This is a genomic window from Phyllobacterium sp. OV277 (genome assembly GCF_900104355.1).
Taxonomy (GTDB): Bacteria; Pseudomonadota; Alphaproteobacteria; order Rhizobiales; family Rhizobiaceae; genus Phyllobacterium.
Genome location: NZ_FNIY01000003.1, coordinates 112,557 through 224,262, shown reverse-complemented (window position 1 = coordinate 224,262; position 111,706 = coordinate 112,557). Strand labels below are relative to the sequence as shown.

At 55.9% G+C, this 111,706-nt stretch carries 117 protein-coding genes, 1 tRNA gene and 2 pseudogenes (1 of these 120 running past the window's edge); 67 read left to right on the top strand and 53 right to left on the bottom strand.

Translation table 11 applies throughout. The annotated features are described in order from the left end of the window. Positions 1-214, top strand: the 3' portion of a protein-coding gene (locus tag BLU05_RS12900) for a peptidoglycan-binding domain-containing protein (RefSeq protein ID WP_175540594.1). It extends 674 nt beyond the left edge of the window; only the last 214 of its 888 coding nucleotides appear in the window; its start codon lies beyond the left edge, outside the window; its stop codon occupies positions 212-214. Positions 215-239: 25 nt separating this feature from the next. After that, positions 240-587 (top strand): DUF1491 family protein, encoded by a 348-nt coding sequence (locus BLU05_RS12895; RefSeq protein WP_091880594.1) that lies wholly within the window; start codon positions 240-242, stop codon positions 585-587. A 6-nt stretch (positions 588-593) separates the two neighbouring features. Here the strand turns inward: BLU05_RS12895 and BLU05_RS12890 are convergent, their stop codons facing one another. Then, complete coding sequence (locus BLU05_RS12890; RefSeq protein WP_091880592.1) at positions 594-1,565, bottom strand: DUF2336 domain-containing protein; 972 nt, start codon at positions 1,563-1,565, stop codon at positions 594-596. 253 nt (positions 1,566-1,818) lie between these two features. Between BLU05_RS12890 and BLU05_RS12885 the strand changes: the two genes are divergently transcribed. Further along, positions 1,819-2,013, top strand: coding sequence for a hypothetical protein (locus BLU05_RS12885; protein WP_139210440.1), 195 nt, complete (start codon positions 1,819-1,821; stop codon positions 2,011-2,013). Between the two features lie 441 nt (positions 2,014-2,454). On the opposite strand, the gene BLU05_RS26200 is transcribed toward BLU05_RS12885, so the two are convergent. Continuing rightward, on the bottom strand, positions 2,455-2,604 hold the full coding sequence (locus BLU05_RS26200) for a hypothetical protein (protein ID WP_175540593.1): 150 nt from the start codon (positions 2,602-2,604) through the stop codon (positions 2,455-2,457). 55 nt (positions 2,605-2,659) lie between these two features. Here BLU05_RS26200 and BLU05_RS12880 point away from each other — a divergent pair, with 55 nt between their 5' ends. Further along, complete coding sequence (locus BLU05_RS12880; protein WP_175540592.1) at positions 2,660-4,930, top strand: autotransporter outer membrane beta-barrel domain-containing protein; 2,271 nt, start codon at positions 2,660-2,662, stop codon at positions 4,928-4,930. Between the two features lie 82 nt (positions 4,931-5,012). Here the strand turns inward: BLU05_RS12880 and BLU05_RS12875 are convergent, their stop codons facing one another. Then, the gene (locus BLU05_RS12875; protein WP_091880588.1) at positions 5,013-6,065 is read right to left on the bottom strand and encodes a YdcF family protein; all 1,053 of its coding nucleotides are present in this window, start codon (positions 6,063-6,065) and stop codon (positions 5,013-5,015) included. Between the two features lie 166 nt (positions 6,066-6,231). Between BLU05_RS12875 and BLU05_RS12870 the strand changes: the two genes are divergently transcribed. After that, positions 6,232-6,519: a YciI family protein gene (locus BLU05_RS12870; RefSeq protein ID WP_091880587.1), complete on the top strand. Its 288-nt coding sequence runs from the start codon at positions 6,232-6,234 to the stop codon at positions 6,517-6,519. Here BLU05_RS12870 and BLU05_RS12865 read toward each other — a convergent pair whose 3' ends face one another. From BLU05_RS12865 to BLU05_RS12855, 3 genes are read right to left on the bottom strand one after another with little or no spacing between them, the layout of a single operon-like run. After that, a complete protein-coding gene (locus BLU05_RS12865; protein ID WP_091880585.1) occupies positions 6,520-7,065 on the bottom strand; it encodes a DUF1254 domain-containing protein in 546 nt (181 codons plus the stop codon). Further along, entirely contained in the window at positions 7,058-7,642 is a 585-nt protein-coding gene (locus BLU05_RS12860) for a DUF1214 domain-containing protein (protein ID WP_091880584.1), read from the bottom strand. Before BLU05_RS12860 ends, BLU05_RS12865 begins: the two co-directional genes overlap by 8 nt. Positions 7,643-7,690: 48 nt before the next feature. Continuing rightward, positions 7,691-9,856: a transglycosylase domain-containing protein gene (locus tag BLU05_RS12855; RefSeq protein ID WP_091881149.1), complete on the bottom strand. Its 2,166-nt coding sequence runs from the start codon at positions 9,854-9,856 to the stop codon at positions 7,691-7,693. Positions 9,857-10,150: 294 nt separating this feature from the next. Here BLU05_RS12855 and BLU05_RS12850 point away from each other — a divergent pair, with 294 nt between their 5' ends. From BLU05_RS12850 to BLU05_RS12720, 28 genes are all read left to right on the top strand, one after another. After that, a complete protein-coding gene (locus BLU05_RS12850) occupies positions 10,151-10,780 on the top strand; it encodes a LysE family translocator (protein WP_091881147.1) in 630 nt (209 codons plus the stop codon). Positions 10,781-10,925: 145 nt separating this feature from the next. Further along, the gene (locus tag BLU05_RS12845; protein WP_091880582.1) at positions 10,926-11,420 is read left to right on the top strand and encodes a hypothetical protein; all 495 of its coding nucleotides are present in this window, start codon (positions 10,926-10,928) and stop codon (positions 11,418-11,420) included. Then, positions 11,395-12,639, top strand: a complete 1,245-nt coding sequence (locus tag BLU05_RS12840; RefSeq protein WP_244518356.1) for a DNA-packaging protein — start codon at positions 11,395-11,397, stop codon at positions 12,637-12,639. The genes BLU05_RS12845 and BLU05_RS12840 overlap by 26 nt, the downstream gene beginning before the upstream one ends. Before the next feature lie 802 nt (positions 12,640-13,441). Next, on the top strand, positions 13,442-14,605 hold the full coding sequence (locus BLU05_RS12835) for a phage portal protein (RefSeq protein ID WP_091880579.1): 1,164 nt from the start codon (positions 13,442-13,444) through the stop codon (positions 14,603-14,605). Positions 14,606-14,623: 18 nt separating this feature from the next. Next, positions 14,624-14,995: a DUF6107 family protein gene (locus BLU05_RS12830; RefSeq protein ID WP_091880578.1), complete on the top strand. Its 372-nt coding sequence runs from the start codon at positions 14,624-14,626 to the stop codon at positions 14,993-14,995. Beyond that, positions 14,982-15,518, top strand: coding sequence for an HK97 family phage prohead protease (locus tag BLU05_RS12825; RefSeq protein ID WP_091880576.1), 537 nt, complete (start codon positions 14,982-14,984; stop codon positions 15,516-15,518). The genes BLU05_RS12830 and BLU05_RS12825 overlap by 14 nt, the downstream gene beginning before the upstream one ends. A gap of 35 nt (positions 15,519-15,553) precedes the next feature. After that, the gene (locus BLU05_RS12820) at positions 15,554-16,816 is read left to right on the top strand and encodes a phage major capsid protein (RefSeq protein WP_091880575.1); all 1,263 of its coding nucleotides are present in this window, start codon (positions 15,554-15,556) and stop codon (positions 16,814-16,816) included. A 208-nt stretch (positions 16,817-17,024) separates the two neighbouring features. Beyond that, positions 17,025-17,585 (top strand): head-tail connector protein, encoded by a 561-nt coding sequence (locus tag BLU05_RS12815; protein WP_091880573.1) that lies wholly within the window; start codon positions 17,025-17,027, stop codon positions 17,583-17,585. Then, positions 17,582-17,920, top strand: a complete 339-nt coding sequence (locus BLU05_RS12810) for a phage head closure protein (protein WP_091880571.1) — start codon at positions 17,582-17,584, stop codon at positions 17,918-17,920. Before BLU05_RS12815 ends, BLU05_RS12810 begins: the two co-directional genes overlap by 4 nt. Further along, positions 17,917-18,063, top strand: a complete 147-nt coding sequence (locus BLU05_RS26195) for a hypothetical protein (RefSeq protein ID WP_175540591.1) — start codon at positions 17,917-17,919, stop codon at positions 18,061-18,063. Before BLU05_RS12810 ends, BLU05_RS26195 begins: the two co-directional genes overlap by 4 nt. Beyond that, positions 18,060-18,464: a DUF3168 domain-containing protein gene (locus BLU05_RS12805; protein ID WP_091880569.1), complete on the top strand. Its 405-nt coding sequence runs from the start codon at positions 18,060-18,062 to the stop codon at positions 18,462-18,464. Before BLU05_RS26195 ends, BLU05_RS12805 begins: the two co-directional genes overlap by 4 nt. Positions 18,465-18,530: 66 nt before the next feature. Then, a complete protein-coding gene (locus BLU05_RS12800) occupies positions 18,531-18,944 on the top strand; it encodes a phage major tail protein, TP901-1 family (RefSeq protein ID WP_091880568.1) in 414 nt (137 codons plus the stop codon). Then, positions 18,944-19,282 carry a gene transfer agent family protein gene (locus BLU05_RS12795; protein WP_091880566.1) on the top strand — a complete coding sequence of 113 codons (339 nt, stop codon included), beginning with the start codon at positions 18,944-18,946 and terminating at the stop codon, positions 19,280-19,282. The genes BLU05_RS12800 and BLU05_RS12795 overlap by 1 nt, the downstream gene beginning before the upstream one ends. Next, on the top strand, positions 19,279-19,506 hold the full coding sequence (locus BLU05_RS12790) for a phage tail assembly chaperone (RefSeq protein ID WP_091880565.1): 228 nt from the start codon (positions 19,279-19,281) through the stop codon (positions 19,504-19,506). The genes BLU05_RS12795 and BLU05_RS12790 overlap by 4 nt, the downstream gene beginning before the upstream one ends. Next, entirely contained in the window at positions 19,503-20,042 is a 540-nt protein-coding gene (locus BLU05_RS12785; RefSeq protein ID WP_091880563.1) for a phage tail tape measure protein, read from the top strand. The genes BLU05_RS12790 and BLU05_RS12785 overlap by 4 nt, the downstream gene beginning before the upstream one ends. A gap of 10 nt (positions 20,043-20,052) precedes the next feature. Continuing rightward, positions 20,053-20,682, top strand: a complete 630-nt coding sequence (locus BLU05_RS12780; RefSeq protein ID WP_091880562.1) for a DUF2460 domain-containing protein — start codon at positions 20,053-20,055, stop codon at positions 20,680-20,682. Next, positions 20,679-21,545, top strand: a complete 867-nt coding sequence (locus tag BLU05_RS12775) for a DUF2163 domain-containing protein (protein ID WP_091880560.1) — start codon at positions 20,679-20,681, stop codon at positions 21,543-21,545. The genes BLU05_RS12780 and BLU05_RS12775 overlap by 4 nt, the downstream gene beginning before the upstream one ends. Then, entirely contained in the window at positions 21,542-21,973 is a 432-nt protein-coding gene (locus BLU05_RS12770) for an NlpC/P60 family protein (protein WP_091880559.1), read from the top strand. The genes BLU05_RS12775 and BLU05_RS12770 overlap by 4 nt, the downstream gene beginning before the upstream one ends. 11 nt (positions 21,974-21,984) lie before the next feature. Continuing rightward, on the top strand, positions 21,985-25,794 hold the full coding sequence (locus BLU05_RS12765; RefSeq protein ID WP_091880557.1) for a baseplate multidomain protein megatron: 3,810 nt from the start codon (positions 21,985-21,987) through the stop codon (positions 25,792-25,794). Positions 25,795-25,838: 44 nt separating this feature from the next. Further along, a complete protein-coding gene (locus tag BLU05_RS12760; RefSeq protein ID WP_091880556.1) occupies positions 25,839-26,057 on the top strand; it encodes a hypothetical protein in 219 nt (72 codons plus the stop codon). 90 nt (positions 26,058-26,147) lie between these two features. Next, the gene (locus BLU05_RS12755) at positions 26,148-26,447 is read left to right on the top strand and encodes a hypothetical protein (RefSeq protein WP_091880554.1); all 300 of its coding nucleotides are present in this window, start codon (positions 26,148-26,150) and stop codon (positions 26,445-26,447) included. Between the two features lie 52 nt (positions 26,448-26,499). After that, the gene (locus BLU05_RS12750) at positions 26,500-27,171 is read left to right on the top strand and encodes a response regulator transcription factor (protein WP_091880553.1); all 672 of its coding nucleotides are present in this window, start codon (positions 26,500-26,502) and stop codon (positions 27,169-27,171) included. A gap of 103 nt (positions 27,172-27,274) precedes the next feature. Then, entirely contained in the window at positions 27,275-28,594 is a 1,320-nt protein-coding gene (locus tag BLU05_RS12745) for an ATP-binding protein (RefSeq protein WP_175540614.1), read from the top strand. 88 nt (positions 28,595-28,682) lie between these two features. Continuing rightward, positions 28,683-29,114 carry a hypothetical protein gene (locus BLU05_RS12740; RefSeq protein WP_091881143.1) on the top strand — a complete coding sequence of 144 codons (432 nt, stop codon included), beginning with the start codon at positions 28,683-28,685 and terminating at the stop codon, positions 29,112-29,114. A gap of 82 nt (positions 29,115-29,196) precedes the next feature. Then, a complete protein-coding gene (ccmI, locus tag BLU05_RS12735) occupies positions 29,197-30,390 on the top strand; it encodes a c-type cytochrome biogenesis protein CcmI (RefSeq protein ID WP_244518328.1) in 1,194 nt (397 codons plus the stop codon). Then, positions 30,387-30,833 (top strand): cytochrome c maturation protein CcmE, encoded by a 447-nt coding sequence (gene ccmE / locus BLU05_RS12730; RefSeq protein ID WP_091880549.1) that lies wholly within the window; start codon positions 30,387-30,389, stop codon positions 30,831-30,833. The genes ccmI and ccmE overlap by 4 nt, the downstream gene beginning before the upstream one ends. Beyond that, positions 30,830-32,821, top strand: coding sequence for a heme lyase CcmF/NrfE family subunit (locus tag BLU05_RS12725; RefSeq protein WP_091880548.1), 1,992 nt, complete (start codon positions 30,830-30,832; stop codon positions 32,819-32,821). The genes ccmE and BLU05_RS12725 overlap by 4 nt, the downstream gene beginning before the upstream one ends. Beyond that, positions 32,818-33,297: a cytochrome c-type biogenesis protein gene (locus tag BLU05_RS12720; RefSeq protein ID WP_091880547.1), complete on the top strand. Its 480-nt coding sequence runs from the start codon at positions 32,818-32,820 to the stop codon at positions 33,295-33,297. The genes BLU05_RS12725 and BLU05_RS12720 overlap by 4 nt, the downstream gene beginning before the upstream one ends. Before the next feature lie 2 nt (positions 33,298-33,299). Here BLU05_RS12720 and BLU05_RS12715 read toward each other — a convergent pair whose 3' ends face one another. Then, on the bottom strand, positions 33,300-34,196 hold the full coding sequence (locus BLU05_RS12715) for an MBL fold metallo-hydrolase (protein WP_091880545.1): 897 nt from the start codon (positions 34,194-34,196) through the stop codon (positions 33,300-33,302). A 155-nt stretch (positions 34,197-34,351) separates the two neighbouring features. On the opposite strand from BLU05_RS12715, the gene BLU05_RS12710 reads away from it, so the two are divergent. The 6 genes from BLU05_RS12710 (at position 34,352) to BLU05_RS12685 (ending at position 41,805) form a co-directional block, all read left to right on the top strand. Beyond that, positions 34,352-35,890: a Do family serine endopeptidase gene (locus BLU05_RS12710; RefSeq protein WP_091880544.1), complete on the top strand. Its 1,539-nt coding sequence runs from the start codon at positions 34,352-34,354 to the stop codon at positions 35,888-35,890. Between the two features lie 116 nt (positions 35,891-36,006). Beyond that, positions 36,007-36,693 carry a response regulator transcription factor gene (locus tag BLU05_RS12705; RefSeq protein WP_091880542.1) on the top strand — a complete coding sequence of 229 codons (687 nt, stop codon included), beginning with the start codon at positions 36,007-36,009 and terminating at the stop codon, positions 36,691-36,693. Continuing rightward, the gene (locus tag BLU05_RS12700; RefSeq protein ID WP_091880541.1) at positions 36,690-38,090 is read left to right on the top strand and encodes a sensor histidine kinase; all 1,401 of its coding nucleotides are present in this window, start codon (positions 36,690-36,692) and stop codon (positions 38,088-38,090) included. Before BLU05_RS12705 ends, BLU05_RS12700 begins: the two co-directional genes overlap by 4 nt. Next, entirely contained in the window at positions 38,087-41,035 is a 2,949-nt protein-coding gene (locus BLU05_RS12695; protein WP_091880539.1) for a bifunctional [glutamine synthetase] adenylyltransferase/[glutamine synthetase]-adenylyl-L-tyrosine phosphorylase, read from the top strand. Before BLU05_RS12700 ends, BLU05_RS12695 begins: the two co-directional genes overlap by 4 nt. A 49-nt stretch (positions 41,036-41,084) precedes the next feature. Beyond that, positions 41,085-41,432 carry a type II toxin-antitoxin system RelE/ParE family toxin gene (locus BLU05_RS12690; RefSeq protein ID WP_091880537.1) on the top strand — a complete coding sequence of 116 codons (348 nt, stop codon included), beginning with the start codon at positions 41,085-41,087 and terminating at the stop codon, positions 41,430-41,432. A gap of 4 nt (positions 41,433-41,436) precedes the next feature. Next, the gene (locus BLU05_RS12685) at positions 41,437-41,805 is read left to right on the top strand and encodes a helix-turn-helix domain-containing protein (RefSeq protein WP_091880536.1); all 369 of its coding nucleotides are present in this window, start codon (positions 41,437-41,439) and stop codon (positions 41,803-41,805) included. Between the two features lie 12 nt (positions 41,806-41,817). Here the strand turns inward: BLU05_RS12685 and BLU05_RS12680 are convergent, their stop codons facing one another. Further along, entirely contained in the window at positions 41,818-44,163 is a 2,346-nt protein-coding gene (locus BLU05_RS12680) for a PAS domain-containing sensor histidine kinase (RefSeq protein WP_091880534.1), read from the bottom strand. Between the two features lie 453 nt (positions 44,164-44,616). On the opposite strand from BLU05_RS12680, the gene BLU05_RS12675 reads away from it, so the two are divergent. Continuing rightward, the gene (locus tag BLU05_RS12675; protein ID WP_091880533.1) at positions 44,617-44,850 is read left to right on the top strand and encodes a type II toxin-antitoxin system RelB family antitoxin; all 234 of its coding nucleotides are present in this window, start codon (positions 44,617-44,619) and stop codon (positions 44,848-44,850) included. Positions 44,851-44,884: 34 nt separating this feature from the next. Further along, positions 44,885-45,103 carry a type II toxin-antitoxin system RelE family toxin gene (locus BLU05_RS12670; protein WP_244518355.1) on the top strand — a complete coding sequence of 73 codons (219 nt, stop codon included), beginning with the start codon at positions 44,885-44,887 and terminating at the stop codon, positions 45,101-45,103. A gap of 388 nt (positions 45,104-45,491) precedes the next feature. On the opposite strand, the gene pepN is transcribed toward BLU05_RS12670, so the two are convergent. After that, on the bottom strand, positions 45,492-48,137 hold the full coding sequence (gene pepN / locus BLU05_RS12665; protein ID WP_091880530.1) for an aminopeptidase N: 2,646 nt from the start codon (positions 48,135-48,137) through the stop codon (positions 45,492-45,494). Between the two features lie 291 nt (positions 48,138-48,428). Here pepN and BLU05_RS12660 point away from each other — a divergent pair, with 291 nt between their 5' ends. Then, positions 48,429-49,343 (top strand): DMT family transporter, encoded by a 915-nt coding sequence (locus BLU05_RS12660; protein WP_091881141.1) that lies wholly within the window; start codon positions 48,429-48,431, stop codon positions 49,341-49,343. On the opposite strand, the gene BLU05_RS12655 is transcribed toward BLU05_RS12660, so the two are convergent. The 3 genes from BLU05_RS12655 to BLU05_RS12645 form a co-directional block, all read right to left on the bottom strand. Further along, on the bottom strand, positions 49,344-50,591 hold the full coding sequence (locus BLU05_RS12655; RefSeq protein ID WP_091881139.1) for an MFS transporter: 1,248 nt from the start codon (positions 50,589-50,591) through the stop codon (positions 49,344-49,346). Between the two features lie 101 nt (positions 50,592-50,692). Further along, positions 50,693-51,514: a uracil-DNA glycosylase gene (locus BLU05_RS12650; RefSeq protein ID WP_091880529.1), complete on the bottom strand. Its 822-nt coding sequence runs from the start codon at positions 51,512-51,514 to the stop codon at positions 50,693-50,695. A 71-nt stretch (positions 51,515-51,585) separates the two neighbouring features. Further along, complete coding sequence (locus tag BLU05_RS12645) at positions 51,586-52,185, bottom strand: hypothetical protein (RefSeq protein ID WP_175540590.1); 600 nt, start codon at positions 52,183-52,185, stop codon at positions 51,586-51,588. Between the two features lie 707 nt (positions 52,186-52,892). Here BLU05_RS12645 and BLU05_RS12640 point away from each other — a divergent pair. Next, positions 52,893-54,560 (top strand): electron transfer flavoprotein-ubiquinone oxidoreductase, encoded by a 1,668-nt coding sequence (locus BLU05_RS12640; RefSeq protein WP_091880527.1) that lies wholly within the window; start codon positions 52,893-52,895, stop codon positions 54,558-54,560. A 59-nt stretch (positions 54,561-54,619) separates the two neighbouring features. Here BLU05_RS12640 and BLU05_RS12635 read toward each other — a convergent pair whose 3' ends face one another. After that, positions 54,620-55,081: an Lrp/AsnC family transcriptional regulator gene (locus BLU05_RS12635; RefSeq protein ID WP_091880526.1), complete on the bottom strand. Its 462-nt coding sequence runs from the start codon at positions 55,079-55,081 to the stop codon at positions 54,620-54,622. Positions 55,082-55,192: 111 nt separating this feature from the next. On the opposite strand from BLU05_RS12635, the gene BLU05_RS12630 reads away from it, so the two are divergent. Continuing rightward, a complete protein-coding gene (locus tag BLU05_RS12630) occupies positions 55,193-55,804 on the top strand; it encodes a LysE family translocator (RefSeq protein ID WP_091880524.1) in 612 nt (203 codons plus the stop codon). Here BLU05_RS12630 and BLU05_RS12625 read toward each other — a convergent pair. Together BLU05_RS12625 and BLU05_RS12615 are read right to left on the bottom strand one after the other, a co-directional pair. Next, positions 55,788-56,822 (bottom strand): endonuclease/exonuclease/phosphatase family protein, encoded by a 1,035-nt coding sequence (locus BLU05_RS12625; RefSeq protein ID WP_091880523.1) that lies wholly within the window; start codon positions 56,820-56,822, stop codon positions 55,788-55,790. The genes BLU05_RS12630 and BLU05_RS12625 overlap by 17 nt on opposite strands. 843 nt (positions 56,823-57,665) lie before the next feature. Next, entirely contained in the window at positions 57,666-59,174 is a 1,509-nt protein-coding gene (locus tag BLU05_RS12615) for an AMP nucleosidase (RefSeq protein WP_091880520.1), read from the bottom strand. 171 nt (positions 59,175-59,345) lie between these two features. Here BLU05_RS12615 and BLU05_RS12610 point away from each other — a divergent pair, with 171 nt between their 5' ends. Next, positions 59,346-60,047 carry a glutathione S-transferase N-terminal domain-containing protein gene (locus tag BLU05_RS12610; RefSeq protein WP_091880518.1) on the top strand — a complete coding sequence of 234 codons (702 nt, stop codon included), beginning with the start codon at positions 59,346-59,348 and terminating at the stop codon, positions 60,045-60,047. 212 nt (positions 60,048-60,259) lie between these two features. Here BLU05_RS12610 and BLU05_RS12605 read toward each other — a convergent pair whose 3' ends face one another. Next, entirely contained in the window at positions 60,260-60,664 is a 405-nt protein-coding gene (locus BLU05_RS12605) for a GFA family protein (RefSeq protein WP_091880517.1), read from the bottom strand. 72 nt (positions 60,665-60,736) lie between these two features. Then, a complete protein-coding gene (locus tag BLU05_RS12600) occupies positions 60,737-61,213 on the bottom strand; it encodes an SRPBCC domain-containing protein (RefSeq protein ID WP_091880515.1) in 477 nt (158 codons plus the stop codon). Positions 61,214-61,424: 211 nt separating this feature from the next. Between BLU05_RS12600 and bla the strand changes: the two genes are divergently transcribed. Further along, positions 61,425-62,315 carry a class A beta-lactamase gene (bla, locus tag BLU05_RS12595; RefSeq protein WP_091880514.1) on the top strand — a complete coding sequence of 297 codons (891 nt, stop codon included), beginning with the start codon at positions 61,425-61,427 and terminating at the stop codon, positions 62,313-62,315. A 61-nt stretch (positions 62,316-62,376) separates the two neighbouring features. Here bla and BLU05_RS12590 read toward each other — a convergent pair whose 3' ends face one another. Beyond that, positions 62,377-62,724 (bottom strand): DUF2147 domain-containing protein, encoded by a 348-nt coding sequence (locus BLU05_RS12590; protein ID WP_091880512.1) that lies wholly within the window; start codon positions 62,722-62,724, stop codon positions 62,377-62,379. A gap of 470 nt (positions 62,725-63,194) precedes the next feature. Between BLU05_RS12590 and BLU05_RS12585 the strand changes: the two genes are divergently transcribed. Next, positions 63,195-63,461 (top strand): SEL1-like repeat protein, encoded by a 267-nt coding sequence (locus BLU05_RS12585; protein ID WP_091880511.1) that lies wholly within the window; start codon positions 63,195-63,197, stop codon positions 63,459-63,461. Positions 63,462-63,646: 185 nt separating this feature from the next. Then, complete coding sequence (locus tag BLU05_RS12580; RefSeq protein WP_091880510.1) at positions 63,647-64,528, top strand: AraC family transcriptional regulator; 882 nt, start codon at positions 63,647-63,649, stop codon at positions 64,526-64,528. A gap of 32 nt (positions 64,529-64,560) precedes the next feature. Here BLU05_RS12580 and BLU05_RS12575 read toward each other — a convergent pair whose 3' ends face one another. After that, positions 64,561-65,433 carry a LysR family transcriptional regulator gene (locus BLU05_RS12575; protein WP_091880508.1) on the bottom strand — a complete coding sequence of 291 codons (873 nt, stop codon included), beginning with the start codon at positions 65,431-65,433 and terminating at the stop codon, positions 64,561-64,563. A gap of 110 nt (positions 65,434-65,543) precedes the next feature. Between BLU05_RS12575 and BLU05_RS25950 the strand changes: the two genes are divergently transcribed. Continuing rightward, positions 65,544-65,750 (top strand): hypothetical protein, encoded by a 207-nt coding sequence (locus BLU05_RS25950; protein ID WP_139210439.1) that lies wholly within the window; start codon positions 65,544-65,546, stop codon positions 65,748-65,750. A gap of 532 nt (positions 65,751-66,282) precedes the next feature. Beyond that, positions 66,283-66,492, top strand: a complete 210-nt coding sequence (locus BLU05_RS12565) for a hypothetical protein (protein WP_091880505.1) — start codon at positions 66,283-66,285, stop codon at positions 66,490-66,492. A gap of 71 nt (positions 66,493-66,563) precedes the next feature. Here BLU05_RS12565 and BLU05_RS12560 read toward each other — a convergent pair whose 3' ends face one another. The 5 genes from BLU05_RS12560 to BLU05_RS12540 form a co-directional block, all read right to left on the bottom strand. Next, on the bottom strand, positions 66,564-67,091 hold the full coding sequence (locus BLU05_RS12560) for a Dps family protein (RefSeq protein ID WP_091880504.1): 528 nt from the start codon (positions 67,089-67,091) through the stop codon (positions 66,564-66,566). 101 nt (positions 67,092-67,192) lie between these two features. Further along, a complete protein-coding gene (locus BLU05_RS12555; RefSeq protein ID WP_091880502.1) occupies positions 67,193-69,220 on the bottom strand; it encodes an acetyl-CoA carboxylase biotin carboxylase subunit in 2,028 nt (675 codons plus the stop codon). A gap of 20 nt (positions 69,221-69,240) precedes the next feature. Then, a complete protein-coding gene (locus BLU05_RS12550; protein ID WP_091880501.1) occupies positions 69,241-70,848 on the bottom strand; it encodes a carboxyl transferase domain-containing protein in 1,608 nt (535 codons plus the stop codon). 76 nt (positions 70,849-70,924) lie between these two features. Then, positions 70,925-72,088 (bottom strand): isovaleryl-CoA dehydrogenase, encoded by a 1,164-nt coding sequence (locus BLU05_RS12545; protein WP_091880499.1) that lies wholly within the window; start codon positions 72,086-72,088, stop codon positions 70,925-70,927. A gap of 28 nt (positions 72,089-72,116) precedes the next feature. After that, positions 72,117-72,710, bottom strand: coding sequence for a TetR/AcrR family transcriptional regulator (locus BLU05_RS12540; protein WP_091880498.1), 594 nt, complete (start codon positions 72,708-72,710; stop codon positions 72,117-72,119). A gap of 212 nt (positions 72,711-72,922) precedes the next feature. Between BLU05_RS12540 and BLU05_RS12535 the strand changes: the two genes are divergently transcribed. Then, complete coding sequence (locus BLU05_RS12535) at positions 72,923-73,390, top strand: hypothetical protein (RefSeq protein WP_091880496.1); 468 nt, start codon at positions 72,923-72,925, stop codon at positions 73,388-73,390. Positions 73,391-73,461: 71 nt separating this feature from the next. Here BLU05_RS12535 and BLU05_RS12530 read toward each other — a convergent pair whose 3' ends face one another. The 3 genes from BLU05_RS12530 to BLU05_RS12520 are packed head-to-tail and all read right to left on the bottom strand — an operon-like array spanning position 73,462 to position 75,971. Continuing rightward, positions 73,462-73,878 carry a DUF423 domain-containing protein gene (locus tag BLU05_RS12530; protein WP_139210437.1) on the bottom strand — a complete coding sequence of 139 codons (417 nt, stop codon included), beginning with the start codon at positions 73,876-73,878 and terminating at the stop codon, positions 73,462-73,464. A gap of 58 nt (positions 73,879-73,936) precedes the next feature. Continuing rightward, complete coding sequence (locus tag BLU05_RS12525; RefSeq protein WP_175540613.1) at positions 73,937-75,073, bottom strand: pyridoxal phosphate-dependent aminotransferase; 1,137 nt, start codon at positions 75,071-75,073, stop codon at positions 73,937-73,939. A 43-nt stretch (positions 75,074-75,116) separates the two neighbouring features. Continuing rightward, positions 75,117-75,971 carry a protein-methionine-sulfoxide reductase heme-binding subunit MsrQ gene (locus tag BLU05_RS12520; RefSeq protein ID WP_210184611.1) on the bottom strand — a complete coding sequence of 285 codons (855 nt, stop codon included), beginning with the start codon at positions 75,969-75,971 and terminating at the stop codon, positions 75,117-75,119. Between the two features lie 208 nt (positions 75,972-76,179). Here BLU05_RS12520 and BLU05_RS12515 point away from each other — a divergent pair, with 208 nt between their 5' ends. After that, entirely contained in the window at positions 76,180-76,683 is a 504-nt protein-coding gene (locus BLU05_RS12515) for a DUF1236 domain-containing protein (RefSeq protein WP_091880493.1), read from the top strand. Positions 76,684-76,686: 3 nt separating this feature from the next. On the opposite strand, the gene BLU05_RS12510 is transcribed toward BLU05_RS12515, so the two are convergent. The 3 genes from BLU05_RS12510 to BLU05_RS12500 form a co-directional block, all read right to left on the bottom strand. Continuing rightward, positions 76,687-77,334 carry a VOC family protein gene (locus tag BLU05_RS12510; protein WP_091881130.1) on the bottom strand — a complete coding sequence of 216 codons (648 nt, stop codon included), beginning with the start codon at positions 77,332-77,334 and terminating at the stop codon, positions 76,687-76,689. A 207-nt stretch (positions 77,335-77,541) separates the two neighbouring features. After that, positions 77,542-77,832, bottom strand: a complete 291-nt coding sequence (locus BLU05_RS12505; RefSeq protein ID WP_091880492.1) for a hypothetical protein — start codon at positions 77,830-77,832, stop codon at positions 77,542-77,544. Positions 77,833-77,944: 112 nt separating this feature from the next. Beyond that, complete coding sequence (locus BLU05_RS12500; RefSeq protein WP_091880490.1) at positions 77,945-78,202, bottom strand: hypothetical protein; 258 nt, start codon at positions 78,200-78,202, stop codon at positions 77,945-77,947. A gap of 1 nt (position 78,203) precedes the next feature. Here BLU05_RS12500 and BLU05_RS12495 point away from each other — a divergent pair, with 1 nt between their 5' ends. Then, positions 78,204-78,509 (top strand): hypothetical protein, encoded by a 306-nt coding sequence (locus BLU05_RS12495; RefSeq protein ID WP_091880489.1) that lies wholly within the window; start codon positions 78,204-78,206, stop codon positions 78,507-78,509. A gap of 323 nt (positions 78,510-78,832) precedes the next feature. Here the strand turns inward: BLU05_RS12495 and BLU05_RS12490 are convergent, their stop codons facing one another. Together BLU05_RS12490 and BLU05_RS12485 are read right to left on the bottom strand one after the other, a co-directional pair. After that, entirely contained in the window at positions 78,833-82,054 is a 3,222-nt protein-coding gene (locus tag BLU05_RS12490; RefSeq protein WP_091880487.1) for an efflux RND transporter permease subunit, read from the bottom strand. Between the two features lie 38 nt (positions 82,055-82,092). Further along, positions 82,093-83,313: an efflux RND transporter periplasmic adaptor subunit gene (locus BLU05_RS12485; RefSeq protein WP_091881128.1), complete on the bottom strand. Its 1,221-nt coding sequence runs from the start codon at positions 83,311-83,313 to the stop codon at positions 82,093-82,095. Between the two features lie 164 nt (positions 83,314-83,477). Between BLU05_RS12485 and BLU05_RS12480 the strand changes: the two genes are divergently transcribed. Continuing rightward, complete coding sequence (locus tag BLU05_RS12480; RefSeq protein WP_091880486.1) at positions 83,478-84,059, top strand: TetR/AcrR family transcriptional regulator; 582 nt, start codon at positions 83,478-83,480, stop codon at positions 84,057-84,059. Between the two features lie 441 nt (positions 84,060-84,500). On the opposite strand, the gene BLU05_RS12475 is transcribed toward BLU05_RS12480, so the two are convergent. From BLU05_RS12475 to BLU05_RS12460, 4 genes are read right to left on the bottom strand one after another with little or no spacing between them, the layout of a single operon-like run. Next, positions 84,501-85,622 (bottom strand): ABC transporter permease, encoded by a 1,122-nt coding sequence (locus BLU05_RS12475; RefSeq protein ID WP_091881126.1) that lies wholly within the window; start codon positions 85,620-85,622, stop codon positions 84,501-84,503. Positions 85,623-85,629: 7 nt separating this feature from the next. Then, positions 85,630-86,772, bottom strand: a complete 1,143-nt coding sequence (locus BLU05_RS12470; protein ID WP_091880484.1) for an ABC transporter permease — start codon at positions 86,770-86,772, stop codon at positions 85,630-85,632. Next, the gene (locus BLU05_RS12465; RefSeq protein ID WP_091880483.1) at positions 86,769-88,538 is read right to left on the bottom strand and encodes an ATP-binding cassette domain-containing protein; all 1,770 of its coding nucleotides are present in this window, start codon (positions 88,536-88,538) and stop codon (positions 86,769-86,771) included. The genes BLU05_RS12470 and BLU05_RS12465 overlap by 4 nt, the downstream gene beginning before the upstream one ends. Next, on the bottom strand, positions 88,535-89,563 hold the full coding sequence (locus BLU05_RS12460) for an HlyD family secretion protein (RefSeq protein ID WP_091880481.1): 1,029 nt from the start codon (positions 89,561-89,563) through the stop codon (positions 88,535-88,537). The genes BLU05_RS12465 and BLU05_RS12460 overlap by 4 nt, the downstream gene beginning before the upstream one ends. 90 nt (positions 89,564-89,653) lie before the next feature. Here BLU05_RS12460 and BLU05_RS12455 point away from each other — a divergent pair, with 90 nt between their 5' ends. The 3 genes from BLU05_RS12455 to BLU05_RS12445 all read left to right on the top strand — a co-directional run bounded on the left by BLU05_RS12455 (position 89,654) and on the right by BLU05_RS12445 (position 91,401). Continuing rightward, positions 89,654-90,334: a CerR family C-terminal domain-containing protein gene (locus tag BLU05_RS12455; RefSeq protein WP_091880480.1), complete on the top strand. Its 681-nt coding sequence runs from the start codon at positions 89,654-89,656 to the stop codon at positions 90,332-90,334. Positions 90,335-90,492: 158 nt separating this feature from the next. Further along, positions 90,493-91,017, top strand: a complete 525-nt coding sequence (locus BLU05_RS12450) for a Panacea domain-containing protein (RefSeq protein WP_175540589.1) — start codon at positions 90,493-90,495, stop codon at positions 91,015-91,017. Further along, on the top strand, positions 91,018-91,401 hold the full coding sequence (locus BLU05_RS12445; protein ID WP_091880477.1) for a hypothetical protein: 384 nt from the start codon (positions 91,018-91,020) through the stop codon (positions 91,399-91,401). It begins immediately after the preceding gene. A 46-nt stretch (positions 91,402-91,447) separates the two neighbouring features. On the opposite strand, the gene BLU05_RS12440 is transcribed toward BLU05_RS12445, so the two are convergent. From BLU05_RS12440 to BLU05_RS12425, 4 genes are all read right to left on the bottom strand, one after another. Further along, complete coding sequence (locus tag BLU05_RS12440) at positions 91,448-91,627, bottom strand: transcriptional regulator (protein WP_348271760.1); 180 nt, start codon at positions 91,625-91,627, stop codon at positions 91,448-91,450. Between the two features lie 82 nt (positions 91,628-91,709). Continuing rightward, positions 91,710-91,943, bottom strand: coding sequence for a helix-turn-helix transcriptional regulator (locus tag BLU05_RS12435; protein WP_091880474.1), 234 nt, complete (start codon positions 91,941-91,943; stop codon positions 91,710-91,712). A gap of 35 nt (positions 91,944-91,978) precedes the next feature. Next, on the bottom strand, positions 91,979-92,227 hold the full coding sequence (locus BLU05_RS12430) for a helix-turn-helix domain-containing protein (RefSeq protein WP_091880472.1): 249 nt from the start codon (positions 92,225-92,227) through the stop codon (positions 91,979-91,981). A gap of 141 nt (positions 92,228-92,368) precedes the next feature. Beyond that, positions 92,369-92,605 carry a helix-turn-helix domain-containing protein gene (locus BLU05_RS12425; RefSeq protein ID WP_091880471.1) on the bottom strand — a complete coding sequence of 79 codons (237 nt, stop codon included), beginning with the start codon at positions 92,603-92,605 and terminating at the stop codon, positions 92,369-92,371. A gap of 170 nt (positions 92,606-92,775) precedes the next feature. Here BLU05_RS12425 and BLU05_RS12420 point away from each other — a divergent pair, with 170 nt between their 5' ends. Continuing rightward, complete coding sequence (locus tag BLU05_RS12420; RefSeq protein WP_091880469.1) at positions 92,776-92,979, top strand: hypothetical protein; 204 nt, start codon at positions 92,776-92,778, stop codon at positions 92,977-92,979. A 434-nt stretch (positions 92,980-93,413) separates the two neighbouring features. Here BLU05_RS12420 and BLU05_RS12410 read toward each other — a convergent pair whose 3' ends face one another. After that, on the bottom strand, positions 93,414-93,698 hold the full coding sequence (locus BLU05_RS12410) for a DUF3144 domain-containing protein (protein ID WP_091880466.1): 285 nt from the start codon (positions 93,696-93,698) through the stop codon (positions 93,414-93,416). A gap of 66 nt (positions 93,699-93,764) precedes the next feature. Here BLU05_RS12410 and BLU05_RS12405 point away from each other — a divergent pair, with 66 nt between their 5' ends. Together BLU05_RS12405 and BLU05_RS12400 are read left to right on the top strand one after the other, a co-directional pair. Next, positions 93,765-94,067, top strand: a complete 303-nt coding sequence (locus tag BLU05_RS12405; protein ID WP_091880465.1) for a hypothetical protein — start codon at positions 93,765-93,767, stop codon at positions 94,065-94,067. Positions 94,068-94,076: 9 nt separating this feature from the next. Next, positions 94,077-94,424, top strand: coding sequence for a hypothetical protein (locus BLU05_RS12400; RefSeq protein WP_091880463.1), 348 nt, complete (start codon positions 94,077-94,079; stop codon positions 94,422-94,424). A 168-nt stretch (positions 94,425-94,592) separates the two neighbouring features. Here the strand turns inward: BLU05_RS12400 and BLU05_RS12395 are convergent. Together BLU05_RS12395 and BLU05_RS12390 are read right to left on the bottom strand one after the other, a co-directional pair. After that, positions 94,593-95,152, bottom strand: a pseudogene (locus tag BLU05_RS12395) (manganese efflux pump MntP family protein). Positions 95,153-95,390: 238 nt separating this feature from the next. After that, positions 95,391-95,984 carry a TetR/AcrR family transcriptional regulator gene (locus tag BLU05_RS12390; RefSeq protein WP_091880462.1) on the bottom strand — a complete coding sequence of 198 codons (594 nt, stop codon included), beginning with the start codon at positions 95,982-95,984 and terminating at the stop codon, positions 95,391-95,393. A gap of 163 nt (positions 95,985-96,147) precedes the next feature. Here BLU05_RS12390 and BLU05_RS12385 point away from each other — a divergent pair, with 163 nt between their 5' ends. Next, on the top strand, positions 96,148-96,546 hold the full coding sequence (locus BLU05_RS12385) for a RidA family protein (protein WP_091880460.1): 399 nt from the start codon (positions 96,148-96,150) through the stop codon (positions 96,544-96,546). 120 nt (positions 96,547-96,666) lie between these two features. Here the strand turns inward: BLU05_RS12385 and BLU05_RS12380 are convergent. Further along, positions 96,667-96,758 (bottom strand) — tRNA-Ser (locus BLU05_RS12380). A 236-nt stretch (positions 96,759-96,994) separates the two neighbouring features. Next, the gene (locus BLU05_RS12375; protein WP_091880459.1) at positions 96,995-97,384 is read right to left on the bottom strand and encodes a pyrimidine dimer DNA glycosylase/endonuclease V; all 390 of its coding nucleotides are present in this window, start codon (positions 97,382-97,384) and stop codon (positions 96,995-96,997) included. A 241-nt stretch (positions 97,385-97,625) separates the two neighbouring features. Here BLU05_RS12375 and BLU05_RS12370 point away from each other — a divergent pair, with 241 nt between their 5' ends. Continuing rightward, positions 97,626-97,856: a hypothetical protein gene (locus tag BLU05_RS12370; protein WP_091880457.1), complete on the top strand. Its 231-nt coding sequence runs from the start codon at positions 97,626-97,628 to the stop codon at positions 97,854-97,856. A gap of 13 nt (positions 97,857-97,869) precedes the next feature. Here BLU05_RS12370 and BLU05_RS12365 read toward each other — a convergent pair whose 3' ends face one another. The 4 genes and pseudogenes from BLU05_RS12365 to BLU05_RS12350 form a co-directional block, all read right to left on the bottom strand. Next, positions 97,870-98,346, bottom strand: a complete 477-nt coding sequence (locus BLU05_RS12365) for a hypothetical protein (RefSeq protein WP_091880456.1) — start codon at positions 98,344-98,346, stop codon at positions 97,870-97,872. A gap of 203 nt (positions 98,347-98,549) precedes the next feature. Then, a pseudogene (locus BLU05_RS12360) lies at positions 98,550-99,377 on the bottom strand (site-specific integrase); the annotation flags it as partial. 434 nt (positions 99,378-99,811) lie between these two features. Next, a complete protein-coding gene (locus tag BLU05_RS12355; protein ID WP_091880453.1) occupies positions 99,812-100,870 on the bottom strand; it encodes a porin in 1,059 nt (352 codons plus the stop codon). A gap of 82 nt (positions 100,871-100,952) precedes the next feature. Further along, entirely contained in the window at positions 100,953-101,282 is a 330-nt protein-coding gene (locus tag BLU05_RS12350) for a DMT family transporter (RefSeq protein ID WP_091880451.1), read from the bottom strand. Between the two features lie 405 nt (positions 101,283-101,687). Between BLU05_RS12350 and BLU05_RS12345 the strand changes: the two genes are divergently transcribed. The 3 genes from BLU05_RS12345 (at position 101,688) to BLU05_RS12335 (ending at position 104,469) form a co-directional block, all read left to right on the top strand. Beyond that, complete coding sequence (locus BLU05_RS12345) at positions 101,688-102,776, top strand: porin (RefSeq protein WP_091880450.1); 1,089 nt, start codon at positions 101,688-101,690, stop codon at positions 102,774-102,776. Positions 102,777-102,971: 195 nt separating this feature from the next. Further along, complete coding sequence (locus BLU05_RS12340; RefSeq protein ID WP_091880448.1) at positions 102,972-103,637, top strand: BON domain-containing protein; 666 nt, start codon at positions 102,972-102,974, stop codon at positions 103,635-103,637. Between the two features lie 268 nt (positions 103,638-103,905). Continuing rightward, complete coding sequence (locus BLU05_RS12335; protein WP_139210436.1) at positions 103,906-104,469, top strand: hypothetical protein; 564 nt, start codon at positions 103,906-103,908, stop codon at positions 104,467-104,469. On the opposite strand, the gene BLU05_RS12330 is transcribed toward BLU05_RS12335, so the two are convergent. Together BLU05_RS12330 and BLU05_RS12325 are read right to left on the bottom strand one after the other, a co-directional pair. Beyond that, on the bottom strand, positions 104,470-105,357 hold the full coding sequence (locus tag BLU05_RS12330; protein WP_091880445.1) for an alpha/beta fold hydrolase: 888 nt from the start codon (positions 105,355-105,357) through the stop codon (positions 104,470-104,472). A gap of 28 nt (positions 105,358-105,385) precedes the next feature. Beyond that, positions 105,386-107,482 (bottom strand): lytic transglycosylase domain-containing protein, encoded by a 2,097-nt coding sequence (locus BLU05_RS12325; protein WP_091880444.1) that lies wholly within the window; start codon positions 107,480-107,482, stop codon positions 105,386-105,388. 268 nt (positions 107,483-107,750) lie between these two features. Between BLU05_RS12325 and dapA the strand changes: the two genes are divergently transcribed. Beyond that, entirely contained in the window at positions 107,751-108,632 is an 882-nt protein-coding gene (gene dapA / locus BLU05_RS12320; RefSeq protein WP_091880442.1) for a 4-hydroxy-tetrahydrodipicolinate synthase, read from the top strand. Positions 108,633-108,663: 31 nt separating this feature from the next. Next, positions 108,664-109,152, top strand: a complete 489-nt coding sequence (gene smpB / locus BLU05_RS12315) for an SsrA-binding protein SmpB (RefSeq protein WP_091880441.1) — start codon at positions 108,664-108,666, stop codon at positions 109,150-109,152. Positions 109,153-110,128: 976 nt separating this feature from the next. On the opposite strand, the gene BLU05_RS12310 is transcribed toward smpB, so the two are convergent. Together BLU05_RS12310 and BLU05_RS12305 are read right to left on the bottom strand one after the other, a co-directional pair. Continuing rightward, positions 110,129-110,779 (bottom strand): uracil-DNA glycosylase, encoded by a 651-nt coding sequence (locus tag BLU05_RS12310; RefSeq protein ID WP_091880439.1) that lies wholly within the window; start codon positions 110,777-110,779, stop codon positions 110,129-110,131. A 65-nt stretch (positions 110,780-110,844) separates the two neighbouring features. Beyond that, positions 110,845-111,417 (bottom strand): LabA-like NYN domain-containing protein, encoded by a 573-nt coding sequence (locus tag BLU05_RS12305; RefSeq protein ID WP_091880438.1) that lies wholly within the window; start codon positions 111,415-111,417, stop codon positions 110,845-110,847. Positions 111,418-111,706: the final 289 nt, after the last annotated feature.

The window sequence follows — 111,706 nt, the reverse complement described above, 5'->3', positions numbered from 1 at the left end:
AACCGCAGGCAGCAATCTTGCTCCGGCGGAGATCGTTCGTATTCAGGCTGGCCTGCGCGCCTTCGGCAACGACAAGGTTGAGATCAGCGGCAAGGTTGGCGCCAATACGAAGAGCGCGATCAAGGAGTTCCAGACCCTGTTCAAGCTGCCGGTTACGGGTCAGCCCGATGCGAAACTATTTGCCAAAATGCAGGAAATCGGCCTGATCAACTGATCGGGGTGGTTACTGGAGAAGTGCAATGCGTCTGACATCGGAGTTCTGGGTTTCCGCACTGGTGCGCCGTATCAATGGCACTGGTGCTTTTGCCGCCCTCAGCAATAAGGGTGCGAGCGAAGCTGGCGCGATCTTCATCAAATTCCGCAATTCTGATGGCACCTACGACCTGTTCGGTCCGGCCCCGCAAATGGTCTATGACGAGATAAAGCCGGATGAGCGGCAGTTTACTCCGCTGAAATCATCCACTGCCGAAAGCGATGTCGACGCCGATCTGGAAAAGCAGAAGCGCTGGGATCGGGATTTGTGGATTGTCGAGATCGAAGATTATCGCGGTGAGCGTAGCGAACTTTTTCCGCTCGCCAAAGACTGATTGCCGTCAGGATACTTTGCGCGTTGACGACCCGGTGCCGCCACGTTCGAAATCCGCCGCCATTTCCCGCAATTTCTGCCGCAGCTTTTGCGAGTTTTCCTCGGTCTTCCAGCGATTGATGGTCGCCTGCGCCTTGTCCTGATCGATCTGCCGGTAGGACTGGACGAAGAGGCGCAGCGAGTGCAGATCCTTGTGAACGAGGCCGAACAGACCTGTCAGCACCAGATGCGCCGCTTCCGCCGATAGGCCGAGCGAGGCAAGTGCAATCGTCAGCTCCGCATTCAGGCTATGGCCGATGATGCGCTCGGCGGTTTCATTGTCGAGATCAAGCGCCTTGGCGAATTCACCACGGAAGAAGTGTGTTTGGTCGAGAAGCGCAGCATCAATCAAATGGTCTGCCAGCGCCTGATCCGTGGAAAGGCCGGCATCCGTATCGCGCATCAGGGCGCGCAGTGCCTCACGGGTTTCGCGCAGGCGCGGCGATTCTGTTTCCACACGGTCCAAAGGCTCTTCCTCATGGCTGACGGGCAATCCGGTCTGCAGCGCCAGGGCGCGGTCAATGGCCGGGTCGTGAAAATGACGCAGGGTTTGCAGAAGCGCAGCGTCCTCAATCTGTCGCCGCGCGATGGCGCGGGCATGGCCGATGCCTTTTTGCTGGATTAGGCCGATGAGATCAGCTGGTTTCAAAACCGGCGAGCGCAGCAGCAATGGCGCGCAAATATCCACATCATCCGCGGCAAGCGCGAGAATCAGGCGTTTCGGTGCATGGGGCATTTCGGAAAGGGCAGCGGCCGCATGACGGCGCACACGCGGCGAGGCGAGGGCGAGAAGCGGAACGGCAAGATCCTCAAGCTGACGGGCATCGCTCTTTGCCGGCCTTGCGACACAGCAGAAGGCGGTGATGGACGCGGTCAGGAGATCGTCAGCCTTGCTGCCGCCATTGCGGTCTTCAAGTGCCCGAAACTCAGGATACTTCACGAACACACTCCACTCGAACACTCAAGGACGCTATCAAACCATGGCTAAAATTAGCCACGAAGCGTTAGCAACCCGTTAACCATCGGGGTGTCTAATGAAATTATGCGCGAAATAAACGCGCGCGAGCTGATCGGGATCGATCAGCACCCCAAAGGGGTGGCAGGGCAGCCGCGTTATCAGCGCCCTGACCAGATGGCAGCAGGCATGAAGCGTTGCGTATCAAGGAGATCAACAGAGCAGACGGATGGATGAAATGGGTTTTGTCATCAGTTTTCCAAGCAGCGCCATGCGCCAGCGCATGGCAACCAAATCCGAACCGCGGGCGACACCCGCGCAGATCATGATTTTTCCGGGCGTGCGCTATGAGCGCGTTGCGAAAGACAATCGCACCCGTGACAAGGACAAGCCGGGCAGCCGGTTTTTTGATCCGACACCACAACCAAGCTAAATCAGCTTCGCCCGCACGATGGAGTTCGTCGGAGCGAAATTCCGACCAGATTTGCTTGCGCTATCTCGCCCGGTGATGACAGATCCCGGTCATTCGATCACGTTTGAAAAGCCTCGTGAGCCATAAGAGCGCGCAGCCCTTGCGCCATTCCTTATACAAAACATTGTCCCAATAATATTTCTAACGATCTGTAATTGAACGGGAATTGCGCGCAACACTCTTGCCGTAACCACGCCAGCAGGTTGTACTAGGTAGATTCACCGATTGCGCGTCCACGGCAATTATCGTCTCATACAACTATAGTAGTACGCATAAACACCAATTGCCCTGTCGCCGTCTTTTTTGAACCGCAACGAATATTAGGGACGATATTTCAATGTATTTTCACGCCAAAACTGCGGGTGTATCCGCACGTCACAACCTTACTGCAACCTTACGCAATCAGCTGTTGAAAAGCGTCTGCGCCGCATTGATCGTAACCGCGGGTTTCAGCGCGGCAAAGGCGCAGGTGATCCCGTCATCGGACGCGGCACATCCCGGCAACGATGCGGGGCGGCAATCAATGGAAGCCGCTGAGGATAGGGGGCTCATCGGGTCTCAACGTTCTGCTGACACGGATGGCCCGTTGGCCGCCGAGGAAATGAGAATGTTTGAGAATGTCAGGTTCGGCGGAGGGCTCAAACTGTTGGACGTCCCAGATGGCACCGTCAACGTTGAGGGTTATGGCCATGTGCTCGTCCACAGTGCGGGTATGCTCGGTGAACTGACGCCGAATAATGGAGCTGCCTGGGTCGACGCCGAGACCGGCAATGTTGCGGTTGGGAAAGGCGCAATTTTAACTGTCGGCGAACATGGCGTAACGCATGATCTGGTCGTGGATGGCGGCTATGCCTTCATTCATGGACTAAGCGGCAATACGATTGTCAACACTGGCGGGAGTTTACATGTCAGGGAAGAGGGCCGGATCGGGGTTCTCGCCATGAATGGCGGCAACGCATTTGTGGATGGAAAGGCCGGGAATGCCTTGATCGGTGGTGGGTGGTTGAATGTTGGTGCCAAAGGGGCAGTTGAAAATGTGCTGATGGACAACGGAGGCGCATTCATTAATGGCATCAGCCGCGATATTCAGGTCAATAACGGCGCGCAATTGAGTGTTCGTTCCGGCGGTGTGAGCCGCGATGTTCTTGTCAATGGTGGCACGGCCTTCATTGAGGGAAACAGCCGGGACGTTGCCGTCGGCCCCGGCGGTTCGCTTCTAGGCAATGGCACGGTGCGCGATCTGAGAGCGCTGGCCGGTGGCACCGTTGCTCCGGGAAATCCGGTCGGCACGCTGCATGTAACAGGTGATGCGACCTTCGACAGGGGCAGTATTTTTGATGTCGAAATTGCGCCGGACAAAAGCCGTTCGGATCGTTTGACCGTTGCCGGCGATGTCACGCTTTCGGGCGGCCGCGTAAACCTGCGGTTTGCAGGTCAGGACGCCCCCATGAGTGCACAGCAGATGCATGATTTGTTTCTCGGCCACTATACGATTTTGACATCGGACAAGCGCATCAACGGCGCTTTTGAAACCATCACCCCGCAATATAATTATATCTCTCCCTCCCTGACCTATGCCGCCGATGGCAGTGCCGTGGCTGTTGGCTTTGATTTGATTGATCCGGGCACCGGCAAGCCTTTGCAAGGGACGACGGATGAGCAGCCGCAACCCGGCGGCCACCCGGATGGCGGTGCAAAGCCGGAGACAGACCAGTCGAAAATGCAGCGCATCGAGGCAAAGGTGAAGAATATTGTTCTCGCGGATGCAACCTCACCCAACCAGAAGAGTGTAGGCGAAGCCATAAAGCAGCTTGATCTTGGCGATCCGCTGCTGGGCGCCGTGCTCTTCTCCAGCAGAGTTGAGGTTTTGAATTACGATGCGCCTTCGGGCGAAATTTACGCCTCGGCGCGCAACGTTCTGGCCGAAGATGGCCGCTTTATCCGCGATGCGGCCAATAGCCGGATCAGGGCTGCATTCACCGATGCCACAGGCTATAATGTTGCGCTGACGGAACGCACGGCCAAAGGCCCGGCGGTTGGGTTCAATTCGGCTGTTCCCACCACGGATTTGTGGGGCCATGCCTATGGTTCATGGGGCCATGCGCAGAGCGATGGCAATGCCGCCGCCTATAGCCGAAACACCGGTGGCATTGTCACCGGCGTGGACGGCAGGATTGCGGAAAAATGGCGGCTGGGCGTGCTTGCTGGCTATGGCAACACATCGCTGCATGGAGCCCAGTCTTCCGCCTCCGCCGATAGCTATCAGCTGGGTGTCTATGGCGGCACGAAGATGGATGCGCTGACCTTGAGCTTCGGCGCCGGTCTTGCCCATCACACCATCGATACGAACCGCAAAGTCCGCTTTGGCCATACTGCTGAAACCGACAGCGCATCCTACGCCGCCAATTCGGTGCAGGTGTTTGGCGAGGCTGCCTATCGCATTGATACACCTTACGTGACATTCGAACCCTTTGCCGACGCAGCCTATACCCACCTCAAAACTGACGGGTTCAAGGAAACCGGCGGCATTGCGGCCCTGTCAGGCGCATCGGCCACCACGGATCTGACCACGACCACCCTTGGGCTGCGAACCTCCTACAGTGTCGCTTTAAGCGAAAAGACCATGCTGACTGCCCGCGGCATGGCCGGGTGGAACCATGCCTTTGGCGATGTAACACCTGACGCGTCCATGGCGTTTGCCCATGGCAGGGCCTTCTCGATCAAGGGTCTGCCCGTGGCGCGGGATACGGCGCTCATCGAGGCTGGCCTCGACTTTGATATCGGCAGTGCCACCACTATCGGCGTCAGCTATACCGGCCAGTTTTCCAACCGCAGCCATGACAATGCCCTCAAGGCCGATCTGACTATCCGGTTCTAGGGCCCATGTTGAAGTACCGCCCGCCGGGGGAAACTCCGGTGGGTATGCTTCAAACAGTCAGGCATTTTTCGCGTTGCGGGATTTATTGCTGCAAACCGGGATAGGCCCAAAGCCCCGAGACGCGCATCAGATCGCGATAGATCACCAGCCGCTCATCCGCTGAAACCTTTGCCGCTTCCTCCAGTGTCGGTGCATCAAGCGCCACGACAGGCGTAACATTGGCACCGATAGCATATTGCTTTAGCGCATCTTCGAGCAGCGTGCGGGCACGGCGCATATGGCTGGAACTCGTCACCAGAATAACGCTGTCCGCCGTATGACGCTTCAGGAGATTGGCGACGTTGAGCACATTGCCGACCGTATCCTTGGACTTGTCTTCAATGAGGATGCGATCGCGGTCAACACCCTTTTCCACCAGCCATTTGGTCATAAGATCACCCTCGGTGACACCGGCCTGCGGCTGGCCGCCGGTGACCATGATGCGCGCCGTAGGGTTCGCCTGCGCGGCTTTCAGCGTTACATCCAATCGGTCGAGCAGCGGCTTTTCCATTGTGCCGTCCTTGGCCAGCGCATAGCCAAGCGCCACGATCATAACCTTGCCCTTGAGCGCAGGAATCTCCGCATTGGGTTTTTCCGCAATGATCTGTTCGGCGCGCACAAAACGCTGGCGATAGGCTTCCGCCTTGTCACGGTCGAGCCCTGAAAGCGCCTGATGGGCAAGGGTCGCGCCCGTCTCGTCATTGCCAATACGGGCGAGTGCCTCGATCCAAGCCTGCGCATCGAAGGAGGTCGGGTCCTTTGCCAGAATGTCTTCATAGGTGGCGCGGGCTTCGGTGACTTTCTTTTGCAGGATTTGCGAGGAGGCCACGGCAAAACGGAAATTCATCTGTTCGGGCGCAAGTTTCGAGGCTTCGGCAAAGGATTGCTCCACCACATCATAGCGGCCATGCAGGGTGATACCCTTGAAAATCTCCGCTTCCGCCTTTTTGACGTCGCCGCCACTCCAGTAATACTGCATGCCAGTATCGACCAAAGTCTTGATACGCTCGGCATTTTGCGGGTCAAAGGCGAGAGCAGGCAGCGAAACCCCAAGGGCGAGAAGGGCGGCAGTTCCGGCAATGATCAGACGTTTCATGGGAGCTTTCTTTGCGGCGTTGGATGTTTTTTCTACGGATAGGTTAACCGGCGAAATGGTTTTTGCAATCGGCGAAAATCGGATGTTTTTTGAAATTGTGCTGTTCTGTTCATCCTCTAGCACCCCTATATGAAATCCGTACTACAATCCCCCAGGAGTCCTCCCCATGTACGTTGTCTCGCTGAATTACGTCGCCCCGCTTGAAGAGCTTGATGCGGTTATCGATGGGCATATCGCCTTTCTCGACCATCACTATGCATCCGGGACATTTCTGGCATCGGGCCGCAAAGTGCCGCGCACCGGCGGCGTGATCCTCGCCAGAAGCGAGAGCGAAGAAGCCTTGCGCACAATTCTCACCGAAGACCCGTTCTGGCAGAAGAAACTGGCGACCTATGATATCCAGCAATTTGTGGCGACCAAGGCGCAAAAGGGGCTGGAAGCGCTGCTCGACTGATCAGAGCAGCGGCGAACAGTTGGCGCTTTTCAGAAAAGCGTCAACCTGCGCTTTCCACGACTGATCAGGCACAAAGCCGCGCACCACAACAAAGCCCTCATCCATATCCGCTTCGATCAGCACCGAATTGGCCGCTGAAACGGGCTTGGTCTTGTTAAGCTCGATCATCTGCAAGGGCCGTGCGACCACAAGATCGAGCTGATCTGCAATGGCGGTGCGGTCGTTGATCGAATAAATATTCTCGCCCTGCCGGTTATAGACCGAAATCGACCAGTAAGGCGCCGTGCCAAGACCAGTGATGTGGGCGGGAAGATCGGTGATATCGAAGCGGCAGGCCACCGCCTCAAACAGCGGATCAAGCGCCAGCGGCACTGTCTCCTGCGTGGCTTGCCGTACCACGGGGTGAAACGCCCAGTCCTCGCCATAATCAGAGATGCGCGACCACGCATTCCGATCGGAATAATAGGGCACGAGCAGCACCACGGCGACGTGGACAAGACCGGCGCCAATCAGGCCAAACAGCAGGGCGCGGAGGAATTTACCCATCGCAGCTCACCTTTTTGACCGTTGGGAAGGTCATATCGACCAGACCGGAATTGCTGCCGACGGGGGTGTCGTAAAGCGTCATAACCAGCACCATGCGGCCATCGCCTGTGGTGGCAAGCCAATTGCCTGTTTGTGCCTTCGGCGAGACATTGACGACGAACTTGCCGCTTTCGCTGCGGAAAATCTGGCGCGAATGCAAAGCTGGCAGCCGGTCCGCACCCGGATCAAGCGGGATAAGCGCCAGATCAGCAGGATAGAGCGTCCAGAAGCGGGAATTGGGGCTATTGCCGTCAATAGTGTAGGTGCATCGGCGGTTGAGAGCTTGGCCTTGATCGTCACGATAGGCATAGAAGGCAAGACCTTCCGCACTGCCCAGCGGAAACGCCCCCTCGCGCGCTGCCCGCGCCTTGGCGTAGGGGTCAGACTGCGGTGTACCCGCATCGGGATAGCCGGTCCATTGGCCAACGGTCAGCGTGCCAAAGCCGTCGAAGCGGTTGACGGCATACCACGCGCTCAGCGTTCCGCCGCCAACGGCGATCACAAGGGCAATGAGGACGAGGAGCACATTTCGAAGCATAGCGTCAGGACTACACGGGAGCGCTGGTCATAAGCAAGCACTGCGCGATCAAAGCGCAGAGACTTTCGCTGGCAGGACGGGCAGTTTCAGTTCCGGTGCTTCCTTTAGGGCCTGACCAATCTCACGTAAGGAGGTAACGGTTGCATTGGACAGAACGCGCGGACGCTCTTGCGCCTTGAGGGCATCAATATCGTCACCCGTTGCCGGTTTGGCTGCTGCCACCTTCTCCTGTTTCGGCATGGTGGGATCAATGCCCGGAATGGCCTTCAGATCGATATTCTGATGGGCATAATTCATGAAGCGCTGCCATGTCATGGCGGGCAAAATGCCGCCGGTCAATTCCTTGGTCGGGGTGAAATTATCATTCCCGAACCAGACGGCGGCGGTGTAATTGCCGGTAAAACCGACAAACCATGCATCGCGATAGCTCTGCGTGGTGCCGGTCTTGCCCGCCACGCGCGTCATTGGCAGGGCCGCGCGCCGTCCGGTGCCCCATTCGGGCACCTGCGACAGCATGATGTTCATATTGAATGCAGCCTTTTCCGTAAGGGCGCGATGCGGCTTATCCCCGTCGGCCTTCCAATCCCAGAGAACCTTGCCGTTCTGGTCGCTCATCTGCGTGAAGGCATGGCGTATACCGGCAATGCCGCCGGTGGCAAAGACATTATAGCCCGTTGCCTGATCCATGACGGTCATGCCTGATGTGCCGAGCACCATGGTCTTGTGCGAACTGATCACCGATTCCACGCCCATGGCCTTGGCCAGCGCTACGATAGGCGCGGTTGTCAGATAGTCCTTGGCGAGGCGTACAGGAACCGTGTTGATCGATTTGACCAGCGCGGTCGTCAGGTCGATCTGACCGAGATATTGACGGGAATAGTTCTGCGGCGACCAGTTGCCCCACGAAACAGCACCGCCTGAAATCATGGTCTTCGGGGTCATGCCTTTTTCCATGGCGGCGGCATAGACGTAAGGTTTGAACGAGGAACCCGCCTGACGCAGCGCTGCCGTGGCGCGGTTGAACTGGCTTTCACCATAGTCGCGGCCACCGACGATTGCCCGTACGGCACCATTGTTTTCGAGCACCACGACGGCAGCCTGCGTGACTTTATATTCCTTGCCGAACTGGCGCAGATGATATTCAGCCGATTCTTCGGCGGCTTTCTGGATGCCCGTATCAAGCGTCGTGCGCACCACCAAAGTGTGGGAGGGCAGTTTCTGGCCAACGCGGCGCACCTCGTCAAACGCCCAGTCGAGGAAATAATCAGGGCTTTCGGACCGGCCGCGATCCACAACCGTTGCGGGATTTCGCCGGGCACCAACAACCTGACCTTCAGTCATCAGACCGCCCTGCACGAGATTGCTGAGCACAACATTGGCGCGCGCACGGGCAGCAGGCAGATTGACATGCGGTGCATATTTGGCCGGAGCCTTGAACAGGCCTGCGAGCATGGCGGCCTCAGCCAGATTGACATCCTTGATGCTCTTGCCGAAATAGAATTCGGAGGCTGCCGCAATGCCGAATGTACCGCCCCCCATATAGGCGCGGTCGAGATAGGTCTGCAGGATTTCCTTTTTGGAAAGATTGGATTCCAGCCACAGCGCCAGAAAGGCTTCCTTGATCTTGCGATCAAGGCTGCGCTCATTGGTCAGGAACAGGTTTTTCGCCAGCTGCTGCGTGATGGTGGAACCACCCTGAACCACGGAATTGGCACGCAGATTTTCCGTCATGGCGCGGGAAAGGCCAAGAAAATCAATACCAAAATGGTCAAAGAAGCGACGGTCTTCCGTCGCAAGAACAGCCTTGATCACATGGTCAGGCAATTCATCGATGGGAACGGCGCTCCGATGCAGAATACCCCGCTGGCCGATCTCGTTGCCGTAGCGATCAAGGAAGGTAACGGCAAAATCGTCGCGCGTGCGCCAGTTCTTTTCGGTATCATGGAAGGCGGGAATGGCAAGCGTCAGCATCACCACGGAACCGGCGGTGCCCCAGGTAAAACCTTCACTGAGCACCTCCACAACCGCGCGCCGCCAGCCTGATACGTGGAAGCGGCGGAAGAAGATCGTTGTATCTTCCCAGAATTCGGCAAGGCGGAAACGCAACTCGTAGAGCGACGAATCAATCCACGCATCAAGTCCGAGCAGCGGCGAGACCTTGAATCGCTTGGGTTTGTTCTTGGCCAGAGTGTCTTTGGCCCGAGGCTCGTTCATCATGCCAATCTCTTGTCTGCCTGTCGTCAGCCAACGTCTTCTCGCGAAGATATGGTGTAGCCGATTACGCTTAACAGCTTCTTATGATGGCCGTTATAAGGCTTGGGCAGTCCGTTTCATCCCTTCCTATCTTGAGGAAAAATCTAACTCTTTTTATTGTCATGCCACAAGGGGTAGGGGGATTCGCACCAAGATTTGATGGGTTTTGGGCTTTTAAAAATTCCGCCGAAAATTCCACTTGCAATTGTTTTGCGGCGATGGATTGCTGTGTTTTTGGGTTGGGAGAAAACAAGCATGTCTATTGAACATTGGCTGGCATTCGTCGCGGCATCGGCAATCCTTCTGGCGATTCCCGGACCAACCATTCTGCTTGTTATTTCCTATGCGCTTGGTCATGGCCGTCGCTTTGCCGCTGCAACCGTTGCGGGTGTGGCGCTGGGTGATTTTACCGCTATGACCGCTTCGATGCTCGGCCTTGGTGCGCTGCTTGCGGCCTCTGCTGCTATCTTCACTGTACTCAAATGGATCGGGGCAGCCTATTTGATTTATCTCGGTATCAAACTCTGGCGCGCTCCAGTTGCCGATACCGCTGCGAGTGATACTCCCGAGACGAATGAAAGTGCGCTGCGTATTTTTCTGCATACCTATGTGGTGACGGCGCTGAACCCGAAAAGCATCATTTTCTTCGTGGCCTTCCTGCCGCAGTTTCTCGACACAACACGTCCGGTTTTTACCCAGATGGTGATCTTTGAAACGACATTCCTTGTGCTTGCGACACTCAACGCTGGCACCTACGCGCTGATGGCATCCATGGCGCGCCAGACTATCCGCAAGCCAAAAGTCCAACGCATCGTCAATCGCACCGGTGGATCGTTGATGATTGGGGCGGGCCTGCTGGCACTGGGCTGGAAGAAAGCCGCCTGACTATTCAAAGACTTAAAAGAAAATAATCATATTTAGGAAAATAGTCCTTGACTGCGTAACGGAACTCCTGTAGGTTCTGGTTATCGTCAGAAATGTGTCCGGAAAATTCCACCGGCGAACGAACTGACATCCCCAAGGATTATCCATGACAATGATGACGCGCGGCGAGCAATCGCTCTGTCGACGGCATTCCTATGATCTCTGTCGGCATTACGGAATTTCAACGGATGAAATGGCGCCGGTATTTGGGGTCAGCAAAGCGGAATTTGAGCTGCTTGTCATCGATGACGGGCTGACGCTGCAATATCTCGAATGTCAAAATAGTGAACTTACCCTTATTCGCGATCTCATGGAGCTTTTGCGCAAGGAGCTGGGTCAGTTGCAACTAGGCGATGAAACGGCGTCAGCCAAGACGCGGCTGGATGCGTTGGCGCAACTGGCACGGACCATGGACCGGCTCAGTGAAATGCAGCAGAAGCGGACCGAACAGCAACGCTCCATCGTGATGTTGGGTCCGGATGAATTGCGTGAAGTGCTGGTTCGCATTGATGGAAGAATCCATGAACTTGCCCTATGCCGAGCTGATCAACTGGTGCGCCAACAATCTCAGCCCCATGCAGATACAGGCTTTGACCAATGAATGGATATTTCAGGGACGGGCCAGTCAACAGCCGCCATATCATGACTGGCGCACGTGGCTGATCCTTGGCGGGCGGGGTTCCGGCAAGACCCGCGCCGGAGCCGAGTGGGTCAACAGCATTGTGCATGGATTTCCGCCATTCAAATCGCCAGCCGCGCTCAACATCGCACTGGTTGGTGAAACCCTTGCGGATGTGCGCGAAGTTATGATTGACGGGCCGTCCGGCATCATGGCGGTGTCGCGGACTGAACGCCCGCGCTTTGAGGCAACGCGCCGGCGGCTCATCTGGGCCAATGGCGCGACGGCGGCGATGTTTTCATCCGAAGATCCGGATAGTTTGCGCGGACCGCAATTTGGCGCGGCTTGGTGTGATGAGCTGGGGAAATGGAAACATGCGCAGGAAACCTGGGACATGCTGCAATTTGGTTTGCGGCTTGGCGACAATCCGAAGCAGGTTGTAACAACAACACCAAAGCCGACCGCCTCGCTGAAGGCTTTGATGAACGACAGAACTGTTTTGGTGAGCCGGATGCGCACCGCCGAGAATAATGCCAATCTGGCCCAGAGCTTTCTTGCGCATATGGAAAAGCTTTACGGTGGAACGCGGCTGGGACGACAGGAGCTAGATGGCGAACTGATTGAGGAGCGCCGCGATGCCCTGTGGTCGCGGACGATGATGGAAGAGATTTATCGTGCCGACATCCCGGAAATGCAAAGGATTATCGTCGCCATTGATCCGCCAGCCAGCGCAACGCGAAAGTCCGACGCTTGCGGGATCGTTGCTGCAGGGGTCGATGCGGAAGGTATGGGGTGGATACTCGCCGATGAGAGTTTTGGTCCGGCCAAACCTATTCAATGGGCCAAACGTTCCACCCAGCTGTTCTACAGGCTGGAGGCCGATCTGATCGTGGCTGAGATAAACCAGGGCGGCGATATGGTTGCCGCTGTTATCGCTGCTGAGGATAACACTGTGCCAGTTCGTGGCGTGCGGGCCAATCGCGGCAAAGCGCTGCGGGCTGAGCCCATCGCCGCATTATATGAACAGGGCAAGGTTCGGCACGCCGGCCGCTTTCCCGCGCTGGAGGATGAAATGTGTGATTTCACTCATGCAGGATTGTCGAGTGGACGTTCGCCCGACCGTGTTGATGCGTTGGTCTGGGCTCTGAGCGAACTGATGCTGAAAAAAGAAACAAGCCCACGCATTCGCGTTGTGGGCTAAACCTCGGGTTGCTTGGAAAAGTGGAGAGATTAATGTAAGGTCTTGGAGTGGGATGCGAGCTTTCGCCCGCACCCCTTTTCCTAGAATATGAAATTGACCCGGATGACGAGCTGCCAGCTGGTCCGGGTCTTTTTCATTTCCAGGGTGATGCTAAGTGGTAGATACCACATCATTCACCTCCAAGTTTGAGAGCAAGGCCATTGCTGTGGTCGGGAGGCCTATCGTCCCGATACACCGGCTGGCTCGGTGTGTGCTGCTTCGCTCTCAAAACTCGTTCTCGCTCAATACTTTGCCGGGTTTTTCGAACAGGTCCACGAAGGCAGAGTTGTAATTGCGTTCGCTCTGGCGGAACTGGGTTGTCTTGAGACCGGGGAACTCAATTCCCGAATGGGGTGTCCACTCTGGGTTGCTTGGAAAGACCGGGAAATTATAGTAAGGTCTTGGAGTGGGACGCGAGCTTTCGCCCGCGCCCCTTTTCTTAGATGATGTATTGAACCCGGATGACCAGCGTCCAGCTAGTCCGGGTTCTTTTCATTTCTAAGGTAATGTTAAGTGGCAGATACCACATCATTTACCTCCAAGTTTGCGAGCAAGGCCATTGCTGTGGTCGGGAGGCCCATCGTCCCGATACACCGGCTGGCTCGGTGTTTACTGCTTCGCTCGCAAAACTCGTTCTCGCTCAATACTTTGCCGGGTTTTTCGAATAGGTCCACGAATGCAGGGTTGAAACGACAGCGCGAACTGCTTCGCGTGGTTGTTCCCCTGATTTGATCCATCTCAACAATCAGAGAGAATATTTTCCATGGCACTTCATTGGCCGTGGCGCTGGCGCGCTGCGAATGAACATCCGCGTCTTAACACCAAGGCCGCGCAAGGATTTGTAGCGCTGCAATTTGACCGGGAGGCACGCTGGTCGCAGAGTGGATACACCGGTCTGTCGCGCCAAGGATTTATGCGTAACCCGATTGTCTACCGGTGTGTGCGCCTTTTGGCGGAAGCTGCCGCTGCAACCCCCTGGCTACTCTACGAAGGGCGGACGGAACACACGCAGCATCCATTGCTTGATCTGTTGTCAGACCCACATCGCGGCGCCGATGGAGCAAGCCTGTTCGAAACGCTGTACGGTCATCTTCTGCTTTCTGGCAACGCCTATATCGAGCGGGTTAGCGCCGGGAATGGTGCAGCCGAATTGCATCTGCTGCGCCCGGATCGCGTGCGCGTCATCACTGGCGATAATGGATGGCCGGTGGCTTTGGGCTATGGCGTTGGTGCCAGCAAGCGAACCATTGGGCTTGATGACGGTCAGGCGCTGCATCTCAAGCTGTTTCATCCGCTTGATGATCATTATGGCTTTGCACCGCTTGAAGCGGCCCTGATGGCGCTCGACATTCACAACGCGTCCGGTGTCTGGAACAAGGCGCTGCTCGATAATTCCGCGCGTCCATCAGGCGCGCTGGTTTATGCGCCTGCAGATACGGCACGTTTGACCGAAGCTCAGTTCGACAGGCTGAAGACGGAACTGGAAGAGGGGTATACCGGCGCAGCCAAGGCGGGACGCCCTTTATTGCTCGAAGGCGGGCTCGACTGGAAATCCATGGGCCTGTCGCCGCGTGATATGGACTTCATTGCTGCCAAAAATGCTGCCAGCCGCGATATTGCTTTGGCCTTCGGTATTCCGCCCATGCTGCTCGGCATTCCCGGTGACAACACCTATGCCAATTATGCCGAAGCCAATCGTGCATTTTATCGTCTGGCGGTGATTCCGCTGATCACGCGTACGGCCAAGGCGATCGGGAATTGGCTCGGTCCTGTTTATGGCGAACGGCTACGGTTGGAACCGGATTTCGATCGCATTGATGGGCTGTCCATGGAGCGTGATGCATTGTGGCAGCGTATGTCTGCTGCGCCATTCCTAAGCGATGACGAGAAGAGAGAGGCTGTGGGATACGCCCGCAAGCCTGATTAAATTTTCGGGAGAAAGATCATGACAAACTGGTCCGATGCCGCCTGGATTCTGGCGGCAAAGGCGGCTGGTGCCATCGCAGGTTCCGCCGTCTCACTTGCCTATATGCTGCCGAAGGACAAGAGCGAGGCAGCCATCCGCTTTATCGTTGGTATAGTCTGCGGGCTCGCCTTTGGCGGGCTGGCCGGCGTGAAGATTGCGTCCGAACTTGATATTGGCGGCCAGCTTGGCGATGGCGAATTGATGCTGATGGGCGCCGCCGCTGCCAGTCTGGCGGCGTGGACGGCACTAGGCATTTTTGCCCGTATCACAGCGCGCATGGGTGAATCAAAATCTCCGCTGGATGGCCCAAGCTCTTCAACAAAAAGGGATATCGCCAATGCTGGAAAATGAGCGAATTGAAAAGAAGTTTGCCGGACTGGCAATAGAACGGGTCGAACTGGACGGAAGTTTCTCCGGCTATGCCAGCCTGTTCGGTGAAGTCGATCTTGGCAAGGATGTGATTGCTCCGGGTGCGTTTGCAGCGTCCATTCGCAAGCGCGGCATCTCCGGTATCCGGATGCTTTGGCAGCACGATGCCAACGAGCCTATCGGCATCTGGACGCGTATCAATGAGGACAGCCGCGGCCTTTATGTCGAGGGGCGTCTGACAACAGGTGTTACGCGCGGTCGCGAGGTACTGGAGTTGATGCGGGCAGGGGCAATCGATGGACTTTCCATTGGCTTTCGCACCGTAAAGGCGAGGGCTGACGGCGCTGGCGTCAGGCGTATTCTCGAGGCTGATCTGTGGGAAATCTCTGTCGTGACATTTCCGATGTTGCCTTCCGCGCGGGTGGGGCAGGTCAAGGCATTGCATCCGATTGATGCGGTGCTGGCGGTAAGCCTGCGGGCCGCCGCCCGGCGTATCCGCGCTTGAATCATTCTATTCACTTCACACACAAAGGATTTGAAATGACCCAACAATTTTCGACACCAACACCAACACTGGCACCCGAAACCAAGAGCACAGGCACGCAGAACGTCGCCGAGGCATTCGACGACTTCATGCATGCCTTTGAAGAGTTCCGTCACAGCAATGACGAGCGTATCAAACAAATCGAAAAAAGCGCCAGCGCCGATGTTCTGACGCATGATAAGGTCGAGCGTATCAATCACGCGCTTGATGAGCAGAAACGTGTCATCGATCACATGCTGCTGAAGAAAGCACGTCCGGCTCTGGAAACGGGGTTTAGTCCCTTGCTTGCACTGGAGCACAAGAACGCCTTCGAGGGTTATATCAGGCGCGGCGACGAGCAGGGTGTGCGTTCGATTGAAGCCAAGGCTCTATCCATCGGCTCTTCACCCGATGGCGGCTACCTTGTGCCGCCGGAGCTGGAGCGCGATATCGGAACGCGGTTGGCGGTGCTGTCGCCCATTCGTGCACTGGCAACTGTACGGCAGGTATCAGGCTCCGTGCTGAAGAAGCCATTTGCGGTCAAAGGCCCGGCGGTTGGCTGGGTTGGCGAAACCGATGCCCGGCCACAGACCGAAGCCTCAAAACTGGCGGAACTTCAGTTTCCCACCATGGAGCTGTACGCCATGCCGGCCGCCTCGTCATCATTGCTGGATGATGCGGCAGTTGACGTGGAACAGTGGATTTCCGCCGAGGTAGAGACCGCGTTCGCCGAGCAGGAGGGGCAGGCTTTCATCAATGGCAACGGCACAACCCAGCCCAAGGGGTTTCTAACCTATGAAAGCATCGCCGACGCGAATTGGAGCTGGGGCAAGCTCGGCAATCTTTCGACTGGCATTGCTGGTGGCTTTTCTGCTTTGGGCGCATCGGACATTCTGTTTGACACGGTCTATACGTTGAAGGCCGGGTATCGGCAGAATGCGAGTTGGGTGATGAACCGCAAGACCCAGGCAGCTGTGCGCAAACTCAAGGACAATGACGGGCACTATCTCTGGTCACCGCCTGCCGCTCCGGGCCAACAGGCATCGCTGCTCGGTTTCCGGCTGAACGAGGCAGAAGGCATGCCCGCCATGACCACAGGCACGGCAGCCATTGCTTTTGGAGATTTTGCCCGTGGTTATCTGGTGGTCGATCGCACAGGTGTTCGCGTCCTGCGCGATCCCTATTCAGCCAAACCCTATGTGCTGTTCTACACAACCAAGCGTGTGGGTGGCGGTGTGCAGGATTTCGATGCGATCAAGCTGCTGAAATTCGCTGCCTAATCCTTAGCGTTGCATGACCGTTGCATGAAAATTGTGCGCCCTTCGACAAGCTCAGGATGAGGGACATGGGTGGCTGCAAAGCCAATTGCAGAGGTTGCAGAACTTGGCTCCCTTTCATCACCCATCTCCCTCATGGTGAGCTTGTCGAACCACGAAGGGCGCACGCTGATCATGCAATCTCTGTCACCTCATTAATTCAGGAAATCCCATGACCATAATTGTAGTGAAGCCACCGGCTGTGGAGCCGGTGGCTCTGGCGGATCTGCGCCAGTTTTTGCGATTGAGCGGAACAGGCGAAGATATGTTGCTCTCCGGTCTGCTAAAGGCAACGCGGGAAACGCTGGAAGCCCAGACGGGGCTTGCCTTGATCAAACAGACCCAGAGGCTTTATGTCGATCAATGGCCAAAAGATGGTCTGGTCAAAATTGACCGCCATCCCGTGCGGTCAATTGTTTGCGTCACGGCTTACGAGCCTGACGGCGTGCCGGTCATTCTCCCTGTCGCTCAAATGCATCTGGAAACAGGTACGCGTCCCGCCCGGCTTCGCCTGCACCGCGAGGACGGTGAGTTGGGCGGACTAGAGATTGATTTCGTCGCAGGGTTTGGGGAAACGGGGCTTGATGTTCCGGATGCGCTCAAGCACGCGCTCATGACGCTGGTTGCCCATTGGTACGAGTTTCGCGGTGCCGTTGGCCCTGCCGATCATCCTGTGTCCCTGACACCGGCATTCGAGCGTGCTGTAAACCTGTGGCGAAGGATATCCCTGTGATGCCGACGCTGTTTATCGATCCGGGTAAACTGGCGCATGAGCTGCAGCTGGAACGTGCCGTTCTTGTCGATGACGATGTGAATGGCAGCGTCGAAGAGTGGCGTGAAATCGCGACACTCTGGGCCCATATCGAACCGGCGGGGGCTGCAACGGTTCTCTTTGGTGAGCAGAGCCTGACAGAAGTTACCCATCGCATCACCATGCGGTCACGCGATGATCTGCAAAGCGGTATGCGCCTGCGCAGGGGTAGCCGCTTCTTCCAGCTTATCACCATTCACGATCCCGATGAAACCGGCCGTTATCTCATCTGCCGGGCACGGGAGGAGGGACTATGAAACTCAGCATGCAGATGACGATCACGGATCTCATCCGGACATTGCGCTGGCGCAAAATAGAGCTGTGTGAAGAGGCAGCAGACGCGTCGCGACCGATCCGGGACGAGCCGAAATCCGGCGGCGAGCGAAAGCCAGAGCGATGACCAGCGCCGGGCTTCAATTGCAAAAAGCACTGCTCAAGTTACTGAAATCCGATATTGCTCTGAATGAAAGGGTACATAGACGCGTCTATGACCATGTGCCGGAGCAGGCTGTGTTTCCCTATATCACCTTAGGGACGACGAGCACCTATGACTGGAGCACGTTTACCGAGCGCGGCAGCGAGCATTTTCTGACGCTGCACATCTGGAATCGCGGCACCGGCAGGAAAACGGTTTTTGAGATCATGGGCAGACTGGACAGCTTGGCCGTATTGCCCGCGTTCAAGCTGGAAGGGCATAGACTTGTCAGTTTCACCCTCGAACAATCGCAGACTTTTTCCGCCGAAAGCCACGGCGGTTATGCAGGTATCATGCGGTACCGCGCGATGACCGAAGAGCTTTAACCCGGATAAATCGAGTGAAACAAGGCACCCATTGAGGTGCCTTTTTGCATTAAAGGAAGTTCAAAAATGGGTGCTCAGAGAGGCAAGGATATCTTGCTCAAAGTGCAGGATTCGGGCGGTAAATTCGTCACCTGTGCGGGGCTGCGGTCCAACCGCATCGCCTTCAACACGGAAACTGTTGACGTTACTGACGCGGATGCAGCGGGACGCTGGCGTGAGTTGCTGGGTGGCAGCGGTGTGCAACGCGCTTCGATCAGTGGTTCGGGGCTGTTCAAGGATGCGCAGTCCGATGCGGTGATCCGGCGAACATTCTTCGCGGGCAATATCCTGACATGGCAGATCATCCTCCCGGATTTTGGTGCCTTGCAGGGGCCGTTCCAGATCACGGCGCTGGAATATTCAGGCAAGCACGATTCCGAAGTCACCTTTGACATCGCGCTGGAGTCAGCCGGTCTGATCAGTTTCACGGAGATTGTCTGATGGCGAACCGGCATCGCGGTGAAATCAATGCGACCTTGGATGGACGCGAATGGACGCTGTGTCTGACACTTGGTGCGCTGGCGGAACTGGAAGGCGCTTTTGCCGCAAGCGATATGGGCGCTTTGCTCAAGCGCTTTTCAAGTAGTCCGCTTTCCGCACGGGATGCCGCCAAAATCATTGCGGCAGGGTTGAAAGGTGGCGGCAACAGCCTATCGCTGGAAGAGGTCGAGCAGATGCGAGCCGAGGGTGGTGCGACAGGTTTTGCGCGTATCGTCAGTCAATTGCTGGCGGCGACATTCGGTGAATCAAAACCGGAGCAATCCACCGCAAACCCTTGAATGCCGCAGCAGATTCCCCGGCTGCTTTTCCATGGGCGACCATCATGGCAGCAGGATTTGGGCTGCTGCGGCTTTCCACACGCGATTTCTGGGCAATGACACCACGGGAAATCTGTTCGGCATTCGGGCCGCCCCCAAGGGACGGCGGTCCCACGCGTCCCGTTCTTGAGCTGATGATGCAACAATTTCCCGATGGGCCAACTATGAATGAGGAACAGGAATGACCGAGAACACGACGGTGCAGATTGATGCCGATACGTCAGGTTTCGAAAAGGCCTTGTCGGACTTGCAGGTCCATTCCGATCAGTTCGGTCGCGCTCTATCCGGATCTCTGAAAAGTGCCGCGCTGAGCGGCAAGGATCTGGGGGATGTACTGCGTCAGCTAGGCAAGAGCATGCTGGACATGGCTTTGACGGAGGGTATGAAACCTCTTCAGGGGTTGGGTTCATCCATGTTCTCAGACCTGCTCGGGGCGCTGGGCGGCGCAAAGCCCTTTGCCAAGGGCGGCGTGGTTTCCGGACCAACCTATTTTGGAGCAGGCGGATCGCTGGGACTGATGGGCGAGGCCGGTGCAGAGGCTGTCATGCCATTGACCCGCGGTGCTGATGGCAGGCTGGGCGTTGCCGCGCAAGGCGGTGCCTCGCCCATGCAGGTGGTCATGCATGTGAACACACCGGATGCCAATTCCTTCCGCAAATCCGAAGCGCAACTGACCGGCATGCTGGCACGAGCCGTGCGTCGCGGCGCACGCACTTTGTAGGATCAATGAGATGCAGGCATTTCATGATATCCGGTTTCCGCTCGGCGTATCCTTTGGCGCGACGGGTGGTCCGGAATGGAAGAATGAAATCGTGTCGCTGACCTCAGGGCACGAACAGCGCAATGCGCGCTGGGCCGCCTCGCGCCACCACTACGATGCGGGAACGGGCGTGCGGTCGCTGATCGATCTGGAAACGGTACTTACATTCTTTGAAGCGCGGCGCGGTTCGCTGCATGCGTTCCGGTTTCGTGATCCGTTTGATCATCAGTCCTGCGCGGCGGGAAAGCCGATTGCCGCTACGGATCAGGCGCTGGGGCAAGGCGATGGAAAGCAAGCGATATTCCAGCTAAGAAAACACTATGGCGATCATATCCGCCTGATCACCAAGCCGCAGGTGAGCTCGGTACGGGTTGCGGTCGCAGGCGTCGAGAAGCGGGAACCCACCGACTTTGTTGTCGATGTCTTGACGGGACGGATCGTGTTTCAGCCGGGACGATTACCGCCTGCCGGGTCTGTTGTGACCGCAGGCTTCGCCTTTGATGTTCCCGTTCGTTTCGATGCGGACAGGCTGACCATCAGCATCAAATCCTTTCAGGCGGGTGAAATCCCGACTATTCCCATCATCGAGGTAAAGGCATGAACCGCCTTCCTGCCGCGCTTGAATCACATCTTTCGGCGGATGTGACAACCCATTGTTTTTGCTGGGTTATCCGTCGGGCGGATGGCATTATCCACGGTTTCACCGATCATGATCAGGTGCTCACGATAGATGGCGTTGCCTGCGAGCCGCAAACCGGCCTGACCGCCAGCGAAGCAACAAGTGCTTTGGGATTGGCCGTGGACAGCGCCGAGGTTGAAGGTGCCCTGTCGTCGCTCAGTATCACCGAACGAGATGTGGAGGCTGGCGCCTTCGACAATGCAAGCGTTGAAACATTTCTGGTCAATTGGACTGCTCCGGATCAGCGCATATTGTTGCGGCGATCAAGGATAGGCACAGTCACCCGGTCGGGCAGTCATTTTGTTGCGGAACTAAAAAGCAGTGCTGTCGATCTGGACAAGGTGAAGGGGCGGCGGATAACGCGGCTCTGCGATGCGCAACTTGGGGATGCACGCTGCGGCTATCGGGGCGGTGCGCAGAAAGGAACCATTGTTCGTGTGATATCGGACAGAGCATTGGTTGTCAGCGGATTGCACGCACATGATGTGAACTGGTTTTGCAACGGCTTGCTGACCTGGCAATCTGGCCGCTCCACGGTGGTGATCGGACATCAACAGTCAGCGGAAGGCATACGGCTCGACCTGCGCGATGGCCCGGTTCCTGATATGCAAACCGGTGACGCATTCTCACTGTTGCCGGGCTGCGACAAGAGCTTTGCCACCTGCAAGGCCAAGTTTGCCAATGCAGTGAATTTCCGCGGCTTCCCGCATCTCCCCGGCAATGACGCCGCCTACAACTATGCTGACGGTACAGGTAATTTTGACGGCGGAGCGCTGGTGTCATGACCATTGCTGATGAAGTGGTCGCCGAGGCACGGCGCTGGATAGGCACGCCTTACCGGCATGGCGGTTCCACATGGCAGGTGGGCTGCGATTGTCTGGGGTTGGTGCGTGGTATCTGGCGCGCGCTCTATTGCTGCGAGCCGGAACGGGTTCCTGTCTATTCCGCCGACTGGGCGGAGGCCGGGCAGGGTGATCCGCTCATTCAGGCGGCCAGCCGGCATATGCGCATCAAGACTAGTGGTGAGATGGCGGAGGGCGACCTTATCATCTTCCGCTGGCGCGATGGGGTGGCAGCCAAGCACCTCGGCATTGTCACCGGCGCGGATCGTTTTATCCATGCCTATGAGGGGCACCGGGTCATGCAATCCGCTCTCGTGTCGCAATGGCGCAACCGCGTTGCGGCAGTGTTCGCCTTTCCCGATCACCAATAGGATTCATCCGAATGGCAACGCTTATTCTTCAGGGGATCGGTGCATATATCGGCGGGGCGCTGCTTTCGGCGGGCGGCTATCTGATCGACCGTGCCCTTTCCAGTACCAAGCATGTCGAGGGCGCACGATTATCATCGATGCGGCCTATGACCGCCGAGGAAGGCGCCGCGCTGCCAAAAGTCTATGGCTCCGTGCGGCTGGCAGGCACTCTCATCTGGGCGACGCGTTTTGAAGAGGTGAAATCCAGGCATAGAAGCGGCGCCAAGGGCGGGCCGAAGGTGACGAACTATTCCTATGTTGCCAATTTTGCCATTGCCCTTGCGGAAGGGGAAATCAGCTTTGTCAGGCGTATCTGGGCCGATGGAAAGGAAGTGGACCAGAGCGCGATTAATATGCGTGTCTACAAGGGCACGGTATCGCAACTGCCCGATCCGCTCATCGAAGCCAAGCAGGGAACGGGCAATGCGCCCGCCTATCGCAACACCGCCTATGTGGTTTTCGAGCGCTTTCCGCTTGAAGTCCATGGCAACCGTATTCCGCAGTTTCAGTTTGAAGTGGTGCGTGCCGTCGGTGCGCTGGCACAGAACCTGAAGGCAGTCGCGCTTATTCCGGGAGCCACAGCGTTCGGTCTGTCACCTTCACTCGTCACCAACGAGCCAACACATGGTGAAACACACGGTCTGAACCGCAATTGCCTGCAGGGTGCGACTGACTGGCAGGCTTCATTGGATGAACTCCAATCGCTTTGTCCGAACCTTGAGCATGTGGCCATTGTTGTGCCGTGGTTCGGCACGGACCTGCGTGCGGCGCGCCGCACCATCCGGCCGGGTGTGATGGACAGGGAAGGCTATGGCGAGAGCGAGGAATGGCGGGCTGGCGATATCAAGCGCAACGAAGCGCATCTGCTTTCGCGCATTGGTGATAGCGCCGCCTATGGCGGTACGCCGTCGGACCGCAGCGTCGTCGAGGCAATCCGTTCCGCCAAGGCGAAGGGGCTGAAGGTCACGCTCTATCCCTTTGTCATGCTTGACATCAAGGCTGACAATAGCCTGCCCGATCCCTATGGCGGGGCAAGGCAGGCGGCCTATCCGTGGCGGGGTCGCATCACCTGTCATCCGGCGCCCTATCATCAGGGTAGCAGCAACGGCACAGCGGCTGCTGCGCGGGAAGTCGCCGCATTTTTGGGTACAGTCGACACCGGCGCGTTCCGGGTGAAGGGCGAGAATGTCGGCTATCACGGCAAGGCTAATGACTGGGGCTACCGGCGGTTCATCCTGCATCTGGCCCATCTTGCCGTTTGCGCCGGGGGTGTCGACGCTTTTTTGCTGGGCTCAGAGCTGTGTGGCTTGACGATCATCAGGGATGAGGCAGACCACTTTCCCTTTGTCTCAGGGCTTTGTGCCTTGGCTGCTGATATACGCACGGTACTTGGCAGCACCTGCACCCTAACCTATGGCGCTGACTGGAGCGAGTATTTCGGCCACCATCCGCAGGACGGGTCCGGGGATGTCTATTTCCATCTTGATCCGCTCTGGGCACATCCGGCCATCGGGGCTGTTGGCATCGACAATTACATGCCGCTCAGCGACTGGCGCGACGAGGATTACAGTATTCCGGGGCCGGATGGTTTTACGGGTCCCTGTGATCTCGGCGCATTGCGGGGCCAGATCGCGGGCGGCGAGGGTTTTGACTGGTACTACGCGTCGGATGTGGATCGAACGTCGCGCCGCCGCACACCCATCACGGATGGTTCCGGCAAGCCGTGGATCTATCGCTATAAGGACATAGCGGGCTGGTGGAACAACGCTCATTTCAACCGCAAGGCTGGCATCGAGAGCGCCAAGCCAACCGAATGGCGGCCAATGGGAAAACCATTATGGTTCACCGAAATTGGCTGCCCCGCAGTCGATAAAGGGCCAAACCAGCCCAATGTCTTTCCCGATGCCAAGTCGTCAGAGGGTGCATTTCCCTATTTCTCCGATCGCGGGCGCAGCGACCTTGCACAGAACCGCTTTTTGCGCGCGCATCTTGAATATTGGCGCAGCCATGGCGGGGCAATGCTGGATACAAGCCGTATCTACGTCTGGGCTTGGGATACAAGGCCGTTTCCCGCATTTCCGCTCAACCGCAAACTCTGGTCTGATGGCGATCACTGGATGACAGGGCATTGGCTGAACGGCAGGCTGTCGGGTGTCGCACTTGATGAACTGATCGGTGCGGTTCTTGCCGATTTCGGCGTCACACAGGTGGATGCTGAAGGGGCGGATGGTTTTGTCAGCGGTTTCATCGTTGAAGAACCGACCAGCGCACGGGCCGTTCTTGAACCACTGCTGGCGGTTTTCGGTGTCAATGCCTTCGAAGAGGGGGCGACGCTGGTTTTCCAGAGCGCATCGCGGATGCATATGCAAACGCCGTTGATTGATGAATTTGTCGAACCGGAGCATGCGGGACCGGTCAGCCGGAAACTGCACGAAATAATGGAGCAGCCTGCGCGGATCGAAATCAGCTATCGCGATCCGATGCTGGACTATCAGGCAGCAATGGCATCGGCGGAGCGGCTGGACGGCAAGGGAACGGAAAACATGGCCCTTCCCGGTATGCTTGATACGGGCCAAGCGAAATCTCTTGCAGAAAACTGGATGCAGGCCCGCCGGGCGGCGCGGCGTACCGCGAATTTCGAACTGCCATGGAAATATGCGGCGCTCAAAGCGGGTGACCGTATCCGGCTTGATACCACTGCGCCGGTAAAGGACTACATCATTACGTCAATCGAAGATGGGGCAACGCGGCGGATCGAGGCGAAGGGGTTGCCCCGGCATGTCAGCTATCCGAACAAGGCGCCATTGCCAGCTTCGACCGAAGCGGGATCATCGGCGGTGTTTGGGCGTCCCAGCTTCCATCTATGCGATTTGCCGATGTGGCCGGGCGCAGAAAATCCCGTTGATCAGTTGCGCGTTGCTGCCTTTGCCCGGCCATGGACGGGCGCCAGTGTTTACGCTTCCCCGGAGGATACCGGCTTTGAGCCACGGGCGGTGGTAGTAGACCGTGCAGTGATGGGTAGGCTGGTGGACATTCTGCCAGGCGGTGTCAGTGGCCGCTTACTGAACAATGCCAGCCTTGAGGTCGAACTTCACTTTGGCGAATTGCGATCCACCACATTGCCGCAACTGTTCAACGGAGCAAATTCGGCACTGCTCGCAGCGCCGGATGGACACTGGGAAATCCTGCAATTCCTCAATGCACAGGAAGTTCAGCCGGACAGATGGCGATTGGCGGGGCTCTTGCGCGGGCAATGTGGAACAGAGCGGGAGGCTCTTCAATCAACAGAAAAAGGTGCGGTGTTCATTCTCCTGGATGGAGCCGTATTACCAGCCGGATTGAAGGCACGCGAAACCGGTTTGGCTCTGCATTGGCGTGTTGGTGCATCAGGGCAGGATTTGTCAGACCGGTATTTTAGCACGGTAACGGCATCCGGTGGCATCAGGGCGCTGGAACCGCTCGAACCCGTCCACATCAGGAGCAGGCTGCGCGACAATGGTGACCTGCATATTTCTTGGATTCGCCGTGGTCGGATTGATGCGGATAGCTGGCTGGCGATGGATATCCCCTTGGGCGAAGAGCAGGAAATTTATCGGATTGAAATACGCAACAGCGGCAAATTGATCCGGTCTGTCGAGGTCAGGCAACCGGAGTGGACCTATCCAGCGGCAGAACGTCTGTCTGATTTTGCCAGTCTTTCGGTGCCTGTCGATTTTCGTGTGGCCATGATTTCCGGCACCGTTGGCACAGGCAGATTCGCCCGGACGATTTTAAGTTTATAGATAAAAACCCTTTAGAATCAAACTGTTTCAGAAAGGAATTGATTATGACCAATGAAAAACCCTGGTATTTGTCGAAGACCATCTGGGCCTCGATTGTCACTGTTGTCTTGTCCTGTTCGAGCTTCTTCAATGTCTCGCTCGACCATGACGTCGAGGCTCATCTTGCCGATACGATCATGCAGTTTCTGACCGCGCTCAGCGGAATCGCCGCATTTTTTGGTCGATTGAGTGCAACGACGCTCATTTCACGTAAAGAAATATGATGTTAAAAGACGTGACCTGTGGCACCAATGGTTCGTGCCACGTCCAACTGTTCATGCATCGTTCAGACAGCAATTGATAATAATGACGCCATGATGAAAAACACACGTTTCTCTTTGCCCCTAGCGGCCCTGATTTCAGCATCCGGCGTGTTCCATGCCGGGGCGGTTCCGATTGCGCCTGATGCATCGCAGAACAGTGCGTTGCTTCAGCTGGCTGCAGCTGACTGTTCTGCGGTCGGCCAGCAGGTGGCGGAGTCACAGGGTGGAACCCTTGCCCGCGCCACGTCCCAGACGCAGAATGGTCGCGAGGTTTGCGTGATCGTGGTCCTCATTCCCGGCAAGGACGGTGAACGTCCACGCCGTGTCGAGGTTGCGGTGCCAGCAAACTGAACCGGATGTTGCCTGATCCGTTTTTCAGCTTATCCGGCAGGGGAAAGTGCGCATGAGAATACTCATCGTTGAAGATGATCGTGATCTGAATCGTCAGCTTGTCGAAGCGACGACCGAAGCTGGCTATGTGGTCGATCATGCATTTGATGGCGAAGAGGGGCATTTCCTCGGCGATACGGAACCCTATGATGCGGTGATTCTCGATATTGGCCTGCCGCAGATGGACGGGCTGACGGTGCTCGAAAAATGGCGCCGTGACGGTCGCATCATGCCGGTATTACTGCTCACTGCGCGTGACCGCTGGAGCGATAAGGTTGCCGGGATTGATGCCGGTGCCGATGATTATGTGGCCAAGCCTTTTCATATCGAGGAGGTGCTGGCGCGTCTGCGTGCCTTGATTCGCCGCGCGGCGGGCCATGCGTCATCGGAAATAAGCTGTGGGCCGCTGCGGCTCGATACCAAGACGTCAAAAGCCACCGTCAGCGGCACAACGCTGAAGCTGACCTCACACGAATTCCGCCTGCTATCCTACCTCATGCACCATATGGACGAGGTCGTTTCACGCACGGAACTGGTGGAGCATCTTTATGATCAGGATTTCGACCGCGATTCGAACACGATCGAAGTCTTTGTCGGACGTTTGCGCAAGAAAATGGGCATCGATCTGATCGAAACGATCCGCGGCATGGGCTACCGCATCAAATCGCAGGACAGCAAAGCCTGAGTGGCGGGAGCAGGGCAAACGCGTGAATATACGATTTACCCGTTATCTTCCCAATTTCCGTTCGCTTTCCCTGCGCGTTATCCTCTTTTCGACGCTCTGGACCATTGTTTCCTTCGTTGCCATCGCCACGATCATCTCGGCACTCTATGGCGAAGCACGCCAGCACAGCTTTCAGCAGCTGCTCTCCGCGCATCTGTTCAGTGTTATCGCCTCGGTGAGTGTCAATGACGGTACGCTGGTCGGGCGACCTGATCCGGGCGAAGTGCGCTATTCCAGCCCATTTTCCGGCTGGTATTGGTCTGTTGACCCCGTTGCGGACAACCTGAAGGGATCGCTGCGCTCGATCTCGCTCGGCGGTAAAACCGTCGATTCGCCATCAACCCTGATGGTTCCTTTCGATACATCGTTCCAGCGCTCCTACACGGAACCGGGCCTCAAGGGCGAAGAACTTTCCATTGTCGAGACGGAAGTTGTGCTGGATGCGGAAAACCGCGTCGCACGGTTTCGCGTCATGGGCAATTTGAGCGAACTGGAAGGGGAGATCGCCGATTTCCGCAACACGCTTTACTTCTATCTCGGCTTTTTCGGTGTGGGCGGAACGCTCATCAATGCGGCGGTGATCCTGTTCGGCCTGCGTCCGCTGGATCGTGTGCGTCAGTCGCTTGCCGATATCCGGGAGGGCAAGGTATCTCGCCTCGACGAGGATCTGCCCATCGAGATCGCACCGCTGGCGCGGGAAATGAATGCACTGATCGAAAACAACCGCCGTATTATGGATCGTTCGCGCACGCAGGTCGGTAATCTTGCTCATTCCCTGAAAACACCACTGTCGGTTCTTGCCAATGAAAGCCGCACGATTGGTGGGGCAAAGGGCAAGATTGTTGCCGAACAAAGTGCCGCCATGCAGGTGCAGATCCAGCACTATCTGCAACGGGCCCGAGTGGCGGCACAACGCGACAGCGTGGTTTTCCGCGCGCCTGTGACGCCTATTCTCGCCCGTTTGGTGCGCGTTACCGCCAAGCTCAATCCGGGTATGGATCTGAGTTTTGTCAATGAGATGCCTGACGCCGTCTTTGCCGGCGAACAGGAAGATCTTGAGGAAATTGTCGGCAATCTTCTGGAAAATGCCGGTAAATGGGGGCGTAGTGCAATTCGGCTCGTCCTGTCAGTGGCCAATCCGGAGACGATGGAAAACGCCTTTGACATCAGCGTTGAGGACGATGGTCCGGGTCTGGCGCCGGGGCAGATCAAGGATGCGCTGACACGCGGCAAGCGCCTTGATGAAAGCAAACCGGGAACCGGGCTTGGCCTGTCCATTGTCCACGATACGGTGCGCGAATATGGCGGTGCTTTGCGTCTCGAGCGAAGTGAAGCACTTGGCGGTCTGTGTGCACGCATTGTACTTCCGGTGGCCGGAGACTGAATCGAGCTTGCAACTATGCGTCCAATCAGGTCATAAGTAATTGCTAGCTATTGCCTATATGACAAGGCCCCGTAAAAACGGACCCATGATGAAATCCCAGATTGCTCTTTCGCTTATTACTGTTCTTCTTCTGTCTGCCTGTTCGACCACGTCAGGTCCCAAGGCTGGCGGTGGCACATTCGCCCGCCTGACCGGCAAATCATCTGAACCCGCCACATCGGATGTACTGGCCGCTCTGGGCAGAGGATTGATCGGCAACGCGTCGCTTGAACCTGCTGACCGTAAACGCGCATTGCAGGCGGAATATCAGGCGCTGGAATATTCCCCTGCGGGCAAGGCAATCGAGTGGAAAAACAGCGCGGGAAGCCGCAGTGGTGAAGTGGTTGCGGCGCAGCCCTATCAGGTCGGTTCGCAGAACTGCCGACAATACACTCATACGATCCGCATCGATGGAACGCCGCAGACAGCGCGCGGAACAGCCTGCCGCAATGAGGACGGCAGCTGGACACCCCTCAACTAAGTCTTAGCCTGATCATTCAATCGCTTTGCGGCGAATTGCCCTATCTGCGAAATCCATTTGGATTTTGCAGCGCTTGGAGACTATGTCTCAGCTCATGATTTTCTGGATTTCCGCTGCACTCTTGACCATTGTCGCAACGCTTGTCGTGCTCTTACCGCTCACGCGACGCGTCAAGACAAGCGTCTCGGACGATACATATGATGTCGAAGTGTACCGCGATCAGTTGCGGGAACTGGAGGCGGACGAAAAGCGCGGCCTCATCGATGCGGTAAGCGCCGAACAGGCGCGTGCAGAAATAAGCCGGCGTTTGTTGAAATCCGCCGCTGCAGCGGAAGCTGACAAATCAGTTTTCCGTCCACAAAAGAGCGCGACCCGCGAGTGGGCAACACTTGCAACAGTATTGGCCATTCCGCTGATTTCCTGGAGTATTTATGCCAAGACGGGTTCACCTGATCTGCCCGCGCAGCCTCTGGCTGAACGTCTCGCACGCCCGGCGGATCAGGCAACACCTGCCGAGCTGATCGCCCGCGCAGAAGCACATCTCACGCTCAATCCTGACGATGGTCAGGGCTGGGAAGTGCTGGCACCCATCTATCTGCGCACCGGCCGTCCGGCTGATGCGGTAACCGCATATCGCAATGTCATACGGTTGAACGGAGACAGTGGTCCCCGGCAGATTGGTCTTGGCGAAGCCTTGTCTGCGGTTGCCGGGGGCACAATGACGCCGGAAGCCGAAGCCAGTTTCAACCGTGCGCTGGCTATCAATCCCGGCGATATGCGCCCGCAATTCTTCATCATCAATGGCTGGATGCAGCAGGGCAAACTCGTGGAATCCCGTGATTTGATCCGCAAATTGCTGGCTGATGCACCAAGTGATGTGCCGTGGCGTGACGAAGCGCAGGCGGCGTTGACACGTCTCGACAAGGAAATCGCCGGCGACGCACCCGATGTCAGCGATATTGACAGAGCGACCGGCCCGGACGCATCGCAGGTGGAAGCCGCCGCGTCCATGAATGTGCAGGACCGGGCGGCGATGATCGAGGGCATGGTGGCCAGTCTTGCCGAAAAGCTCAAGCAGTCGCCCGATGATGTGGAAGGGTGGGAAAAGCTCGTCCGTTCCTACGTAGTTCTTAACCGGCCCAATGATGCGCTGGAAGCTCTGGCCAATGCTCGCAAAGTGTTGAGCGGTGATAAGCTTGCGCGCCTTGACGCTGTCGCAGATGATCTCGGACTGGCGGAGCAACCGGGTGACTCCGTGCCGGAGAAAAAGCGATGACACGCAAGCAGAAACGGCTTTCGGTGATTGGCGGCGCCCTGGTGGTGCTGGCCTGTGCTGCCGGACTGGTGCTGTTTGCGCTTCAACAACGCATCGCGTTTTTCCGTATGCCATCCGACATTGCCGCTACCGATCTGCAATCGGAATCGCGCTTCCGGCTGGGTGGACTGGTTGAAAAGGGCAGCGTGGTGCGCGGTGAGGGAACAAAGATCACCTTTGCTGTCACTGATCATATCAAAAGCGTTCCCGTAACCTATGATGGAATTCTGCCCGATCTTTTCCGTGAGGATCAGGGTGTGGTCATTGAAGGCAAGTTTGCCCCCGGTGGTGCTTTTACGGCTGATAGCGTTCTTGCCAAGCACGATGAAAACTATATGCCGAAGGAAGTTGCCGACAGTCTGAAGGCCAAGGGTGTGTGGCAAGGGGAGAACAAGCAGCAATGACGGAGCTCGGACATTTCGCTTTGGTTCTGGCGCTTGCCCTGTCCATTATACAGGCTGTCGTGCCGGTCTGGGGCGCACGGCGCAATGACGACCGCATGATGGCCGTTGCGGTACCGGCTGCCTTCACCGTCTTTGCGCTGATTGCGCTGGCCTTTGTGGCCTTGACCTCTGCCTATGTCGCTTCGGACTTTTCGCTGCAGAATGTCTGGGAAAACTCCCATTCGCAAAAACCACTGCTTTATAAAATCACCGGTGTCTGGGGCAACCACGAAGGCTCTATGCTGCTGTGGGTACTGATACTCGCATTCTTCAGCGCGCTGGTTGCCTTCTTCGGTAACAATCTGCCGCCGTCTCTCAAAGCCAATGTGCTTGGCGTGCAGGCATGGATCGGCTCCGCCTTCCTGCTCTTCATCGTTGCCACATCCAATCCCTTCACCCGCATCACACCTGCGCCGATTGAGGGACAGGATCTCAACCCGATCCTGCAGGACATTGGCCTCGCGATCCATCCGCCGCTGCTTTATCTCGGCTATGTCGGCTTTTCAGTGTGTTTCTCCTTCGCCGTTGCAGCGCTCATCGATGGGCGAATTGATGCGGCGTGGGCGCGCTGGGTACGTCCGTGGACGCTGACGGCGTGGATGTTCCTGACCGGCGGCATCGCCATGGGCTCCTACTGGGCTTATTATGAACTTGGCTGGGGTGGCTGGTGGTTCTGGGACCCGGTTGAAAATGCCTCTTTCATGCCATGGCTGGCCGGAACGGCACTGCTGCACTCGGCATTGGTGATGGAAAAGCGCTCGGCGCTGAAAATCTGGACAGTACTGCTGGCTATCCTGACCTTCTCCCTGTCGCTGCTCGGTACATTTCTGGTGCGCTCGGGCGTGCTCACCTCGGTCCATACATTCGCGACCGATCCGGGGCGCGGTCTTTTCATTCTCGCCATTCTCGTGTTCTTCATCGGCGGATCGCTGGCGCTGTTTGCCCGGCGTGCGCAGACCCTTGCGCCCGGCGGCCTGTTCCAGCCGATCTCACGCGAAGGCGCGCTGGTGTTCAACAATCTTTTCCTGACGACGGCGGCTGCGACCGTGCTGATCGGCACACTCTATCCGCTGTTGCTTGAAACGTTGACGGGCGAAAAGATTTCCGTCGGTGCCCCGTTCTTCAATATGACCTTCGGCCCGTTGATGATCCCGCTCTTGGCCGCCGTGCCGTTTGGACCATTGCTGGCGTGGAAGCGCGGTGATATCCTCGGCGTTGCCCAGCGCCTGATGATGGCGTTCTTCGTTGCGCTGCTTGTCGTGGCCGTGGTTCTCTACAAGACATCAGGCACAGCTATTTTCTCCGCATTCGGCATTGGGCTCGCCTTCTGGCTGATGCTTGGCGCATTGACCGACCTTTCCCTGAAAGCCGGTATCGGCAAGGCTCCGTTCGCCGTCATGCTGCGCCGTCTGACCGGGTTGCCGAAATCCGTATTCGGTACGGCATTCGCGCATTTCGGCCTTGGTGTAACCCTGCTTGGTATTGTCTCTGTCTCGACCTTTGCCACGGAAGACGTGACAGTGATGAAGCCGGGCGAAACATTGCGTGTTGCCAGCTATACCCTGCGCTTTGACCGCATTGATCCGGTCAAGGATTCGAATTTCACCGAAGATCAGGGCAAGTTCACCATTCTCGATGGTGCAGCGCGCGAAGTTGATACGCTGATGTCGTCAAAACGTTTCTATCCCGTGCGCAAGATGCAGACGACGGAAGCGGGTATCAAGACGTTCCTGTTCAGCCAGCTTTACGTGTCGCTCGGTGATGCCACCAAGGATGGCGGCATTGTCGTGCGCGTCTGGTGGAAGCCCTATGTGACACTGATCTGGCTCGGTGCGCTGGTCATGATGGCAGGCGGTGCCATGTCGCTGGCAGACCGGCGGTTGCGGGTCGGTGCGCCGGGCAAGGCCAAAGCCGCAAAGACGGGCCGGGCGAAAGGTGCCATGGCATGAGGCGCGTATCTGCAGTCTTTTTTGTGCTGCTGACCGCCCTTTGTCTCGGCGCAACGGCTGCACAGGCGGTTTCGCCCGACGAAGTACTGCCCAATCCGGCACTGGAGACCCGGGCACGCACCATTTCCACCGAACTGCGCTGCATGGTGTGCCAGAACCAGTCGATTGACGATTCCAATGCTGATCTTGCCAAGGATTTACGGGTTCTGGTGCGCGAGCGGCTGACGGCGGGCGATAGCGACGAGCAGGTGCTGGATTTCATCGTTGCCCGTTATGGTGAATTCGTTCTTTTAAAGCCGCGGCTGATGCTGAGTACAATCCTGCTCTGGGGATTTCCCATCGCCGCTCTGGTGGCAGGCGCCATCGCGATTGGCGTTTCGATTCTACGCCGTCGTCGTTCACCTGTCGAAACCACCCCGCTATCGGATAGCGAAAAGAAGCAGCTGAAGAAGCTTCTGGCTGCTCCCAACGACTAGAACTATTTGCCGGATGCCTTGAGTATCGATTCCATATTCTGTGTGTGAACAGGTTCATATGGTGCGTAATAGGTCAGTATATCCGAACGAAAATCTTCCGCGATGAAGGTAAGCAAATCCTCATTTGCCAGCTCCGGCTCGTCGCGCAGGCGCATAAGCTTGCTCACATAGCGTTCCGTTGCGGCGATCAGTTCTGGCCCATAGCCACCGGCAATAATCACATTTTCCGCACCATGATTGGGTAGAATTTTTTCGATACCCCAGGTCGATATGCGCTCCAGATCAAGCAAATGGTTTTCCAGCCGCTCCGGTTCGGCCACATAGGTGATTGGTTCTTCCAGCGTATCACCTGCAAACAGCAGCTTGAGGTGCGGCAGGATCATCACGGTGCCGTCATGGCTGTGAATATCCACATGACGCAATTGCACCTCGATCTCTCCGATCTTCAGATCGCGCCGGTCTTTGAAGATACTGTTTGGCATGACAAGCGGCCGGACAGGTGGTGTGCGATTCTCCAATGTATTCTTGTTATCGCTGAGCGCCTTTGCCGTCAGGTCATTGGCAATGATTTCGCAATCGGCAAAAACCGCGTTCCCTGCCACATGATCCACATGCCAGTGGCTGAGCACGACGCGGATGTGGCGGACACCGGCCTGATCAAGCGTGTCGCGGATCAGCGCGGCATGGGCGTTGGAAATACTGGTGTCGTAAACAAGCGCTTCCTCGCCAGAAACGAGGGCATAGGAGCAGACGCCGAGTGCATAGGCCCCATCGTCAAGCCAATTTGGCTCTGTGGAGTAGGCGCGAACGCCGTCCAATCTGCCATCGTAAAATGCGTAGACACCCTCATAGGGCTGGTGAACCCGCATTGTGGAACCGAGCGGCGGCATGGATGCCATATGAACTATCTCCCAGTGAGCAACGAATCGTAGCGCCAAAGAATTATCTTACAAATTTGTCATGTTGCGGAAATGGCGGCGTAACGTTCTTATCTGTATCACTGTTGGTTATTAAGCGGTCGGATTTCCGATCGGGCGTCCAAGGAGAAAATTTTATGTCTAAGAATCGTACGTCCTCCACTTACCGCAAGGGCATTGCTGCCGCGCTGCTCGCCTCGGCGCTCGCCGGGGGACTGCTGGCAACCGGCCCGCTTGCAGCCATTGCGCCAGCGCAGGCTGAAGCGGTGCGTGTTGATGGTGCGCAGCAGCCCGGCTTTGCCGATGTTGTTGAAAAGGTCAGCCCCGCCGTCGTCAGCGTTCGCGTCAAGAGCGCAGTTCAGCAGACATCCGATGATGGTTCGGGCATTCCGGGCTTTGATCAGCTCCCTGACGATCATCCGCTCAAGCGCTTCTTCCGTGATTTCGGTGGCCCGAACGGGCAGGGTGGAATGCAGCAACGCAAGGGCGGTCCGCGCGACCACCAGAATCGACCAGATCGCGTACGTCCGACAGCCCAGGGTTCCGGCTTCTTCATTTCTGAAGATGGCTATCTCGTCACCAATGATCACGTCGTGGAAGACGGCAGCGCTTATACCGTCGTCCTCAACGATGGCACGGAACTTGATGCCAAGCTGATTGGCAAGGACAAGCGTACCGATCTCGCGGTGCTTAAGGTCGATGACAAGCGCAAGTTCACCTATGTATCCTTCGGCGATGATAACAAGATGCGCGTTGGCCAGTGGGTCGTTGCCGTCGGCAATCCGTTTGGTCTCGGCGGTACAGTGACAGCCGGTATTATTTCGGCCCGTGGCCGCGATATTGGTGCAGGCCCCTATGACGATTTCCTGCAGATCGATGCAGCCGTCAACAAGGGCAATTCCGGTGGTCCTGCTTTCAACCTGAACGGTGAAGTCGTCGGTATTAATACCGCGATTTACTCGCCATCCGGTGGCAGCGTCGGTATCGCTTTCGCCATTCCGTCAACGACAGCCAAACTTGTCGTCGATCAGTTGATCAAAACAGGTACCGTGTCCCGTGGCTGGATCGGCGTGCAGATACAGCCTGTCAGCAAGGAAATCGCTGAATCGCTCGGCCTTTCCGAGGAAAAGGGTGCGCTGGTTGCCGAGCCGCAGTCCGATGGACCCGCCGCGAAGGCCGGTATCCAGTCTGGCGACGTCATCACCGCTGTGAATGGCGAGACGGTTTCCGACCCGCGTGATCTGGCCAAGAAGATCGCTGCGATCAATCCGGGCCAGAGTGCCGAGCTGAGCGTCTGGCGCAAGGGCGAGGCCAAGGCCGTCAAGGTATCGATCAATTCGATGCCGGGCGATGAAAAGCAGGCATCCAAGAGCGACAACACTGGCAAAACACAGGATCAGGCTTCAGTATTGGATGATTATGGCTTGACCGTAGTTCCATCCGATGATGGCAAGGGCGTTGTCGTTACCGATGTTGATCGCTCCGGCGATGCGGCCGACAAGGGCATCACAACCGGTGATATCATCGTCTCGGTCAACAACAAGCCTGTTAAGAGTGGCTCTGACATCGATGCGGCTATCGTTGAAGCATCAAAGAGTGGCCGCAAGGCAGTCCTGTTGCAGGTCCAGACCAACGACCAGTCGCGGTTCGTGGCTCTGCCCATCAATCAGGGCTAAGGCCGACACCAACGAAAACGGGCAGCGGATATTTCCTATCTGCTGCCCGCCTGCCATCCGGAGCATCATTCATATGGTGCTTACCTCTGTCTCGAAACCGGCTTAGTATAAACGCCATGAAGATTCTCGTTATTGAAGATGACCGCGAAGCGGCCCGTTATCTGGAGAAGGCTTTTGCCGAGGCTGGCCATTCGGCTGATGTCGCCGGTGATGGCGAAACTGGTTACACGCTGGCGGAGCAGGGCAGCTATGACGCCCTGATTGTCGATCGCATGTTGCCGCGCCGTGACGGTCTTTCCGTTGTCGCCGCACTGCGTGCTCAAGGCATTGATACGCCCGCCCTTATCCTTTCTGCGCTGGGTCAGGTGGATGACCGGGTAACCGGCCTGCGCGCTGGCGGCGATGATTATCTCACCAAACCCTATGCTTTCTCCGAACTTCTGGCGCGGGTTGAAGTCCTGCAACGTCGGTCCAGCCCGAAAGAAGCGGAAACTGTCTACCGGGTTGGTGATCTGGAGCTTGACCGCCTGTCACACACCGCCAAGCGGGCTGGGCAGGGCATTATCCTGCAACCACGCGAATTCCGTTTGCTCGAATATCTGATGCGCCATTCCGGTCAGGTCGTTACCCGCACCATGTTGCTTGAGCATGTCTGGGATTATCACTTCGACCCCCAGACCAATGTGATCGATGTGCATGTCTCGCGCCTGCGCGGCAAGATCGAGAAGGGTTTTGAAACGCCTCTGCTGCACACGGTGCGCGGCGCTGGCTATATGCTCAAGGCTGGCGGAATCGATGCATGAGCCGCTTTCTTGCCATGATGAAAATGACAGCCGTCCGGCTGTCGGCGCTCTACCTGCTTCTTTTTACTGTCTGTGCCATTGTTCTGGTTTTTTATATGACCAGCCTTTCGGTCAATCTTCTTACGTCCCAGACGGAAGCCGCCGTTAACGAGGAAATCGAAAGCGTCGGCCAATCCTATCAACGTGCAGGCATAGCCGGGCTCGTCCGCTCCATCGACCGTCGCAGCCGGCAGCCGGGAGCTTATCTCTATCTCGTGACCGACCCCGCTGGCCGGATCGTCGCTGGCAATGTGCAGAGCATCGAGCCGGGCGTGTTGCAGACGGATGGCTGGATAAAGCGTCCGATTGCCTATGAGCGCTACGGCGAGAACAATGACCCGCAGGCGCATACGGCCATTGCGCGGATCATTGTCATGCCCAATGGTATTCGCGTCATGGTTGGCCGCGATCTGGGCGAGCCGGAAAAGATACGGCTTGTGGTCCGCCGCTCGCTGGGTGCGGCGCTTGGGATTATGGGTATCGGCGCATTTCTCATCTGGTTTTTTGTTGGCCGCCGCGCTTTGCACCGGATCGATGAGGTTTCCGTCGCCTCGCAGCGCATCATGGGCGGTGATCTTGCCGGACGTCTGCCGGTCAGCGGCTCCGGCGATGAGTTTGATCGCCTCGCTGCCAATCTGAACGGCATGCTGGCCCGCATTCAGGAACTGAACGAGGGCGTGCGCCACGTCTCTGACAATATCGCCCATGATCTGAAAACGCCGCTGACGCGCATGCACAACCGGGCGGAATCTGCGCTCGCCAATGCCAAGACCACCAAAGCCTACCGCGCAGCGCTGGACGGTATGATTGCCGACTCCGATCAGCTTATCCGCACGTTCAACGCCATTTTGATGATCTCGCGGCTTGAATCAGGATACTCGTCGGAGACAATGGAACTCCTGCCGCTGTCGACAGTGGTGCAGGATGTTTACGAGCTATATGAACCGACGGCGGAGGAAGAAGGTATCGCCTTCACGCTTGGGGCCGAGGACGCAACGCCAGTGCGGATCAACCGCGAACTGGTGGGCCAGACCATCTCCAATCTCGTCGATAATGCCATTAAATATGCCGGTGGCGGTGAAAAGCCGGTGGAAGTTTCCCTTGCTGTGGAAAAGCAGGATCACACGGTCCGCGTCATTGTCACGGACAATGGCCCGGGCATCCCGCCTGATCAGGTGGATCGGGCAACGGAGCGTTTTGTCCGTCTTGAGGAAAGCCGTTCGCAACCGGGGTCAGGACTGGGTCTCAGTCTTGCCAAGGCGGTGATGAAATTGCACGGTGGCACTCTGGAATTGCAAGACAATGCTCCGGGGCTGCGTGCTGTGCTCGCTTTCCCGGTGGGGGAGGAGACTAAATGAATGAAGATGCGGCTTTTTTTGCCCGCGATCTGCGCTCGCTGACACCGCTCGACAAGAAAACAGCAGCTGCCTTTCTCGGCGAACTCATCGAGAGTGCTGTCGAGAAAGAATGTCCTGTTACAGCTGATGTGAAGAACAATGCGAAAGCCGCCGGTTTTCTCTCCGCAGTTCTCGATCTCTCGCCTTATCTGCGCAATGTGCTGATCCGCCGTCCGGCTATTCTGGAGCCCCTGTTTGCCATGCCGTTGGCCAAGCGTCTGGAAGCGTTGATGCGGGATGTGGCGGCGAGCTCGGAAAGCGAGAATATTACTGAAACCGGCATCATGGCCGTTTTGCGCCAGTTGAAGCTGGAAGGGCACGTCCTGATTGCTCTTGGTGATCTCTCCGGTGTGTTCAACACGGCGGACACAACCCGCTGGCTGTCGCAACTGGCAGAAGAAAGTGTCCGCGCTGCGGTGCGGTTCCTGCTGCGTGACGCGCATGAATCCGGGAAGCTTAAACTCCCCGACCCAGAACATCCGGAAAAACAATCCGGCTGGATTATCCTTGCCATGGGGAAGTTCGGCGCATTCGAGTTGAACTATTCCTCCGATATCGATCTCATTGTCTTTATTGACGAACACAGCCCAGCCATTCCCGACCCTTACGAATGTGTCGAGACCTTCTCGCGGCTGACGCGCCGTCTGGTGCGTATCCTGCAGGACCGCACGGCGGACGGTTATGTCTTCCGCACCGATTTGCGCCTGCGCCCGGACCCCGGTTCCACTCCGCTGGCGATCCCGGTTGGTGCCGCCCTTAATTACTATGAGGGGCGCGGCCAGAACTGGGAGCGTGCCGCCATGATCAAGGCGCGGCCCGTCGCCGGTGATATTGCAGCGGGTAAACAGGTGCTGGCCGAACTTGCGCCTTATGTCTGGCGCAAATATCTCGATTATGCGGCGATTGCCGACGTGCACTCGATCAAACGGCAAATCCACGCCCATAAGGGGCACGGCGAAATTGCCGTGCGCGGTCATAACGTCAAACTCGGGCGCGGTGGCATTCGCGAAATTGAGTTCTTCGTGCAGACACAGCAGTTGATCGCTGGTGGACGGTTTCCGCAACTGCGCGGCTCGCGCACGGTTGACATGCTGGCCGCGCTCACCGGCCTTGGCTGGATCAGCGAAGAGGCGCGCGACACACTGGTCGAAAAATACGGCTTTCTGCGCGATGTGGAACACCGCATCCAGATGATCGCCGACGAACAGACCCACATGCTGCCTGAAGATGACGAGAATTTCCTGCGCGTCGCGCATATGATGGGCTATCGCGATGGTGACACCTTCGCCACGGATTTCCGGCAATCGCTGAAAACAGTCGAGACGCATTATGCGGCGCTGTTCGAACAGGGGCAGGATTTGGCGGGTGAGGCCGGAAATCTTGTCTTTACCGGCGATGTGGATGATCCCGATACGCTGGAGACCCTCGCAAAATTCGGTTTCGAGCGGCCAAGCGACATTTGCCGGGTGATCCGTACGTGGCATTTCGGCCGCTATCGCGCAACGCAATCGGCGGAATCGCGTGAACGTCTGACTGAACTGACGCCGGTGCTGCTCAAAGCCTTCGGAGCGACAAGCCGGGCTGACGAAGCCCTGATGCGTTTTGATGAGATGATCAAGGGCCTGCCTGCGGGCATCCAGCTTTTCAGCCTGTTGCAGTCCAATCCGCGCCTGCTCGACCTGCTTGTGTTGATCATGGGCGCCGCGCCACGTCTTGCCGATATCATCACCCGCAAGCCGCATGTTTTCGATGGCATGCTGGACCCGGCGATTTTCGCCGATATTCCCACCCGTGCCTATCTGGCGGAACGCTTGGAAAACTTTCTCGGACCAGCCAAGGTCTATGAGGATATTCTCGACCGCCTGCGGATTTTTGCAGCGGAGCATCGTTTTCTCATCGGGATCAGGCTTCTGACCGGCGCTATTGATGGTATCAGGGCAGGCAAGGCTTTTTCCGATCTTGCCGATCTGGTCATCGACCGGGCATTGCAGGCGGTGATCGATGAATTCGCCAGCAAGCACGGCGTGGTATCAGGCGGACGTATCGCCATTCTTGGCATGGGTAAGCTCGGCAGCCGCGAACTAACTGCTGGTTCCGACATTGATCTCATTCTCCTTTATGATCACGACACGGATGCGGAAGAGTCCAATGGTGAAAAGCAGCTGGCGCCCTCGCAATATTACATGCGGTTGACCCAGCGCCTGATTGCGGCGCTCTCTGCACCAACGGCGGAAGGTGTGCTTTACGAGGTGGATTTCCGTCTGCGCCCATCGGGTAATAAAGGACCGGTGGCGACCCATATCGACTCTTTCCGTAAGTATCAGCGCACGGAAGCTTGGACATGGGAACATATGGCGCTGACCCGTGCCCGGCCGGTGGCGGGCGACAATGCCTTTTTCGGCGAGATCCAGACAGAAATCGCTGAAATCCTCGCTCTGCCACGCGATCCGGCGAAGATCGCCAAAGATGTGGCTGAAATGCGTGCTTTGCTGGAAACGGAAAAGCCACCACGCGATAGCTGGGACATGAAACTGGTTCCCGGCGGCATTATCGATCTGGAATTCATTGCCCAGTTCGCGGTGCTGACAGGCAATGTCGACGGGTCAATCATTGCCCATTCCACGGCGGAAGTTTTGACCAAACTGAAGACAGGTTTTGCAGAGCCCGTTGTAACTGATGAGCTGGTAGCCGCTGCCAATCTTTATACGGAGCTGACCCAGATTATCCGCCTTTGCCTCAACAGCGATACAAGGCGCGAGGATTTTCCGCCCGGCCTTGGCGATTTACTCTGCCGCGCCTGCGATCTGCCAGACCTTGCCCGCGTCGAAACCCATCTGGAAGACACGGCAAAGTCCGTTCGCAAGACGTTCAATGCGGTGTTGCGGAGTGCGCAGAAGAAAAGCTGATTGAGAAATATCTGCTTGAACTGATATAGGTTGTAACCTATATTCGGCCATGAGTTGGACAGTTCTTGAGCATCCCGAGTTTTCGAGAGAACAGAAAGACCTTGATCCAGACGTTGCAGACAAGCTGGATGAAGTGCTTGTTGCGCTTGGGAAAGTAGGCCCGAATCTGGGTCGTCCGCTTGTTGATACGCTTCATGGTTCGAAACACACGAACATGAAAGAAATCCGTTTTGCACTCAAAGGCGCCTGGCGTTTCGCTTTTGCTTTTGACCCGGAACGGCAGGCGGTGATCCTGATCGGCGGCAATAAAGAAGGCATCAGTCAAAAACGGTTCTACAAACTTCTCATCAAGGAGGCGGATAAGCGCTTTGACGAGTGGCTGGAAGCAGAGGAATAGGGCAATGGCAAAATTCAGGAAATCGGAATTTCGACCGGTAATGGAGCGCATCGCCACTCTTTCGGAAGACCGTCAGAAAAAGATTCAGGCGGGTGCATCCGCAATCATCGAGGCGATGCACCTCGCAGAAGTCCGCAAAGCGCTCGATGTGACGCAAAATGATCTTGCGCAGGCGACGGGGTTACAGCAGGGAGAAATCTCCCGTATCGAAAACCATACGGAAAATGTGCAACTGAAAACGCTTGAGAAATATGTGCTTGGACTTGGCGGCACATTCAAGATTGTCGCTGATTTCCCCGATGGTACCCATGCGGAAATACCGCTTCGTTCAGGCAAGCCAGTAAAATCGCGCGTAAAAATCGAAACGCACTGAAATCATCCGGCGCTAAACCCGCCATTCCTCCCGAACCGGACCAATGGTCCGGGTGGGAATGCGCACGGAGACGATGGTGCCGACGCCTTCCGTGGAGCGGATTTTCAGCGCACCGCCATGCAGTTCTGTCAGCGAGCGGGAGATAGCGAGGCCAAGGCCCGAACCCGTATGGGTCTTGGTGAACTGGTTTTCCACTTGCTCAAAGGGTTGGCCGATTTTTTTCAGCGCCGATTTCGGGATGCCGCAGCCGGTGTCCTCAATGGTAAAGACCAGCGCGCCTGACACTTTGCGGGCGCGCACCGAGATGCGCCCGCCGGTATCGGTGAACTTCACCGCATTGGACAGAAGGTTGATCAGGATCTGCTTGATGGCGCGCCGGTCGGCATTGAGCGTGACGCAATCGGCAATCTTCGTCTCCACCTTCACGTTCTTGTTCAACGCCTGCAACGAGACCACGCGCACGGTCTCATTGATCAGCGGGCAAAGATCGATCTCCTCACGGTCCAGCGAGAAATGCCCGGCTTCGATCTTCGACATGTCGAGAATGTCATTGATGACGTTGAGCAGGTAATTGCCGCTGGTGTGGATGTCCTGCACATATTCCTCATAGCGATCCGAGCCGAGCGGCCCGAACGTGCCGGAATGCATGATTTCCGAGAAGCCGATAATGGCGTTGAGCGGCGTGCGCAACTCGTGCGACATGTTGGCGAGAAATTCGGATTTGGCCCGGTTGGCCGCTTCAGCGCGTTCCTTTTCAACTGCATATTTGCTGTTGAGTTCGGTCAGCTCCAGCGTGCGTTCCACTTCCGATTTACGGGCTAGGCTAAGGTCGTGAATGGTCGCCATCAGGCGGCGCTCGCTGTCGACAAGCCGCTCCTCATGCACTTTGAGCTGGGTAATGTCAGTGCCGACGGATACCAGCCCGCCATCCTGGGTGCGGCGTTCATTGACCTGTAGCCAACGACCATCGGCCAGCTGCCGCTCAAAGGTGAGGGCGCCAGCGCGGCCATGCTCATTGGCCATGCGCTTTTCAAAAGCGACGGCGCGGATGCGTGGCTCCAGTTCCTCGCGGCTGATGCCGGGCAGCAGGCATTCATTGGCAAGGCCGGAATATTGATTGAACTTGCTGTTGGACATGACGAGGCGATTATCCGCATCCCAGAGAACGAAGGTCTCGGAAATGCTTTCAATGGCTTCACGGATGCGCTGGTCAGCCTGCGCGGTCTGCTGGGCAAAGCGGTGCTGTTCGCTGACGTCCACGGCAACGCCGACGAGATGCGTATCGCCGACCGTTGCATCGGCAACCTGGGCGCGCACCCGCATCCAGACCCAATGGCCCTCGGCGTGGCGCATGCGGAACACGCGATCGATCTGGGTAATCTCTCCCGCCGCCACCTGTGCCGCCAGACTGTAAAGCTTGTCGTCATCCTCATGAATGATGGAGGAGATATCGCCAAGCGACAGGATCGCGTCATAGGCCTCATAACCAAGCATTTCGTACATTGACCGCGACCAGTAGACCCGGCCGCGCGCCATGTCCCAATCCCACAATCCGCAGCGCCCGCGTGCCAGTGCCGTGTCGACCCGCGCCTGTGTGTGTTGATACAGCGCGTCCGCATCCTGCGCCCGGGCCGACTGGCTGAAATAGGCGTAGAGGACAACCAGCATGATGGCGGCTGTTCCGGCAAACAGCGTCACATTGACCGAGATCATCCGTCGCCATTCAGCAAATATCGCGTCAACCGGATGCATCACGAATACCGAATAACCACCGCTGCCGGTACGGCTGAAAGCGGCGAGGCCCGCCGTGCCATTCATGCGCACTTCCATCACCCCGGCGCGCTCGCCGAACAGGAAAAGCGGCTGGCCATTGGTAACAAAGCTTTCGAGGTTCTTGTCGCGCCAGCGATCGCCACCCTCCGAAGAGGCGACGATCTTCGATTCACCCGATGCAATGGCGATCCACATGCCCTGAGGGATGAGATCATTGGAACGCATCTCGGCAATAATGTTCTGCAACTCACCGCTGTCGAGTTTCTGACCAGCCTTCATGCGGTTGTCGATAATGCTGGCCATGTGGCTTGCGGCCAACGACAGCGTGGCACGGGCCGTGCGTTCCGTATCGTCGCGCCACGACAGCAGCGACATAGCACGGGCACTGGCCAGGATGATGAGGAAAATAATGATCAGCGGCGGGATAGCCCGGCGCAGGTAGGGTTCGGCAGCGAGCAGCTTGCCATAGGCAGGGTCAGCGAGAAGTTTGATATGTCCGGAAAGACGGGTGCGCCCCCGCGCAGTCTCCCGCTTTCCGGCATAAGTCTTCCCCGTCGGCGCGCGATACGCGTCCGCATTTGCCATCGAATGGCCCCCTCAATTGCCTTTATAATCAGTGATTTGCTTCGCCACGCCGCACATCCGAAGCACCCATAGTGAATCAAAACTGATTCGCTGTGTCCAGTCCTTTTGTTAAATATTTAGCAATCATTGTGGCAGCCGTGAATCAGTTCGCGAGCCGATTCCGCTAAGCCTTTGAAAAGACTCCAAGACCGGGAAAATCGCCTGCGGGGGTAAAATTATGCCCCAGCCAGTGGATAACCGGTTGGGTCAGTGAAATGCGGAAACGGCAGCCGAATCTTTGCGCAAAAACCAGTACGAAGCAGTGATGGGTCGACCAAAAATCGGAGGGAGAACGAGGTTGGTTTTCTAATTCCAGTTCTGTCCTGATGTGGTTAGCCAATGGTCCAATAGATTTCTGAAAGCGGTTTTGCTACCATGGGGTATATGTATCCCATATCTAAGAAAGTAGGGAAAATGAGCAAGCAAACAGCCATCCGCCTTCCGGATGAAACATACGAACGGCTGCAAGTCCTTTCTTCCCGCACGGGCAGGACAACGGCCTATTACATTCGTGAAGCTCTGGACGAATATCTTGATGATCTGGAGGATATATATTCGGCCGAGCAGGTGCTTGAGCGCATTCGGCGCGGTGACGAACAAACTCATTCCCTTGAACAAGTGAAGCAGCGTCTTGGCTTGGAGGATTGAGCTTTCGGTCACGGCAGAAAAACGCTTGTCGAAAATGGGAGAAATCGAGGCAAGGCGTATCATAACATTTCTGGCCTCCCGGATTGCCTCTCTGGATGACCCTCGTCAGACGGGGAAGGGCCTGCGAGGCGCAAAGCTCGGTAGTTTATGGCGATACCGCGTGGGTGATTATCGAATAATCTGTGAAATACAGGACCACAGACTTGTTGTTCTCGTCATTGAAATTGGTCATCGCCGCGAGATATATCGCTAGGGGATATAGCCTCACCCAACAGCAACGACATTTCGCGTGGTTCGTGGTTCGACAAGCCCACCATGAGGGAGAGTGAGGCTGCTATACCAATCTCGAAAGATGCAGAATGTAGCTCCTTCCATCTCCGTCATCCTCGGGCTTGACCCGAGGACCCACCATTTAGATACGCCGAACACTCGGGTTCGCTGATCTCTTTAGCCATGGGTCCTCGGGTCAAGCCCGAGGATGACGGAGATGGGGGATTGTCCTTTCATCACCTCTCTCCCTCATGGTGAGCCTGTCGAACCACGCGATATGGCTGGCACCTGAAGCGAAGAGAGGCAAAAGGCACCATGCTTACCCTCCCCGAGGTGAGGAAGGTGCGAGCGTTGGGGGGAGGCCCTCAAACCTAGGCAAGCGTCCTTTCGACGATATCGCGCACGTCGGCAGACAAGCCTTCAACCACGGCAATGGAAGCCAGCGCTTCCCGCGCATGCTCCCGCCTGATTGCTTCGAATGAACGCCACGAGCGCATGGCCGTCAGGAGCCGCGCCGCAAGCTGCGGGTTCTTCTTGTCGATGATGAGGATCGTTTCGGCAAAAAAGCGATAGCCCTCTCCATCGGCACGGTTGAAACCAGTCTGGTTGCCGCTGGAGAAAGCACCGATCAGCGCGCGTGTCCGGTTTGGATTATCCAGCGAGAACAGCTTGTGTGCCATCAAAGCGCGCACGCGTGTCAGAGCATCGGCACCCGGCTGGGTGGCCTGCACAATGAACCACTTGTCCATAACGAGCGGGTCATTGCCGAAACGCTCTTCAAACGCCTTGAGCGCCGCCTTGGTCGCCTCGCTGTCACCAAAACGCTGGACGAGGACACCGAGGGCAGCCACGCGGTCTGTCATATTATCAGCATGGGTGAATTGGGCCGCGGCGCGCTTTGGATTGCCTTCAGCCACACTCAGATAATCAAGCAGCACATTGCGAAATGCGCGCCGTCCGGCACTGGCCGCATCGGGCTTGAACGGGCCGCTATGGTCGAGATCATCATAAAGCTGATCGAACTTGTGCGCGTGCGCTTCGGCAACAGCACGCATAAATGCCTCGCGGCTGCCCAGAATCGCATCGGGGTCGATATTGCTGCCAAGTTCCCGCGCAATATCGCTTTCCGACGGCAGGCTCAGGCAAAGAGCCCGGAACGCTTCGTCGAGGGAACTGTTGAACGCAATCTCGCCGAGCAGCTTGATCGATGAGCTTTCGATTGTCGCCGGTTTGCCGCCGCGCACACGCTTTGAATTGCTGGTGAGCTTTGCAGCCAGAAGCTGTGTCAGCGCCTGCCAGCGATTGACTGCATCGCCATCATGGCGGGCGAGAAAGGCGAGATCAGAACGGGTCAGCTCGCTGGTCAAGGTAACAGGAGCAGAGAAGCCACGCAGCAACGAGGGCACCGGCCGCTCGGTAATGCCGGAGAAGCTTAGCCGCTCCTTGCGCTTGAACAGACGGATGACATCGCCCTTGACCGTGCCGCCCTTGACCGATTTCGGCTTCAGCTCGCGCCCTTTGGCACCCAGCAGGGCAAATTGCACAGGGATGTGCATCGGCTTCTTCGACGACTGTCCCGGTGTGGCTTTCAGCGACTGCTCGATTTCGATTTCGAATGTCTGCGTTGCCTGATCATAATCATAGGTAATGGCGAGGTTCGGCGTACCGGCCTGTTCATACCACAGTGAGAACTGGCTCAGATCCTCGCCGGAGGCATCCTCGAACACCTTGATGAAGTCTTCGATCGTGGCTGCATCGCCGTCATGGCGCTCGAAATAGAGGTCCATACCCTTGCGGAACAATTCGGCACCCAGAATGGTGCGGATCATACGCACCACTTCCGACCCTTTTTCATAGACGGTGGCCGTGTAGAAATTGTTGATCTCGCGAAACTGACGCGGCCGCACCGGATGGGCGAGCGGACCTGCATCTTCAGGGAATTGGTGCGCCTTGAGGCCCTTGACCTCGGCAATGCGCTTGACAGCACGCGAGCGCATGTCAGCCGAAAACTCATGATCGCGGTAAACGGTCAGCCCTTCCTTGAGACAAAGCTGGAACCAGTCACGGCAGGTGATGCGATTGCCGGTCCAATTGTGGAAATATTCATGGGCGATAACGGCTTCAATGCCAGCATAGTCCGTATCGGTCGCGGTCTCGTGGTCAGCCAGAACATATTTGTCGTTAAAGACGTTGAGGCCCTTGTTCTCCATCGCGCCCATGTTGAAGTCGGAAACGGCGACAATGTTGAAGACGTCGAGATCATATTCGCGGCCAAAGACATCCTCATCCCATTTCATCGAACGCTTGAGCGCATCCATGGCATAGAGCGCGCGTGGCTCCTTGCCGTGCTCAACATAGATGCCGAGATCGACATGGCGGCCAGAAGCCGTGGTGAAACTGTCGGTGATGACACCGAGATCACCAGCAACAAGCGCGAAGAGATAGGCGGGTTTGGGATGCGGATCGTGCCAGACGGCAAAATGCCTGCCATCGGCAAGCGCACCTTTTTCGCCTGGATTGCCGTTAGCCAGAAGCAGCGGCGCTTCCTTCATGCCAGCTTCAACCCGCACCGTATAGACGGACAACAGGTCAGGACGATCATAGAAATAGGTGATGCGGCGGAAACCTTCCGCTTCGCACTGGGTGCAGTAAACACCACTGGAACGGTAAAGCCCCGTCAACTGGCGGTTGGTGGTCGGATTGATTTCCGTGGTGATCTGCAATTTGAACGTGCCGCTCTCGGGCAGGGCGCTGATTTCAAGGCGATCAGGCGTCGCTACATAGGCATTGTCGCCCAGCGCCACGCCATCGATGCTGATATCCACAAGCTTCAGTTCGTCACCGTCAAGGACAAGTGATGCACCAGCGGAAACGCCCGGCCGGCGTTCAATGTGCAATGTCGACTTGACGATGGTGCGCTCGGGATGAAGCGAGAATTCGAGATGGGTTTCGGGAATAAGAAAATCTGTTGGCTTGTAATCTTCGAGATGAAAGACCTGGCCGGTATCGGTACGCATCGGGGAACTGTCCTTTTTGTGGTGCCGGACCCTAACCGTGTTTTCTCCCATGCACAACAAAAGCCATTAGTTTTTCGGCGTATGCTGTTGCTTTTGTTCACTTCCATATGTGCTCGATACATGCAACGTGATCGTTCTGCCATCTGGTGCCAAACGGCGAAGCAGCCTATACAGATATATCAATTATCGTTTTCTCCGTCGCTCCCTCAAGGAATACCAGTCGTGGCACCTATTGTTCACCAGAAAGATGGTGGACCACCCCTCGTGGATACCGTGCGCAGCACCAATGTCATGCTCGGAATTGGCCTCAAGGTCGCTTCGGTCTGTGTGTTCGTCTGCATGTCCAGCCTGCTCAAAGCTTCGGACGGAATACCGGCGGGACAGCTGGTGTTTTTCCGCTCCTTCTTCGCCATTTTTCCGGTCATCATCTTTATCGCCTGGCAAGGCCAGCTCAACGTGGCGTTCAAGACAAGCGAGCCTTTCAGCCATTTCTGGCGCGGGTTCGTCGGGGTCAGCGCCATGAGCGCAAGCTTTTATGGCCTTACCAAGCTGCCATTGCCCGAAGCGATTGCCATCAGCTATGCCACGCCGTTGCTGACTGTGCTGTGCAGTGCATTGTTCCTGCGCGAGACTGTACGGCTTTATCGCTGGACTGCGGTTTTCATCGGTTTGGCTGGTGTGCTGATTATCCTATGGCCGCGCATGTCGTTCTTCACGGGGGATAGCGAGTTTGGCGGTGATCAGGCTATTGGCGCACTGGCGACGCTGTGCGGGGCAGGACTTGCCGCAATCGCCATGCTTCTGGTGCGACGGCTGGTGCAAACAGAGCGGACACCGACCATCGTTGTCTATTTCTCTATTGCATCCAGCATCATCGCGCTGGTCAGCCTGCCATTCGGCTGGGTCTGGCCGAGCCCGGCGCAGGCAACATTCCTTATCATGGCGGGGATTGCAGGTGGTGTGGCGCAAATCCTTTTGACGGAAAGCTACCGCCATGCGGATATGTCGACCATCGCACCGTTCGAATATACGTCCATGCTGCTTGGCCTTGCTATCGGCTATCTGCTGTTCGGCGATATCCCGTCAAACGAGATGATGACGGGCGCGGTCATTGTGATCAGCGCAGGCATTTTCATCATCTATCGGGAACATCGTCTGGGTCTTGCCCGGGCGAGGGCGCGCAAAGTCTCGACGCCACAGGGCTGATCAGTCTTCTTTCGCCGTGCCGAGCGCCGGATTGAGCTTGAGCGTTTCCGGCGTCTGTGGCCGGTCATGCGGATGATAGACAAAATCCGGCCGCTCCGACGGCACCTGCCGTGCGCGACGCAAACTGCGCCAGAAAGCGTGGGAAGCATAGGCAGCATAACAACCTGCCATGGTCATAAAGAACCCGGAGGGGCCGCTCACATCCATCAGACGTCCGGCAATCTGCGGGCCGATCATGCTGCCAATGCCATAGACGATCAGCAGCCCGCTTGACACTTTGACGAACTCGCTCGGCTCGGCAAAATCATTGGCATGGGCAACATTCAGAGAATAGATTGGAAACAGTACCGTGCCGAATGCAAACATCAGTGAATAGATAACCCACGGCGTGACAGGCTGGACGATGATCATCGTCACCGACAGGAACACGCCGATTATCCCTGCGACCACCATCACATAGCGCCGGTCAACAAAGTCGGAAATGCGGCCAATGGGATACTGGAAGATTGCGCCACCGATCATGGCGCTGGCGATCATCGTGGCAATGTCAAACGTGGAAAGACCGATTTCGCGGCCATAGATCGCCGAAAGAAAATTCCACGCGCCTGCAATGATACCCGCAATCAGCGAGCCGATCATGGCGGCGGGTGATTTGCGGTAAAGGCCGGGCAGATCAAGCGAAACCTGTGTCAGCGGGCGCGGTGACTGGGCATTGGAAAGCCCGGTTGGAATGAGAGCGGCCGCATAGATCAGCGCGCCGATCATGAACAGCGCCTGCGTCGCCGGATTGCCGAAGGGCAGAATATATTGCCCGACCAGAAGCCCGATCATCGAAACAATCATGTAAATCGAAAACACCATGCCGCGCGTGGCGTTGGTGACACGCTCGTTGAGCCAGCTTTCAATGACCATGTAGCTGCCCGCCAGCGAGAAACCGGCCAGTGCACGGAACAAGGTCCATGCCCACGGGTCGATAATGAGTCCATGCATCAGCATCGACATGGAGAGCAGGGTGAGAAGAACGGCGAAAACACGGACATGACCGACGCGCCGCACAAGGCGGGGAACGACAATGCAGCCGCCGGTGAAGGCGAGGGCATAGCCAGTGCCGAGCCAACCGACCGTGGTCGGTGACCAGCCTTCAATTCCCGCGCGCAGGGGCAGAAGAATTCCTGCCAAACCTCCGGCGGTCAGCATCAGGAAGGTGCTGGTCAATAGCGCCGTGATCGGCAAGAGCTGACGAAACATATGGGTACCCTGCGTTTCCATACCGAAAGTACAGGGTTCACCGGGCTCCAGAGCCGGAAATTACGACACCGTCATTCCAGTTTTGCGCCATGGCATATGGATTATTGCGTTAATGTGCGCAACTGCATTTTGACGGCGATGAAATCCCGCCAGGCAAAGCGCTTTTGCGCCGCGTTGCGCAGGAGATAGGCCGGGTGCAGGGTCGGCATAACAGGAATGTCGATGCCTGCGGCAGTCCCGTGGGTTTTCCAGTTGCCGCGCAGCCGCAAAATACCCTCAGGCGCATGGGTTAAAGCCTTGGCGGCGGGACCACCAAGGGCAACGAGTAGTTTGGGATTGGCAAGCTCGATCTGCCGTTCAAAGAACGGGCGGCAAATCTCGGTTTCCAGCGGCGTCGGTGTCCGGTTGCCCGGCGGGCGCCATGGAATGGTATTGGCGATATAGACGCCGGTGCGATCAAGGCCAATGGCTGCCAGCATGCGATCCAGCAACTGCCCGGAACGCCCGATGAACGGCACACCTTCCAGATCCTCCTCGCGTCCGGGCGCCTCGCCAACAAACATGATGGGCGCATTCGGATTGCCATCGGCAAAGACCAGATTCTTCGCGGTGAATTTAAGATTGCAACCATCGAACGAGGCGAGCTGCTCGCGCAACTGTTCGAGTGTCGTGGCGCTGGAGGCAAGCTGGCGGGCCAGTGCAATCTTGGTATCGTCGGGTACGGACGTCTTGTTAAGGGCGGGGGCAGCAGCGGCCTGTGGCTCTGGCCTCGATCGTTCTGGTTGAGGTGCTGTTCGCGCCGGGGGTGCCTGAACAGGTGCGCGCGCCGGCTCCACCGCAAAGCGATCAACTGGCACGTCCTCAAGCGGTGAGTCGACACCGGCTTCAGCATAAAAGTGCAAGAGTTCACGCAGGTCAGGCAATGGACAATCCTTTAGCCCGGATTTGAGTGGGCTTGTCTTTCAAGTCGCAAATTGCGCGCGGGATTGCAAGGTCAGGTGGAGGGAATGCGCGGCTCCTGCACCAGATAAAATGTCCGCTTGGGGGTAAAGTCGCCAACGGGAAAATCGAAACTGGCATTGGCGTTGGGATCAACTTTGCCATCCCGGAAGATCATCCGATCATAGGGTTCGAAATTATCGTCATAGGTGGCAAAGAGATTGGAATGGATCATCCCTGTCTTGTCGCCAGGCTGATAAAAGGACAGCCCGTCACCATAGTCGCTCGGTTTGCCGAGAATTTCCTGCAATTCAAAGACGAATTCCACCCACGGATGTCCGCTGCCATTGACTGTTCTGACCTGCAAATGGAACAGAATGCCCCCTTCTTCGGTGGTGGGATTGAGCTGCTCCAGTTTCTCGGTTCGAATGACCAAAGTGACCGGAGCAATCGCATTCAGTTCTTCGGTAATGACAATCGGGTCGTCGGCAGAGCCGGTTCCACTGATCGAGCGGATGGTGAAACCGCCAAGCTCGTCGGAAAAATTATACTGCCCGGCAGTCCAGATCTTTTGCTCCTGCGCAGATGAATGGCTGAAAATCATACTGACGGCCAGAAAGCCGCCCAATGCCCAGATCATCCGAAGCGATCTCATCCCGTCTCCGCTTGTTGGTTATCCCCAGTCCACCAGCAGTTTATTATTCGAGACATTTCAATTGGCACGAGTATGAACGAAATGTGTAAAGTCGCAACTGGGCATGATTGCCGGTTGCAGTTCTCTCTATGGCGGTTGTGCAACTGCGGTAGATCAGCTGATTTTTGCAGAACCCTCAGCAATCACCCCCCTCTGTCCTGTCGGACATCTCCCCCACAAGGGGGAGATCACATTGACATGAACGCCTTTGCACAACCGGAAATGCTTCAGATTTCGCAAAGGCCGTATTGAAGGCTGATCTCCCGCCTTGTGGGGGAGATGTCCGACAGGACAGAGGGGGGTGAAACTTGGCGAGGCAATCACGCGAGGTTCGTGGTTCGACATAACAACCATGAGGGAGAGGGGGGTGGGTTGTGGGGATAGTGGTGGATTGCAGGGTACCAAGTTCTGCACCCTTGGCGATTATCCTTGCATCCCCACTCTCCCTCATGGTTGTTATGTCGAACCACGGATAATCTGTCGCACCGCACTCAAGAATATTGACGTTTACGTCAAGGTAACTTAAAAAACCAATGTATGGTCGTAGGATGAGGGCAATTGGCCGCATCTTGAATGGATGCTAGCCTCTGTCATACGGCTATTGTTGCGCTACAACTGGGAAAAACACAGGCGAAGTGTTTGCGGGGCAGAGCATTCAGGAGGGTTTTATGAGCGAGACAACCGAACTTCCAGAGCGGGAGAGCATGGAGTTTGATGTCGTGATTGTCGGCGGCGGTCCTTCGGGCCTGTCTGCAGCGATCAGGCTCAAGCAGATCAACCCTGAACTTTCGGTCGTTGTGCTTGAAAAGGGCGGCGAGGTCGGTGCCCATATTCTGTCCGGTGCCGTGGTCGATCCTGTTGGTGTCGACAAGCTGCTGCCCGGCTGGCGCGAAGAGGAGGGGCATCCCTTCAAGACCCCGGTAACTGCGGATCATTTTCTCGTTCTTGGACCCGCTGGCTCGGTTCGCCTGCCGAATTTCGCCATGCCGCCACTGATGAACAATCACGGCAATTTCATCGTGTCGCTCGGCAATGTCTGCCGCTGGCTCGGCACCAAGGCGGAAGAACTGGGCGTCGAGATTTATCCTGGATTTGCCGGTTCCGAAGTTCTCTATGACGACAATGGCGCGGTGATCGGTGTTGCCACCGGTGATATGGGCATCGAGAAAGATGGATCGCATGGCCCGGCCTATACGCGGGGCATGGCACTTCTTGGCAAATATACGCTCATTGCCGAAGGCGCACGCGGGTCGCTCGCCAAGCAGTTGATCACCAAGTTCAAGCTCGATGAAGGCAAGGAACCGGCCAAGTTCGGTATCGGCCTGAAAGAGCTTTGGCAGATCGATCCGGCAAAGCACAAGCTGGGGCTGGTGCAGCATTCATTCGGTTGGCCGCTTGATCTGAAGACCGGTGGCGGCTCGTTCCTCTATCACCTTGAGGACAATACGGTTGCCGTCGGCTTCGTCATGCACCTCAACTACAAGAACCCCTATCTGTCGCCATTCGAGGAATTCCAGCGCTTCAAGACGCATCCGGCCATTCGCGGTACATTCGAAGGCGGCAAGCGGATTGGCTATGGTGCGCGCGCAATTACCGAAGGCGGCTGGCAGTCGGTGCCAAAACTGTCATTCCCCGGCGGCGTGCTGATTGGTTGCTCTGCCGGTTTCGTCAACGTTCCGCGCATCAAGGGTTCGCACAATGCCATGCTCTCGGGCATGCTGGCTGCCGAACATGCAGCGGAAGCACTGGCCGCTGGCCGCACCAATGACGAGCTTATTTCCTACGAGAATGCCTGGCGTTCAAGCGAGATCGGCAAGGATCTGAAGCGCGTGCGCAACGTCAAGCCGATGTGGTCCAAGCTTGGCACCGTCGGCGGCGTGGTGCTTGGCGGCCTCGACATGTGGTTGAACACGATTTTCGGTGGCTGGTCGCCTTTTGGAACGTGGAAACACGGCAAATCTGACGCGGCAGCACTGGAACCGGCAGCCAAGCACAAGCCGATTGCCTATCCGAAACCTGATGGCGTACTGACCTTTGACCGGCTTTCTTCCGTGTTCCTGTCCAACACGAACCACGAGGAGAACGAACCTGTTCACCTGATCGTCAAGGACGCAGCACTGCAAAAGTCATCCGAGCATGATGTCTATGCGGGGCCATCCACGCGCTATTGCCCGGCAGGTGTCTATGAATGGGTTGAAGAAAGCACAGGCCCGAAATTCGTGATCAATGCGCAGAACTGTGTTCACTGCAAAACCTGCGATATCAAGGACCCGAACCAGAATATCAACTGGGTGCCGCCGCAGGGCGGCGAAGGGCCTGTTTATACCAGCATGTGATTGGGCGTTCAGTTCCCGCGTGAAATCAAAACCGCCTGCATCCATTGCAGGCGGTTTTTTTATGGGAGCGGCAAAGCGTAGGTCTGTTTGACCGTCTGGCTTGGCACATCTGTCTTCACGTTCTGAATACCGTTTTTGCGGGTGAGATGCGCCGATTGAAAGCGCCTGTAGTCATCCAGGTCAGCCACGACAACGCGCAGCAGCGCATCGCTTTCACCAAGCATAATGTAGCACTCCACCACTTGCGGCAGCTGCTTCATTGCTTCGATAAAGTGGTCGATTGTTTCCGCATCCTGTGCGGTCAGCCACACCCGCGCAAACATCGACAGGCCGAGGTTCACCTTTACCGCATTCAGAACAGCGACATAGCGGTCGATCACACCAGCCTCTTCAAGCAGCTTCACCCGCCGCAGACAGGGGGAAGGCGACAAGCCCACCTCTTTGGCAAGCTCAGTGTTTTGTATCCGGCCATCCCGTTGCAACGCGCGGAGAATGCGTCTGTCTATGTCATCAAGCTGCATTGGCATCCTGTATCAAGGTAGCGGTGTTTTTACGGTAAGAATGCCAACACTATAGAATTATATGGCATCTTAGCAATCCAATTGCTGGCAATCTGGTCTAGGATGTCAGTTATGGAAACCGCCACACTCATTTTCTTCGCAGCCACTGTCCTGCCGCTGATCTGCACACCGGGTCCCGATATGCTTTTCGTGGCCTCGCAATCGCTATCTGGGGGAGCAACTGCTGGCTTAAGAGCAACAGCGGGCATTTGCCTTGGCTATGTCGTGCACTCGGTTCTGGTGGCGTTGGGCGTCGCGGCTGTTATTGCAGCTTCGCCTGTGCTTTTCGAAGCATTGCGATGGCTGGGCGTGGCCTATCTCGTCTATCTGGCGTTCCAGCTGATCCGGTCTGCGACGACAACCGGAAAGCTCACCCTGTCGCCGGACCCGGGCCGTGCAATCCTGCAGCGTGGTTTTCTCACGGCTGTTCTTAATCCCAAGGGCATGATGATTTACTTCGCCATCCTGCCCCAGTTCATGAGCCATACGGGCAGCGTTGCTCTACAGGCGGGCGTGCTGTCCGCAATCTTCGTTGTACTGTGCGGGATCGTCTATGTAGTCCTGAGCATGGTCATTGGTGCAGCCGGTCGGCGGGGCAATTTTAGTGATGGCAGCCGTAAGATGGTCGAAGGCGGTGCCGGTGGTCTGTTGATCATTGCCGCCGGTTTTATGGCACTGAAGTGATGGGTTGATCCGTCAGCATAACGGTCTGCAGATCATGGCCGTCCTCGTCAGCTCCATCGACGGCAAACCGCAGAAGCAGTGGCAAATGATCTGATCCAACCGGCCGCAGCGTTTCAACACGCATGCCCGATATACGATCCGAGACAAGAATGTGATCGAGCGGCATGCCGATCCAGCGCGCCGCCTTGGCCAATGTGCCATTGACGAGCCAGCTTGGACGCAAGCCATCCACCGAGCGGGTCTTGCTCGCTTCCGTAATCTGGCGAACGGTCTGGCTCCATGGCACAGCATTGAAATCCCCGGCGACAATCATCGGCCCTTGCAACCGCTCGAAGTAGGGTCGCAACTCCTCGACATTCTCGGCCTGCGTGAATGGCCACGGCCACTCAAGATGCAATGCGGCGATCAATGCACTGCGCCCACCAAAATCGATACGCGCCATGCCTGCGAGGGCGTTGCCAATGCATTGCGGCGTGGTGCCAAGAGCGAAGGGGCGGCGCGAGAGGATGGCAACGCCGCCAATGCGCTTCGTGCTGGGGCAATAGATATTGTAGGGATAGCGCGCTTCAATTGCTGCAAACTTCGGTCGCCAGCTGTCCGAGACTTCCTGCAACGTAATGACGTCAGGGGCCTGTTGCGCGATCAATCGGATCACGTCAGTCTGTTCGACATTGTCAAAGCGAAGATTCAGCTGCAACAGCTTGTACTCAGGCCGACCAGATGGTTCCGCCACACGGGATGTTCCGGCAGAAGCCGGTGACGGGGTAGGCGCAAGGACAGTCGACAGGGCCATCACCGCAAGCACAATCGCCATCAGGCCTTCGCGCCACAAGCCCATGAATAGCGCCGGTAAGGCCGTAATGATCATCAGCCCGGCAAGATGCATGCGAAAATGCGCAAAAGCATCAAAAGCCGGATGAACGGAACCAAAAAAACCGAGAACCAAAGGCACCGATAGCAGAACCGGCACCAGCACGGCCGCAAGCTTCATCCAGGACGATTTTGTCGTTGTTACCATGGTCACGCATTAAACGTTCAATTGCGACGCAATCAAGATGGATGAGAAAACAACTCTCAACTGTAGAACCCGTTGAATATTCAACTCTGCATTCGTTGTCGTTCGCCTGAAATTTGCCAAGACTGGGTCATCTCGCATTTGAGAGCGAAGCAGCACGCACCGAGCCAGCCGGTGTATCGGGAAGATAGGCCTCCCCGACCATGGCAATGGCCTTGCTCTCAAACCTGGAGGTGACATGATGTGGCGTAAACCACTGAGCATCACCCTGGAAGTAAAAAGAACCCGGACCGGCTGGCAGCTGGTGATCCGGGTTCGATTTAACTTCTAGGAAAAGGGGGTGGGCGAAAGCCCGCCTCCACTCCGGAAGGATACGGCATTTTCCCCGCTTTTCCAAGCCGAATTTCCTCGAACAACTGGCTTTCAGCATCAAAAATGCATGCGGAGACAACTGTGAAATGCAGCGCGTGATGCCTTTCAACCCTGCATTTGTTGCCATCGCCGGAGAGTTTGCCAAGACTGTGTCATCTCGCATTTGAGAGCGAAGCAGCACGCACCGAGCCAGCCGGTGTATCGAGGAGATAGGCCTCCCCGACCATGGCAATGGCCTTGCTCTCAAACCTGGAGGTGACATGATGTGGCGTAAACCACTCAGCATCACCCTCGAAGTAAAAAGAACCCGGAGTAGCTGGCAGCTGATCATCCGGGTTCGTTTTACTCTCTGAGGAAACGGGGGCGGGCGTAAGCTCGCCTCCACTCCAAGGACAATATAGCAATTTCCGCACGTATTTCCAAACAACAATTGGTTGAATTGCAGGGCTAAACGGGAAAAAAGCCCCGTCTTTGCTACTGGAAGGCCATTTCGAAGAAGCTGCGCAACTTGCGCGAGTGGAGTTTTTCCGGTGGCATTTCCGCCAGCTTCTCCAGTGCGCGAATGCCGATCTGCAAATGCTGGGCGACCTGACGCTTGTAGAACTCCGTTGCCATACCCGGCAATTTCAATTCGCCGTGGAGGGGCTTGTCGGAAACGCACAGCAGCGTTCCATAGGGCACCCGGAAGCGGAAGCCGTTGGCGGCGATGGTTGCCGACTCCATGTCGAGTGCTATGGCGCGCGATTGCGACAGGCGCTTTACCGGCCCGCGCTGGTCGCGCAGTTCCCAGTTGCGATTGTCGATTGTGGCGACTGTTCCCGTGCGCATGATGCGCTTCAGATCATAACCCTCAAGACCGGTAATTTCCGCAACGGCCTGTTCCAGCGCCACCTGTACTTCGGCAAGTGCCGGGATCGGCACCCAGACGGGCAGGTCGTCATCCAGAACGTGGTCTTCACGCACATAGGCGTGGGCAAGCACATAGTCGCCGAGCGCCTGCGTGTTGCGAAGCCCAGCGCAATGGCCAAGCATCAGCCATGCATGTGGACGCAGCACGGCAATATGGTCGGTTATGGTCTTGGCATTGGAAGGGCCGACGCCGATATTGACCATCGTGATGCCGGCATTGTCTTTCTTGGCCAGATGATAGGCAGGCATTTGCGGCAGCCGCCCGATTGGTACACCTGATGTCGGTGCATCATGTCCGGCTTCGGTGATCAGATTGCCGGGCTCAATGAACCGCTCGTAACCGCCACCGCCGTCGGCCATCAACTGCCGGGCGAGGGCGCAGAACTCGTCAATGTAGAACTGGTAGTTGGTGAAAAGAACATAGTTCTGGAAATGCACCGGACGTGTCGCCGTATAATGCGACAGGCGATGCAGGGAATAGTCAACGCGCTGTGCCGTGAAGGGCGACAGCGGCATGATGCCGTCAATATCGTCACTCTCATATTCGCCATTGACGATCCTGTCGTCAGTGGCATTCAAATCCGGCACATCGAAGAGATCGCGCAGAGGGCGCTGAAACGCATCAGCGACGGAGGATTCCACATAGGTGCCTTCAAGGAAGGCGAAGTGGATAGGAATCGGCGTTGTCGATTCCTGTACCGTGACTGGGCCGCCATGATTGCGGATCAGCAGCCTGATCTGTTCTTCGAGGTAGTTTTCGAAAAGATCGGGCCGGGTGATGTTTGCCGAATATTGTCCGGGTGCCGAGACGTGGCCAAAGGCGAGGCGGGAGTCGATCTGCGCATAGCTTGATGTGGAAAGGCGCACTTCCGGGTAGAAGGCGCGAAAATGCGTATTATTTTCCACTTCACCCTTGGCGACCTTGTCAAAGCCATCCCGCAGAAACTGCGTATTTCGCTCGTAAAGGACGATCAGCGCCTGCACGGCGGCTTTCGCGTCGGTAAATTCTTCGGGTTCAACATGGGGTGGCATGCTGATGGCGACGGGTTTTTTTGTTCCGATTCGATTGTTCATACTCCCTAATATAGTCAAATCGGATGTCAGTTGGGAGATGGCAAAAAGCGTGAAATCTCAATTCAGTGTCAGCATAGCGCCGAAGGTGGTTGGAAATCGGATTCCAGCTATTGCGATCAGTCGTCAGGAACCTATGTTTGACAGCATGGATTCATTCTCAGGGAGACCGATATGACGACCCAGACGAAGCCGATTGAACTCTATTATTGGCCGACGCCGAATGGCTGGAAAATTTCCATCATGCTGGAAGAGCTTGGTGTTCCCTATGACCTCAAGCTGGTCAATATCGGCAGAGGCGAGCAATTCGAACCGTCCTTCCTCAAGATTGCCCCGAACAACCGCATGCCCGCGATTATCGATCCGGAAGGCCCCGGTGGTGAGCCGATTTCGGTTTTCGAGTCCGGCGCTATCCTGCAATATCTCGGCCGGAAGTTCGGCAAATTCTATTCGCAGGACGAGCGCAAGCGCGTTGCTGTCGAGGAATGGCTGTTCTGGCAGGTGGGCGGTCTCGGGCCAATGGCGGGGCAGGCGCACCATTTCCGCCAATATGCGCCGGAAAAAATCGAGTATGGTATCAATCGCTATACCAATGAGGTGAACCGGCTCTATGGTGTGATGAACCGGCGTCTGGAAGGCCGCGACTATCTTGCTGATGAATATTCCATTGCTGATATGGCATCGTTCGGCTGGGTTATCTCCCACGCAAATCAGGGCCAGGATCTCAATGATTTTCCCAATCTGAAACGCTGGTTTGAAACAATGGGAGCACGCCCCGCCGTTCAGCGTGGCCGGGAGCTTGGCAAGGAAGCGCGCCGTAATCTGGCCGAGGATAAGGAAGCCCAGAAAATCCTGTTTGGCCAAAGGGCACTTTAGCAAGCGTTCTGTTTGAGATTGAGTGCGTGGGTTCGTGGGTTCGTGGTTCGACAAGCTCACCATGAGGGAGAGTGAGGATGCAACGCTAATCGCCAACACTGTAGAACTTCAGTCCCTGCAGACCACCATTCTCCCTCATGGTGAGCCCGTCGAACCACGCGCTATGTTCGTGCAACGCACCACGTACCACAGGCATGCAGCTGTCTCAGATTTTACAAATGCCGGATTTCCGTCGGGACCTCTCCCCAGTTATCATGCAACCCGTCTTGATATTGCAAAGGGGCTGTAGCTAACTCTTCCGGTGAGAGATCATCAAGAACCGAGAGGTTGAGGCCGTAGAAGACGCCGCCCATGATTTCCAGGTCTCCCCGGCCAAAAAGCTTAACACCGCAGGTCTTACAGAAGAAATGCGTGATGTTTTTGCCGCCGAACTGGTATTCGGTCAGATTGTCGGCGCCTGCGATCATACGCAGGGCATCACCGCCAATAAAGGCTTTCCAATAGCGCGTCTTGGCGCATAAAGAGCAATTGCACTTGCTCGTACCGGCATCCAGATCAACATCGCATTCGAAACGCACAGTCTTGCAGTGGCAACTGCCGTGATAGGTCTTTTTCATCGAATCTCTCTTTTATTGGCGATCAATGACAGCGATAATCAGTCGATAAACCTTCGGTCTACCATAGCCGCATCAGTGGGCGTGGCCCAGCGGCTCGACATAGGCTTCCAGACGCTCCATGCATTCGGTCCAGCCGTTTTGATGGGAGTCACGATCTTCAACTGAATCGAACGGCGCCTGATGGAAAACGAGCTTGGTTCGCTCGCCTTTAGCATTCAAAGTGACGCTCACCAATGTTTGCGGCCCGCGCGTACCATCGGCGTCTTCCCACGCGAAAGTGAAAACGATCCGCTCCGGCTCGATGATCTCATTGTAATGACCGACCATCCAGGCGTCTTCGCCATCGGGCGAGCGAATTGATGAGCGGTAAGCGCCGCCCTCCCGGAAATCCATCTCGCAACTGGGGCAGGTGAAATCCTTCGGCCCCCACCATCGAACGATATGTTCCGGCTGCGACCACACCTTGAACACAAGCCCTACGGGCGCATCGACAATCCGCTCGATTGTCAGTTCGCGGTCCTTACCCTTGGCTGCCAGCGCTGCGACCATGTTTCTCTTCCTCCACCTTCAGAACGCATAGTATATAACAACGAGGTTAAATAACCTATTGGTTTAATACACTGTCATTTTATGAACGTCAACATTCCACGCATATCCATTTTGCGTCACAAATTTTCCTTGGAAAGCGCCATATCGGGCATCAGTTTCCGCGCAGCAGGGAATGCCTTGCGATTCATTATGTCGGAGATGGAGATGAGGGATGTCAGGTCATATTACGCGCCGCGCTGCGCTTGTTGGGTCCATGCTGGTTGTTCCGGCGCTGTCACTGTCGTTGAGATCAGCGGGGGCAGACACGGCAACTGGTCCATCTCTCGAAGCCGCGTTCAAAGATCTGGAGAAAGCAACCGGTACGCGCCTTGGGGTCTCGGCGCACGATACAGGCAGCGGTAAGCGCATCGACTATCGCGAGAAAGAACTGTTTGCCATGTGCAGCACGTTCAAGTTTTTCGCAGCAGCGGCCATTCTCGCGCGCGTTGACCAGAAGAAGGAACAGCTTGACCGGATTGTCACCTATAAAAAGTCCGATCTCGTTGACTATTCGCCGGTCACTGAAAAACACGTGGGTGAGGGGATGTCGCTTGCAGCCATTTGTGAGGCGGCGATCACCTATAGCGACAATTCCGCTGGCAATCTGATGCTCGATGCGCTGGGTGGATCAAAAGGGCTGACCGAATATGCGCGGTCCCTCGGTGACACGATCACCAGATTGGACCGGCGCGAGACTGAACTCAACGAAGCCACACCGGGTGATCCGCGCGATACGACCACTCCGGCTGCCATGCGTGAGAATCTGGAAAAGACTGTGCTAGGCACCGCTCTTTCGGAACAGTCGCGCAAACAGCTCGCCGATTGGCTGATCGGCAACAAGGTCGGTGACAAGCGTTTGCGGGCGGGGCTGCCAAAGGACTGGAAGGTAGGCGATAAGACAGGGACAAGCGATAGCGGCATGGCCAATGATGTGGCGGTGATCTGGCCGCCGGATCGCAAGCCGATCGTGCTGACCGTCTATCTCTATGATCCGAAGGGAACGGCTGACAGCCGCAATGCCATCCATCAGAAAGTGGCAAGCCTTATCGCCGAACATATCTGATTGAGGCAAACAAAAACCCGCGAGACCAGAACCGCCTCGCGGGTTTTATGCAGTCTGAAAATTATTGCCGTGTAAGGCTTTCGCTCTTGCAGATCAGTCCGCCGAGCACACAACCTGACAATGACAGGGTGTTGCCGCTGACGCTGGCCTTGCCGTTATACGTCTTGCCTTCGTCCAGCTTGTTGACCTGTCCCTTATAGGACCCGCCCTTGCCGGACATCTCGCCGATTGACTTGCCTTTATATTCGCCCGTCAGAACCGTGCCGCAATATTTGTCTGCACCACAGGATGCATATTGAATGAGCGTGCCCGTTGGCCGTTTCCACGTACCGACAATTGGTTCCTCGGCAAGGGCTGGTCCTGCCATGAGTACGACGCCAGCGCATGCCAACAAAAATTTGCGATTCATATTTTCCTCCCGATAAGGGTTGTGCGGCAAATGGGGTCTCTCCTCGTCCATTTGCATGTCCCTTACGTAAACGTAATTCAAAAGAATTCCGAAAGAAAGCCTCAAACACTGGCAAATGGAGGGTTTTTTGCTCTAGGGCGTGCAGGGATAAGAAAGGTTCGATTGGCCAATCTTCAACAGCTTGCGGAGAAAGAAGCTGTTCTTTGGTTAGCAAAGACTTGAAATCGAAGAATTGCATTTTAAGCAAATTTGACCCAAATGCCCGCAATTGCTGGGGCAATATATTTAATGAATTCCGAAGTTTACGAGTTGTTTTAGTTTTGTTTGGGTCCAGTTAATCATGCCTTTTAACAGCAATTTGAGAGCTGTGTGGCATTCTCAAAAGCATCGAAAGAGCACGCCAAAACAAACAAATCAGGCGGTTCTCAGAAGTCTAACAGGGCTTATCGGTTTAAAAGGGACACGGTAAAATGGCACGCTTTGATCTTCAGAATATCGATGCCGGACTCGTCGGCGGAACAGCGGAAACGGACATTCTCTTTGAGATGGGCATCATGTACGCCACCGGCCGCGACTGCGAAGTTGATCACGTGGCTGCGCATAAATGGTTCAACATTGCGGCAATCAAGGGCAGCGAACGCGCCGCAGAATTGCGGGCCGAACTGGTCAAGACCATGACCAAGGTGGATCTGGCTACGGCAATGCGCGAAGCCCGCGAATGGATGACCTCGCACTAAAACGCAGACTGATAGGCGCCCCCGGCCGAAGCACTCCCAATATTCCCGCGCCGCTCATCTGTAAATTGGGGGGTACCTGTAAACGGTCTCCGGCGATATTCTGCGACCCGTGACAAAACCGCAAGATCGGTCGAGCGCGTCATGCCTCTATGCGCTTAGTTGGTGCTGCCACGGAGAACAGAACGATGAAGGCGGCGCTTCAAAATTATCATGCCCGGATGCAGCAGGTATTGGACTATATAGACCGGCATCTGGATGATGATCTGGATCTGGACGCGCTGGGCAGTGTCGCGGCCTACTCGAAATATCATTTCCACCGGCAGTTCACGGCGACTTTCGGGTTATCCGTACATCGTTATATCCAGCTTGCCCGTATGAAACGCGCTTCATACCGGCTTGCCTACAGGGATGCCCAAAGTGTCACTGATATAGCGATGGATGCTGGTTACGATGCCCCGGATGCCTTCGCCCGTGCCTTTCGGCAACGGTTCGGGCAGTCGCCTTCGTCGTTCCGTAAGTCTCCCGACTGGGAGCTGTGGTTTGCGGCCTTCGGGCCCCTCGACAAAGCAAGGAGCAAACGCATGCAGAAGACTTTTACCAATGACGACGTGATAATTCGCGATGTGCTCGCCACACCCGTGGCGATCATGGAGCATCGGGGCGACCCGGCAACGCTGGGCGCCACCATTCAGCGGTTCATCGCGTGGCGCAAGGCCGCTGGCCTGCACCCCAAGACAAGCCCGACCTTCAATGTCTGGCGTTCCGAGCGGCGCCCCGCGTCGCCTGCCGATTATAGCATGGACCTTTGTGTCGGGACCAATCAGCCCATCGAAGTGAATGGCGAACAGATCAAAGCCGGTGAGATTCCTGGCGGACGCTGTGCGGTGCTATCAGTCGTTGGCAATACCGATAATCTGGAGCCCGCCGCGCTCTACCTCTATCGCGACTGGCTTCCGGCGAGCGGCGAGGAAGCGCGCGACTTCCCGATTTATTGCCAGCGGCTGAGCTTCTTCCCGGAGGTAGCGGAGCATGAGGCGGTCGCGGAGCTGTTCCTGCCGCTGAAGTAGCGACAGTCCAAATGACTGAGGCAGGGACGGCGCTAAAGAACCGCCGTCCCCATGGGCTGGAAAGCATCGCGGATAACTTTCGCCATGCCTTCGATCGCCGGACTTGTCATCCGCGGATTGCGCCTTAGCACCACATTCGATGAATCGATCACCGGAAAGCCTTCCGTCTCGGTCAGTTCGCGGCAGCCCGGCGGAATATTGCTGCGCGCCAGCGGCGCAATCGCGAGGCCCGAAACCGCGGCTATTTTCAAACCGCCGCCCGTATCGCAGCTATAGGCCACGCGATAATTGATCTTGTTTCTGTCCAGCGACCCAATGGCGAATTTCTGGCACCAGTCAGATCGTTGATAAATGGCAATGGGAACAGGCGTAATTTCATGCACGCAATGCACTTCCGACGTGACCCAGACAGTTGGATCGACAAACAGCACTTCGCCTATTGTTGGCGGCTCCCAGTTGAAAATCACAGCCAGATCCAACTCATCCGCCTCAAGGGCGGCCATCTGTTTTGCCGAATAGTCGCATTTGACCGTCACCTGTACCTGCGGGTGCTGGCTGGCAAAGGCGGCAAGCGCGCGAGGCAGTACCGTATAGCCATATTCTTCAGGAAGGCCGATCCGCACCGGTCCACCAAGCGGTTTGGCTCTGATTGACGCCATGGTCTCATCCAGCAGACCGACAATGCGGTTGGCATTGACGAGCAATGTCTGGCCCTGAGGTGTCAGAGTGACGCCGCGTGAACCGCGGTCGAAAACACTTTCGCCCAGCACTTCCTCAAGTCGTTTGATCTGGATACTCACCGCCGATTGCGTCCGCCCGATTTTCTCCGCGGCGCGTGTAACATTGCCTGTGGTGGCCACCGCCAGAAATGTGCGAAGCAGATCACTGTCGAGAGGAGGATTCATGGCTGTACCCGTGATCAAAATTTCGAATGACAGACATAATTTCTATTCGTTTGATATATGTCAACGATTGGATCAAGCATTGTGCCTATTCGTCATGCTGGAAATGCACAATGTCCGTTTTCCCTTTATTTTCAAATCTTTGGAAAGTCTGGAAAGCCGCAGACCGGGACGCTCGCCAATTGCAGACTTTACAGCGCAAACCGGGCGAACACCTGCTGCAAGATGCAGGGGTGACGCGTCAGACCGTGGCAGACATCCTGCGCTGCTACCGTTCGAAGCAAATATTGGCATTTCTGGCACGCTTTTGGACCCGATGATTGGTCTGTGAAGCTATGCGTTTTACGCATCACTTTCTTCGACATCTCCACATTATTGACGCAATCAGGACGAGATTGTCGTACTAATTGCAACCTCTCCGCTAGTTTGGCCAGTGGCGAAGGCGAGCGAGCATGTCGGACGAATGGTAAGTCAGTATGCAGGAATTATTGAATCCAAGTCAGGAGGATGCTGCAAAAGCGCTGTACGGGCGAATTGATACTTTCACGGTTCGTAGTAAATATGATTCATATTTGAATTAATTTAAATAACTTAAAGTTTAAATATGAGTGGCGCTTTTTGTATGAAGATTTCGCATAATGTACTATTCGGTTTTTGAGGCGATGTGACCTTGCTATTCGAAGTATAGCAATTTTTTATGATAAAATTTATCATGAAAAATGTGATCATTGTTTTGAGGTAATATGGTTTTATGTGCAATATTTCACAACTCTGTGGGGTTGCGAAGGCTGAAATATCAGTTAAGTAAACGGTTTGTGGAATTTTCTGATTCTTGAAAATTACGGGGAAGTTATGCAGGACGAGCTTGGAGAGTTATTATCAAAGTTGAGCGATGCTCAAAAAGAGTTGATAGTCTTGACTGCAAAGACCAATGCATTTCCTGACAATAATACATTGAGGAAAATAGCAACTTTGGCTCTGAATATCTCCGCCGTTGAGGGGCTTATTGCCGATACACAAAGCCGTGCCAAGCGTGCAAAAATGACCAAGGCCAATGACTGAGACGGCCTGAACTCCAACTGCTTGACGCGTTGGAGTTCAAACACCCATTCAATAATCAGCCTCCAGGAAAATTAGACTCCCGCCGGTCCGGTACGGGTTGCTTCGAACAGGAACCAATGGCGGCGTTCCGATTCGTCGATGTAATTCTCGATGATGCTCGTGGTGGCGCTATCGTGATATTCGTCGCAAAGTTCGTGCACCTGCCGGAGATAGCCAATAAAGGTTCTTGTGTCGTCGCGCAGTTCCGCCAGCATATCTTCTGGCGTGACGAAATTCGCGTCATTATCAAGCAGGCGTTGCTGCGCGGAGATTTGCCCGATGGAGCGCAGCGTCGTGCCGCCGATCTTGCGTACCCGTTCCGCCAGAACGTCGGTCATATCGAAGATTTGCGCGGCTTGCTCGTCCAGCATCAGGTGATAATCGCGAAAATGCGGTCCGCTCATGTGCCAATGGAAATTCTTTGTTTTCATATAGAGCGCAAAGGTATCGGCAAGCAGCGCATTGACAGCCGCTGCGATATCGCGTGTTGCCTCTGTGCCCAGATCGCTGGGCGTTGCTGTGGGGGCTCGTTTGATCGTCTGCAGTGATTTGTTAGCCATGGTCGATCTCCTCTACGATAAACGGGATACGCTTCCGTCTTGGGCACGCGAACGGTGCTGGTCACGACATATGACTAGCATGGCTATTTGTCATTTCTGCTTCACTTATTGGTCAACTCGGCAGTTTCGAGTTCTTCAAAGCGAACCAACGCAGTCTTTTCCTTCACCTGCGCCCCTTCCTTGACGATTTCAGCGATTTTGCCGTCATGCGGTGCGGTGATGGTATGCTCCATCTTCATGGCTTCCAGAACCAGAAGTATCTGGCCTTTCTTCACCAGATCACCCGCCGCTGCACGGACGGATTTTACCAGACCCGGCATTGGCGCGATCAATCGGTCGCCCGCGCCGCCTGCTTCATCGGCCCGCTGGAGTGGATCGATGAGCGCGAACGTTGCCACCACACCCCGCGCAATCACGGCGACGCCTTGCGGTATCGCTGCTGTCTTGGCTGTCAGGTTGATACGTTTGCCCGTGATGTGCCAGCTTTCGCCACTGCGCCGGACGCGCAGTTCAACGGCGGTATCTGGTGTCGCAACTTCAAAGCGATCATCGCTGAGAACCGCAACGCCATAGCGGGTTGTCTGACCGGGCGCATCAGATGTGCCGGGTTCGCCCAGCGTCACCGGATAGTGCGAGCGCGCGTGGTGGCTATAACCGCGCAGCGCCGTCCAAGGGTCATCGGATGCAATCTTTGTCAGAAGGCCACTGGCATGCAGGACAGCCAGTTCTTTGGCTCCTGCAGGCATTGCCACGGGAACAACGAGGCTATGAAGATCGCGGTCGATAAGACCCGTATCCACGTCGCCAGCCGCAAAGCCTTCGTGCCGCACCAGTGCTGCCAGAAATGCCGCATTGGTGACTGTACCCGCAATCTCCGTCTGCAACAGTGCATCTTCCATGGCGCGCAGCGCTGCCGGACGATCCTTCGCGTGTACGACAATCTTGGCGATCATCGGATCGTAATAGGGCGAGATCGTATCGTCAGGGCGCACGCCGGTTTCGATGCGCACTGTGCCTTCCGCAACAGATGCTGGAAAAGTCAGGTGATGCAGGGTGCCGATGGCAGGCAAAAAGCCCTTGGCCGGGTCTTCCGCATAAAGCCGCGCTTCCACCGCATGGCCGTTGAGCGGGATCTGCTTCTGCGTCAGCGGCAAGGGTTCGCCCGCCGCAACCCGCAATTGCCATTCGACCAGATCAAGCCCGGTGATCATTTCCGTTACAGGGTGTTCCACCTGCAAGCGTGTGTTCATTTCCATGAACCAGAAGCCATCAGCCCGCAGCCCTTGGCTGGCATCAACGATAAACTCGATCGTACCAGCACCGGAATAGTTGATAGCCTTGGCCGCTTTCACCGCAGCCGCAGTCATCGCCGCACGCATTTCCACGGTAATATCAGGGGCAGGGGCTTCTTCGATCACCTTCTGGTGGCGGCGCTGCAACGAACAGTCACGCTCATAGAGATGAACAGCATTGCCGTGATTGTCGCCAAATACCTGCACTTCGATATGGCGTGGCTTGGAGACGTATTTTTCAACAAGCACACGGTCATCGCCAAAGGCGCTCTTGGCTTCGCGCCGCGCACTGCCCAGCGCTTCGGCAAAATCCTCGGGGTTGTCGACCTTGCGCATGCCCTTGCCGCCGCCACCGGCGCGGGCCTTGATCAATACGGGATAACCGATCTCGCGTGCCTTGGAGGCCAGAACGACCAGTTCCTGCGCTTCGCCATGATAGCCGGGAACAACAGGCACCCCGGCCTTTTCCATCAGTCGTTTGGCTGCATCCTTCAGACCCATGGCCCGAATCGAGTCCGCCGAGGGACCGATAAAGACGAGCCCGGCCTTGACCACCGCATCGACAAATCCCGGGTTTTCCGACAGGAACCCATAGCCCGGATGAATGGCTTCCGCGCCCGTGTCGATGGCTGCCTGAATGATACGGTCGGCGCGCAAATAGCTTTCCGATACGGAGGAGCCGCCAATATGGACAGCCTCGTCCGCCATAGCCACATGCAGCGCAGTGGCATCGGCATCGGAATAGACGGCAACCGTGCCAACGCCCATCTTCTGCGCGGTACGGATGACCCGGCAGGCAATTTCACCACGATTGGCGATGAGGATTCTGGAGAACATTCTTGTCATGATTTTTCTCCTTACATCCTGAAGACACCGAATTTGGTGTCCTCCACGGGTGCATTCAGGGCTGCGGAAAGCGAAAGGGCGAGCACTTCGCGGGTTTTTGCCGGGTCAATGATCCCATCATCCCAGAGACGGGCTGACGAATAGAGCGGGTGGCCCTCGCGTTCGTATTTTTCAAGGATCGGTGCGCGGAAGGCTGCTTCCTCTTCAGCAGCCCAGTCGCCGCCTTTGCGTTCGATACCATCGCGCTTGACCAGTGCCAGCACCGTTGCCGCCTGTTCACCGCCCATGACGGAAATGCGGGCGTTGGGCCACATCCACAGGAAGCGCGGCGAGAAGGCGCGCCCGCACATGCCGTAATTGCCAGCACCGAAGGAGCCACCAAGGATCATCGTCACCTTTGGCACGCGTGCCGTGGCGACCGCCGTGACAAGCTTGGCGCCGTCCTTGGCGATACCGCCCGCCTCATAGGACCGTCCAACCATGAAGCCGGTGATGTTCTGCAAAAACACCAGAGGAATGCCGCGCTGGGTACACAGCTCAATGAAATGCGTACCCTTCAAGGCGCTTTCGGAAAACAGCACGCCATTATTGGCGATGATACCGACAGGCATACCGTAGAGATGGGCAAAACCGGTGATCAGGCTGGTGCCGTAATTCTGTTTGAACTCGTCAAATTCGGAACCATCCACCACGCGGGCGATCACCTCGCGCACATCATAGGGCTGGCGCAGATCGGTGGGCACAATGCCATAGAGTTCATGTGGATCGTAAAGCGGTGGAATCGACTTGCGAAGGTCGAGGCCTATCTCCTTCTTTCGATTCAGGTTTCCAACGATGCGCCGCGCAATGGCCAGCGCATGGGCATCATCCATGGCATAGTGATCAGCCACGCCTGACTCGCGCGTGTGGACCTCTGCGCCGCCAAGATCTTCTGCGGACACATTCTCGCCCGTTGCCGCCTTTACCAGCGGCGGCCCGGCAAGAAAGATCGTTGCCTGACCCTTCACCATGATCGTTTCTTCCGACATGGCAGGCACATAGGCACCACCCGCCGTGCAGGAACCCATGACCACGGCAATCTGCGGAATACCCGCAGCGGACATATTCGCCTGATTGTAGAAGATACGGCCGAAATGCTCGCGATCCGGAAAAACCTCGTCCTGATTTGGCAGGTTCGCCCCGCCGGAATCGACGAGATAAATGCAAGGGAGATTGTTCTGCATCGCGATTTCCTGCGCGCGCAGATGCTTCTTTACCGTCAAAGGGTAATAGGTGCCGCCTTTGACGGTGGCATCATTGACGACGATCATGACTTCCTTGCCGGAAACGCGCCCGATCCCCGCGATCAGTCCGGCGGAAGCAATATTGTCACCATACATGTCCCATGCTGCAAACTGACCGATTTCCAGAAAGGGCGAACCGGGATCGAGCAACTGCGCCAGCCGGTCGCGCGGCAGAAGCTTGTTGCGCGACGTATGGCGCTTGCGTGCCTCATCCGTGCCACCCCGGGTCACCAGATCAGCCTTTTCCTTGATATCATCGACAAGCGCACGCATGCGTTGCGCATTGGCGGCAAAGGTCTCCGATGTGGTGGTGATCTGGGACTGAAGTATGGTCATAGGATTCTCGCCATCTTTCTATGCATCTTTTTGGTTCGGCGTTTGCGCTGCCATTGGCCGGGGATAATGCCAGCCTTCACGCGCTCTCGCCGAACATTTCGCGGCCAATCAGCATACGGCGGATTTCGCTGGTGCCCGCGCCAATCTCGTAAAGCTTGGCATCGCGCAGCAGACGGCCCGTCGGGTAGTCATTGATGTAGCCATTGCCGCCGAGCGCCTGAATGGCCTCCAGTGCACACCATGTGGCTTTTTCCGCCGCATAGAGAATGCAGCCCGCAGCATCTTTGCGTGTCGTCTCGCCGCGGTCGCAGGCAGCCGCCACCGCATAGACATAAGCGCGCGAGGCGTTCATCGTCGTATACATATCGGCAAGCTTGCCCTGCATCAGCTGGAATTCGCCAATCGGCTGCCCGAACTGCTTGCGTTCATGCACGTAAGGCACCACCACGTCGAGACAGGCAGCCATGATGCCGAGCGGTCCACCGGCAAGCACCACGCGCTCATAATCAAGGCCGGACATCAGAATGCGCACGCCCTGACCTTCTTCGCCAAGCACGTTCTCATACGGTATCTCGCAATCCTCAAACACCAGCTCGCAGGTGTTCGAGCCGCGCATGCCCAGCTTGTCGAGTTTTTGCGCCGTGCTGAAACCTTTGAACCCTTTTTCGACGAGAAACGCGGTCATGCCGCGCGAGCCCGCCGCAGGGTCTGTCTTGGCATAGACCACAAGCGTGCTGGCATCGGGACCGTTGGTGATCCACATCTTGTTGCCATTCAGCACATAGCGGTCGTTCTTCTTTTCGGCGCGCAGCTTCATCGACACGACATCGGAACCGGCTCCGGGTTCCGACATGGCCAGCGAACCCACATGCTCGCCCGAACAGAGCTTTGGCAGGTATTTTGCCTTCTGCTCGTCCGTACCCCAGCGGTTGATCTGATTGACGCAAAGGTTGGAGTGCGCGCCATAGGAAAGCCCGACAGAGGCGGAAGCGCGGGAAATCTCTTCCACCGCAATGGCGTGGGCGAGATAGCCAAGGCCTGAGCCGCCGAAATCCGGGTTCGCCGTCATGCCGAGCAGACCAAGTGCGCCCATTTCCTGCCAGAGATGTGCAGGGAACTGGTTGGTCCGGTCTGTTTCAGCGGCGAGCGGCGCAATTCGTTCCTGCGCAAACCGATGCACCGTCTCCCGCAGAGCTTCGAGATCTTCCGAAAGTCCAAATCTCAGACCTGACTGATACATTTCAATCTCCCATGTCCTTTGTCGCGAATTATTTGGCGCCAACAAGGCGCAATCCCATAGTGACGTATTTTTCCGCAATCTGCGTGACAGTAAGCCTGTCGTCAGGGCGAAACCAGACATTCACGCCCGTGGTCATCGCAATGATGGCCCGGGTCGTCAGTGGAATGTCATCAATATCAAATTGACCAGATTGGCTGCCCGAGTCGAGAATCAGCCTCAGTTCGTTTTCATAGATCGCGCGCAGTTCCACCAGAACGGCCAGTTTTTCGCCCTGCAGGCTGCGCAGTTCCATATTGGCGATGTGCACATCATCCCGCCGTTCCACGTGATAGCGGATGTGGAAGCGGATAAAGGCAGCAAGGCGATCGAGCGGTGTGGCAAGGCTCTGGCTTTCGTCCCGCCAGGCAGCCAGCAGCCGGTCCATATGGTCGCGCATCACGGCAAAAAGCAGTTCCTGCTTGGTGGGGTGATAACGATAGAGTGCGGCGGGCTGCACACCAACCTTTTCCGCAAGCTGGCGCATGGACATGGCTTCATAGCCCATCCTCGCAATAAGCCGCCGTGCAGCGATGTGAATCGCTGCCTGCGTCTTTTCCCCGTCTGAGCCGATTGTCCTCGCCATGGTCAGTTAATAAAACGAACGTTCAATTCATTCAAGTGGTAAATTCAACTGGTAGTATGGTTTCCACAACTGGGGGACGAGCGGTGTTAAACGAAGTGATGAGACACACCCCGTAGCAATCGAAATCAAAAACAGCTAGATTCAATGTATTGCCAGTTTTCGATATGCATTTGATTAAATGATGTTTTTTACAAAAATGAGAGTTGAAACTCATGGGTGGTTCAGAATTCAAAAAACGAGTACCTGCGCTGGTCGCCGCAATCGTTCTGCTGGCATGGGGCATGCCGGCGCAGGCCATTTCCATGAAAGAGTGCAGCGTAAAATATAAAGCCGCGCAGGCGGCGGGAAGTGCGTCAAGCTGGAACGATTTTCGCAAGCAGCAATGTGCGAAGGACATATCCGCTACACCCGCGCCGGAGAGCGACGCGGCTGTCAGCGAGACAAAAGCGGATGCTGCTGCGAAAGATGTCCAAGCTGCGGGTGATACGAAATCACTTGTGTTTCCATCAGCTGTTTCAAGCAAATTTGCTACGGAGAAACCGGCCAAGGCGCGCATGCACACTTGTCTGGAGCAATATCACATCAACAAGGACAATAATGCGCTGGGTGGCACCAAATGGATTCAAAAGGGCGGTGGCTATTACAAGCTCTGCAATGACAAATTGAAGGGCAAGACCTGATCTGCAAGACCTCATTGATCGGATCAGGTCTGGTGTTGGAGCGGGAGCCTGTGGGGGCCTATTGAGGGGGCTTACTTCCTGAAATCGAACGCTCGAAATCCCGTTGCGGCAATGATGAGCCAGCCGAGAATAAGGAGCGTGCCGCCGACGGGTGCTGCACCGGGGAAAAGACGGTCGCCAGCGATATCACGCGAGGCAAGGTCGCCGATGAAAAGCATGAGGCCCAGCAGCAGCACAAGGCCGCCAAAATAAGCCGCACGGTTGATCTTGGCGAGGACTGCAAGCGCGAGAAATGCTGGCGCATGGATGAACAGGATAGGCGCGATGGTGCCAAGATGCGGGCTGGCACTGTGGGCAGCGCCCGCATAGGCGGCAATACCCGCTGCGCCGATCAACCCGCCGAGAGCGGCGAAAATCCGGTTAATATCGGGGCGGTAAGTGTCGTGCTGCCGGGTTGCGCGCGGAGTGTTGTCACCATCGATTGTCATATTTGTTTCCATCCTGCGTCAGTATCATCCTGACCTTATGTCGATAAAGGTCCGCAGCCTATTTCAACGCGGCCAAAGTCTCGGCGAGCTTCTCTTCAAACAGGTCGAGTTCCTCGTCGAGTCCCACACTGACACGAATGCAGCGGTCAAGCACCGGCGCCATGGGCTTGCGGACGAAAATGTCGCGCTCGATGAGGCCGTTGAGGATATTGGCGGCATAGGCGCCATCGCGACCGCAATCAATGGTGACAAAATTGGTGGCGGAGGGAATGGCGGCAAGGCCGTTCTGTGCGGCGATGGCTGCGATACGGTCGCGGCCCGCTATGATGCGCGCCACCACCTCACGGAGGTAATTTTGGTCTTCGAGAGCGGCGAGGGCGGCAATCTGCACCATGCGGTTCATGCCGAAATGATTGCGGATTTTATCAAATGCCGTGATCTGGCTTGCTGCGCCGATGGCATAGCCGCAGCGCATACCCGCCAAACCATAAGCTTTGGAGAATGTCCGCATCCGCAGGACATTGGGCCGCGAGATGTCGATAGCGGGCAGGGCCGAGGCCGGAGCGGTTTCGCCATAGGCCTCGTCGAGAATCAGCATGGTGGTTTCGGGCAAGGCGGCGATAAAGGCTTCGATCTTAGAAGCCTCATGCCATGTCCCCATCGGATTATCCGGGTTGGAGAAATAAACCAGCGGCGCTTTTTCCCGGCGCACCGCGTCGAGCAATGCATCGAGATCTTCATGGTCGTTCCGGTAGGGCACAGTAACAAGCCGCCCGCCAAAGCCCGCCACATGGAAATTGAAGGTCGGATAGGCGCCGAGCGATGTGACAACCGGTGTTCCCTCGCGCACATATTGGCGCACCGTCAGCCCTAGCAACGTATCAACCCCTTCGCCCACCACCACATTCCCAGGTGCTATAGTACCGGGTGCGACAGCGCCGGACGTGATGGCAAGATGCGCTGCAAGCGCCGCTTTCAGATCGAAATTCTCAGGATCGCAATATTTCCAGACATCAGGCGCGGCATCCCGCATGGCTGAGATGACGGATGGTGCCGGTCCAAAGCCATTCTCATTGGCGCCAAGACGGGCGCGAAATGGCCGGTTGCGTTTGCGCTCCAAGGTCTCAGGGCCGACAAACGGCACGGTGGAGGGGAGCGATTCAATCAGGGGAGTAAGCTGCGGTTCCATGGCCACAGCGATATCATTTTTTCCGGCGGTGAAAAGCAAAACCTGTCTCTTATTTCTGCGCCAGAGGATTGAGTTTGCGGCTTTGTGAATGAGTCACTGGTTTTATGCCGACCCACAGGGCCGGAAGCAGTGCCGCCATCAATATCCACCACATGGGACGGATTGAATAGGAGAAGGACAGGTTGGCAAAGAGCACCCGTGTTGGCGGAATTTTCGTTGCAAGTGCGAACCACAGATATTCGGCGAGCGCGGTCCCAAGTGCCGCCAACACCGCTACAACCAAAAGCGTCCAGACGGAGGAAAGCGGAAAACCCCGCGCATGGGCGAAGCGATAGAGCAGAAGGGCGATGAGAAAACCCGCCATCAGCGTCGCCTGCGTGACATCGGCCTTTGATTGCATGAAGAAGTGCAGGACACCCAGCGCCGCCAGCGGATAGGCGAGGCTGTGCAGCCGGTTCCAGTTTTTACCCATTCGCCGGATCATGCCGTCGGTGGACGTAACACCGAGCGCAGTCAGCCCAAGCAGGGTGGTGAAGCCGATCAGCAGATAGATGCGCAGCCAAATCTCGCTGGCAACCCGCAGGAGGTTCCAGTTCTGGTCAACGATATAAAGCGAGAAATGCAGGGCGGCATAGGCAAGCGCCGTGAGGCCGAGAATGCGGCGGATCAGAATAAGCCTGTTCCAGCGGGTAATGTGGCGCAGCGGCGAGACCGCAAGCGAAATGAGAATGAAACGGATAGCCCAGTCGCCGGTCTGGTGGATGGCTTCGGTGATTGGCCGTGGCCCCAGAATATTGGTCTTGTAGCCCGTGGTGATGAACACAAGCGGAATAAAAGCGGCAATCAGGGCCGCAATTTTTAGGACCGACAGTTTGCCTGCCCGGTTATTCCATGGAAATTTCATCACGCCGTTCATTTTCCCTGATTGTTCAGTTCCTTACATCAGCAGAAACGCGCCGTTGACAAAACAACAAGCTGTGAAATTGAGCCGATTTTTCCGGCCTTCTCTCGCCTGACAGGCCTTTGCCCGGCTCTTTTTACGGAACCAAACTCCGTTTTTTGGGGTTTTCCCTGTGCTGGGGCGAAGAAAAGCAACAGAGAGAGGCAGAACAATGAACAAGGTTCTTATACTCACCGCATCGGCATTTTTAGCCACAAGCGGTTTCGCATTGGCGCAGGACAAGGTTTATGTCGAGGTTCCACAGCCTGCCCGCGACTATGTCATAGCGCACCCGTCTGATCCCGTTGTGATCGATGGTGAACTGTCGCAAGGCTATGTGGTGCCGCAGACTGTTACCGTCAGGCCCATTCCCGACAGCCCGGGCTATGGCTACATCTATGTGGATGGCCGCCCCGTGATCGTTTCGCTGGAGAATCGCGAAGTCGTCTATCTCTCCGATAGCCGCGATGGTCCAGTTCCCGATGATGTCATCACCTATGTCGAGCAGAATCCCGTTGATACGGTCGCCATTGATGACATCACGACAGGCGCCATTGTACCCGATGATGTTGATCTGGCTCCGGTACCTTCCCAGCCGCGCTATGCCTATATCTATGTGGATGGTGGCCCGGCGCTGGTGGATAAGCGCACACGCCGGGTCGTCTGGGTTCGCTAAAGCCTATTCCGCCGGACCCGCAAACAGGATGAGATTGCCGTCGGGGTCAAGCACGATGAAGTTTCGCGCACCCCACGGCTCTTTCTTCAAGGTCTGATGAAACGGCACATCGGCAGCTTGGAAATCGAGGAACAGGTGTTTGATCTCGTCGGCGGTATCAACCGTGATGGAGGCGGAAAGCAAATGTTCGTGCTTTCGAATATTGCCGACAAAGATGGGTTCACACACCAGCCGCAGGGCAAGTTGCGCCCTGTCACGGATCACCTGCCCATAGAAGGGCGGTTCACCGTGAACAAAATCGACGGTGAAACCGAGTTTTTCAGTGAAGAAATCGCACGAGGTCTTGATATCGGCGACAAAGAGCTGTGCCGAGGTTGAACTGAGGACCGGGCGTGGTGCGGATTGTTTGCTGTGGCTGCTCATGGTTTGGGCTCCTGATTTGAGCGCCTGCCATCCCTCGAATCCCATCTGCCGTGCGACGAGTTCCTGCGCATCGCTGAGCTTGAAACTTGCGTCCAATATCCCGCTATCGTCGAGATGCTGGAAGCGGGGCAGGTTTGCCCGGATTTCAGCGGCGACGGGATAATATCGTTCACGGTGCCAACGCAAATATTGCTTGGCCTGTTTCCTGATGTTCTCGAGATTCGGCATAGGCGCAACCATTGTCATGTGAGACAGGTGGGCATTGCCCTTTCGACCCCAGGAACTTCATCCAGAAAGTTCAAATGTCGATGCGCCCTACGCAGCAGTCGAATAATCCTGCAAACCACGTTCATTTGTCAATATCAGACAGATAATACAGGCCAGCTCACCCGGCGGGGATGAACTGGTAAACAGCAGTATGGATGCAAAAGCGATTTACTGACGCTGGATAGCCAGCCAGCGATCGGCACTGGCGCGGCCAAAAACCCGTGCCCGGCGATTATATTCGGCCGTCAATTGCCGTCTGCTTTCTTCACGGGCGTAGGAGCGCTTGGCAGGGCGATTTTTTCTGAGCCTTGCCGATGCGGCATCCTGATTGGACACGCGGGGGAGGGTCTGCGAACTGGCATCGGGTGCAACGGTGTTAACAACCGGCGTCTCTTGCGCCTGGCTGTCAGCAGCCATCAGTCCCGCAACCATTGCCACGGCAAAAAACAGGCTTCGCATGAATAGTGTCCCTCATCAGTCGTCTGTGTTTTTTCGGGTGCCGAAATTTTTCACGCACTTCTCGTGAAGTTTCAAAACCCGTCAAGGGACAGCGTTGTCCCCGAATTGCCCTTTACCAGCGATAATGGCGGCCGCCATAGAAAATAATGGGCGGATTGTTAAAACGCATGTCGTCAAACTGGGCCCGGCTGGTGGCACGGCGGTCAAGTTCGAGGTCAAGCAGGCAGCGCGCAAAAGCTTCTGACTTTGGCTTGAAGCCATAGGAAGAGCAGGTTCTGCTATCCATGGCGCGGCGCTCTTCCGGCGTTATCGTCTGGCAGCCGGCAACGAAAAGAACAAGCGCAAGGACAAATCCCGTTGCGAATTTCATTATGACCTCCATGTCGCCACTCTACCCAAAACCGGCTGCGACAAATCACTTCAATGAAGTCGAGATTATCACGAAGCCCAAGCTCGTGTTATCCCAATTGGTTGATAAGAAGAACGATTTGAATGTGGGCGAAAAGCGCGGCAGCGCTTGGGAAATAAGGTTGGATCAGGCGATGAGCGCCCCGGCAATCATAAAAATAATAATCAGCCCTGCCAGCAAAGGCAGGATGGAAACGTTGGCTTGGGTGGGTTCCGGTTTCAATACCAATTTGGCAAAGTCAGCAGCACTGTTGCCGCAATTTCGGTGACCACGAGAAACACGACGAGCGGAAAAAATCCGTCGCTGATCTTTCGGTTGTCATTGGCTGGTGCAACGCTTGTCAAAGTCTGCTCCTGATTTAAACGACCTCGCAAAATGCGAAACCCGGTCATGCTCGTCAGTGCCGAAATTCGGCTGGTCACAAGACTGTAACAGTTTGAAACTTTTTGTCACCCCAAAAAGTGATTTTCATCCTGTGGACAGCATTTTTAGCGTGTCTTTTGCACTGGAAAGCTGGGGAAAACGATGTGCTTTCAGTGACTTGATTCGCGTGGTGCGCAAGCAAAAAAACCTGCGCACCACGGTTGTTTTTTATTCCGCTGGCACTGCAGCCGGGACAATCGTGCCCGAATTGTGGCTGGTTTCCCCATCGAAATGGCTGCCCTGACTCGCATGCTTGAGCGGGCGGTTGCCTGTCATTGCGCGCACCAGCATGTAAAAGACCGGTGTCATGAACAGGCCGAACAGGGTCACACCGATCATGCCCGAGAACACCGCCACACCCATGGCACTGCGCATTTCCGAACCCGCTCCCGTCGATGTGACGAGCGGAACAACACCCATGATGAAGGCAAGGGATGTCATCAGGATCGGACGCAGGCGCAGGCGGCTGGCTTCGATCACCGCCTTGAAGGGCGTTGATCCCGCGAACTCCAGCTCTCGTGCAAACTCGACAATCAGGATCGCGTTCTTGGCGGAGAGCCCGACAAGCACGATCAGCCCGATCTGGGTGAACACATTATTGTCACCGGCGGTCAGCCAGACGCCGAAGAGGGCGGCCAGCAGTCCGAGCGGAACGATCATGATGATCGACAGCGGCAGGGACAGGCTTTCGTACTGTGCCGACAGAACCAGGAACACCAGCAGGATCGACAGCGGGAAGATCAGATAGGCGGAGTTGCCCGCAATGATCTCCTGATAGGTCAGCTCGGTCCATTCATAGCCGATACCCGCAGGGAACGTCTCGGCGGCGATACGCTCTACGGCAGCGCGAGCCTGACCGGACGAAAAGCCGGGGGCAGCATTGCCGTTCACATCGGCTGCAAGGAAGCCGTTGTAACGCATGGCGCGATCTGGTCCGGCACTGGTCTCCACCTTGAGCAGAGCCGAGAGCGGAATCATATCACCCGAACCTGACCGTACTTTCAGATCGCCAATGTCTTCAGCCTTGGCCCGGAAGTTGGAATCTGCCTGCATACGGACAGAATAGGTACGGCCAAACTTGTTGAAGTCATTGACGTAAACGGAGCCGAGATAAATCTGCAGCGTATTGAAGATCTCCGGCAGCGAAACGTTGAGCTGGCGCGCCTTGGCACGGTCCACATCGGCGTAAAGCTGGGGAACATTGATCTGATAGCTGGAGAACAGGCCTATCAGTTCGGGAGCGGTGGCAGCCTTGGCAAGGAATGCCTTGGTTGCATCATCAAGCGCCTGATAGCCAAGACCGTTGCGGTCCTCAATCTGGAACTTGAAGCCGCCAATTGCGCCGAGACCCTGAACCGGGGGAGGCGGGAACACGGCGCTAAAGGATTCCTTGATACCGAACAACTGCATGTTCAGCGCCTTGGCAATCGCACCGGCACTCAAATCGGGTGTCTTGCGCTCCTCAAACGGCTTGAGCGAAACGAAGACGATACCGGCATTGGAGCTATTGGTGAAACCGTTGATCGACAGTCCGGGGAACGCGATGGTGCTTTGAACGCCCGGAATCTTCAGGGCGATATCACCGATACGGCGCACGACTGCCTCGGTCCGGTCAAGCGTTGCACCATCCGGCAGCTGAGTGAAGCCAACCAGATACTGCTTGTCCTGCGGCGGCACGAAACCACCGGGAACACTCTTGAACATGAAAGCGGTGGCACCGATCAGCAGGATATAGATGCCCATCATCACCGTCTTGCGCGAGATGACGGCGGTCACGCCCCGGCTATAGCCATTGGCGCCGCGTGTGAACACCGAATTGAAGCCACGGAACAACCAGCCAAGGGTCTTGTCCATAAACCGCGTCAGCGCATCTTTTGGCTCGTCGTGACCCTTCAGAAGCAGGGCGGCGAGAGCCGGGGAAAGCGTCAGCGAGTTAAAGGCCGAGATAACCGTGGAGATTGCAATCGTCAGCGCAAACTGGCGATAGAACTGGCCGGTCAGGCCGCTGATAAAGGCAAGCGGCACGAACACCGCAACCAGCACCAGCGCAATAGCGATAATGGGACCCGACACTTCGCGCATGGCCTGAATGGTTGCCTGTCGCGGCGCGAGGCCGTTTTCGATATTACGTTCAACGTTTTCCACGACCACGATCGCGTCATCCACCACGATGCCGATGGCAAGCACAAGACCGAAGAGGCTGAGCGCATTCACCGAGAAGCCGAAGAGGTGCATGACGGCGAATGTGCCGACGATGGAGATTGGAACCGCAATCAGAGGAATGATCGAGGCGCGCCATGTTTGCAGGAACAGGATAACCACGAGAACGACGAGCACGACAGCTTCAAGCAGTGTATGGACCACGGCCTCGATGGAAGCGCGGACGAACTGCGTCGTATCGTAAACGATCTCGTAGCTGACTCCCTCAGGCATCGTCAGCTTCATTTCGTCCATGACGGCACGCACCTGATCGGCAATCTGGATCGCGTTGGAACCCGGTGCCTGGAAGACGGGAATGGCCACCGCCGGCTTGTTATCGAGCAGCGAGCGCAGCGAATATTGGGCGGCTCCAAGTTCGATACGCGCAATGTCACGCAAATGCGTGATCGCGCCATTGGCCGCTGTCTTGACGATGATCTGACCGAACTCTTCCTCGGTCTGCAAGCGTCCTTGCGCGTTTACCGATAATTGCAGGTCAACACCATTGGGACTGGGGGACGCACCGATAGTGCCCGCCGCGGCCTGTACGTTCTGGGCGCGGATTTCATTGAGGACATCCGTTGCCGAAAGCCCGAGTTCCGCTGTTTTCTGCGGATCGAGCCAGACGCGCATGGAGTAGTCACCCGAACCAAACAGCTGAACGTCACCCACACCATTGATACGGGCGAGCCGGTCCTTGATGTTGATCAGCGCGTAATTGCGCAGATAGGTGATGTCGTAGCGGTTGTTCGGGGAGATCAGGTTGACCACCAGCATCAGATCAGGTGAGCTTTTCACCGTGGTGATGCCAAGGCTGCGCACCTCCTGCGGCAGGCGGGGTTCCGCCTGCGAAACGCGGTTCTGCACCAGCTGCTGTGCCTTGTCGGGGTCGGTGCCGATGGCAAAGGTAACGGTCAAAGTCATCTGACCATCAGTTGTTGCCTGGCTGCCCATATAGAGCATGCCTTCGACGCCGTTGATCTGTTCCTCGATAGGCGTTGCCACGGTTTCGGCAATAACCTTCGGATTGGCACCCGGATATTGTGCGCGCACCACGATGGATGGCGGCACAACATCCGGATATTCCGAAACCGGCATGGCCGTCAGGGCGATCAGGCCGCCGAGGAAAATCACGAAAGAAAGAACGCCCGCGAAGACCGGGCGGTCGATGAAGAAATTGGAAATATTCATATCACTGTCCGCCTGCCCGTTGCGGGGCTTCTATGCGATTACTGTTGTGCCTTGGCCGGATCGGCTGCCGAAGCCTGCAAATTGTGCGCGGCATCACCCATGGCGACCATTTCAGGTACGACAAGAGAGCCCGGGCGAATACGCTGCAAGCCATTGACGACAATCTTTTCGTCGGGTTGCAGGCCGCTGGTCACAATGCGCAATCCTTCTGCCGGGCCGCCAAGCGCGATCTCACGGTATTCAACGATGTTCTTGTCGTTGACCACCATGACAAACTTCTTGTTCTGGTCGGTCCCCACGGCCTTTTCATCGACAAGCAATTCCTGCTTTTCGTTGGCTGTGCCCATGCGCAGCTTGGCAAACTGGCCCGGCATCAACTTGCCGTCCGTATTGTCAAACACCGCACGCACCTTGACCGTGCCGCTGGCCGTATCAACCGTGTTGTTGATCAGCTGCAGCTTGCCCTTCACGTCCCGCTGGCCATAAACGTCCATCACCACGGGGATGCGGTCGGAGAAATCGCGGCTGTTCAAACCCTGCGGAAGGTCCGCAAGCGCCTGTGCAACAACGTTTTCATTGGCTTCGAAACTGCCATAAATCGGGCTGATCGAAACGATCGTGGTCAGAAGCGGGGAGGTAGGACCGGCGGCAATCAGATTGCCCGACGTGATCTCGATCCGGCCAACACGACCACTGATGGGCGCACGGATTTCCGTGTAGCCAAGGTTGAGCGCGGCAGTCTTGAGACTGGCCTGTGCCGCTTCCAGATCGGCCATGGCGCCACTCTGGACGTTGATGCGCTGGTCATAATCGCTCTGGGACACGGTGCGCGAGTCGATCAGGCGTTTGCCGCGTTCCAGTTCATTCTTGGCAAAAGCCAGCCGCGACTCGGCAGCACTGACCGCAGCCTTGGCGCGCGCCACTTCGGCTTCATAGGGGGCGGGGTCGATCTTGACGAGGAGGTCGCCCTCTTTGACCAGTGCGCCTTCCTTGAACGCGACAGACTGGATGGCACCGGCGACACGCGAGCGCAGTTCAACCTGATCAATCGCTTCAAGCCGTCCGGAGAACTCGCTCCATTGGGTGATGAGTTTGGGCTGGACGACAGCAACGGAAACGGGGGTAGCAGCTGGTGCGGCCTGCTTGGCTGTTTCGGCATGGCTTTTGCCAAGATCGAAGAATTGGGTGGAGCCCGCAGCTGCCAGTGCCACAATAAAGCCGCCGACATAGAGTGATCTTCTATAAGTGCTGATTGACATCGTGGTCATCCTGCTTTGAAAGTTGTCTTGCCATTGGGAGTGGCATAGAGATTCGATCATTGACGATCGATACCGATCGGTATAAAACAGATATAAGGCTGCGATACAGCGGCTGTCAATTGATTTTATACCGTCCGGTATATTTCTTCTAGGGAGTCTTGTCCATGGGACGGCCGAGGGAATTTGATGCCGATGAGGCACTCCAGACTGCGCTCGAACTTTTCTGGCGCAAGGGCTATGAGGGCACATCCATCACTGACCTGACGGATGGCATGGGCATTACCAAGCCAAGTCTCTATGGCGCTTTCGGCAATAAGGAAGAATTGTTTCGCATGGCGCTTGAGCGCTATGAGCAGAATTACATGGCCTTCTTCTGGGCTGCATTGGAAAAGCCCGATGCGCGCACGGTGGCGATGGACATTCTGCACGGCTTTGCCGATGCGCAAACCTGCGACTGCAATCCCTCCGGCTGTATGGGCATCAATGCGGCCATGGCTTGCAGCGATGCGGCAGCAGCTATCCAGAAAACCATCATTGAAAAACGTCAGATGGGCCAAAAGGCGCTTGCCCGCCGTTTTGCCCGTGCAAAGCGCGAAGGTGATTTGAAAACCGAGTGCGATCCGGAAGATCTGGCCCGTTTTATTATGACCATATCCCAAGGTACTGCGGTACAGGCATCAAGCGGAACCGAGCGTGATGAGCTTTACAGGCTGATTGATATCGCCATGAGCTCCTGGCCAAGCTGATCAGATTGTTAGAGTTGAGGTTGTAGTAATGGTGGGTCGTGGTTCGACATAACAACCATGAGGGACTTGGGTGGATGCAACGATAATCGTCAACATTGCAGACGGCAAAGCTTGCAGAATCTGGCTCCCCACAACCCACCTCTCTCCGTCATCCTCGGGCTTGACCCGAGGACCCATAATAAAATAGTGCCGAGCTCCAAGTTTGTTTAAGCTTCTTAGCCGTGGGTCCTCGGGTCAAGCCCGAGGATGACGGAGATGGGTGGGTTGTGGGGAGCCAGATTCTGCACCCCTTGTGCTGCAGTCTCTGCGATTATCGTTGCAGCCTCACTCTCCCTCATGGTTGTTATGTCGAACCACGAACCACGAACCACGAACCACGAACCACGAACCACGAACCACGACCCACCAGCCAAAACCCCACGACTTCCCAAATATAAAATCTCAAACCAATCTATGCCGGAAGAGCCACGAAGACACCGGCAGCGTCACCGCTGAGATGGCAATAAGCGCCAGCATTTCCGGTAAGAGCTGACCAACTCCCGCACCTTCCAGATAGACCTGATGCGTGATGCTGATGGCATAGCGCAGTGGATTGATCAGCGTGAAATATTGCAAAACATCCGGCATGTTGCCGATGGGTGCTGTCAGGCCAGATAGCAGCATGAACGGCATCAGCAGAACGAACGAGAAAATCATCGCCTGCTGCATGTTCGCGGCAAGGGAGGAGAGAAACAGGCCAATTCCCACCGCTGCGGCCAGAAACAGGATCAGCCCCATATAGAGGAGGAGATAGGAGCCGGAGAAGGGAATCTGGAACCAGAGCTGCGCCACAAGCAGGATCATTGTTGACTGCGTCAGCCCCACCATCATCGAGGGCAAGGCCTTGCCCACCATGATTTCCGACGGGCGGAAGGGTGTGACGAGCAGTTGGTCCAGCGTTCCCGCCTCCCGCTCGCGCGCGACGGACATGGCCGTCAGCATCATCGTCATCATCATGGTGATGGTGCCGATCAGCGACGGGATCATATTCCAGCGCGTTTCAAGGCTTGGATTGTACCAGGCGCGGGTTGTTACCTTGACACCTGCATTGGCAGCCTGACCGTTTTCCTCACGCCAGCGGGTGGTGAAGTCGCCGACAATCGAACTCACATAGCCCTGTGCGGTGCCGGCGGTATTGGAATTGCGCCCGTCGGCGATCATCTGCAATTTGGCTGGCATGCCAGCCATCAGGTTCTTTTCGAAATCCTGATCAATGACGAGCACCAGAAGCACCCGCTTATTGTTGATAAAACTGGCAATATCGCTTGTCCGTTGCAGGGTGGCGATGCGGCTAAATGTGCCTGAACCGTCAAGCTTGGCGATGAGCGCGATGGAGGCCGCGCTGTGATCATGATCGAGGATCGCATAGGGCACATTGTAAAGATCATAACTTGCCGCATAGCCGAAGATGAGACACTGCAAAATCGGCGGCAGCACGAGTGTGATGCGGCTTTTGGGATCTTTGAGCATCGCCAGCAATTCCTTGCGGATAAGGGCGATGATACGGAAAAGCGATTGGATCATGGCTGCCTCATCCAAGTTTCTTGCGCGTTGCCCGCACGGAAGCGGCCATCAGCACCGTTGCCATTACCGCAAGCACGGCGGCATTGGGCAGGATCACCCCCCAGATGTCGCCAGCCAGAAACAGCGTCTGGAGAACGCTGACAAAGTAGCGGCCGGGGAAAATATAGGTGATGAACTGGATGACCACCGGCATGCTGCGGATGTCGAACATGAAGCCGGATAGCATCATCGCGGGAAGAAAGGTTGCGACAAGCGTGATCTGGCTGGCGACAAACTGGCTCTTGGTTACAGATGAGATGAGAAGCCCGATACCAAGCGCCACAGTCAGATAAAGCATCGACACGATGATGAGAATCCACAGCGACCCACGCAAGGGAACGTGGAACAGCAACTGACTGCCCAGCACAGACAATGCCAGACCGAGCATCCCGAGAATGAAATAGGGAACGACCTTGCCGAGCAGGATTTCCACCGGCCGGACGGGCGTCACAAACAGGGCCTCGAATGTGCCGCGCTCCCATTCACGCGCCATGACAAGGGCGGTCAGCAGCGCGCCGATCAGCGTCATGACCAGAACGATCAGGCCCGGCACAAGAAAATAGCTGCTCTCATTGGCCTCGTTGAACCAGAGCCGCGTCTGCATATCCACCGAGGCCGCGCTTGGCGCGACCTTGCCCTCGGCGGCTTCGCGCGCCAGCCAGGTGGCGACGGCTCCTTGCGCATAGGCCAGTGAAATGCGCGCCGTATTGGCATCGGTGCCGTTGACGACGACCTGTATTTCGCCCTCACCAAGCGAGATATCGCGGGCAAATTGCGGCGGGATGCGCACAATGCCGCTGACGGTCTTGTCCATCAATAGCCGGTCGGCTTCTGCCATGGTTTTCACCGGATAGGTCTTGAAGTATTCGGAAAGCTCAAAGCCTGATATCGCGCCGCGCGCCTCGGCTGAGTTTTCCTCCATGACGAGAGCGACTGGCAGGTTTTTCAGATCGAATGACAGGCCGTAGCCGAACAGGATCAACAACATCATCGGCATGATGATGCCGACAATAATACTGCTGGGATCGCGGATCACCTGCCATGATTCCTTGCGCACCAGCGCAAGAATGCGCCGCAGGCTGCCATAATGCTGGGGAGCGGGCGTACTCATGCGGCCTTGCCCTGTGTTTCAGCGGCACGCCGCGATTCCTCGACAATGGCAATGAACGCGTCTTCCATGGTGGGCTCGCGGCCATCCTTCGGCTTGGCATGGCCGCGAATGTCGGCGGGTGTACCCTCCGCCAGATTGCGCCCGGCATCCATGATCATGATCCGGTCGCAATATTCAGCCTCTTCCATGAAATGGGTGGTGACGATAACAGTCACCCCCTGTTCGGAAAGCGCGGTGATACGGCCCCAGAATTCGCGACGGGCCAGCGGATCGGCACCGCTGGTTGCCTCGTCGAGAAACAGAATGTCAGGTTCATGCAAGAGCGCGGCGGCCATGGCCAGCCGCTGCTTGAAACCGCCGGGAAGCTGGCCGCTCGGCAGGGTTGCCAGTTCGCCCAGTTCAAACTGATCCTTTGACCAGTCGATGCGCTCGCGCTTTTTTGCGCCGCGCAGGCCATAGGCACTGGCGAAGAAATCAAGATTTTCATCCACCGAGAGATCACCATAAAGCGAGAATTTCTGTGCGACATAGCCAAGATTCTCGCGTGCTTCCGCCCGCGCCGTGCGCAGATCAGCACCTGCAACCCGCAATGTTCCGCTGGTTGCAGGAATAAGACCGCACAACATACGAAATGTGGTGCTTTTTCCCGCGCCATTTGGGCCAAGCAACCCGTAAATCTCGCCGCGTTTCACCTGAAAGCTCACATGGTTGACGGCGGCAAAATCCCCGAACATGCGCACGAGATCATGCACTTCGACGGAAATCTCATCTTTGCGGGCGGTATCGGCACGCTTCAACTCAAGGCTGCTGGAATGGCCTTCACCGGCGACCGCGCTGAACAAGACCATGAACCCGTCTTCGAAACGCGGCTGTGTCGCGGTAAGCGCCACAGTCTTGTTGTCAATGCTGAGTTTACCTTTCGAGCCCGGCTGCCGGACAATGCGCACCTTGCCCGCCTCAGGCACCGCATCCACCACGCCTTCATGCCGGAAGAGTCGTGCCTGCAACGAGCGGGCGCTCATGCCGTCCTGCGGTGTGGCGATGAATACATTGCCCTTGGCATGATCAGTGATCGCATCGGGTTTGCCCTGCGCCAGCACTTTGCCCAGATGCATGACGACCGCATGGTCGCAAAACTCCGCTTCATCGAGATAGGAGGTGCTGACGATGACGGTCAGCCCGTCCTCATGCACCAGTTTGAGAACAATCTCCCAAAGTTCACGCCGCGACAGAGGATCAACACCGACGGTCGGCTCATCCAGCAGCAAAAGCTCCGGCGAGCGGACAAGGGTGCAGGCAAGGCCAAGTTTTTGCTTCATGCCGCCTGAGAGTTTTCCCGCCAGCCGCTCGGTAAAGCGGCCAAGATTGGTCATGTCCATCAAGCGGGGATAAATTTCCTTGCGCTGCTCGGGGGAAATACCGTGCAGGTCCGCATAGAGATCAAGGTTCTGCTGGACGCTCAAATCCTCGTAGAGGCCGAATTTCTGCGGCATATAACCGATGCGATTCTGTACCGCCTGCGGATCGGCAGCGACATCAATGCCAAGCACATCAAGCTCGCCGCTTTCCGCAGCCATCAGCCCGGCGATCAACCGCAGGATCGTGGTCTTGCCCGCGCCGTCAGGCCCGACAAGCGCTGTCACTGTACCGTGCGCCGCTTCAAAGGAGACATCATCCAGCGCCTTGACCGTCTCCCCGGTATCGCGGTGGAACGTCTTTTGGAGGGACCGCGCCGTGACGGGGGAGGCTGGCGCGGTGGCAATCATGGTTTGGCGTCCGCTTCGGGCGTGGTTGCATGGGGGGCTTCACCCGGCAAAAGCTCAACCGTAGCGGGCATGCCCAACCGCAGCACATCCTTGGTGTCCTCAACAAAAATGCGAACCTCATAAACAAGACTGGTGCGCAAATCCGTTGTCTCCACGGTTTTCGGCGTAAACTCGGCGACAGGCGAGATAAAGCCCACCCAGCCATCAAGCGGCTTGTCCGGGAAACTGTCCGTGGTGATTTTGGCCCGCATGCCCGAGCGCAAATGGCCAAGATTGGCTTCCGACACGTAGGTGCGCACCCATTTTACGCCGCGCGTGGCCAGCGAAAACACCGGCTTGCTGGTGGTAGCCATTTCGCCGGGTTCCATCAGCCGCGAGCGCACCACGCCATCAAAGGGCGCGAGCAATGCCGCATCGACCAGTTGCTGGTGTACAAGCGCAAGCTGCGCTTGGCTGCCGCGCAGCTGCGCCTCGCTCTGGCTGATTTCCTCAACGCGTGGCCCGGCAATGGCAAGATCTAGCGCACTCTTGGCTACATCCACCTTGGCATCGGCGACCGCCGCTGCAGCCTTGGCCGTATCCAGATCCTGCTTGCTTGAGGTGGCATTGGCGGTCAACACCCGGATGCGCTCAAACTGCGCCTTGGCGTTCAGCGCATCGGCCTGTGCTGACTCCAGATTGGCGCGCGACTGGGCGATTTCCTCGGGGCGACTGCCGTTTTTCAACTGGAGCAGGGCGGCTTGCTGGGCTGCAACCGTCGCTTCCGCCTGCTGTATCTGCGGCGCAAGGCGGCTGGTATCGAGCCGGGCCAGCACCTGACCCTTGCGCACCATGTCGCCTTCCTCAACCAGCACTTCGGCGATACGCTCGGCGCCATTGAAAGCCAGTGACGCCTGCCGCAGGTCGACATTGCCATAAAGCGTCAAGTCATCCTTGTCAGTAGGGCGATGAAAATACCACCAGGCACCGCCGGCAAGGGCTGCGATAATAATAAGTGGAATGAGGATGCGAAGAATTTTGCTCATGCGCCATCATACAATCACACCCTGTGTTAAGTCAAATTTGAATTTCAATTTTAACTTTCAATCGTTACAAATCTGGGCTAGAGTGCTGTTATGATACGCAAGACACCTCGAAAACTTCCCGGACGCCGTGAAGACGGTGCCTCGACCAAGGCGCAGATATTGGAAGCCGCGGGCGCAATCTTTGCCGAAAAAGGCTTTGACCGCGCCACCGGCAAGGAGATCGCCGAGCGGGCAGGAAGCAATTCCGCGGCGGTGAACTATTATTACGGCGGCATTGAAGGGCTTTATGCCGAAGTGCTGGTGGAGGCACACCGGCAGCTCCTGACCTATGACCGGCTGGTGGCGCTGGCCGAAGGGCCGGGGGCTTCCGTCGACAAGCTGAAAATCCTCATCGGGCTGGTTGCCGGAGCGGTCACGGCCCCGGGGCCGTCAAGCTGGGTATTGCGGGTGCTAAGCCGCGAGCTTCTGTCGCCCTCATCGGCATTTCCGGTGCTGCTGCATCAGGAAATTCTGCCGAAAAAGCAGGTGGTAACCGGGCTAGTGGCCGATATTCTTGGCGTGCCAGTCGATCATCCGGCAGTGGGGCGTTGCCTGCTCAGCGTCATCTCGCCCATTGCCATGCTGCTGGTCGGCAACCGGCAACTGATTGCGCAGGTCCTGCCGGATCTGGCCTCTCCCGCCCCGGAGGCGCAAGCGGCCATCATCGCCCATTTCCAACGCTTTGCATTGGCAGGGCTGGAGGCAACAGCGGCGGAGATTGGAAGGGGGTAGGGTGGGCTTAAATCGATAACCGCGCCTTTATTCTGAGGGACGCGAAAAGCGTCTCCAACCTAAGTATACTGTTCAATTGGCCAATTCTTCGTTATATTCTGCCTATGTTGTATGTTCCTGCAATTCCAGATTGGTTTCAGACGCGAAAGGCGGCCCAAGTGGTTGCTTTTTTTGCCGTCCAGGCTGGTGGAACCATCAATATTCTTAAAGCGACCAAACTTGTCTATTTGGCCGATCGTAGGAGTATCGATGAGCGCGATCATCCAATAATCAACGACAATTACACCTCAATGCCATTTGGCCCCGTCAATTCCTATACTTACAATTACATCGATGGGGCTGCCCCCGTTCGTCAGGATCAGTGGCTTGAGTTTATCTCGCCACGAAACAAAAATCAGATACGCTTGTCTCGAAACGTGACTATAGCCGAGGATTTGGATGAGTTAAGCAGGGCAGATATTCGCATCCTTGAAGAAACTTGGAATGAGTTCAAGGATATTGACGAATTTGATTTGGCCGAATGGACGCATAAATTTTGTCCGGAATGGAAGGACCCGAAGGGAAGCTCCGTTCCGATTGATTTGGCTACAATTTTTGCAGCGCTGAATAAATCTGATCCTGTTGAGCGTGCAAAGGATTTGCAAGACGAACGAAGGATTGTTGCTAGCCATCTGGCAGCCTAAATGCCGTATATTCCCTATCGAACGGCGTCGCTTCTCGCGCCAATTAATGAGGTCCTTCATCTCGTTGTTCTGATGAATGATCCCTGCTCCAAAGGCCAGTGCCTGCTGATTAATGTAACTTCAATAAAACCAAACAGGTTTCATGATCCGGCCTGTATTCTCGATGTCGGCGATCATCCATTTATCAGGCAACCAAGCTACATGCTGTATAGAATGGCCGACTGCAGTTCAGCCGCCCGAATTGGCAGGTTTGTAGATCAAAACTACTACATCAAAAAAGAAGATGTCTGTTCTGCCATTTTTACTCGAATATTATCGGGCATTTACACCTCCGATGAAACACCACTGCGTATCATTCGCTATGCCAGCGCGAACAATATTTAGCTGTTGTCATTCAATCCGTAGTTTGATCAGGACATTACCGTAGGTTTTATTTAAGCCTTACCCCCGGACCGCCATCCACCATTTCGCCCTCGGCTTCAAATAGAACGCCCGCTTGTTCCAGAGCGGTCCTGATAATCAAGAGGGTGGCAGGTTTCAGCTTCTCGCCACGCTCCAGCCGGGCGATCGTATCTGACGACACTTGAGCAAGTGCCGCGAGGTCACGCACCCCAAGTCCCAGGGCCACACGGCCCATTTTGCATTGGACACGGATCATCTTCGTAACACCGTTGCGGCTTTTGCGAGCGCGATCATTTGAACCTCACGCCGGGTCCGCCTTTGGCATTTTGCCCCGGGCTGAGAAAGACAATCGACTTCTCTTCAAGCACCGATTGAATGGAGCGCAATGTGGAAGCCTTGGGATCGGTTACTCCCCGTTCAATATTGTTCAGGCCAGTCGTGGACAGACCGGCCAACTTTGCTAGCTCTGCTTGCGTCAGGCCCACCATTGCCCGCGCTCCGTGTATCTGTTCAGGTGTAATCATGAAATACTCGGCTTAAGGTCAATGTTTACGAAAATTCATTTGATTAATCTGACACCCGGGCCGCCGCCCGTTGTCTCGCCGTCCTGTTGGAAGATGACGCCTTCTGCTCTGAGAGCATCCGTTACGGCATCCAGAGTGTCGGTGCGCACTTTCACTCTGTTGGCTCCGAAGGCTTCCATATTGCGTATTGTATTGGCGCTGACACCCGCCTTCTCGGCGAGAGCAATTTGCTCCATGCCGATGAGTGAACGCGCCGCTCTGATCTGATTTCCGATAATAGGCATTATGGCCTCATAGTAAATGTTTTTGGTATTATACCTAAGTCTATATGGACAATAAACAAATTCAGCTTGTATGGTTCGAATAATAATATTCTTGGCTGTGATTACTAAAATGCGGTTTTGCTCTTTCTTGTGACAATCGTTCTATTTAAGCCTCACGCCTTGGCCTCCACCGGTCAGTGCGCCATCATCAAGAAAAATAACGCCTTCGGCTGTCAACGCGTCTTTGAGATCATCGAGCGTGCGGTCGTAAGGTAAGCGCTTTCCCGCTTCGAATGTCGCAATGGTCGCCGGTGCCACTTTTGCTATTTCCGCCAACTTCGCCTGCGACCACCCAATCAAAGCGCGTGCGGCACGGCATTGAGCCGGTGAGATTATCATATTTCATCAACCTTGAGTATTTTATATTGACTAATCCAGTAATCAGAGATTATATAATCCGCATAAGGTTAAAGCAATTATTAGGTCTTTGAACGCGCGCCCATATGTTCGGGCGACCTTGGAAGCCATGCCTAAAATATAAAGAATCGTTCATTTCATTGAGGCTTATTATGAGCAATGAATCAAGCAAAGTCATTGATGCCTGTAATCTTTTGACCGAAGTCAAATACCTTGTCGAAATGCTGTTTATGGCCGCAACCAATATCAACAATGAGCGGCAGCAATCGGCAATCCAATACATCTGCGACATTGCCGATGAACGGATCGCGTCGGTGGAGGCACTGCTGGATGGGGCGGGTAGGGAGCAGGCGTGAAGTGTGCTCTTTAGTCATTTCCCGTTTAGTTTGCGGATCTCTCTCGTACCATTCCAGGTCGTCAGTCCCAAGAATGCTACCGCGGGAAACATAAAAAGAAAGCCCATAAGGCCATATCCGACTTCAGGAAAACATCCTTTCTCGCTTGTGCTGTAATCAAACCCCTCACACAGGCGCGCTATTGTTGCTGCATCCATAGTGTATGCAGAATACCAAAGCCAATAAATCGTGAGCCAGATGCACATGGTCATGCAACATAAAATACGTTGAAACATTACATTCTTTCTTCAAAAAATCGGATTTTAAAATTTATGAAATATATGAAACAGGCGCGCTTAATTGATTTATCCTCACCTTTTAAGCACATCATTATGCACCTCCGCCAGTTTTAACTGCGGCTTTAAACACAGCAATAACATTGCGCTCGCGCCTGTTCACCGATACATGACGCTATCAAATTGCTCAATAAAATCATCGATGTTCTCTTCGAGCATTGATTGATATTGTTTGACAAAATACGCAATCAGCGTGTCGCGTGAGGCCTTCATTTCTGCTGCAGTGCCAAAATTGGTGGCGGCTGTGAACGCGTTGAAGCGGGTGGCGCCATACATAAATGATGCGCTGACCTTGCCGGGGGTGGTTTCACCCAATTGACCGTTCGCCAGTTCAATCATGGCATCCGCTCGATCGAAGAAAGTTTCATCAATATCTGAAGTCAATATTGTCTCCTGATGGTTGCGGGGAGGTGGCAGAGACATGGAACGACACATTGGTTGAAAATTCCGGTGTCCGACGCGAACGTGCCGCGGCAAGCCCAGCCGCCATTTGCCTTCGATGGAAACGCTGCCTTCGCCAATCTTGAGCTCGACGCCCCGTTTGTTCTCCTGCTGATAGGTGTAAATGCCAAAGCCGATGACAATAGCAAGCAGCGCGCCGATAATGAGCTAAAGACCGTTACGGTTCAAAACACTCTCCTGAATTGGGGGAAGACGGGGTGTAACGGAGCAGATAACATAAAAGTTCCCCGTGGAATTGTTCATACTCTGTTCATCAGTGAAGGCGCACCTATTGCAGGTATGAATCGATAGGAGTGACTCATGAAAAATCTTGTTTCGTTGTTTACCGCAGGATTGTTTGCGGTTCTCGTTGGATTGACTTCGGTCGTTTCTTCGAATGCAGCGCCGGTGTCTTCGCAGACCTCGCCAGTGGTTTCGAATGTGGAAAAGGCGCAGTACATTGAAAAGCGCCGCTACGACAATCGCCGCTGGGATCGTCGTAACGACCGCCGCTGGGATCGCCGCGATGATCGCCGTGGCCCTCGTTTTGACAACCGTCGCGGACGTCCCGGTTACTGGAACGGCCATCGCGGCTACCGTGAATATCGCCGCGGCTATCGCCGTCACAGCGATGGTTACTGGTATCCGCTGGCAATCTTCCGTCTCTGAGACAGAGACACATCAGATATGAAAAAGGCGGCTCGCACGAGCCGCCTTTTTCTTTGAATGTGGGAATAGGGGAAGCGTAGTCAGGCTTTGACGGCCCTTTGATCAGGAATTGCATCATTGTCTGAAAGAAACGAAGCATTGGTTTCGCGGGGTTTTTGCAGCGTCCAATTAGGCTGTCAAATGCTCAATCAGTATCGATGAGCCCAGTATAATCAGCGCGAAACCTGCGACAACTTCCGCGGCGCGGCCAAACCGTTCGCCAATCAACCGGCCTATCAGCATACCACCCGATGACATCAGGAAGGTCGCAATACCGATTGCAAGCGCAATCACCAGTATGTTCACATTGAGGAAGGCGAGAGAGACACCCACCGCCATGGCATCAAGACTGGTTCCGACAGCCGTTGCAAGCAACATATAGGCGGAGTTTCCAACGCGCTCTTCCGTTTGCGCTTTCCGAGACATGGCCGCATACAGCATACGAAAGCCGACTGCTCCCAAAAGTCCAAACGCAATCCAATGATCGATAGCCTGGACAAAGCCGCTGGCAGCAACGCCTGCCGCCCAACCAATCACCGGTGTGATTGCTTCGACGATACCGAACACTGCGCCTGTGCGTATGATTCGGAAAAGCGCGGGCGCCCCAATGCGGCCCCGCGGCCCACCGAGACCGCAAACGCATCCACAGACATGCTGATTGCCAAGACAATGATCGCAATTGGGGACATGAGATTAGCGCCGGGCGGAATGTTTTAATCGACGAATCCGCGCGTCCGCTGCGCACGAGATCGTCATTGCTTCATCAGTAATTTTTCGCAACTGACAACCCGCAAGTAGGGGTCATCAGGAAAAAAGTCAAGCAAAATCAAATAGTTAAATGCATTTAGTAGTCATTTGCAAGTGGGGAGCGATGACGCGCATGGCATGTCCGCCTATGTCGTTTTATGCCGACGGAAATGGTGCTGTTCAGATGGATTTCACAAGAAGTCCGGCGGCCAGGGCATGGAACGCCTCGATGGCTTTTGGCAATACGTCCTGCGGATGATCACTGGCAGCAATCCAGAGCGCCGCATTGAGCGCAATGCCGTTGAGCAGCCGCGCGGCGGCTTCCGCATCAACAGGTTTGAGGATGCCCTGTGCGGTGAGACGCGCCACTATTTGCTTTGTTGCCTGAAGACAGCCGCTCTGGCTCGGCCATTGCGAAGGATCACCCAACACGGCGGGACCATCAAGCAGAACAATGCGTTGAACCTCCGGATCAAGCGCCATCTCGATATAAGCAGCGCCTTCGTCAAGCAAACCCTGCCAGTCATCACCGGCACGGGCACCGATCTGCTGCGCGCGGGCCGCCATTTCCGAATCGATCTGATCAACAACTGCCGCAAGAAGCCCCCGTTTATCGCCGAAATTGTGATAGAGCGCGCCTCTGGTAAGGCCGGCATCGGCGGTCAGTTCGTCCATCGAGGCGCCCGCGTAACCCTTTTCGGCAAATGCCTTTCGTGCGGCCGCAATCAGCTTGATGCGGTTCTCCTCCATCGTCTCGGCCCGTCGTTTTACCATTCTTTCCTCAATTTCATATACGCTTCGTATATCAACTTGACACGCAATGCCTGCGTGGTCTATCTCACATACGCATCGTATATCAGATGAAGTGGCCCTGTGTGAAGCTCCGTCGCACCGTGCCCATAGTTTTCCACTCAACAGCGAAGAAGCGAGATCAAGAATGACCCAACGTGAAGCAATCTTTCCTACAAACCGGCATGCCCTTTATGAGGAACATGGCTATTCGGCAGCGATCCGATCCGGTGATCTCCTGTTTGTATCCGGGCAGGTTGGCAGCCGCTCCGATGGTACACCGGAACCTGATTTTGAACGGCAGGTTCAACTGGCGTTCGACAATCTCAAAGCGACGCTGGACGCGGCGGGCTGCACGCTTGACGACATCGTTGACGTAACGACATTTCACACGGACCCGGAGAACCAGTTTGGAACCATCATGGCCGTCAAGCAGAAGATTTTCAGCACGCGGCCTTATCCGAACTGGACAGCGATTGGCGTGAACTGGCTTGCTGGTTTTGACTTCGAGATCAAGGTTATCGCCCGCATCCCTGTGAATGCCTGATTTGTTGCCGACCCGCTGGCGCGCGCACATATTCAACGAAATCGAGCTTGTCCGATTGCAATAGGCCTTGCCGGGAGCAACGCTGTTCAATCAGACAAAATATAAATGAAATCAGGGTGGTGGCGGAGAGGAAGGGATTCGAACCCTCGAGACCGTTTAACGGGTCTACTCCCTTAGCAGGGGAGCGCCTTCGACCACTCGGCCACCTCTCCAAGGACGCTGACTAAAGATGAAACCCTTTGTTGGCAAGGACTTTATGCAGCTTCCTTGAAAAATCTGTGAATGTGAAGTTGACGCCGGAAAACCTGAGCAAACGCTGGTGACGGATCATTTGCGCAAAGTTTGATCTCTCTTCGTTCTCATCGGTAAAAACCAACCCAAACTTTGCGGCCAGTGCCGTAAGGGAAGGTGCGGCAAGTTTCAGATATCTTTGCCGCTGGTCTGATTCTCATGCCCTTCCGCTGTTCGTAAGCCGCTCCGCAATGCGCATCCGGTTTATCTGCATGGCTTCGCCGGTCGGGTCCCAATCAGCGCACCATTCCAATGGAAATCCGACAAGCAATTGATCTGTGTTGGCAAACTGCGGCGAGTATCCGCGAGCAAGCATCTCGGCAATCAAGTGGGACTGTCGCTTGGCAAGATAACCAAGCCGTGGATAGAAAAATCGAACGTGACCGGTGCCAAGTGTGTAGTGCAACGGATTGCGTCTATCACTTGGCGTTTCGCCCCTGACTATTGCAGCTCTGACGAGCGCAAACACCCGGGGAAGCTCCCGATACTCTGCGACCAGATGGGGGCCAGTGAGTTCAGCCGGTGGAATGCAATTGATGCGGGTCAAGCGTCGGCCCTTCTTATCGTTAGAATCCTGATACTATCTGGAGGATCAATGCTCAAGCGTCTTTCAGCCGCTGCACACCGGCCAATGCCACGCGCAACGTTGGTTTCGCCGCCAGTTGTGTGACGTCCCGGCCGCCAACATCAAGCAAGTGGGAACTGGCCACATCGATGCGCGGTGCGCTACATTCCCCGCAAGCACGCAGCGCTGCTGCTGGGTCGATGAATATTGAGCGGGGAAACAGATGTCGATTGTACTTGCATCATTGGGCGCCATATTCATCTTCGCGGGGATCGGCGGGGCGTTCATCCGCATCATTATGTTGATCGTAAAAGCCCGGTCATTTCATCCTGAACTGCCCGATAAGCGCGCGCGATTGGCGCATGATCGATCCGTCATCAGGGCAGGGCTCGGAACAGTCTTCGGACTGCTTGGTCTTGCCATTGCCGGTCTGGTTTTGCTCTTGATCGCTTGATGCATATGACGATCTAATTTGACTGCACGCGTGCGTAGGCGAGCATAGCCCGCCCGTCCTGCAGGTCTTTCTCCAGAGTTTGCAGCATCATGCGAAACGCCTGCGCTTCGATATCCGATGCGCGCACAAATCTGATGGCGCCGATTTTACTGACGGAAACTTTGCCGAGGCGATCGGCCCAGTTTGAAGCCGCAGTCGCTCCTTCGTATTTTACAGCAAGATAAAGGCTGAGGTGATTCTTTTGCAGGGCCAGCCCAACTATGGGCCACGCGATGGGACGGTCGGATGATTTGACGTTGTAGGCAAAGCGGCCATAGCCAATCATCGACATCCGCATACCCGGCATGCCCGCAGGCGTACCGGCGACGAACCATCTGGTCCAATCAGGCACTGCGCTGCGTATCATCTCGTCAACGGCATGAAGATCGTTTTCGCGCGACGGATCAAACTCAAAATATGCGGCAATATTTGATGCGTTTACCTCGAACAATTTTGCGTTTCCCCATTTGTGACCGGAGCCATCCTAGAGATCTTCAATCCATGCCGTTTGATCGCAATTGCTATAAGTGTCGGGTTGCGGTCCATCCAATCAGAATATCTACCGATAGCGGCACACAAACAGTTTTATGGCATATGCTTGCTTGAGAAATCCCTCATCGTATCGGATTGCACGACCATACCAGCCGGGATTGCCTAGCTTTGCTCCAGAACCACCACGCATGAATCAAGATCATTCGTCGCCAGATGAGCGTAGCGCATGGTCATCTGTAATGTCTGATGCCCGAGCCACATTTGTACACGCCGGATATCAATCCCGCCGCGCACCAGCCGTGAGGCGCAGGTGTGCCGCAAAATATGCGGGACGACCTGATCATCCGCCCCCAATCCCACCTCTGCCTTGGCCTCATTCCAGATGGCGCGGAAACGCACCTGATTGTGCATGGAGAAGGGGCCTTTCAAGCGCCCACGCGCGATCTGCGTCGCCTCATGCGCGCGTCTCGTCAGTGGAACCGTGCGGCTGCGCCCGGATTTTGTCAGCCAGAATGTCGCCCGGCTCCCCTGCAAATCATTCCAGCATAGCCCAATCGCTTCACCCAGCCGGCAACCCGTATCGACAAGAAAGACGCTGAGGCGATAGCTGTCCTCGCATTTGGCCCTGACGGCTGAAAACAGGCGCAATTCCTCCTCCGCTTCCAGAAAGCGAATGCGGCCTTGCCGCTCTTTCTGGCGACGAAATTCCGGCAGGTTGTAAATATCGCCCATCTTGCACGCTTTCCGGAGCAATTTGCTCAAGGCAGCCATCTTTCGATTGATGGTTGCATTGCTATTGCCGCGTTCGCGTAGCGTGCCGATCACAGAGTCCAGCATTTCCTGCGAAAAGACGCTGAAACGCTCGCCGACCAAAATTTCACTGATTTCTCCGAGGAAGGACTTCACATTGCCTTTGTGCGAACCTTCATCCCAGAGGACACTGATATAATGTGCCGTCAGTTCGCCGAGGGAATGGTCCTTGACCAGCCGTTTGGTTGCGTGATCCGTCGATGCGTAGGTGAGATTATATTGAAACCGCAGCGGGAAATTCACATCCGGCTGCCCGTTACCCATGGGTGACACTGTCATAATGATCGCACTCTAAATCTGAAAAATATGCATAAAGAAAATATACAACGAGTTGTAATCGTCTTTCAGAAAAGCGCAATCGGGTGTCTTATACAACTTTAGGCTAATAAAATCCCGTTTGATGAAGCCTTGCACAACCTCATCAACGACCAATGCCCATCGGTATTGTCCAAACATTTCAATATCTCCTCGGCCTGCGACCGGTTCGGATTCCTTTCTCTGTTAAATGTCTGTGCGCGCGATAACGAACGCTGAAAAAATGATGTTTGAATAAGTGTGTATTGGGAAAATCCAACGCCGGAAAAACCCGGCGTTGGCTGTTCGCGTCTCAGTATTTAGAAATTGCGCTGGAAGCGGATCAAGCCACCGAAGGCATCATCGCCGCCCTTATTGGCAATGGAGGTCGCCTTACGGTCCCCATCAAACTTGGTATAGTTGAGTTCAGGTGTGATCTTGAAACCAGGTACCAATTCATAACCAACGTTCAAGGCTGCCGCATAGGTGCCTTCGGACTCATAAGCCAACTGGGCATTGACCACTGCCTTATCGGACACCTTGGCAGTCAGGCCACCCCAAACGGCCCAATCACCGTTCCATGCGCCGTAATAGGAAGCGGTACGCTTCTCTTTGGTGTGATCCCCATAACCGGACTGGTAACCACCAAGGACAAAGGCAGAGAGAGTGTCGGTGAGCTTCACATCCAAACGCACTTTGCCGGCGAACTCTTCAACAACGGAATCGTAACCGACAACGCCGGAGATACCACCCCAACCCTGCTCGAACTTCGCGCCAGCAACAATATGCGGCGTGTAGTCTGTGATCAGGTGATCCTTGTCGCCCTGTTCCAGACCAATCAGGGCCGAGAAGCCATTGCCACCGGCAAAGGTATAGCTGACCTGATTGCTTTCACCACCGGCATAAGCGATCGTATCGTCAGTGATCACATTACCAGCTGAGCCGGTCCAGGTATCATAGAGCGAATCTGTGGCCCCGATGCGGAAGCCGCCAAGTTCGATATAGGCGTGCGGAAGAGCGGCCTTGTTCTCACCATTCTCATAGTTGAATTGTGTTTCGGCATAGGAGCGCAATGTGCCAAGTTCGGTGTCCGAGCGCGCATCAAAGCGAACTGTCGCGCGGGATTTCAGTTTCCAGGTGCTAAGCTTGCCGCCCTTGGAGACGTCATCGCCACCCTTGGCTTCAAACCGCACATAGCCGCCGACCTTCAGGCAGGTTTCGCTGCCCGGGATATAATAGAAGCCTTTGCCGTATGCGTCGCAAACGCGAACGTATTCGACAGCTTCTGGCTCAGCGACAACAACTGCGTCTGCAGCGCGGGCGCCGGTTACTGCAACGAGGGCTGCAGCGGAGCCGAGTAGAAGGCTCTTAATGTTCATTTCTGACCTCCAGTCAAAGTTTGACCGGAAGCCTGGTTGATTACAGGAGATCAGCCTTGCAGTTTGGACGTCAGGTCAGGGTTCAATGCCCGACAGTTCCAGAGAACAAATTGACGATGAGGACGCCCGATATAATGAGAGCGAGGCCAATGATAGCCGGTAGATCCAGCGGTTGCTTGAACCAGAACCAGCCGATGGCTGCGATGAGCACGATTCCTGCGCCGGACCAGATTGCATAAACAATGCCAACGGGCATGGTTTTGACCAGGATGGACAGGAAATAAAAGGCTGCCGCATAGCCCGCCAGACAGATGAGAGACGGCCAAAGCTTTGTAAAACCATCAGCTTGTTTGAGCGCAGACGTCGCGGCCACTTCAAAGACTATGGCTACAACAAGATAGAAATAAGTCATGGCAGACCACCTGTCAGAATCAGCATGCAATCGGTTCGATTCGATTCACACGCAGTAAATATGCTGGTGATGGATGCCCGATTCCTCGCCAAAATGCCGTTCTGTTTCCGCCATCGGTATGGTCGATTTTATGAAAATCCGGTTACCTATATTAATGAGTGGTAAAGATTTCGCTGGCCCCGCGGCGATTTCGTGTCATTTGTGCAACAGGGATAAGGCATAGAGCCCCCTCGAGGTGTGGATGCCGACATTCGTGGTTGAAACCCGGGAGATGGCGAGTATGTTCGGTCGCAGAGGAAGGGCGTTCGCCGCATTTCTTCTTGGACTTAGGGGATGGGGACAAGGTTGTCCTTCAGCCAAATTGGAATGCCCAGACCCATTTTTAACTTTGACTGGAGGTCAGAAATGAACATCAAGAGCCTTCTACTCGGCTCCGCTGCAGCTCTCGTTGCAGTAACCGGCGCCCGCGCTGCAGACGCAGTTGTTGTCGCTGAGCCAGAAGCTGTCGAATACGTTCGCGTTTGCGATGCGTACGGCGCAGGCTTCTTCTACATCCCAGGCACCGAGACTTGCTTGAAAATCGGCGGTTACTTGCGTTATGACGCCAAGGGCGGCGACGAAGTTTATGCCGGTGGTGAACGCGGTACTTGGGGTAAGCAGACACGTGCAACTGTTCGTTTCGACGCTCGTTCGGAAACAGAACTCGGCACACTGCAGTCCTTCATCGAAACACGTTTCAACTACACGAACGGTGAAAACAGCGGCGGTCTGATTCCTCAGGCTTACATCCAGCTCGGCGGCTTCCGTATCGGTGTTGCTGACGAAATCTTCGGTTCGTGGACCGATTATGCTGGTGGCAAGATCATCAACGATGACGTGATCAACTATCAGTCCGGCACTTCCAACCAGGTTAGCTACACCTTCACTGGTGGCAATGGTTTCTCAGCAATCGTTGCTGCTGAACAGGGCCAGCGCGAAGACAACAACTACTACAACTACGACTATCGCATTGACGACTACATGCCACACGTTCTGGCTGGTGCGAAGTTCGAACAGGCTTGGGGCAAGGTCTCCGGCGTTGTTGGCTATGACTCAGTTGTAGAAGAATTCGCTGGCAAGCTGCGTTTGGATGTGAAGTTCACAGACACGGTTTCGGCTTTCGTCATGGGTGGCTACCAGTCCAACTGGGATGATCTGCACGACAAGGGTCAGCGCAACTGGTTCGGCACCTGGGAAGGTGACTGGGCTGCTTGGGGCGGCATCGAAGCCAAGGTTTCCGAGAAGGCCGTTGTTAGCGCACAGGTTGCTTACGAATCCGAAGGCACATGGGCAGCAACTGCAAACGTTGCATACGAACTGGTTCCTGGCTTCACGATCACTCCTGAAGTTAGCTACACCAAGTTCGACGGCGACCGTAAGACGTTCGCTGAAGGCCTGAAGGGCAACAAGGACGACGCAATCGGCGGTATGATCCGTTTCCAGCGTAACTTCTAATCCTTCTTAGGATTAAGTTGATCAAGACCCGGCAGCGCAAGCTGCCGGGTTTTTCTTTGCGGCTGATATAGAGCAAGTCCGGCAGTGCATCATTTGATGCCGGGCACCGTTTGGTGCCGGACACCATGTTGATATTCCTGATCACATGGGGCAAGACAGCATCCTGTCTGATTGCCATAAGGGAACACGCCCCACATGCACATTGTCAAAAGCTGGTTTTGGCCCGGTATCATCACCGTTGCATGTCTGACGACACTCGCCGGCTGGTTTCTCGCTGAACCCGTAGACCGGCAATTGACCGAAACGGTCAGCACGGCGCTGGAAGTCGACAATGGCTGGGCCAGCATCGAGGTCGAGGGCCGCGATCTGACCCTGAAAGGCGTGGCGCCGTCCGAAGAAGCGCTCGCATCAGCGCTGAAAATTGCCAATGAAACCAATGGCATTCGTGTGGTTGAAAACGCAGCAACGCTTTTGCCACTGATCGATCCTTTCAGTTTCGTGGTGACAAAGTCCGATCAGGGGATTCTTCTGTCTGGAAATGTTCCCTACGGTGATACGCGCGCCAAACTTCTGGCAGCGGCCGAAAGTGCCATGCCGGGCATTGATATCATTGATGAGATGGCGGTTGCGCGCGGTGCGCCGAAGGGATTTATTGAACTTGCCAACTTCGCTTTGCAGCAGGCATCGCAGTTGGTGAGCGGGGAGGTTAGTCTTGCCGGAGAGAGCTACAGCATCGATGGAACAGCCGCAAATGCGGCCGATTATGAGTCGATCACCAACGCATTGAAGACACAACTGCCGGGTAATGGTAAGGTCGGTGACGTAAAACTTGCACCTCCCGCCGTCAGCAATGCCGGATGAGAATCACAGGGCAGCCTACTCAACAGGAGCGTGAACAATGATGTATCTCATCACCAAGCTATGGTTTTTTCTGTTGGTGGCTGTTCTGGTCGGCTTTTATGTTGGCTGGTCGACCGCTGGCGAGAAACACAACTGAACGTCGTTGAAATCGGGGTAAAGAGCTATGGTCATCTTTCTTGTTCAATCCCTTTTGCTCATCGCAGCGGCCTTTATCATCGGCGCCATTTTAGGACGCGTTTTCAAACGGTTCTCTCCAAAAACGGATTCCGTGTCTGAAGAATCAACCCGCGCTGCCGATGTGCGTCTGGCAGCAGCAGTCACCCCCGCCAATGACGATGTAAGCAAACCGGCAGCACGTGCTGCGGCGATGATACCCCCGGCGGAGCCAGTTCCTGCACTGGCTTCTTCCGCAGGTACCGCGATCAGTGCAGCTGCGAAAACGAAGACCAGAGCCCCCGGGAAGACCGCTCCAAAAAACCTGCAGGCGCGTCCGGTCAGGACGACTGAAGATGACAAACATCGTCCGGCAATTTTGAAGAATGCGCGGCGGGGCAAGCCGGACCAGTTGCTGGACATTGACGGTATCGGCAATGTCATCCAGTCCGAACTTTATGCACTCGGCGTGTTTCATTTCGACCAGATTGCCGGTTGGGATGCGGATCAGGCCGCATGGGTCAGCCGTGAGATCGGTTTCCCCGGTCGCGCGCATCGCGAAAACTGGATGAAGCAGGCGGCTGATCTGGCAAAGTCCGTGCCCGAGGCGGCTGCCAAATCGAAAGCTCCGGCTAAAGCCAAAGCGAAGGCGCCTGCCAAAAAGCCAGCGAAAACCTGATTATTCGCGCAGGTCGACGCCAGCCACAAAGGCCGCGATCAGATCAGGGATACGTCCGGTTTCAAGCAGTGGCGCGTGGCCCTGACCTGAAACATGGAACACCTGCAGCGAATTGTGCCGCCGCTGCATTTCCTCGACGGTTTCCTGTGCAAGCAGCTTTGTATTTTCGCCTCGGATAACCAGCAGCGGCAAATCTTTCATCAGATCGAACTGCGCCCACAGATCAGGCAATTTCTGCGTGTAATCAATGTTTTCCATCGTTTTCAGAAGGTTGGGATCATAGTCCGAGCGGATAACCCCATTGTCTTCACGATAGATCGCGCGGGCAAAACGTTGCCAGTCTTCACTGGTCAGAGCGGGAAAATATGCACCATGCACCTGACGTTGCAAGTCGGCGGCATCGTTCCAGTTTGTGGGCTGACGCGCGCCGTTGAGGTAGCTGCCGATCTGCTGCAGGCCTTCGACTGATATTTCCGGCCCAATATCATTCAGGATGACACCCGCCAGCAATTGCGGGGCAATAGCTGCCAGAATATGGGTAATCAGACCACCTCTGGAGGTGCCCAGAAAGACAGCCTGATTGATTTGCAGATGAGTAAGACCGGCAATGACATCACCGGCTTCGACGCCGATATTATAATGTGACCAGTCTGGATCATAGGCAGAACGCCCGCGTCCGCGATAGTCAAAGGTTACAACCGGACGTGGCGTTTGCGGATGCTGCGACAGGAAGAGCGCCAGTTCATGAAAATCACGGCTATTGCGGGTCAGTCCAGGCAAGCAGACAACGGGCAAATTACCGGTTTTCACCTCCGGTTGATACAGCCTGCCATAGAGTTGCAGACCGTCGGGGGCACTAAAATGAATATCACGAACTGAATCGGCCAATCTGCAATCCTGTTGCTGGGAGCTTATCTTAGCGTTGCAGCCTTCCGGCGGTCAGATCGCTCTCGATCTGAGCCTTGCCGTACAGCCGGGATTTGTACACTTCGTAGTTTTCCATCACACGTTGCACGTAATTGCGTGTCTCGGTGTAAGGAATGCGCTCGATCCAGTCGACCACCTCGTCGACGGATTTGCCGCGCGGATCGCCATAGCGTGAAACCCATTCATTGGCACGGCTGGGTCCCGCATTATAACCAGCGAACGTCAGGACATAGGAGCCATCGAATTTGGCGATCTGCTCGCCCAGAAAGCGTGCACCCAGCGTTGCGTTATAGGCTGCATCACCGGTCAGCCGGTCTTTCGAATAGGAGATACCCGCGCGCTTGGCCACCTCTTTTGCGGTGCCCGGCAGCAATTGCAACAGGCCGCGCGCACCAGCGCTGGAAACCGCACCGGCATTGAATTCGCTCTCCTGCCGGGCAATCGCATAGGCGAGGGCGGCACCGGAGCCGGAAATATTGGCATTGGTCGGAATGGCGCCGATAGGGTGCGAGAGGGCGCCGACATCGATACCGCGCTGGGCCGCTGTCTTGCCCACACGCAGCGCAACAAAGTGATTGCTCTTGCGCTCGGCCATGACAGCCAGCAGCGCCAGTTCGCCGGGGCTGTCGAGTTCCTGGCTGAGGCTGGTGTAGAGCATGGCGGCGCGCTGGTCATAGCCCGTATCTTCCAGCCGCTGAATAGCACGCACCGCTTCGCGCTGGGCAAAGCGGGCGCGGTCGGCATCGGAAGGACGCGGATAGGGAAGTTGCAGGCTCGACTGCCCAAGCTTCGCCGCCGCCAACTGGCCGTAGAATGTGGTGCCATAGCGTGCCGCGCGGCTGTAATAGTCTTTGGCATTGCCGCCAGCGCCAGCTTCGGCGGAGCGGCCAAGCCAGTAATAGGCGCGTGAGGCCGACATGGGGCGCGACGAAATTTCCGCGATACGGGCAAAATGGCGCTGGGCCGTTTGCGGGTCTTTCAGCGCACGCAGGGCGTACCAGCCCGCATGGAACTCGGCTTCGGCCGCGACGGAAGGCGTTTCGGCACTGTGCATGGCTGCGATCGTATAGGCGCGTTTGGCATCGCCAATATCGAGGAGTTCACGCGAAAGCACGCGCCGCTCCATCCACCATGCATCCGGATCAATCAGCGATGCCGCATCGCGCGGTGCGGTAGCCAACACGTCAGCGGCTTCCTTGAAACGCTCCTGACGGCGCAGATATTGCGCCTTGGCAAAGATATAGGCCGGATTGGACTGCATGGAGCCATTGATATCGGCGAGCTTCTTGGCTGCATCAGGCGACTTCTGCAAAACCGCTGCAAAAGCGCTGTAAAGCGGCTCGGCATTGGCAAGCTGGGCAACGCGTCCGGCAGATTTCGCCTTACCCTCATAAAGCATGGTCAACATGCGCATCAGATGGTCCTCGCGCGGGATAACCTGTGCGAATTCCTTCAGAATCATCGCTTCCTGTGTGTCGTCGAGCTTTTTCGTACGCCAGAAGGGACCGAGAACCTGCCGTGCGCGGGCTGTGTTTCCAGTCGCGACAAAAGCGCGGGCGAGGATGATTGTGCCCTCTGCCGTTTGCGGCGGTGTGCCACCAAAGGCGCTGATGACGGTGGCTGGAGCCGGATTCTCCTTATAGAGCGCCCGTTCCGAATTATTGCGGAAGGTCGCCATTCCCGGCCAGCCCGGCAGTTCAGCGGCGGCATGGGCAATTTCGGAGCTGGGAATACCCGGTGCATTCGACAGGCCAATGGCCCATGTCAGAATATGCCGGTCCAGCGCATTGACAGACAGGCCGTTGCGAATGCCCAGCGCCTGCTGCACATCCCCGCTGGAAAGGGCATCAAGACCGGTTTTCAGGCTGCCGGCAATGGCTGTGGGACTTGATGGCTGGGCGATCCCTGCGGTTGTGACCGGATCTGGCTTTGCCAGAATCTGTGCCGCCGGGCTGCTGCGCGTCTGTGTTGGTGCAAAGGGATTGAGTGCTGGTACGGGCGGTGTTGAATTTTGCGCAAGCGAAGCCGTCGTCACAAGCAGCGATGACGCAAGAAGAACATGACGCAAAACAGAAGTTCTCAGCATTCAGACAACCAGTTTATTCGAAAGGGGTCGCATCACAGTCCCGGACCCAGAACTGTTGGATCAGATAATAATGGCGGACGTGTGAAGGCACTCTTAACGAAAGGTTATCACGATCCGTTGCTTTTGACGAAACCATCAATTGCTTTGCTGTTTTTCATCAATGAAATCATCTTGCCCGGCGAAGGTTGCACGACTATGGTGCGCCACCTTATGGTCAGTACCATATCGGTTCTGCCATGAACCTAATCTTGTTTTCTTGGAGTTCACCATGCTGAAAGGCTCAATCACCGCTCTCGTCACGCCATTCGACCAAAACGGCTCGTTTGACGAGAAAGCCTTTCGTGCATTTCTCGGCTGGCAGATTGCTGAAGGCACCAATGGTTTCGTTCCTGTCGGTACGACGGGCGAATCGCCAACACTGTCCCATGCCGAACACAAGCGCGTGGTTGAGGTTTGCGTCGAGGAAGCCAAGGGCAAGGTTCCTGTTATTGCCGGTGCAGGGTCCAACAACACCCGTGAAGCCATTGAACTGGCTCAGCACGCGGAAAAGGCAGGCGCCGATGCCATTCTGGTTGTGACGCCCTATTACAACAAGCCGAACCAGCGTGGTCTCTATGCTCATTACAAGGCAGTGGCCGAATCTGTCTCGCTGCCCATTATCATTTATAATATTCCGGGCCGCTCTGTTATCGACATGACCCCGGAGACGATGGGCCAGCTGGCGCACGACTTCAAGAATATTGCTGGCGTCAAGGATGCGACCGGCAAGATTGAGCGCGTCTCGGAACAGCGCATCACCTGTGGGCTGGATTTCATTCAACTATCCGGAGAAGACGCGACAGCGCTCGGCTTTAACGCCCATGGCGGCGTTGGCTGCATTTCCGTAACCTCGAATATCGCTCCGCGCCTTTGCGCTGAATTCCAGGCAGCGACCCTTCGGGGTGATTATCCGGCTGCACTGGCCATTCAGGATCGCCTGATGCCGTTGCACAAGGCACTCTTTATCGAGCCAAATCCAACGGGCCCGAAATATGCGCTTGCCAAGCTCGGCAAGATGAACAATTCGCTGCGTTCCCCGCTCGTCCCGATTGAAGCGGCAACCGCCGAACGCATTGATCAGGCGATGAAACATGCGGGGCTGATCAACTGATAATTCAGTTGGAAAGTACTATATAAGCCTCATGAATAAGCCCAAAGCTGCCAAAAAACCCATAACGGTTAACAAGATCATTGCTGAGAACCGCAGAGCGCGCTTCAATTTCGAGATTCTCGACACGATGGAGGCTGGCATTGTGCTGCAGGGCACCGAGGTGAAATCCCTGCGCAACAACCAGTCGAATATTGCGGAAAGCTATGCCAGCCTTGAGAATGGCGAATTCTGGCTGATCAATTCCTATATCCCTGAGTATCTGCAGGCCAACCGCTTCAACCATGCACCGCGCCGTCACCGCAAGCTGCTGGTCAGCAAGCGCGAAATGGCGCGGCTGGCACAGTCGGTTGATCGTGAAGGCATGACGGTCGTGCCATTGAAGCTCTATTTCAATGATCAGGGCAGGGCCAAGCTTGAACTCGCGGTCGCACGCGGCAAGAAGCTGCACGACAAGCGCGAGACGGAAAAGCAACGCGACTGGAACCGCGAAAAATCCCGCCTGCTACGCGATCGCGGTTGATTATTCTGGTTGTGAGGTACGTTTGATTTGCAGGGCCGTTGTGGTGGCGCTCACCAACGTTGCAGTTGCGGTTCGTGGTTCGACAAGCTCACCATGAGGGAGATGGGTGATGTAACGCTGATCACCGGCGTTGCAGAACTTGGCTCCCTGCAATCCTCACTCTCCCTCATGGTGAGCCTGTCGAACCACGCACAATAGTTTTGCAAGCGCTCACCCCCCTCTGTCCTGTCGGACTGCCGGGGCGAGCCACGGGTCTCGCCCGTCCTTCGGACCCCCCACAAGGGGGGAGATCAGCCTTCAATGCTATCTTGCACAATTTGCAAAGTTTCAGGTTGTGCAAAGGCGTAAATGTCAATGTGATCTCCCCCTTGTGGGGGAGATGTCCGACAGGACAGAGGGGGGTGAATACATCCCCAATATTGCAGTTGCTGCACAAGCTTCCCCATCACCACGCCCGCTTTTGCGTCTGGCTATTGAAAAGGTGGGAAAGACGGGCGATCCAAAGGGGAACGCGGAAGTCTTGGTATTGGTAGTGTAGTCTGTGCGTTCCCCGGAGATTTTCCTGCTTGAGACAAGAAACTCCCGGATCACCCGTCCCGATGACTGGTTTTACCCTTGTGAGATAAAACCTTTCCCCTGCGGTTGGGTTCTCCCCGCAGACAAAATCACCGATCCTTTCCTGACTTCAGAAGGTTTCCGGAGCATTCCCGCCGGAAAGGACACCATCAGAATAAGCGAGGTGGGATGGTGTTGGATAAGTTGGCAGGATTTTTTTGAGAATGGATGGTTGCAGTAACATGGGTCGTGGTTCGACAAGCTCACCATGAGGGAGAGGGAGGGTTGCAAGGTGCTCTATTCTGCACCGGTTGGCGATTAGCATTGCAGCCAACATTCTCCCTCATCCTGAGCCTGTCGAAGGGCGCGACAATGGTTGTGCAACCCACCCATCTCCCTCATGGTGAGCTTGCCCCTTATTCTACACCACCTCATCCAAATACGTCCGCACCGCGGCAAACACGCTCTTGAACATGGGTTCAGTCAATCGCCCTGTGTTGGTGTTGTAGCGCGAGCAGTGATAGCTGGAAAAAATCCTGATATTGCCGATATCCGACTGCCCGCCATGACTGAACGGAAACTTGGCAACCGGTTGCTTTAGCGCACGCACGGTGGATTGGTGCGCGATGGTGCCGAGAGTGACGATGGCACGCAGATTTTGGAATTGCTGGATCGATGGCGTCAAGAACCGGCGGCAATTGTTGATTTCAGCGCCAACAGGCTTGTTCTCGGGCGGAACACAGCGCACAGCATTGACGATCGATGTATTGAGCAGTTCCAGGCCATCATCCGGGCGCGCGGCAAACGTGCCGCGGGAAAAGCCGAATTCGGACAATGTGCCGTAGAGCAAATCGCCGGCATAGTCGCCGGTAAATGGGCGGCCCGTTCGGTTGGCACCGCGCAGGCCCGGGGCCAATCCGACGATCAGCAACTGTACGGATTCAATGCCGCCAGCCGGGAGGAATGCTGGAACCGGGGCATTGTGCCAGGTCGGTTCTTTCACACGCCATCCGGCGATGAAATCATGCAGGCGAGGACAGATCGGGCAATCGGGGGAGGGTTCTACGGTCATAGGGCGCTAGAAAGCACAATGCCGCACGGTTTTCCATGCGGCATCTCCACGTCTTTCAGCAAATATCAATAGTCGACTTGTTCTTCTTCGACACGGCGCGGTGCCCGCTCCGACGGCTCGCGGCCGATTTCCGTGCGCAACGATGTCAGGTCGATGAAATGATCAGCCTGACGGCGCAACTCATCCGATATCATTGGCGGCTGGGTCGAAAGGGTCGAGACAACACTGACCTTGCGGCCCTTGCGCTGCAAGGCTTCCACCAGCGAGCGGAAATCGCCATCGCCAGAGAAGATAACAAAATGGTCGACCGTATCGGTCAACTGCATGGCGTCGACAGCAAGTTCGATGTCCATATTGCCCTTGATCTTACGACGGCCGGCAGAATCAGTGAATTCCTTCGCAGGCTTGGTAACGACCTTGTACCCGTTATAGTCGAGCCAATCGATCAAAGGACGAATGGAGGAGTATTCTTGATCTTCAACAAGCGCAGTGTAGTAATACGCGCGAAGCAAATAACCTCTCTTCTGAAAAGCTGTAAGAAGCTTGCGATAATCAATATCAAATCCCAGTACCTTTGAGGCTGCGTAGAGATTTGCACCATCGATAAACAAGACGATCTTTTCACGTGGATCAAACATAATAATGTTCCATTTCAAAAAGGTGAGCTTCAATTTCAAATCAGCTTGGCAGTAATACAGCTCGATCTGATCTTATACGTAAGTAGCATATTTACTACGTCGGGTTCGGCTAAAAGCCAATACCTCGCCGGAAAATTTGTCCGAAATTTGGACAGATGTGCTCAATATATGGTGATCATTTTTTGGTCGCTCAACAGATGTTATGCAATAGCTCGACGGCTTTTGCTTGTTTTTTCTGCGCAACCGCGTTATGTCCGGCTTAATCCGCTAATTCAGTTAAAAATGAAAG

Excerpts from the sequence above, each read along its gene's own strand:
- BLU05_RS12895 (WP_091880594.1), top strand. The coding sequence starts at position 240 with ATGCGTCTGACATCGGAGTTCTGGGTTTCCGCACTGGTGCGCCGTATC.
- BLU05_RS12885 (WP_139210440.1), top strand. The coding sequence starts at position 1,819 with ATGGGTTTTGTCATCAGTTTTCCAAGCAGCGCCATGCGCCAGCGCATG.
- BLU05_RS26200 (WP_175540593.1), bottom strand. The coding sequence starts at position 2,604 with ATGAGCCCCCTATCCTCAGCGGCTTCCATTGATTGCCGCCCCGCATCG.
- BLU05_RS12880 (WP_175540592.1), top strand. The coding sequence starts at position 2,660 with ATGTTTGAGAATGTCAGGTTCGGCGGAGGGCTCAAACTGTTGGACGTC.
- BLU05_RS12875 (WP_091880588.1), bottom strand. The coding sequence starts at position 6,065 with ATGAAACGTCTGATCATTGCCGGAACTGCCGCCCTTCTCGCCCTTGGG.
- BLU05_RS12870 (WP_091880587.1), top strand. The coding sequence starts at position 6,232 with ATGTACGTTGTCTCGCTGAATTACGTCGCCCCGCTTGAAGAGCTTGAT.
- BLU05_RS12865 (WP_091880585.1), bottom strand. The coding sequence starts at position 7,065 with ATGGGTAAATTCCTCCGCGCCCTGCTGTTTGGCCTGATTGGCGCCGGT.
- BLU05_RS12860 (WP_091880584.1), bottom strand. The coding sequence starts at position 7,642 with ATGCTTCGAAATGTGCTCCTCGTCCTCATTGCCCTTGTGATCGCCGTT.
- BLU05_RS12855 (WP_091881149.1), bottom strand. The coding sequence starts at position 9,856 with ATGAACGAGCCTCGGGCCAAAGACACTCTGGCCAAGAACAAACCCAAG.
- BLU05_RS12850 (WP_091881147.1), top strand. The coding sequence starts at position 10,151 with ATGTCTATTGAACATTGGCTGGCATTCGTCGCGGCATCGGCAATCCTT.
- BLU05_RS12845 (WP_091880582.1), top strand. The coding sequence starts at position 10,926 with ATGACAATGATGACGCGCGGCGAGCAATCGCTCTGTCGACGGCATTCC.
- BLU05_RS12840 (WP_244518356.1), top strand. The coding sequence starts at position 11,395 with ATGCAGATACAGGCTTTGACCAATGAATGGATATTTCAGGGACGGGCC.
- BLU05_RS12835 (WP_091880579.1), top strand. The coding sequence starts at position 13,442 with ATGGCACTTCATTGGCCGTGGCGCTGGCGCGCTGCGAATGAACATCCG.
- BLU05_RS12830 (WP_091880578.1), top strand. The coding sequence starts at position 14,624 with ATGACAAACTGGTCCGATGCCGCCTGGATTCTGGCGGCAAAGGCGGCT.
- BLU05_RS12825 (WP_091880576.1), top strand. The coding sequence starts at position 14,982 with ATGCTGGAAAATGAGCGAATTGAAAAGAAGTTTGCCGGACTGGCAATA.
- BLU05_RS12820 (WP_091880575.1), top strand. The coding sequence starts at position 15,554 with ATGACCCAACAATTTTCGACACCAACACCAACACTGGCACCCGAAACC.
- BLU05_RS12815 (WP_091880573.1), top strand. The coding sequence starts at position 17,025 with ATGACCATAATTGTAGTGAAGCCACCGGCTGTGGAGCCGGTGGCTCTG.
- BLU05_RS26195 (WP_175540591.1), top strand. The coding sequence starts at position 17,917 with ATGAAACTCAGCATGCAGATGACGATCACGGATCTCATCCGGACATTG.
- BLU05_RS12805 (WP_091880569.1), top strand. The coding sequence starts at position 18,060 with ATGACCAGCGCCGGGCTTCAATTGCAAAAAGCACTGCTCAAGTTACTG.
- BLU05_RS12800 (WP_091880568.1), top strand. The coding sequence starts at position 18,531 with ATGGGTGCTCAGAGAGGCAAGGATATCTTGCTCAAAGTGCAGGATTCG.
- BLU05_RS12795 (WP_091880566.1), top strand. The coding sequence starts at position 18,944 with ATGGCGAACCGGCATCGCGGTGAAATCAATGCGACCTTGGATGGACGC.
- BLU05_RS12785 (WP_091880563.1), top strand. The coding sequence starts at position 19,503 with ATGACCGAGAACACGACGGTGCAGATTGATGCCGATACGTCAGGTTTC.
- BLU05_RS12780 (WP_091880562.1), top strand. The coding sequence starts at position 20,053 with ATGCAGGCATTTCATGATATCCGGTTTCCGCTCGGCGTATCCTTTGGC.
- BLU05_RS12775 (WP_091880560.1), top strand. The coding sequence starts at position 20,679 with ATGAACCGCCTTCCTGCCGCGCTTGAATCACATCTTTCGGCGGATGTG.
- BLU05_RS12770 (WP_091880559.1), top strand. The coding sequence starts at position 21,542 with ATGACCATTGCTGATGAAGTGGTCGCCGAGGCACGGCGCTGGATAGGC.
- BLU05_RS12765 (WP_091880557.1), top strand. The coding sequence starts at position 21,985 with ATGGCAACGCTTATTCTTCAGGGGATCGGTGCATATATCGGCGGGGCG.
- BLU05_RS12760 (WP_091880556.1), top strand. The coding sequence starts at position 25,839 with ATGACCAATGAAAAACCCTGGTATTTGTCGAAGACCATCTGGGCCTCG.
- BLU05_RS12755 (WP_091880554.1), top strand. The coding sequence starts at position 26,148 with ATGATGAAAAACACACGTTTCTCTTTGCCCCTAGCGGCCCTGATTTCA.
- BLU05_RS12750 (WP_091880553.1), top strand. The coding sequence starts at position 26,500 with ATGAGAATACTCATCGTTGAAGATGATCGTGATCTGAATCGTCAGCTT.
- BLU05_RS12740 (WP_091881143.1), top strand. The coding sequence starts at position 28,683 with ATGAAATCCCAGATTGCTCTTTCGCTTATTACTGTTCTTCTTCTGTCT.
- ccmI (WP_244518328.1), top strand. The coding sequence starts at position 29,197 with ATGTCTCAGCTCATGATTTTCTGGATTTCCGCTGCACTCTTGACCATT.
- ccmE (WP_091880549.1), top strand. The coding sequence starts at position 30,387 with ATGACACGCAAGCAGAAACGGCTTTCGGTGATTGGCGGCGCCCTGGTG.
- BLU05_RS12725 (WP_091880548.1), top strand. The coding sequence starts at position 30,830 with ATGACGGAGCTCGGACATTTCGCTTTGGTTCTGGCGCTTGCCCTGTCC.
- BLU05_RS12720 (WP_091880547.1), top strand. The coding sequence starts at position 32,818 with ATGAGGCGCGTATCTGCAGTCTTTTTTGTGCTGCTGACCGCCCTTTGT.
- BLU05_RS12715 (WP_091880545.1), bottom strand. The coding sequence starts at position 34,196 with ATGGCATCCATGCCGCCGCTCGGTTCCACAATGCGGGTTCACCAGCCC.
- BLU05_RS12710 (WP_091880544.1), top strand. The coding sequence starts at position 34,352 with ATGTCTAAGAATCGTACGTCCTCCACTTACCGCAAGGGCATTGCTGCC.
- BLU05_RS12705 (WP_091880542.1), top strand. The coding sequence starts at position 36,007 with ATGAAGATTCTCGTTATTGAAGATGACCGCGAAGCGGCCCGTTATCTG.
- BLU05_RS12700 (WP_091880541.1), top strand. The coding sequence starts at position 36,690 with ATGAGCCGCTTTCTTGCCATGATGAAAATGACAGCCGTCCGGCTGTCG.
- BLU05_RS12695 (WP_091880539.1), top strand. The coding sequence starts at position 38,087 with ATGAATGAAGATGCGGCTTTTTTTGCCCGCGATCTGCGCTCGCTGACA.
- BLU05_RS12690 (WP_091880537.1), top strand. The coding sequence starts at position 41,085 with ATGAGTTGGACAGTTCTTGAGCATCCCGAGTTTTCGAGAGAACAGAAA.
- BLU05_RS12685 (WP_091880536.1), top strand. The coding sequence starts at position 41,437 with ATGGCAAAATTCAGGAAATCGGAATTTCGACCGGTAATGGAGCGCATC.
- BLU05_RS12680 (WP_091880534.1), bottom strand. The coding sequence starts at position 44,163 with ATGGCAAATGCGGACGCGTATCGCGCGCCGACGGGGAAGACTTATGCC.
- BLU05_RS12675 (WP_091880533.1), top strand. The coding sequence starts at position 44,617 with ATGAGCAAGCAAACAGCCATCCGCCTTCCGGATGAAACATACGAACGG.
- BLU05_RS12670 (WP_244518355.1), top strand. The coding sequence starts at position 44,885 with ATGGGAGAAATCGAGGCAAGGCGTATCATAACATTTCTGGCCTCCCGG.
- pepN (WP_091880530.1), bottom strand. The coding sequence starts at position 48,137 with ATGCGTACCGATACCGGCCAGGTCTTTCATCTCGAAGATTACAAGCCA.
- BLU05_RS12660 (WP_091881141.1), top strand. The coding sequence starts at position 48,429 with ATGCTCGGAATTGGCCTCAAGGTCGCTTCGGTCTGTGTGTTCGTCTGC.
- BLU05_RS12655 (WP_091881139.1), bottom strand. The coding sequence starts at position 50,591 with ATGTTTCGTCAGCTCTTGCCGATCACGGCGCTATTGACCAGCACCTTC.
- BLU05_RS12645 (WP_175540590.1), bottom strand. The coding sequence starts at position 52,185 with ATGAGATCGCTTCGGATGATCTGGGCATTGGGCGGCTTTCTGGCCGTC.
- BLU05_RS12640 (WP_091880527.1), top strand. The coding sequence starts at position 52,893 with ATGAGCGAGACAACCGAACTTCCAGAGCGGGAGAGCATGGAGTTTGAT.
- BLU05_RS12635 (WP_091880526.1), bottom strand. The coding sequence starts at position 55,081 with ATGCAGCTTGATGACATAGACAGACGCATTCTCCGCGCGTTGCAACGG.
- BLU05_RS12630 (WP_091880524.1), top strand. The coding sequence starts at position 55,193 with ATGGAAACCGCCACACTCATTTTCTTCGCAGCCACTGTCCTGCCGCTG.
- BLU05_RS12625 (WP_091880523.1), bottom strand. The coding sequence starts at position 56,822 with ATGGTAACAACGACAAAATCGTCCTGGATGAAGCTTGCGGCCGTGCTG.
- BLU05_RS12615 (WP_091880520.1), bottom strand. The coding sequence starts at position 59,174 with ATGAACAATCGAATCGGAACAAAAAAACCCGTCGCCATCAGCATGCCA.
- BLU05_RS12610 (WP_091880518.1), top strand. The coding sequence starts at position 59,346 with ATGACGACCCAGACGAAGCCGATTGAACTCTATTATTGGCCGACGCCG.
- BLU05_RS12605 (WP_091880517.1), bottom strand. The coding sequence starts at position 60,664 with ATGAAAAAGACCTATCACGGCAGTTGCCACTGCAAGACTGTGCGTTTC.
- BLU05_RS12600 (WP_091880515.1), bottom strand. The coding sequence starts at position 61,213 with ATGGTCGCAGCGCTGGCAGCCAAGGGTAAGGACCGCGAACTGACAATC.
- bla (WP_091880514.1), top strand. The coding sequence starts at position 61,425 with ATGTCAGGTCATATTACGCGCCGCGCTGCGCTTGTTGGGTCCATGCTG.
- BLU05_RS12590 (WP_091880512.1), bottom strand. The coding sequence starts at position 62,724 with ATGAATCGCAAATTTTTGTTGGCATGCGCTGGCGTCGTACTCATGGCA.
- BLU05_RS12585 (WP_091880511.1), top strand. The coding sequence starts at position 63,195 with ATGGCACGCTTTGATCTTCAGAATATCGATGCCGGACTCGTCGGCGGA.
- BLU05_RS12580 (WP_091880510.1), top strand. The coding sequence starts at position 63,647 with ATGAAGGCGGCGCTTCAAAATTATCATGCCCGGATGCAGCAGGTATTG.
- BLU05_RS12575 (WP_091880508.1), bottom strand. The coding sequence starts at position 65,433 with ATGAATCCTCCTCTCGACAGTGATCTGCTTCGCACATTTCTGGCGGTG.
- BLU05_RS25950 (WP_139210439.1), top strand. The coding sequence starts at position 65,544 with ATGTCCGTTTTCCCTTTATTTTCAAATCTTTGGAAAGTCTGGAAAGCC.
- BLU05_RS12565 (WP_091880505.1), top strand. The coding sequence starts at position 66,283 with ATGCAGGACGAGCTTGGAGAGTTATTATCAAAGTTGAGCGATGCTCAA.
- BLU05_RS12560 (WP_091880504.1), bottom strand. The coding sequence starts at position 67,091 with ATGGCTAACAAATCACTGCAGACGATCAAACGAGCCCCCACAGCAACG.
- BLU05_RS12555 (WP_091880502.1), bottom strand. The coding sequence starts at position 69,220 with ATGTTCTCCAGAATCCTCATCGCCAATCGTGGTGAAATTGCCTGCCGG.
- BLU05_RS12550 (WP_091880501.1), bottom strand. The coding sequence starts at position 70,848 with ATGACCATACTTCAGTCCCAGATCACCACCACATCGGAGACCTTTGCC.
- BLU05_RS12545 (WP_091880499.1), bottom strand. The coding sequence starts at position 72,088 with ATGTATCAGTCAGGTCTGAGATTTGGACTTTCGGAAGATCTCGAAGCT.
- BLU05_RS12540 (WP_091880498.1), bottom strand. The coding sequence starts at position 72,710 with ATGGCGAGGACAATCGGCTCAGACGGGGAAAAGACGCAGGCAGCGATT.
- BLU05_RS12535 (WP_091880496.1), top strand. The coding sequence starts at position 72,923 with ATGGGTGGTTCAGAATTCAAAAAACGAGTACCTGCGCTGGTCGCCGCA.
- BLU05_RS12530 (WP_139210437.1), bottom strand. The coding sequence starts at position 73,878 with ATGACAATCGATGGTGACAACACTCCGCGCGCAACCCGGCAGCACGAC.
- BLU05_RS12520 (WP_210184611.1), bottom strand. The coding sequence starts at position 75,971 with ATGAAATTTCCATGGAATAACCGGGCAGGCAAACTGTCGGTCCTAAAA.
- BLU05_RS12515 (WP_091880493.1), top strand. The coding sequence starts at position 76,180 with ATGAACAAGGTTCTTATACTCACCGCATCGGCATTTTTAGCCACAAGC.
- BLU05_RS12510 (WP_091881130.1), bottom strand. The coding sequence starts at position 77,334 with ATGCCGAATCTCGAGAACATCAGGAAACAGGCCAAGCAATATTTGCGT.
- BLU05_RS12505 (WP_091880492.1), bottom strand. The coding sequence starts at position 77,832 with ATGCGAAGCCTGTTTTTTGCCGTGGCAATGGTTGCGGGACTGATGGCT.
- BLU05_RS12500 (WP_091880490.1), bottom strand. The coding sequence starts at position 78,202 with ATGAAATTCGCAACGGGATTTGTCCTTGCGCTTGTTCTTTTCGTTGCC.
- BLU05_RS12495 (WP_091880489.1), top strand. The coding sequence starts at position 78,204 with ATGACCTCCATGTCGCCACTCTACCCAAAACCGGCTGCGACAAATCAC.
- BLU05_RS12490 (WP_091880487.1), bottom strand. The coding sequence starts at position 82,054 with ATGAATATTTCCAATTTCTTCATCGACCGCCCGGTCTTCGCGGGCGTT.
- BLU05_RS12485 (WP_091881128.1), bottom strand. The coding sequence starts at position 83,313 with ATGTCAATCAGCACTTATAGAAGATCACTCTATGTCGGCGGCTTTATT.
- BLU05_RS12480 (WP_091880486.1), top strand. The coding sequence starts at position 83,478 with ATGGGACGGCCGAGGGAATTTGATGCCGATGAGGCACTCCAGACTGCG.
- BLU05_RS12475 (WP_091881126.1), bottom strand. The coding sequence starts at position 85,622 with ATGATCCAATCGCTTTTCCGTATCATCGCCCTTATCCGCAAGGAATTG.
- BLU05_RS12470 (WP_091880484.1), bottom strand. The coding sequence starts at position 86,772 with ATGAGTACGCCCGCTCCCCAGCATTATGGCAGCCTGCGGCGCATTCTT.
- BLU05_RS12465 (WP_091880483.1), bottom strand. The coding sequence starts at position 88,538 with ATGATTGCCACCGCGCCAGCCTCCCCCGTCACGGCGCGGTCCCTCCAA.
- BLU05_RS12460 (WP_091880481.1), bottom strand. The coding sequence starts at position 89,563 with ATGAGCAAAATTCTTCGCATCCTCATTCCACTTATTATTATCGCAGCC.
- BLU05_RS12455 (WP_091880480.1), top strand. The coding sequence starts at position 89,654 with ATGATACGCAAGACACCTCGAAAACTTCCCGGACGCCGTGAAGACGGT.
- BLU05_RS12445 (WP_091880477.1), top strand. The coding sequence starts at position 91,018 with ATGCCGTATATTCCCTATCGAACGGCGTCGCTTCTCGCGCCAATTAAT.
- BLU05_RS12435 (WP_091880474.1), bottom strand. The coding sequence starts at position 91,943 with ATGATTACACCTGAACAGATACACGGAGCGCGGGCAATGGTGGGCCTG.
- BLU05_RS12430 (WP_091880472.1), bottom strand. The coding sequence starts at position 92,227 with ATGCCTATTATCGGAAATCAGATCAGAGCGGCGCGTTCACTCATCGGC.
- BLU05_RS12425 (WP_091880471.1), bottom strand. The coding sequence starts at position 92,605 with ATGATAATCTCACCGGCTCAATGCCGTGCCGCACGCGCTTTGATTGGG.
- BLU05_RS12420 (WP_091880469.1), top strand. The coding sequence starts at position 92,776 with ATGAGCAATGAATCAAGCAAAGTCATTGATGCCTGTAATCTTTTGACC.
- BLU05_RS12400 (WP_091880463.1), top strand. The coding sequence starts at position 94,077 with ATGAAAAATCTTGTTTCGTTGTTTACCGCAGGATTGTTTGCGGTTCTC.
- BLU05_RS12390 (WP_091880462.1), bottom strand. The coding sequence starts at position 95,984 with ATGGTAAAACGACGGGCCGAGACGATGGAGGAGAACCGCATCAAGCTG.
- BLU05_RS12385 (WP_091880460.1), top strand. The coding sequence starts at position 96,148 with ATGACCCAACGTGAAGCAATCTTTCCTACAAACCGGCATGCCCTTTAT.
- BLU05_RS12370 (WP_091880457.1), top strand. The coding sequence starts at position 97,626 with ATGTCGATTGTACTTGCATCATTGGGCGCCATATTCATCTTCGCGGGG.
- BLU05_RS12355 (WP_091880453.1), bottom strand. The coding sequence starts at position 100,870 with ATGAACATTAAGAGCCTTCTACTCGGCTCCGCTGCAGCCCTCGTTGCA.
- BLU05_RS12350 (WP_091880451.1), bottom strand. The coding sequence starts at position 101,282 with ATGACTTATTTCTATCTTGTTGTAGCCATAGTCTTTGAAGTGGCCGCG.
- BLU05_RS12345 (WP_091880450.1), top strand. The coding sequence starts at position 101,688 with ATGAACATCAAGAGCCTTCTACTCGGCTCCGCTGCAGCTCTCGTTGCA.
- BLU05_RS12340 (WP_091880448.1), top strand. The coding sequence starts at position 102,972 with ATGCACATTGTCAAAAGCTGGTTTTGGCCCGGTATCATCACCGTTGCA.
- BLU05_RS12325 (WP_091880444.1), bottom strand. The coding sequence starts at position 107,482 with ATGCTGAGAACTTCTGTTTTGCGTCATGTTCTTCTTGCGTCATCGCTG.
- dapA (WP_091880442.1), top strand. The coding sequence starts at position 107,751 with ATGCTGAAAGGCTCAATCACCGCTCTCGTCACGCCATTCGACCAAAAC.
- smpB (WP_091880441.1), top strand. The coding sequence starts at position 108,664 with ATGAATAAGCCCAAAGCTGCCAAAAAACCCATAACGGTTAACAAGATC.
- BLU05_RS12310 (WP_091880439.1), bottom strand. The coding sequence starts at position 110,779 with ATGACCGTAGAACCCTCCCCCGATTGCCCGATCTGTCCTCGCCTGCAT.
- BLU05_RS12305 (WP_091880438.1), bottom strand. The coding sequence starts at position 111,417 with ATGTTTGATCCACGTGAAAAGATCGTCTTGTTTATCGATGGTGCAAAT.